This window comes from Microbacterium jejuense (genome assembly GCF_039544225.1).
Taxonomy (GTDB): domain Bacteria; phylum Actinomycetota; class Actinomycetes; order Actinomycetales; family Microbacteriaceae; genus Microbacterium; species Microbacterium jejuense.
This window is the reverse complement of record NZ_BAABLG010000002.1, coordinates 230,687-342,341: the sequence shown is the minus strand read 5'-3', so window position 1 is coordinate 342,341 and position 111,655 is coordinate 230,687. Positions and strand designations below refer to the sequence as shown.

Sequence of the window (111,655 nt, the reverse complement as noted above, 5' to 3'; positions counted from 1 at the left end):
CAAGCTCGACGCAGTGAGCGAGCCGTCGACGATCGAGAAGAGTCCGCGCCGCCTCACGGCACCCGAGCTGCTCGAAGAGACGCTCCCGGGACTCGAGACCGCCGCACCGGCCCCCGAGCCGCCGGCGGCGACCGCAGAGCTCGGCGAGGTGCGCGGTCGGATCGCCGCACGCGAGGACTGACCGGCACCCGCCGGCCGCGCCCACGCGGGCGATCGGGTCACGCGCCGCCGGGGACGAAGCTCAGCAGCAGGATCACTGCGGCCGAGACGCCGACGAACGCGCCGATCATCCACCAGGCGCTGATCTCGTGGCCCTCGTCACGCCGGACGCGCAAGAGGACGTCGGGACGACGTGCGGGATCGATCGCATTCGCGACCACAGCATGCGCGCCCGTCTGGGGCTGCGACGAGTCACCGGACTGCGCAGACATCGTCAACTCCTTGCGTCAGGAACACCTTCGTGTCCCCCTCGACACCATGTCGATTCTGCCAGAGTTCCCCGCGGCAGGGGAGACGAAACAGTCACAGCAGCATCACACGTCACATCAGCCCCAGGAGCAACCCCGTCGACACGTCACAGCCACTTCGAGACGAGGTGCTCCGACGAGATGCGTCGCAGCGTACCCGAAGCGCCGCGAAGCACGACGCTCTCGGTGTACACGTAGCCGCCTTCGCGGCGGACGCCGGCGACGAGCGCGCCGTCGGTCACCCCAGTCGCCACGAAGATCGTGTTGTTGCCCTTGACGAGTTCGTCGGCCTCGTAGACGTAGCCGTCGAGGTTGAGCCCGGCGTCCAGGCCGCGCTGCTTCTCGTCGTCGTCGCGAGCCCACAGGCGCCCCTGGATGTGACCGCCGAGCGCCTTGATGGCGCACGCGGTGACGATGCCCTCGGGGCTGCCGCCGATGCCGACGCACATGTCGGTGCGGGCGTTGTGCCGTGCCGCGTTGATGCCGCCGGCCACGTCACCGTCGCTCATCAGCCGCGTGCCGGCGCCCGCCGCGCGGATCTCGTCGATGAGCTGCTCGTGGCGCGGACGGTGCAGCACCGAGACGACGAGCTCGTCGACGGGCTTTCCGAGCGCCTTCGCGAGCAGGCGGATGTTCTCGCCGATCGGCAGGCGGATGTCGACGACGCCGACGCCGGCGGGGCCGGTGACGAGCTTGTCCATGTAGAAGACGCTGGAGGCGTCGAGCATCGTGCCGTGGTCCGACACCGCGATGACCGACAGTGCGTTGTTGCGGCCGGCGGCGGTCAGCGACGTGCCGTCGATCGGGTCGACCGCCACGTCCGCCTGCGGGCCGCGGCCGTTGCCGACACGCTCCCCGTTGTAGAGCATGGGGGCCTCGTCCTTCTCGCCCTCGCCGATCACGATCGTGCCGTCGAAGTTGACGGTGGTGAAGAAGGCCCGCATCGCGTCGACGGCCGCGCCGTCGGCGGCCTCCTTGGCTCCGCGTCCGATGAACGGGACCGCGCGGATCGCCGCCGCCTCGGTCGCCCGCACCAGCTCCAGCGCGAGATTTCGGTCGGGGTGCAGAGGACTCATATCCGCGGTCAGGCTCACCATGCGGTCAGCCTAGCCAGCAATCGCTGCGTTCTGAGGGACTTTTCACACGATCACGCATGAAGGAATCCTGTTTCTTTCACAGCTGTCAGGGACGCGGTTTTCCCCGGCAGCACCGGCCGCCGGCATCCGACTCACGATTTTCGGCTTCGGTAGGATTCCCTCTGACGCCCGCATCTACAAAGGGAGCACTCATGCCCGTCGCCACCCCAGAGCAGTACGCCGACATGCTGGACCGCGCGAAGGCCGGTGGCTTCGCGTATCCCGCCATCAACGCCGCCAGCTCGCAGTCGGTCAACGCGGTCCTCCAGGGCCTCACCGAGGCCGGCTCGGACGGCATCCTCCAGGTCACCACGGGCGGTGCCGACTACTTCGCCGGCCACACCGTGAAGGCCCGCGCCACCGGCGCCCTCGCCTTCGCCGCGTACGTCCACGAGGTCGCGAAGAGCTACCCGATCACGGTCGCCCTGCACACCGACCACTGCCCGAAGCCGGCGCTCGAGGACTTCGTGCTGCCGCTCATCAAGGCGTCCGAGCAGGTCGTCGCCGACGGCGGCAACCCCATCTTCCAGTCGCACATGTGGGACGGCTCGGCCGTGCCGCTGGCCGAGAACATCGAGATCGCCAAGGAGCTGCTGCCCCGTATCAAGGCGATCAACGCGATCCTCGAGGTCGAGATCGGCGTCGTCGGCGGCGAGGAGGACGGCGTCAAGCACGAGGGCACGAACGACGCGCTGTACACCACGACGGGCGACGTCGCGCAGGTCGTGGAGGCGCTCGGCCTCGGCGACCAGGGCCGCTGGATCGCCGCGCTCACGTTCGGCAACGTGCACGGCGTGTACAAGCCGGGCAACGTCAAGCTCAAGCCCGAGCTGCTGGGCGAGATCCAGGCCGGCATCGCCGCGCAGTTCGGCACCGGTGCGAAGCCGCTCGACCTGGTCTTCCACGGCGGCAGCGGTTCGACCGACGCCGAGATCGCCGAGGCGGTCGCCAACGGCGTCGTGAAGATGAACATCGACACCGACACCCAGTACGCGTTCACCCGCTCGGTGGCCGGCTTCATGTTCCAGAACTACGACGGCGTCCTGAAGGTCGACGGCGAGGTGGGCAACAAGAAGGCCTACGACCCGCGCGCGTGGGGCAAGATCGCCGAGTCCGCGATGGCGGCCCGCGTCGTCGAGGCGACGCAGCAGCTCGGCTCGGCCGGCAAGAGCCTGGGCGCGTAGCGCTTCTCTGATCGGATGCCGCGGCACCGTGCCCCCCCGAGGGCCGGTGCCGCGGCATCCGTCGTCTCAGCCGGCGGTGAGTCGTCGCGGCCTCCGCCCGGAGATCAGGGCTCGCCGCGCGCCAGCACCTTGCCGTCGGCCACGGCGCGGACCTCGATCGACGCGATCTCATCGGAGTCCAGCGCGGTGCCCGCCTGCAGGCGCGAGGTCGAACCGGGACCGGCGCGCCAGGACGACAGCTCGCTGGTCGTGCCGTCCGTGGACGTGACGACCAGGACGTACGGCCACTCCTTGTCAGGCGCATACGGGTCGCTGCTCCTGCCGTAAGTGCAGGTCATGTCGATGCGCGTGCCCCACGCGACGTCGGTCAGCTGCACGGTGGCGGTCAGCGGGACGGCGGTGACAGGCTGCAGCGCCACCGTCTCGGCCGGGCGCACCACCGGGGCCACGGCAGCGGTGATGCCGAACCCGACCACGACGGCGATCACGGCGGCTGCGGCGAGCGCGCTCCCCCACACGATCACGCGGCGACGCCGCGTCTCGCGGGCTCCGACGGCCACGAGTCGCGCCCGTGCTCCCGGATCAGGGCCGGGGCCGCCCATCCGCCCTGATTCCGCGGCGCCGTCCAGCAGCGCCTCGGCACGATCGGGAGCCACGCGGGCGAGCAGCCCCAGAGTGGGCGCGAGGTCGGCCAGCGCCTCCCGGCACTGCGGGCAGTCGTCGAGGTGCTCCTCGTACAGCCGTCGGTCGGCGGCGCTCAGCGCTCCGACGACGTATGCGGCGTCCCAGTCAGCGAACCGCGGGTGGTCGGGGTTCATCGCGTCACCCCCTTCTCCTGCAGGGCGAGCCGCAGCGCGCGCAGACCGTAGTGCAGCCGGGACTTGACCGTTCCGGGCGGGATCTCCAGCTCGTCCGCCATCTCGGCGACCGAAAGTCCGCGGTAGTACGCGCGCACGACGACGGCGCGGTGCTCGACCGAGAGCGCGGCCAGCGCCTCTTCGACGAGGATGGCTTCGAACAGCGCGTCGGTGCGGTCACCGGCGACACGCTCCGGCACCTCGGCGACATCGATCTCACGGCGCCGGTGCGCGCTGCGGGCCTCGTCGATCACGAGGTGACGCGCCACGGTGAACATCCACGAACGCGTCGCCGACGGGTCGTCGTCGAGGATCTTGGGCGTGCGCCAGGCACGAAGCAGCGTCTCCTGCACGATGTCGTCCGCGCCGGCCCGATCCCCGGTCAGGTGCACGACGTAGCGCCACAGCGGCGCCGCGTGCGCGTCGTACAGCGCCTCCAGCTGCACGGCGTCGCGACGCGTCGCCCTGCCGCCATCGGCCCCCGACCCGCCGTCGAGCCTGGTTCGCGGCATCCGTCACCTCCGCTGGGGACACGAGACGCGAGGCCCGACGGTTCAACCGGACGCGCATCGCCATCCCGAGTATGGCGCGCGAGAGCGCCACACGGGGCTCACCCGCCGGCGGTGCCCATCAGCGCGTCGAGCACGGCCGGGTCGCTCATGAGCGGGATCGCGAGCAGCGCGCCGGTCACGAACGTGAAGAGGATGCCGGCCGACAGCGGGATCCACCACGTCAGGCGCCCGCGTCGCAAGCTCCACAGTGACACCAGCGCCGTGGCGAGCCATCCGACGCCGAGTACGACGGCGGCGGCGATCCCGTAGGGACGTCCGGCGGCCGGGTCAGTGAGCGTCACGTCGAGGCCGAGCAGCGCGAACATGGTGTCGGCGTAGGCCGCATAGTCGAGGAACGACGGGATCGAGGTCACGACGTTGAACAGGCCGTAGACGAGCAGCGCGATCGTCACGACCCGGTCGACAGTGCGCGGGCGCGGTGCCGCACCGACGACGCGTTCGGCGGCGGGCGGTGCGGCCGCGGGGATGCCGGCGTCCGCGGCCTCGGTGACGATCGGGGCCGGCGGCGTCACCGGCTGCTGCCATTGCGGCGCGGGCTGATGGATGCGCGCGCGCTGCTCCTCGGGGCTGGCGTACTCGCCGTACTGAGGGCGGGGACGGGGGCGTGCGTCGTCGTCGCTCATGCTCGGCTCCGTCCGCCCAGGGCGCGGTCGTCGCGCTTGCCCGCGGCATCCTGTCGCAGTTCCTTCGGGAGCGAGAACATGAGGTCCTCCTCCGCGGTGCGCACCTGCTCGACGTCGCGGTAGCCGGCGGCGGCGAGGTCGTCGAGCACCTCCTGCACGAGCACCTCGGGCACCGAAGCGCCGCTCGTGACGCCGACGGTCTCGACGCCCTCGAGCCAGGCCTGCTCGACCTCGTCTGCGTAGTCGACGCGGTAGGCGGCCTTGGCGCCGTGCTCGAGTGCGACCTCGACCAGGCGGACGCTGTTCGACGAGTTGGCCGAGCCGACGACGATCACGAGGTCGGCGTCCTTGGCGACCTTCTTGATCGCGACCTGACGGTTCTGCGTGGCGTAGCAGATGTCGTCCGACGGCGGATCCTGCAGCTCCGGGAACCGCACGCGCAGGCGGCGGACGGTCTCCATCGTCTCGTCGACCGACAGCGTCGTCTGCGACAGCCACACGACCTTCGACGGGTCGCGCACCTCGATGGTGTCGGCCTCTTCGGGCGAGTTCACGATCGTGACGTGCTCCGGCGCCTCGCCGGCGGTGCCCTCGACCTCCTCGTGGCCCTCGTGACCGATCAGGAGGATCTCGAAGTCGTCGCGCGCGAATCGCACGGCCTCGCGGTGCACCTTGGTGACCAGCGGGCACGTCGCGTCGATGGCGCGGAGTCCTCGATCGGATGCCGCATTCACGACCGCGGGCGACACTCCGTGCGCGCTGAAGACGACGTGGGCGCCCTCAGGCACTTCGTCGACCTCTTCGACGAAGATCGCGCCCTGCTTCTCGAGCTCGGTGACGACGTGGATGTTGTGCACGATCTGCTTGCGCACGTACACCGGGGCGCCGAAGCGCTCAAGCGCCTTCTCGACGGCGATGACGGCGCGGTCCACGCCGGCGCAGTACCCGCGCGGCGACGCCAGCAGGACCCTCTTGCGTCCGGGGCCGGCGATGTCCTGGAGCGGCTCGCGTCGCCGCGGGACGCGCGGGACGGGCATGCTCACGGTGCTGCTGCTCACCCCTCGATTCTAGGGGCGGCCCCTGGGCGCGAGCCCGGCGGACGCCCCGTCGACGCCGGCCCCTGTCGAGGTCCGCCCTGTGCGCTACCGTGACCGGGTGGCATCCCCCACCCCTCCCGCACCCGTCGCGCGCGCTGCGCGCACCGCGCGCATCGCCGCGCGCGTCTCGACGATCGAGCTGCTCTTCGACCTGGTGTTCGTCTTCACGATGACCCGCGTCGCGGAGATCATCGTGCATCACCCCGACCCGACCGGGATCGCCCAGGCGGCCCTCGTGCTGGCATTGGTGTGGTGGATGTACGACGCCTTCGCATGGCTGACCAACCAGGCGACGCCCGACACCACAGGGTTCCGCATCGCGCTCATCGCCGCGATGGCCGCGTTCCTGGTCATGTCGCTCGCGATCCCCGACGCGTTCGGCGCGACCGGCGTGCTGTTCGGCGTGACGTACATCGTGGTTGCCGTGATCCATGCAGCGCTGTTCATCGTCCTCGGCGGGGCCGCGGCGGCACGCCGCATGTTCGTCGTCGGCACGTCGAACGTGCTCGTGGGCGTGCTGCTGGTGATCTCGGGCTTCGTCGAGGGCCCGCTCGACTGGGTGCTGTTCGGACTGCCGCTGCTGGCGTTCCTCGGTTCCGCCCTGCTGAGCGCGCGGGGCGGGTTCGACCCTGGCGCCTCTCACATGGTGGAGCGGCACGGGCTGCTGATGATCATCGCGTTCGGCGAATCCATCGTGTCGGTCGGCGTGGGGGCGACAGGTCACGCGATCGAGGCACCCCTGCTGGTGGGCACGGTGCTCGCGGTGGCCCTCGTCGCCTCGCTGTGGTGGTGCTACTTCGACGGCGACGACTCGCGCGCCGAGTCCCGTATGGCCTCGGTCGCTCCGGATCGGCGCACCGGGCTCGCGCTGGTCGCCTTCTACGTCGAGCACCTCGTGATGATCTTCGGGCTGCTGATGCTCGCCGCGGGGCTCCACGGTTTCTTCGCCGCGCCGTTCGCCGCCCTCGCGGCTCCTGAGGCGTGGCTGATCGGCTGCGGCGTCGCGCTCTACCTCGCCGGCGATGCGGCGTACCGTGGAACGCTCGACCTCGGCCCGATGGGCGCGCGGCTCCTCGCCGCCCTGCTCGCCGTGGCGACCGCGTGGGTCGGCCTCGCCGTGTCGGGCGCGCTGCAGCTGGCGTGTCTGCTGGCGATCGTGGCGGGAGTGCTCGTGTTCGAGAACGCCCGCGGGCCGCGCCCGGCTGCACACCCCACCGCCGCGACGGAGACCTCATGACCACGTTCCAGCCCGCCGCCGTACCCGGCGAGCCGCCGCCCGCCGACTCGGTGCGTCCTCGTGACTCCAGCCCCGAGGCTCCGACGTCCGTCGCACGCCTGAACGACACGATCCGCGGGTTCGTGCAGACGTGGGGCTCGGTGTGGGTCGAGGGCGAGATTACCGCGTTCAACGTGCGTGGCGGCAACGTCTTCGGGCGCTTGAAGGACCTCGTCACCGACGCCACGATCTCGTTCCGCATCTGGTCCTCGACGCGAGACCGGCTGCCCGGCGACCTCAAGGTCGGCGACCACGTCGTCGCGTGCGTCAAGGCCGACTACTACGTCAAGAGCGGCGATTTCGGCTTCTCGGTGTCGGCGATGCGCCACCTGGGCCTCGGCGACCAGCTCGAACGCCTCGAACGCCTGCGCGTGCAGCTGCGTGGCGAAGGGCTGTTCGATCCGGCCCGCAAGAAGCCGCTCCCCTTCCTCCCCCACCTCATCGGGCTCATCACGGGCGAGAACTCCGATGCCGAGAAGGACGTCCACCGCAACGCGGAGCTGCGCTGGCCCCAAGTCCGGTTCCGCACCAAGTACGCGGCGGTCCAAGGCGACCGCTGCGTCCCCGAGACGATCGCGGCCCTCAAGGCCCTCGACGCGGATCCCGAGGTCGACGTCATCGTCATCGCCCGCGGCGGCGGCGACCCGCAGACCCTGCTCGGCTTCAGCGATGAGCGGATGCTGCGCGCCGTGGCAGCGGCATCCACTCCCGTCGTCAGCGCCATCGGCCACGAGAACGACCACCCGCTGCTCGACGACGTCGCCGATCTGCGCGCGTCGACGCCCACGGATGCCGCCAAGCGCGTGGTGCCGGATGTGGCCGAGCAGCGCGCCCTCGTCGGACAGCTGCGCGCACGGCTGACGATGCGGCTGACGCAGCGGGTCGGGCACGACATCGCGCAGCTGGAGCAGCTGCGGTCGCGTCCCGTGCTGCGCACGCCAGAGGCGATGCTCACCACCCGTGCCCACGAGGTGGAGCTGCTCGCCGCGCGTGGCCGCGACCGCGTCGACCGGGCCCTGCAGCAGCACGAGCGCCGCACCGCCGAGCTGCGCGCGACGCTCCGCGCGCTCTCGCCGGCGTCGACCCTCGCCCGCGGCTACGCCATCGCCCACCTCGGCGACGGGGTCATCGTGCGCGATGCGGCGCAGGCTCCGGCATCCACCCCCCTCGTCGTGACCGTCGGGCGCGGGTCGTTCGCCGCGCACTCCGACGGCGAAGTCGCCGAGACCGCCCACCCCCGCCCCACGGAGGACGACGCATGACCACGCAGCCCCCGAGCGCGCCGTACCAGGCGCAGCCGCCGCAGTACCCGGTTCCGCCGCAGTACCCCGTGCAGCCGCAGTACCCTGCGCCCAAGCGGAGGACGAGCAGCGGTCTGTCGGTCACCGCGTTCGTGCTGGCGTTCCTCGTCGCCCCCGTCGGGCTGGTGCTCGGCATCGTCGCACTGATCGTCGATGCGCGGCGTCCCGATCGCACGAAGGGGCTGTCGATCGCCGCCATCGCCGTCGCGATCGTCATGGTGGCGCTCGCCGTCGCGCTGCTCGTGATCTGGCTCATCGGCTCGGTCATCGCCGACGTCGCCTGCGGCGAACTGGCGGGCGGGTGCCCGAACCGCGGCCCGTTCTTCTGAGCGCGCTCCTGCGCGCGGATCGCGCCGGATCCCACCCAGGCGTGGGGTCGCCCCGCCCGCAATTAGACTGAAGGCATGACCGCGTCGACCGAGGCCCTCCCCGACGTGGCGTCGCTCTCTTTCGAGCAGGCGCGCGACGAGCTCGTCAGAGTCGTCGCCGAGCTCGAGCAGGGGGCGCCCACACTGGAGCACTCGCTCGCTCTCTGGGAGCGTGGCGAGGCCCTCGCCGCCCGCTGCGAGGAGTGGCTGCTGGGGGCCAAGCGCCGGCTCGACGCCGCCCGCGCCTCGGTCGACGGCGCCGCCCGCGGCGATCAGGACGGGACGCGCTGATGGCCCACGAGCCTCGCGTCGTCGCCGAGCTCGGACGCCCCGAGACGCCCGACGAGACGGCCGCGCGCAAGGCGGAGTCCTCGCGGATCTACCGCTCCAGCCAGAACGTCCGCAACCTCGTCGCCGCCCTGCTCGCGACGCTCGCGGTCGTCGCGGTGGTCGTGTTCGCCGTCCCGCGCGGATCGGCACCCGAGCGACCCGCGATCGACGTCGCCGCCGAAGCGCAGCGCATCTCGACAGCCGAGGACCGCACCGTCATCGTCCCCGACATGTCGAAGGACTGGGTCGTCAACCTCGCCGCCATCGACGCCGACGCCCGCGTCAAGGCGTTCAACGTCGTGTACGCGCCGGCAGACGAGAACAAGCGCGGCTTCGTCAACGTGTCGCAGGGCTTCGACGCCGACGAGGCGTGGGTCGCGCGCGTCCTGTCGGGGTCCGCACCCCAAGACACCGTCACGATCGACGGCATCACGTGGGATCGCTACTCCCTCGACCCGGAACGTACCGGCAACATCACTGTCGCCCTCGCGACCGACGCCGGGACCGACACCGTGCTCATCTACGGCGCGGCCACGAAGGCCGCGCTGGAGGAGACCGCACGTTCTGTGACCGATCAGATCAACGAGTTGCGCCAGGAGGCCCCGTGAGCCACGCCCCGACCCCGTCGAAGGTCTGGACCGAGATGCTGCGCGGCAACGCCCGCTTCGTCGCGGGCGAGCCGCATCACCCGCGCCAGGACGTCGACCGCCGCGCCGAGACGGCGGCGGTGCAGCATCCGCGTGCCGTGCTGTTCGGCTGCTCGGATTCGCGGCTGGCGGCCGAGATCATCTTCGACAAGGGCCTCGGCGACCTCTTCGTCGTGCGCAACGCCGGCCAGGTCGTCGGCGAGTCGATCGTCGCGAGCCTCGAATACGCCGTCGCGATCCTGGAAGTGCCGCTCATCGTCGTGCTCGCACATGACAGCTGCGGGGCTGTGCGCGCCGCGATCGACGGCACCGCGATCGACGCCGCGCCCCTGCCGCCGCACATCTGGCGACTCATCGCGCCGATCGTGCCGGCCGCGCGCCACGTCGCCGCCGAGACCGGTGCCACGCGCAGCGACGACATCGACGCCGAACTCGTCGGACGCGAGCACCTGCGCAACACCGTCGCCGACATCCTGCGCTCCTCGGAGCTCATCAGCACCGCGGTCGCCGAGGGGCGCGTGGCCATCGTCGGCGCCAACTACCGACTCGCCGAGGGCACCGTCGTGCCCGTCGTGACCGTGGGGCTCGATGCCGACGCCCCGACCCCGTCCCACCTGGAGGAACAGCAGTGACCGACATCGAGTACCGCATCGAGCACGACACCATGGGCGAGGTGCGCGTGCCCAAGAACGCCCTCTACGCCGCGCAGACCCAGCGCGCCGTCGAGAACTTCCCGATCTCGGGCGACCGCCTGGAGCCCGCGCAGATCGTCGCACTCGCGCGGATCAAGAAGGCCGCGGCACTGGCCAACAAGGAGCTCGGCACCCTCGACGGCGCGATCGCCGACGCCATCGCCGGCGCCGCCGACCGCATCATCGCCGGCGAGTACGCCGACCAGTTCCCGATCGACGTCTACCAGACCGGCAGCGGCACCTCGTCGAACATGAACATGAACGAGGTCCTTGCGACCCTCGCGACCCAGGCTCTCGGCGCCACGGTCCACCCGAACGACCACGTCAACGCGTCGCAGTCCTCGAACGACGTCTTCCCGACGTCGGTGCACATCGCCGTCACGCAGGAGCTCATCGACGACCTGATCCCGGCGCTCGACCACCTCGCGGTCGCGCTGGAGACCAAGGCCGAGGCGTGGAAGGACGTCGTCAAGTCTGGACGCACGCACCTCATGGACGCCACGCCCGTCACCCTCGGCCAGGAGTTCGGCGGCTACGCCCGCCAGCTGCGCCTGGGCATCGAGCGCGTGCAGGCCGTCCTCCCCCGCGTCGCCGAGGTCCCCCTGGGCGGCACCGCCGTCGGCACCGGCATCAACACGCCGCTCGGCTTCCCGCAGCGCGTCATCGAGCTGATCGTCGCCGACACCGAGCTGCCGATCACCGAGGCGAAGGACCACTTCGAGGCGCAGGCCAACCGCGACGCGCTCGTCGAGGCGTCCGGTGCGCTGCGCACGATCGCCGTGTCGCTCACGAAGATCAACAACGACCTGCGCTGGATGGGCTCGGGCCCCAACACCGGCCTCGGCGAGCTGCACATCCCCGACCTGCAGCCGGGTTCGTCGATCATGCCCGGCAAGGTCAACCCCGTCATCCCCGAGGCGACGCTGATGGTGTGCGCGCGCGTCATCGGCAACGACGCGACAGTCGCGTGGGCGGGTGCGTCGGGCTCGTTCGAGCTGAACGTGGCCATCCCGATCATGGGCAGCGCCGTGCTGGAGTCGATCGAGCTTCTGGCCAACACGTCGCGCGTGCTCGCCGACAAGACCATCAGCGGCCTGGAGGCCAACGTCGAGCGCGCGGCCGCCTACGCGGGCATGTCGCCGTCGATCGTCACGCCCCTCAACAAGCTCATCGGCTACGAGGCCGCGGCCAAGATCGCGAAGCACTCGGTCGCGAAGGGGATCACGGTCCGAGAGGCCGTCATCGACCTCGGCTACGTCGAGCGCGGCGAGCTGACGCTCGAGCAGCTCGACGAGAAGCTCGACCTGCTGTCGATGACTCATCCGGGCTGATCCTCCCCTATGCCGCATGTCCTGCGTCGGCGGGATAATCGGGATATGTCCCGGTCGACCCGCCCGATCCCCGCGCGTGTCAGGATCCTTTCGGCGATCCTCGCTGTGGCGTGCGTGGGGCTCGCGATCGTGGGCGGCGTGACGTTCCTGGTACAGCGCGATCAGGCGATCAAGGCGGTCGACAACCGCCTGGTCACCCAGGTGAAATCGCTGCGCGACGTGGCCGAGGACACGACGGCCACCGATGCGAGGGACGGCGCCCCCGAGGCAACCGACGGCCTCGACATCGGCAACTTCGAGTCGATCGACGAGTACCTCAACGCCGTGGTCGCCCGGCTCGTCCCCGCGACCAATGAGGCTTCGTTGGCACTGGTCGACGGTGTGCCGCGCTGGGTGCCGTCCACGCTGTCGGGCTTCCAGATCGACCACAACCAGGAGCTCATCGACCGCGCGATCGCCGACACGGCCGACGGCGAGACGAAGCGGGGGACGGTGGTGGCCGACGGCAAGACGCTGCGGTACATCGCCATCCCGGTGTCGATGGACGGCGATCCCCATCAGGGGCTCTACATCCGCGCCATCAACCTCGGCGACGAGCTGCAGCCGATCACGTTCGCGATGACGACCTATCTGATCGCCGCACTCGCGGTCCTGGCGGCGATCGGCGTCGTCGGCTGGTTCGTCACCGGCCGGCTGCTGTCGCCGATCCGCCATCTGCGCGAGACGGCGGACTCGATCTCGATCACTGACCTGTCCGCGCGCCTGGAGCCGCACGGCAACGACGACATCGCTGACCTGTCGCGCACGGTCAACTCGATGCTCGATCGCCTCGAAGGCTCGGTCGACGTGCAGCGCCAGCTGCTGGACGACGTGCGCCATGAACTCAAGACCCCCATCACCATCGTCCGCGGCCACCTCGAACTCATGAACCCCCGCGACGCCGCCGACGTGGCGTCGGCGCGCGACATCGGCATCTCGGAGCTCGACCGCCTCGCACGCCTCGTCGAAGACATCGACATGCTGGCGGCGGCGGAGGCCGACTCGTACACGACGACCGACGTCGACCTCGCGGCTCTCACCGCTCGTGTCGGCGAGCTCGTCGCCGTGATCCCCGGCCACACCTGGACTGTCGAGTCTCATGCCACGGGCATGGCGACCGGTGACAAGGACCGTCTGCTGCAGGCCTGGCTGCAGCTGGCCGACAACGCCGCGAAGTACACGCCGGCCGGCACCCCGATCGAGATCGGAAGCTCGACCGGCGCGGACGGCGCCCACCTGTGGGTGCGCGATCATGGCGCCGGCATCCCGCCGGCCCAGCGCGCACGGATCTTCCGCCGCTTCGACCGAGCCCACGTGCATCGCACGGTGGGCGGTTCAGGGCTGGGGCTCGCGATCGTGGATGCGATCGCCAAGGGCCACGGCGGCCACTGCGCCGTCACCGACACCCCCGGAGGCGGCGCGACATTCACCATCCATCTTCCGTTGTCGGAGGCCGAGCTGCCGGCCCCGGTGCGCGCAGGCGACGTCGTGCTGCAGCGGGAGGCATCGGGATGACGCGGATCCTCATCGTCGAGGACGAGCCGCGGATCGCCGCGTTCGTCAGTCGCGGTCTCGAGTCGGCGGGCTACGAGACGATGGTCGTCGACGACGGCCCCGAAGCGCTCGACGCCACCCTGCGCGGCGACGCCGACCTCGTGCTGCTCGACGTCGGCCTGCCGACCATGGACGGCTTCGAGGTGCTGCGGACGCTCCGCGCGCGGGGTTCCGTGGTGCCCGTGATCATGCTGACGGCCCGTTCCAGCACACGCGACACCGTCGCCGGGTTGGATGCCGGAGCCAACGACTACGTCCCCAAGCCGTTCACCTTCGAAGAGCTGCTGGCACGCGTGCGCTCGCGCCTGCGTGAGAGCCTGCCGCAGCAGGGCGTGTCGGTCGCGCACGGCGACGTCGTGCTCGACATCCTCGCCCGGCGCGCGACAGTCGCCGACCGCGAGGTGGATCTGTCGGCCCGCGAGTTCGCGCTTGCGGAGCAGTTCCTGCGCAACCCGGGGCGCGTGCTCAGCCGCGAGCAGCTGCTCAGCAGCGTGTGGGGACTGGACTTCGACCCCGGTTCGAATGTCGTGGACGTGTACGTGCGCTACCTGCGCGGCAAGCTCGGTCCGGATCACATCGTGACCGTGCGCGGCGCCGGCTACCGCTGGGAGTAGGCCCCCGCGCGACGTGGTGCTCCCCACCCCCGGGCACGAAGAAGCCCCCGGCGCTGGGGGACGCCGGGGGCTGTGAAGGGCCGGACTGGGGGATCCGACCGCGGTCAGTCGCGTCTATCTGGGGAATTGCGCGACTGGTCTTTCTTCGTGTGTGGGCCGACACCGTTGCCGTGCCCGTTCGAACCCGCCTTCGCGGGGTGCTCTGAGGTGGACGTGCTCTTGCCGTTACCGTGGTCTCCTGACCCGAGCCCCGTCTGCAGGCTGCTGCTGCGGTCGGCGCTGGTGCGGTCGGCCGGACCGGTCTGCGTCTCGGTGGGTGCGCCCTGGTCCTGACGCTGCGCGTCGTCGGCGCTCTCTTTCGCGTCGCTGCGCTCGAGGCGCGCGATCAGGGCCTCGAGGCGTCCGGTGGACCAGCCGTGACGCTCGGCCCAGGCGCGCAGTGCGTCCCACGTGCCCGCCGTCCGCGCGGCCTCGATGACCTCGTTCACATCGGCGGGAGCCTCGTCGGTCGCGGTGACCTCCTGCGCCGCAGGCGCTGGCGGCGCCGGAACGACCTTCGACGGGGCGGCCGTCTCGGTGGACGGGGGTGTCGTGACGGTGCTCGATTCGACCTCGGTCGGGTCGGGCGCTGCAACGACCTCGGCCTGCGTCGTCGGCTCCGGCGTCACGACCGCCTCGGCGGTCGGTGTGGGCTTCGGCGTCGAGGAGGGGGACGCCGCCGGCACCAGGATCTTCGCCGCCGCAACGGTGGTGGCGGGCGAGTCCCTCAGCGCCGCGGTGTTGGTCACGGCGACGGCGCAGACGACGGCGACGCTCGCCGCGACAGCGGTCATGCCGCCGATCACGAGCCCCGTACGTGCGTCCACAGTCTGTTCCCCAGTCCCCTGCTCTCGCAGTCCTTCCTCTCCATGGTGACAGACGCGCAGGGCCCACAGCACCGGATCGTCATGAGACTCTTCTCATGCGCCGGAACGCCGGAACGGGCCGGGATGCGGCATCCCGGCCCGTCCTCGTGACGAGCGTCTGCGCTGAACCGGCGGGTGATCAGGCGAGTTCGCCGGCCTCCAGCAGGTCGGTCACCAGCGCCGCGATGGCGGAGCGCTCGGAGCGGACCAGCGTGACGTGACCGAACAGTCCGTGGCCCTTGAGCGTCTCGATCACCGAGGCGACCCCGTCGTGGCGTCCCACGCGGAGGTTGTCGCGCTGCCCGACGTCGTGGGTGAGCACGACGCGCGAGTTCTGGCCGATGCGGCTGAGCACCGTGAGCAGCACGTTGCGCTCGAGCGACTGCGCCTCGTCGACGATCACGAAGGCGTCGTGCAGGGAGCGTCCGCGGATGTGCGTGAGCGGCAGCACCTCGAGGAGTCCCCGCTCGACCACCTCGTCGAGGACGTTGCCCGAGACGACCGAGCCCAGGGTGTCGTACACCGCCTGGCCCCACGGGTTCATCTTCTCCTGCTGATCGCCGGGCAGGTACCCGAGCTCCTGTCCGCCCACCGCGAAGAGAGGCCGGAACACGATGATCTTGCGCTGCTGCTGCCGTTCGAGCACAGCCTCCAGGCCGGCGCACAGCGCGAGCGCCGACTTGCCGGTGCCGGCGCGGCCGCCGAGCGACACGATGCCCACGTCGGGGTCGAGCAGCAGATCGATGGCGATCCGTTGCTCGGCCGAGCGGCCGTGCAGGCCGAACACCTCGCGGTCGCCGCGCACCAGCCGGTACTCCCCGTCGCCGCTCACCCGGCCGAGGGCAGAGCCCCGCTCGGAGTGGATGATGAGCCCCGTGTTCACCGGGAGTCCCTTGACGTCGTCGCCGGTGGCGACCTCGCTCTCGTACAGGTCGCTGATGTCGTCGCCCGAGACGTCGATCTCGGCGATGCCCGTCCAGCCCGAGTCGACGGCCTGCTCGGCGAGGTACTCCTCGGCGCTCACGCCGAGGGACGCCGCCTTCACGCGCATCGGCAGGTCCTTCGAGACGACGGTGACCTCCTGGCCGTCCTGCGCCAGGTGCATCGCGACCGCGAGGATGCGGCTGTCGTTGTCGCCCAGGCGCATCCCCGAAGGCAGGACGGCGGAGTCCGTATTGTTCAGCTCGACGCGAAGCGTGCCGCCCTGGCCGACCGGGACCGGGAAGTCGAGGCGCCCGTGCTCGACGCGCAGTTCGTCGAGGTGGCGCAGGGCCTGCCGGGCGAAGTAGCCGATCTCGGCGTCGTGGCGCTTGCCTTCGAGCTCGGTGACCACGACGACCGGGATCACGACGTTGTGCTCGGCGAAGCGGAAGAACGCCCGCGGATCGCTCAGCAGCACCGACGTGTCGAGGACGTAGGTCCGCAGGTCCTGATCGGACTCCGCGACCTGCTCGAGATCCTGACTGCGCTGCTCGTGTGGTGCTCGTGTGGTCACAACCCACTCCCGCCCCGGGTGGTTCACCCGGCAGTCACGAGTCGACCGGTGAGTCACGAGTCGCGATCCTGAGGCCGACTCGACCGGGCTCCTTGCCCGATGCGATCAAAGTACGACGCGCGGGGGGATTCGCGCGCCGTCGACACGCGTGAATCCGGTTAAGAGCGGATGAATTGTGGATGCCGCCGCCCGGGGCAGCGGCATCCGTTCACCACACCCGGGTCGAGGCGAACGCGGCCAGCGCGTCGCCGAACAGCCGCAGCGTGTCGGCACCGGTTCCGACGTGCGGTGCGACGCGGAGGCGGCCGGCGCGCGTCGTCACCGTGAGCCCGTGGTTCGCGAGGGATGCGGCGAGGGGCGCGGCGTCCTGCGGCGCGGGCTCGAGCGTCACGATGCCGGCGCGGCGCTCCGGTGCGCGCGGCGTGACGACCGGCACCTCATAGCGGTCCGCGAAGAACATGACGTCGGAGGAGCGCGCGGTCAGCTCGGCCTCGATCGTCGGGACGCCCACGTCGACGACCTCTTGCAGCGCCGTGGCCAGGCGGGCCGCAGCCAGAGTGTCCTCGCCCGCGATCGAGAACGCCTGGGCCGAGGCGGCGGGGGCGGGCACGGCGTCGACCGGCAGATCGCCGTCGACGCCGCGGAAGCCCGACAGCACCGGAGCGATGCGCTCGAGGGCGCGGTCGCCGAACCAGGCGAAGCCCGTGCCGCGCCCGGCACGGAGCCACTTGTAGCCGTGGCCGCACACGACGTCGGCCGCCTGGTAGTCCACATCGATCATGCCGAAGCCCTGCACCGCGTCGACGATCAGCAGGCGGTCGCCGATGACCTCGCGCAGCGCCTCGATGTCGGTGCGGTAGCCGGTGCGGAAGTCGACCAGACTGACGGCGACCGCTCGGGTGTCGTCGGTGAGCGCGTCGCGCACGAGGTCGGGCGTGATGAGGCCGTCGGCCGGGTCGAGCCATTGCAGCTCCAGCGAGCCGAACGCCTCCGCCGCGCGCGTGGCGGCGACCGTCAGGCTCGGGAACTCGCCGCGGCCGAGCATGAGCCCGCCCGCCAGGCCGTAGATCGCGTGCATGAGCCCATACGTCGTGGACGGCTGCAGCACGACCTGTGCGGCATCCCCTCCGACGAGTTCGGCGACGAGCTCGCGGGCCTCGCGGACGTGATCGGCGACGAGGTCGATGCTGCTGCGCCGCCCCGACCCCAGCAGCTCGGTGTCGCCCTGCGCCTCGCTGCGCACCGCGGGTGAGAGAGGGCCGAATGCGGCCCAGTCGAGATAGCCCGGCTCGCCGTCGAACGAGGCGAGATACGACTCCAGATCGGTCACGCGGATCATTCTGGCAGAGCGCAGGGGTGCACGCTCACCGGACTGCGCTCCCGGTGCGTCAGCCGCCGTAGCGGCGATCCCGCGACGTGAAGTCGCGGATCGCGCGCAGGAAGTCGACCTCCCGCAGATCCGGCCCCAGCGCCTCGACGAAGTAGAACTCGCTGTGCGCGGACTGCCACAGCAGGAAGTCGCTCAGCCGCTGCTCACCCGAGGTGCGGATGACCAGATCAGGGTCGGGCTGGCCGCCGGTGTAGAGGTGCTCGCCGATCTGCTCGGGCGTGAGGCTGGCGGCGAGGTCTTCGAGCGACCCGCCCTCCTGCTGGTGCTGCGCGATGATGCTGCGCACCGCGTCGACGATCTCACCCCGGCCGCCGTAACCGACGGCGAGGTTGACGTGCATGCCCGGGTTGTCCTTGGTGCGCGCCTCGACGTCGGCCAGCACGCGCGCGAGGTCCGCCGGCAGCGAGTCCGCGCGTCCGACGTGCTTGACCCGCCAGTCCCGCTCGTGCGAGAGCTCGTCGGCGAGCTGCGCGATGATCTCGATGAGGTCGGAGAGCTCGCGCGAGTCGCGCTTGCGCAGGTTGTCGTTCGAGAGCAGGTAGAGCGACACGACGCGGATCCCCACGTCGTCGCACCAGCGCAGGAACTCCTTCATCTTCGCGGCGCCGGCGCGGTGCCCGTGCGCGGCCGACTCGTAGCCCAGCTGCTTGGCCCACCGGCGGTTCCCGTCGATCATCATCGCGACGTGACGGGGGGCGGATGCCGGATCCAGGCGTCGCCGCAGACGGTTGATGTAGAGCCGATACAGAGGCCCTCTGCCCTCGTTCGTCTCGCCGCGCGCCACACGCCTACGCTACCCCGCGCAGGCCGGCGCCCCTAGCGTGGCACCGAGTCCCGGAGGGCGTGGGACCGAGTATGTTCCGTCCGCGGCATACCGCGGGTCCTACGCTGGGAGCATGAGCCGCCGTCGCCGTCTCCCCCGGGCCCCCGAGGTCCCCGTGCTGCCGCTGATGGACGCGGCGGCCGTCGATGCGGCGGCGCCCGAAATCAAACCCTCCTGGCGCGGCTGGATCCACGCCGCCACGTTCCCCGTCGCCATCGCGGCCGGCATCGTGCTGATCGTGCTCGCGCAGGGCGCGCCCGCGAAGTGGGCCTCGGCCGTCTTCATGGCGACGTCGCTGCTGCTGTTCGGCAACTCGGCCCTGTACCACCGATTCAATTGGAAGCCGAAGACGAAGGCGATCCTCAAGCGGATCGACCACGCCAACATCCTGCTGCTGATCGCCGGCACCTACACGCCCATCGCCGTGCTCGCGCTGCCGCCGCAGAAGGGCGCACTCCTGCTTGTCCTGGTGTGGAGCGGGGCGCTGCTCGGCATCCTGTTCCGGGTCTTCTGGATCAACGCGCCGCGCTGGCTGTACGTCGCGCTGTACCTGCTGCTGGGCTGGGCCGCGGTGATGTACCTCGTCGACCTGTTCCACGCCAACGCCGCCATGATGGTGCTCGTGATCGTCGGCGGACTGCTCTACACCGGCGGCGCCATCGTGTACGCGCTCAAGCGGCCCAACCCGTGGCCGGGGCATTTCGGCTTCCACGAGATCTTCCACGTGTGCACCGTGCTGGCGTTCCTGTGCCATTGGACGGCGTGCCTGCTGATCGCCCTCGAGCCGCTGTCGCCGTCGCTCGGCCTGCCCGGCTGAGCCGTACGGTCCTGCCGCGCGAAAGGGATGCCGCACGATCCTTCCGGGCGGAAGGGGATGCCGCCCGCTCAGCCGCGAGGTCGCCGCGGGTCCTCGCCCACGTCGTCGCCGCCCGCGTCGATCTCGTCGTCGTCGGTCTCCGTGGCCTCGGCGGCACGCGCGGCCTGCTGCTCGGCATCCAGCTCCTCGAGGATGTCGGCGCGCACGCGTCCGCGACGGATGCGCCGCATCATGTCCCACACCAGCAGGATCACCGCGATCGCGATGAGGGCTGTCGCGATGAAACCCACCACGCCCGGCGTCACGGTGTCGGGGTCGACCGCGGGCGTCGGGGTGGGGGTGGGCGTCGGGCTCGCCGCCGCACCGACCAGTGCGGTGCTGACAGAGGCGGCGATCACGTGAAGCATGGGGGTCCTCGCTCTGCCCGCTCGAACGGGCGCGGTCATCGGCGATGCCCGGAAGCGCATAGCCTGGAGTTCCAGCCTAATCTTCCGGCCGATCCCCCGCGGACGGCCGCGGCCACGAGAGGAGCGGCATGACCACGCAGGACATGCTCGACGACCGCTACGGCCGTCGCCGCTCCCCTGCCCGGCGCTGGCTCATCGGCGGCGGCATCACGCTCGCGGTGGCTGTCGTGGCGCTGTTCGGCTGGTTCACCGTGAGCGGCGCGCTCGACGACGTCGACGCCGACACGACTGCGTTCGAGGTCGTCGACGAGCACTCGGTGTCACTCGGGTTCCAGATCACCGCGCCGCCGGGTTCGGCGGTCGCCTGTGCGATCGAGGCGCAGGACCAGGAGCACGGCATCGTCGGGTGGCGGGTCGTCGAACTCCCCTCGGCGCAGGAGCACGCGCGCGCCTTCCGGGAGGTCATCCCCACCACCGCTCTCGCGACGACCGGATTCGTCAACTCCTGCTGGGTTGTTGCGGGCTGAGGGCGATCGGCGTGCTGCGCGGCGTTTTGCCTGGTCGCGCCGGGTGACGTAGTCTGGCGTCAGATCACGACGAATCGCGCCCTGGCCGAGAGCCGGGGCGTTCGGTTTATCCCCCGGACCCCCAAGGAGTCAGCCGTGTCCAACGATGCACCCGTGACGTTCCTCACGCAGGACGCATACGACCGTCTGGCCGCCGAGCTCGAGCAGCTGTCGACGACCGGTCGCGAAGAGATCGCCAAGCGCATCGAGGCCGCCCGCGAGGAGGGCGACCTCAAGGAGAACGGCGGCTATCACGCCGCCAAGGACGAGCAGGGCAAGCAGGAGGCGCGCATCCGCACGCTCCAGCAGCTGCTGAAGACCGCAACCGTCAGCGAGGCGCCCGAGAGCAACGGCGTCGTCGAGCCCGGCACCGTCATCACCGCGATCGTCGCCGGCGGCGAAGAGGTGTTCCTCCTCGGCAACCGCGAGATCGCCGTGGGCTCCGAGCTCGACGTGTACAGCGAGGCATCGCCCCTCGGCACTGCCATCCTCGGCCGCAAGGAGGGCGAGAAGACCTCGTACACCGCCCCCAACGGCCGTGAGATCGCCGTCGAGATCGTCAAGGTCGAGACCTACAACGGCCAGTGACCCGACCGACCGGTCGCTGAGCGTGTCTCGGCGACCGGCCCGAGTGGACGTGCTCCGCTAGTCCACGACGACGGTCGGGCTGAACCCGGCGTCTTCGAGCACCGAGATCACGTGCGCCCGATGCTCCTCGCCGCGGGTCTCCACGCTCAGCTGGAGGATCACCTCGCTGATCTGCAGGCCCTGGCCGTGGCGGGTGTGGAGCACCTCGATGACATTCGCACCCGCGATCGCGAGCAGGTCCGAGACACGCGCGAGCTGCCCGGGACGATCAGGCAGCGGGATCCGCAGCGTCATGTAGCGACCGGATGCCGCCAGCCCGTGTGCGACGACCCGCTGCAGCAGCAGGGGGTCGATGTTGCCGCCCGAGAGCACCGTCACGGTGGGGCCGGTCGCGACGACCTTGCCGGCGAGGATCGCGGCGACACCGACGGCGCCGGCGGGCTCGACGACCTGCTTCGCCCGCTCCAGCAGCACGAGCAGGGCCCGCGCGATATCGTCCTCGGTCACGGTGACGATCTCGTCGACGAGGTCGCGGATCATCTCGAACGGCAGATCTCCCGGCCGTGCCACGGCGATGCCGTCGGCGATCGTGGGAGTCGTGGCGACATCGACGGGATGCCCGGCCACGAGTGAGGGCGGATACGCCGCCGAATTCTCCGCCTGCACCCCGATGACCCGCACCGTGCGCCCCTCGGCGGTCGCGCGAGCCTTCGCGGCCGCGGCGACGCCGGCGATGAGACCGCCACCGCCGATGCCCAGCACGATCGTCTCCAGGCCCGGCACCTCGTCCATCAGCTCGAGGCCGAGCGTCCCCTGGCCGGCGATCACGTCCGGGTGGTCGAAGGGGTGGATGAACACCGCGCCGGTGCGCTCGGCGAAGTCCGCCGCCAGGCGCAGCGGCGTCTCGACCGTGGCGCCTTCGAGGACGACGTCCGCGCCGTAGCCGCGCGTGGCCAGCAGTTTGGGCACGGGCACGCCGAGCGGCATGAAGATCGTCGCCGGGATCCCGAGGGCCTTCGCGGCCAGCGCGACGCCCTGCGCGTGATTGCCGGCCGAGGCGGCGACGACGCCGCGCTCACGCTCCTCGGGCGTCAGTCGCGACAGCCGGTACGTCGCGCCGCGGATCTTGAACGAGCCGGTGCGCTGCAGGTTCTCGAGCTTCAGGTGCACCGGCACCCCCAGCAGGTCGGACAGATGCTGCGACTCGTCGATCGGCGTGTGCGCGATCACGCCTTCGAGGACGGCTGCGGCATCCTCGAAGTCCGCCAGAGTGGGACGATGTGCGGCGGACGAGGGGGTCGTGCTCACGAACGGGATCTCCTGGGTCGGGGGACGGTGCTCCAGATGAAGTCGCCGGTGGGTCTCTCGCCGGTCACCCAGGCGCGTTCGCCGATGTAGACCGCGACGACGTTGACGAACGCGGCGAGCGGGACCGCGAACAGGGCGCCGGGGATGCCGGCGATCATCGCGCCGCCGGCCACCACGAGCACCACCGCGAGCGGGTGGACCTTCACGGCCGAGCCCATCAGCAGCGGCTGCAGCACGTGGCCTTCGAGCTGCTGCACCCCGAGCACGACGACGAGCATCCACAGCGCGATCCACGGGCCGTTGTAGACCAGGGCGAGGAACACTGCCACCGTGCCGGTGACCACGGCGCCGACGATCGGCACGAATGCGCCGAGGAACACCAGCACCGCGACCGGGATGGCCAGCGGGACGCCCAGCAGCGCCGCCCCCAGGCCGATGCCGACGGCGTCGATCGTGGCGACCAGCAGCTGCGTGCGCGCGTAGTTGACGACCGTGATCCAGCCCGCGCGCCCGGCGCCGTCGGCGGCGGGGCGTGCCTTCTTGGGGAACAGGCGGAGCGTCCAGCGCCAGATGCCGCCGCCGTCGGCGAGCAGGCACAGCAGGATGAACAGCGAGAGCACGGCACCCGTGGCGACGTGGCCGATCGTGGTGCCGATCGCGAGGGCGCCGGTCCACAGCAGCTCGGCCTGCTCCTGCAGGAACGCGCCGGCTGTCTTCAGCCATCCGTCGATGTCCGTCGCGGAGATGTCGAACGGGCCGCTCAGCAGCCACTGCCGGAACTGCTCGATCGCCGCCTCGGTGCTGGCCTGCACCGAGTCCCACTGCGCCATGATCTGCCACACCACGAGCCAGAGGAGCCCGGTGACGATGGCCAGGGTGCCGACGACCGAGATGACGATCGCCAGCCAGCGCGGGACGTTGTGGCGCAGCAGCCATGCGAACGCGGGCCACAGCAGCGCCGTGATGAGGATCGCGATGAGGAGCGGGATGACCAGCAGCTTCAGCTGGATGACGAGCCAGACCGCGACCCCGATCGCGGCGGCGAGCACCAGGAAGCGCCAGGAGTACGCGGTGGCGACCCTCAGGCCGTGGGGCACCGCCTCGGAGGTCTCGGTCGAGATGACCCTGCTGCGATCGCGGATCGCGTCGAACAGCGAGCCTCTGGGCTTGTCATCGGAGCCGCTCATTCGCACATTCTCCTCATTGGGCCAGTCTAGGCGCGTCACATTCCGCGGCGGCCATGAACCTGCGCGGCGCCAGCGGAGGGGCGGTGTCCGAGGTGGCGACTACTCTGGCGCGCGTGAAGTCCACGCTCAGCGCCGCCGAGGCCCGACGGGTCGCCCTCGCCGCCCAGGGGTTCGCGCGGCCGCGCCCCGACACGGCCGGCACCCGACAGCTCAACGGCGCCCTCGCGCGCATGGCGACCCTCCAGATCGACTCCGTCAACGTGTTCGCGCGCTCGCACTACATGCCCTTGTTCGCGCGGGTCGGCTCCTACGATCCTGCGGCGCTCGACCGCCTGCTGTTCGCCCGCCGCGCGCCGTACGTCGAGTACTGGGCGCACGTGGCCGCCTTCATCCCGGCGTCCGACTGGGGGCTCTTCCGCTTCCGCATGGACGCCCTGCGCGACAAGTACGGCCGCAAGCCCGGCGGCTGGTTCGACACCCACCGCGACATCGTGGACTGGGTGCGGGCCGAGCTCGCCGATCGCGGCCCGCTGCGGCCCGCGCAGATCGAGCACGACGCGAAGAAGGGCGCGCGCGGTCCCTGGTGGGACTGGGACGTCGTCAAGCACGCGCTGGAGCACCTCTGGCTGTTCGGCGAGGTCGCGATCGCCGGGCGCCGCGGATTCGAGCGCCGCTACGGGCTGGCCGAGCAGGTCATTCCACGCGAGGCGCTGAACATCGACGTCCCGCGAGAGGACGCCGTGCGTGAACTCGTGTCGCGGGCTGCCCGCGCGTACGGCGTCTCGACCGCCGCCGACCTCGCGGACTACTGGCGCATCGCCGACCGCAAGGCGGTGCTCGCTGCGGTCGGCGATCTCGTCGACGCCGGCGAGCTGCAGCCGGTCACGGTGCGGGGGTGGACGAGCGCCGGCCGGCCGGCGCCGGCGTGGCTGCATCGCGACGCGACGGTGCCCAGGCGCATCGACGCCGCGGCGATCCTCACGCCGTTCGACCCGGTCGTGTGGTTCCGCGACCGCGCCGAGCGCCTCTTCGACTTCGAGTACCGCATCGAGATCTACACGCCGGCACCCAAACGGCGCTACGGGTACTACTCGCTTCCCGTGCTCATCGGCGACGACATCGTGGGCCGCGTCGATCTCAAGGCCGACAGGGCCGCATCGACGCTGCTCGTGCAGTCGGCGTGGTGGGAGCATTCGCGACCAGTGGATGCCGCACCCCGCCTCGCCGATCAGCTCAGGCTCGCGGCATCCTGGCAGGGGCTGGAGCGGATCTCCGTCTCGCGTTGGGGCGACGCGACCGACGATCTCGCGCGGGTCCTCCCCGAGGCGGCGCGCCATGAGGCCGGGCCGGGCGCCCCCGTGGCGCTCGCGGACGACGAGCCCGAGGCCGACGAACTCGCCGCGGAGCGGCTCACGGGTTAGCGTTTCAAGGGTGAAGCGCAGCGCGATCGTCGGAAGCGTCATCGCCGGCGCAGTGGTGCTCGCGCTCGGCGGTGCGGGCCTCGCCTGGTGGCTGGGCTCGGCGCCTGAGCCGGCTCCCTCGGCGTCGTCATCGGCCTCGCCGTCCGCCGAGCCCACCGTCGACCTTCCGACGGCCGTGCAGGAGCAGGTCGACGCGTACGCCGACGCCTGCGCCGAACCCGCCGCCGCGGTGCCCGGCCACTGCGGCATCGTCATCCCGTGGGCCGCAGACCTGGCGCAGCTGACGAGCGTGGCGTTCCGCGTCGAGCAGCGCCCGACCGTGGCGATCTCGGCGGACGGCGGCTCGTTCGCCGCGACCGGCGGCGTGCTCGTGGCCAGCGTCACCGGTACGACGAGGGACGGCGTCGCGGCCACGTTCACGTATCGCACGGATGCGTGGACGCTGCGCGGCGACATCGACGACGAGGGTGATCGCATCGTCGTCAGCGTGCGCTGACGCCGGATCAGCCGAGACCGGCGCCCACCGGAGCGAGTTCGAGCCAGCGGGCGAGGTCACCGATCTCACGGTCGACCCCGGCACGCATGACGTCGTCGAACGGCTCGTCCTCGTGCACGGCGTGGACGCGGAGCACTCCGGCCTTGCGGTCGGCCCTCGCATCGAGCTTGCCGACGAACCTGTCGCCGTGCAGGATCGGCAGCGCGAAGTACCCCCAGCGACGCTTCGCCGCCGGCTTGTACATCTCGAGGATGTACTCGTAGCCGAACAGCTCCTCCAGACGACGGCGGTCGAACACCGCCCGGTCGAGTGGCGACAGCAGCGCCGTGCGCGGCTCGAACTCGTCGACGTGCGCCAGAGCCTCGGGGTCGACGCGCCAGACGCCGTCGAGGCCCTCGACCACCGCCGCCTCCCCCAGCTCGCCGGCCGCGATCGGCTCGATGGGCTGAGCGAGCCCCTTCGCGCGGGCGATGCCGAGCGCGGCGAGACGCCGTTCTCCGCGCTCACGGGCAGCATCCTCGTCCGACAGCTGCGGCACGTCGGCCGGGTAGACGCGGTCCGCGACGTCGTAGAGACGACCGGCCGCATCCCGCGACGAGACGGCGACGTCGCCGCACAGCACGAGCATCTCGAGCAGCTGCTGACTGTTGCGGTTGTCGGTCCAGCCGGAGGAGCGCCACGACACCTGGGCGGTGTCGGGGAGGTCGACGGGGTGCAGCGGCCCCTCGGCGCGCAGCCTCGTCAGAGCATCGCGGCGGAAGGCGTCGTTGGCCGCGAGCCACTCCCGCGCGCGCTGCGATTCGGGCCGCCGCCGCATTTCGGGCAGCAGCAGCGGCAGATCGGTCATGGCGCGGTAGAAGCCGCCCCACTCGAAGACGGCACGGTCCTCTTCGAACAGCCGCACGAGGTCGGCCGGCGAGTACGGCCAGCCGAGCCGGCTCCACAGGATGAGATCGACGCTTGGCGCGATCGCCGACGTCGGATCGATCGGCAGGATCGTGAGCGCATCGATCGTCTCGACGATGCCGGCCGGTCGCTCGGCGGTCAGCAGCTGCCCGCGCAACGCGATACGGCGGGCCTGCTCCTGCGTCAGCGTATGGACCATGCCTCGACGCTAGCGCCCCGTTCCGACAGCGCTCCGGCGGTTTCGACCGGCTCGCCCGATGTCGACCCGGATCTCGTCAACACCCGCTGGCGCTCGCAGAGATCCGCTCCGCGTCAGAACTGGACGCGCGGGGGCTCCGAGATCGCGGCGCCGTCGATGACCTCGAAGAACTCCCGCTCGTGGAAGCCCAGGTTGCGCGCGAACATGTTGTTCGGGAACACCTTGATCTTGGTGTTGAGCTCGCGCACGCCGCCGTTGTAGAAGCGGCGCGACGCCTGGATCTTGTCTTCGGTGTCGACGATCGACTGCTGCAGCTGCAGGAAGTTCTGGCTGGCCTGCAGCTGCGGGTAAGCCTCTGCCACGGCGAACAGCGACTTCAGCGCCTGCTGCATGTGACCCTCGGCCACGCCCGCATCGGCCGGTCCGGCGGCCGACAGCGTCTCGGCGCGCGCACGGGTCACGTTCTCGAACACGGCTTTCTCGTGCGCGGCGTAGCCCTTGACCGCCTCGATGAGGTTCGGCAGCAGATCGGCGCGGCGCTTCAGTTGCACCGTGATGTCGCTCCACGCCTCATCGACGCGCACGTTCAGCTGGACGAGGGAGTTGTACGTCGCCCAGAGGTAGATGCCGGCGATGACGATCAGCGCCACCACGATGAGGACTGGAATCAGCCATTCCATTGCCGAGTCTCCGTTCGATAGTGCCCTCATCCTATCGACGCGCACGCACCCCGACTGAGCCGGGGTGCGTACTCTCAGCCGTTACCCACCGAGGACGCGGTCGAGGTACGCGTTGCGGAACAGCCGGTCAGGGTCCAATTGATCGCGCAGCGCGATGAATTCCTCGAAGCGGGGGTAGCGCTCGCGGAGCACATCGGCGCCGAGCGTGTGCATCTTGCCCCAGTGCGGGCGGCCGCCGAAGCCGAGCATGATCTGCTCGACCGCCCCGAAGTACTCGGTGGGGTCGTCGCGCCAGTAGCGGTGGACGGCGATGTAGCCCGACGCCCGCCCGTGCGCCGTCGACAGCCAGCGGTCGTCGGCGGCGGCGAAGCGCACCTCGACGGGGAAGCCGATGCGCCAGCCGCGGTCCGCGATCAATGCTCGGACGGCGTCGAACGCCGGCCGCACGTTCTCGGCCGGCAGCGCGTACTCCATCTCACGGAAGCGCACCGACCGGCTGGTGGCGAACACGCGGGCCGAGGCATCCGTGAACTCCCGATCGCCCCACACCTTGGCCGAGAGCCGGTTGATGGACGGCACGAGGCCAGGGGCGAGCTTGCCCGTCGTGCACGCGACCTGGTGCAGGCCGCTGCCGACGAGCGTGTCGTCGACCCATTTGCCGGCCGTCGACAGCGGGTGGCGGGGCGCCGATTCCGGCAGACGCGTGTTGGTCTTCGTCATCGCGCGGTCGGTATGCGGGAACCAGTAGAACTCGAAGTGGTCGGCCGCCGCGACGCGATCGTCGAGGCCAGCCAGGACGCTGTCGAGGGCTTCAGGCTGCTCGACAGCGTGGATGACGAACGCCGGTACGCACTGCAGCGTGACCTCCACGAGGATGCCGAGCGCACCCAGACCGAGGGCCACGGCCGGGAGCATCTCGCTGTTCTCGTGCTCGTCGATCCGCAGCAGGTCGCCGGACGCCGTCACCAGCGTCGCACCGACGACCTGCGTCGCGAGGCCGCCGAACCGCGCGCCCGTGCCATGCGTGCCCGTCGAGATCGCGCCGGCGACCGACTGCCGGTCGATGTCACCGAGGTTCTCCATCGCGAGCCCGTACGGCGCCAGCAGCGCGGGCACCTGATGCAGCCGCGTGCCCGCGAGGAGCGTCACACGTCCTCGCTCGACGTCGACCGAGACGAGACCGCTCAGATCCCGCAGCTCGAGCAGCACACCGGGCGCCACCGCGATGCCGGTGAAGCTGTGCCCGGCGCCGACCGCCTTCACCGGCAGCGTGCGCGCCGCCGCGGCGGCGACCGCCCGCTGCACGGCGTCGACCGTGCGCGGGAACTCGATCCGCTGCGGCCTGACAGATTCCGAGCGCCCCCAGTTGCGCCACACTCCGCCTGGACGGGTCACAGAAATGCCTTCCCCTCACCGCGATACGTCGCGATCGTCCCCACAAGACTGCTGCCGTCGACCATGTGGTACCGGTCGACGCGTTCGGCGAGCTCGCCGCTCTTGGAGTGGCGGAACCACACCCGGTCGCCCACGCGCAGCCCGCGCGCGGCATCGCCGCGCAGCGGCGTCTGCACCTCGCCCGCACCCTCGCGCGGGGCCATGCGCAGCCCCTCAGGCCACACCGCGCGGGGCTGGCGCGACTCCAGCGGCGGTCCCGACGCGATCCAGCCGCCGCCCAGGACGGTGGCGATGTCGGGTGCCGGCTTGCGGACGACCTCGAGCGCGAACGCGGCCGCCGGGGCCGGGTCGAACGCGCGGTAGCCGTCGAAGAGATGCCCGGCGAGCAGCCCGCTGCCGGCTGTGAGCTCGGTGACGGCCTGATCGGATGCCGTCAGCTCCAGCGACCCCGTGCCACCGCCGTTGACGAACTCGAGGGGCGCGATGTCGCGCAGCGCCGACACGATCGCGGCACGGCGGTCGAGCAGCTCTGCGCCGGACCGCCTCTGCATCCAGCGGATCATCGCATCGCCGGATCCGGTCGCGTCGCCCTGTCCGGCGATCTGGGCCTCGTACATCATGAGCCCGACGAGGCGGAAGCCGTCGCGCGCCGCGATCGAGCGAGCGAGTGCGGCGACCTCGGGGGCGTCGTGCACCGGCGAGCGGAAGACGCCGATGTGCCCGAGCCCGGGGGCGCGCCACGATGCGTCGGCATCGATCGCCACGCGGATCTCGGGGCGCGTCCCGGGCGCAGCGACCGCGTCGATGACATCCAGCTGCGCCAGGTCGTCGACCATGAGCGTGATGCGTGCGGCGGCGACCTCGTCGGCGACGAGCGCGGCGATCGCGGCCCGGTCGACGGTCGGGTACCCGAGCACGATGTCATCGATGCCCGGAGCCCCGTCACGGTCCTGCGCGAGCCACAGGGCTTCGGGAAGCGTGAACGCCAGGATGCCCTGGTAGCCCGGCAGCGAGAGGACGGCGTCGAGGACGTCGCGCACGCGGACGGACTTGCTGGCCACGCGGATCGGCACGCCGCCGGCGCGCACCACGAGGTCGAGGGCGTTGTATCGGAGTGCCTCGAGATTGATCGCGGCGACGGGGCCGCTGACATCAGCGAGGGCACGACTCATGGCGTCCCAGTAGGACGCGGAGTTCGTCCACGGCTTCGTCGCCGTGGGTGTGGACAGCAGATCGAGACTCATACGGCTCGCTTCGGGTGCGCGCGCATTGCTCTAGCGTAGGGCCACCGCAGGCCCTCCGATGACGCGCTCCCCCACGGCCGACGCGACGGCACGCGGTGCTCGATCAGTCCGCCCGGCGCGCCGCCCGCTCTGCTTCGACTTCTTCTTCGGCGCCGTAGACCGCAATCGGCGGGGCGCCCAGGAGCAACGCCGTCGTCTTCCACAACCAGCCGCTCTTCTGAGCCTTCGCGGGCTGAGTGGTCTGGGGGGCCGGCTGCTGATCGCTCATGTCGGGGCTCCTTCGCCGCTTTCGCCAAGGATAGCGCTGATCAACGACGAAATCGACAGGTCCCACCTGTACCCCCGCTGGGACTCGAACCCAGATCGCACTCCTGCGGCGACGTGACTCACCGCCGCTGCTACGCCTTGGAGAGCGCGGCGTCGTAGTCCTCGACGTGAGCGCGGTCCCAACCGATGCTGGTCTTCACGACTCGCGCCGGGTTGCCCGCGATCGCGGTGAACTGCTCGTCGAAGCGCCGCGACACTAGCGACTGTGTCCCGACGACATTGTTGCCTGCCACCCGGCTGCCCTTCACGAACGTGACACCGGCACCGATCCACACGTGATCGCCCACGTGGATGGGTTTGGCGTGGTTGAGAACCTCGCCGGTGGTCAGATCGAAGATCGCATGGCCGTCGCTCGGCCGGAAAGTGATGTTGCTGCTGAGCAGGCAGTGCTCCCCGAGCCGGACCTCCCGCGGACCGCCACCGGCCATGGCGAACCGGCATCCCTCGATGGACGTCCCGGCACCGATCGAAAGCAACTTGCCGGTGCCATTGCCGCTCATGTCGACCACGGTATTGTTCAGGCCTCGTCGATGGGTACGGCCGATGCTGACCAGCCCCTCCAAGCCCATGATGATCTTCGAGTTGCGGAACACCGAACCCTCACCGATCTCGATGGTGCTGCCTTCCCCGCGGAAGTCGACAGTCAGTCCCTCCATCTGCTCCACCGGGAATCGAGTGCCGTCTGCGCGTACGACGATCAGTGTGTTTCCAGCCATGCACTTACCTTATCGGCGGGCTTCGGCGACGCCGCCGGCGGCGAACGATCCGGAGGTACCCCCGCTGGGACTCGAACCCAGACTGAAGCGATTTTAAGTCGCCTGCCTCTGCCATTGGGCTACGGGGGCGAGCACGACCCGCACGAACGCGAAAGCCGCAGGCTCATCTTCTCAGACGAGCCTGCGGCTTTCGATCATGCTCAGTTGGCGGCGACCTTCTCGGCGTCCGCTGCCTTCGTGGCCGGAGCCTTGCGGACCGGGGCCTTCTTCGCCGGTGCGGCCGGCTCGGCAGGAGCCTCGACCGGAGCCGCGGGGCGAGGACGCGCCGCGAACTCCTCGAACACGTAGCGCGGGTTCTGCACCGTCGACAGGTTGACGAGGTCGCGACCGAGCCAGAAGTTGTTCCACCAGCCCCACAGCACGCGCCACTTGCGCTCCCACGACGGCATGGCCAGGCCGTGGTAGCCACGGTGGGCGAGCCACGCGATCCAGCCCTTGAGCGCCAGGTTGCCGGACTGGAACACGCCGACCCACAGGCCCAGGCCCGCGACGGCGCCGAGGTTCTTGTGGACGTACTGACGCGGGAGCTCGCCTCGGAGCACCGCGACCAGGTTCTTCGCGAGGAGCTTCGCCTGACGCACCGCGTGCTGCGCGTTGGGCACACAGTACCCGCCCACACCGCCGCCCGACAGGTCGGGCACGGCCGAGACGTCGCCGGCCGCCCAGGCGCCCTCGACGAACTCGTCCTCGGTGCCCACGCGCAGATCGGCGCGGGTACGGATGCGGCCGCGCTCCTCGACGGGGAGGTCGCCGCCGCGGACCACTGTCGGGTTCGCCATGACGCCGGCCGTCCAGATGATCAGGTCGGTCGGGATGACCTCGCCGGTCGAGAGCTGGATGTTGCCGTCCACGGCGCCCTGCACCTGCGTGTCGAGGTGGACCGACGCGCCGCGCTTGGCGAGGTTCTTCAGCACCCACTCGCTCGTCTTGAGCGAGACCTCGGGCATGATCCGGCCCATCGCCTCGATGAGGTGGAAGTGCGTGTCTTCGAACGTGATCTGCGGGTAGCTCTTGACCAGCGACGAGGCCAGCGAGCGCAGCTCGGCGAACACCTCGATGCCGGCGAAGCCGCCGCCGACGACCACGACGGTCAGCAGACGGTCACGCTCGGGCCCGGGAGGAAGCGTCGACGCCTTGTCGAAGTTCGACATGAGCTTGTCGCGGATCGCGACGGCCTCTTCGATCGTCTTCAGGCCGATGGCGTTGTCGGCGATGCCCGGGATGGGGAACGTGCGCGACACGGCGCCGGCGGTGACGACGATCTGGTCGTACTCGAACTCGTACGGCTCGCCCGCGATCGGCGTGATCGTCGCCGTCTTGTGCGCGTGGTCGATGCCCGTCACCTTGGCCGCGACGACGTTCGTGCGCTTGAGGTGACGACGCAGCGCCACGACAGCGTGACGCGCCTCGATCGAGCCGGCCGCGACCTCGGGGAGGAACGGCTGGTAGGTCATGTAGGGCAGCGGGTCGACGATCGTGACCTCTGCCTCACCCTTGCGAAGATGCTTCTCGAGCTTCCACGCGGTATAGAAGCCTGCGTATCCGCCGCCGACGATAAGGATCTTTGGCACGGTGTTGCTCACGGTGGGGACTACTCCTGGAGGTCAGCGGCTCGGCGTGCGGGACGCCAATCGGATGCGTCGGACAGCAGCGGTGACGCCGAGCGCCACCAGTATAGCGGCCGCCGTGAGCAACGTGAGCGGCAGGGTGCCGTACAGGACGGTGTCGCGGTCCGGCAGCAGCGGCGACGAGGCGCGTGTCACGGTGTCGGCCTTCGGCAGCGGCGGCACCTCGACCGACGGCGCCGACTCACTGGGCTGCGGCTGCGACTGCGCCCGGCGGTACAGCCGCACCCAGTCCTTGAGGCTTCCCATCGGGTTGGCGTCCACGCTCGCGACGCTGGCCGACACGGCGGCGGCGGCATCCACCAGTCCGAAGCCGTACTGCAGCTTGTCGGCGGGGTCCGCGCCGACCGAGTGCGCGGTCTTGACGATGCGGTTGATGACGTTGTCGGCGTCGAGGTCGGGGTGCGCCGCGCGCACCAGCGCGGCGATGCCCGCGACGATCGGCGCCGCGCCGCTCGTGCCGTCCCACGAGACCACATTGCCGTCGGGCGAGACGCCGACGAGCTCTTCGCTCGGGGCGGTGACGCCGATCGTGATCCCCTGCGTCGAGGCGTCGACGCTCGCCTTGCCCGCGCGGTCGACGCCGCCCACCGTCAGGACGCCCGGAATCGTGGCCGGCGCGCCGACGCGGGTCGTGCCGCTCCCCCGGTTGCCGGCGGCGACCACGATGACGACGTCGTGGTCGAACGCGTACTGGAACGCCTCATCCCAGCTCTCGGGCCAGTCCGGCACGTTCGTCGTGAGCGACATGTTGATGACGTCCGCGCCGTTGTCGACCGACCAGTGGATCGCGTCGACGATCTGGTCGGCGAACGAGCGGGTGGCCGACGAGCCGAAACCGACCGACACCGCCAGCAGCTGCGCTTCAGGGGCCACGCCGATCACGCCGGTCTCGGGTCCGGTGCCGCGTCCGGCGGCGAGCGAGGCGACCCAGCTGCCGTGGTCGGCGTCGACCGCCCCGACGGGCGTGCGCCCGTCTGACGAGCCGACGCCGGAGACGTCGGTGCCGGCCGCGACGGCGCCGTCGAACTCGCTCGGACCGCGGCCGATGCCGGTGTCGATGATCGCGATCTTGACGCCGGCGCCGCGCGTGGTCTGCCACGCCTCGGCGATGCCGTAGTCGTCGAGCCAGTACTCCGCCTGGCGCACCGCGTCCTCACCGGCTGCCGCGGGCGGCGTGGCGTCGGGAGTCGCCGCCTGAGCCGTCGCCGGGACACCCACGACGAGGGTCGTCGCGACGGCGGCCGAGGCGAGTGCGGCCAGGAGGCGCCGCGTCATCCGGCCGAACCCGGCTGGGCGCACACGCAGCGCTCGGGCGACCACGACGACAGCTGCAGAGCCCGGTCGCCGATCGGATTCACGCCGGGACCCGCCGCGAGCGCGTGCCCCGCGAGCGCGTGCAGGCACTTGACACGGGTCGGCATGCCGCCTGCCGAGATGCCGTCGATCTCTTCGACCTCGCCGTAGACGGCGCGGTCGTGCAGATACGCCTCGTGCGCGCGACGATAGGCCTCGGCCACGTCCTCGTCGGCGAGCTCGTCCGAGAGCTCGCGCATGACGTGGTCGGCCTCGAGCGTCGACATCGCCGCGGTGGCGGCAGGGTGGGTGAGGTAGTAGAACGTGGGGAACGGCGAGCCGTCGGGCAGACGCGGCGAGGTCGCCACCACCGTGGGGTTGCCGCACACGCAGCGCGCGGCGATGCCGAGGACCCCGCGCGCCGGCCGGCCCAGCTGCTCGCGAAGCACGGCGAGGTCGGCATCGCTGACAGGGGGGAAGGGCGGAGTCGTCACGATTCCAGGCTAGCGGGGCCGCCTGGGACGAGCCTGGACCGAGGCGCGGCGAAACCGCGCGTCACCCGCGGTTCACGGGGTCGGCGCGCCGCCGGACGTGTCGGTCGGGTCGGTGCCGGTGGGCGTGTCGGACGGCGTGTCCGCGGGCACGCCGAACTCGAGCGGCGCGACGGTCTGGGCCAGGCCCGCCTCGGTGACCGAGCGCACCAGCTGCGACATCCAGTCGGTCTGCGCCGCCTCGACCTGGTCGCTCACCGGCGACTGCTCCTGCGGTTCGCGCTCGGGCGGCAGATCGTTGTCGACGAGGTAGACCACCTCGCCCGGCTTGACGTAGTAGAGCCGCTCGCGCGCCTGCGTCGTGATGTACGCCGGGTCCTGCCACCGATCGCGCTGCGCCTCGAGATCGGCGACCTCGTCCCGGCTGAGCTGCACGGCAGCCTCGAGCGCCGCGATCTGCTGCCGCTGGTCGACGTAGGTGCCGATCGTCGGCACCAGCACGAACGCGGCGAGCACGACCAGGCCCAGCATGATCACCATGAAGCCGGACAGACGGATGCCGCCGAGCCAGCCCCGCACGTCGACGGGGCGCCGACCTGCCACCGGCCGTCGGCGTGAGGCATCCACTGCTCCCGAAGGCGTGCGAGACGCCCCGGAGGGACGAGAAGGGGGAGCCGTCGTCCTCTTGGCCACGGCTCCCCCTCTACGTCAGTCCTGCTGCGCGTCAGCCCTTGAAACGGGGGAACGCTCCGCGACCCGCGAACACCGCGGCCTCACCGAGCTCCTCTTCGATGCGCAGAAGCTGATTGTATTTCGCGACGCGCTCGCTGCGAGCGGGCGCGCCGGTCTTGATCTGACCGCAGTTGACCGCGACCGCGAGGTCGGCGATCGTCGTGTCCTCGGTCTCGCCCGAACGGTGCGACAGCATCGAGCGGTAGCCGTTCTGGGTGGCCACGGCCACCGCGTCGAGCGTCTCGGTGAGCGTGCCGATCTGGTTGACCTTCACCAGGAGCGCGTTAGCGACACCCAGGTCGATGCCGCGCTGCAGGCGCTCGGGGTTGGTGACGAACAGGTCGTCGCCGACGAGCTGCACCTTCTTGCCGAGCTTGTCGGTGAGGGCCTTCCACGCGTCCCAGTCGTCCTCGGCGAGGGCGTCCTCGATCGTGACGATCGGGTAGTTGTCGACCAGGTCGGAGAAGTAGTCGGTCAGCTTCTCGGCCGACCAGGCCTGGCCCTCGACCGTGTACACGCCGTCCTTGAAGAACTCGGTGGCGGCGACGTCGAGGCCCACGGCGACATCGGTGCCGGGCGTGAAGCCGGCCTTCTCGATCGCCTTGATGAGGAAGTCGAGACCCTCGCGATTGCTGGGGAGGTCGGGGGCGAAGCCGCCCTCGTCGCCGAGGCCGGTGGCGTAGCCGGCGGCCTTGAGCTCGCCCTTGAGGACGTGGTAGACCTCGGTGCCCCAGCGCAGCGACTCGCGGTACGTCTCGGCGCCGATGGGCGCCAGGAAGAACTCCTGGAAGTCGATGCCGTTGTCGGCGTGCTCGCCGCCGTTGATGACGTTGAACAGCGGCACGGGCAGAACGTGCGCGTTGGGTCCGCCGAGGTAGCGGAACAGCGGCAGGTCGGCCGAGTCGGCCGCGGCCTTCGCGACCGCGAGCGAGATGCCGAGGATCGCGTTGGCGCCGGTGCGCTCCTTGTTGGAGGTGCCGTCGGTCTCGTTGAGGATCTCGTCGATGACGCGCTGCTCGCTCGCCTCGATGCCCTCGATCGCCGGGCCGAGCTCGTCGATGACGGCGTCGATCGCCTTCAGGACGCCCTTGCCGCCGTAGCGGCCCTTGTCGCCGTCGCGCAGCTCGTACGCCTCGAAAGCGCCGGTCGACGCGCCGGAGGGGACGGCCGCACGCTGGACGATCCCGTCGTCGAGCAGCACCTCCACCTCGACGGTCGGGTTTCCGCGCGAGTCGAGGATCTCGCGCGCGCCTACAGCCTCGATCTGTGCCACAGGGGTCTCCTTGTTCGTGGAGGATGAATCGTCGGAGCGTCGTCGGTCCGCCCCCAGCCTACTGAACCGGCACGTCTCGTGACGGGGGATGCCGCCCGCCGAGCCGACCGTTCATCCCGCTGTCATACGACCAGGGCGAGCGCGATGCCGTCGTAGCCCTTCGCGTCGAGCGTCTGCAGCGCCGTCGCGTCGAAGCGCGGATCCCTGCCGAGCATCTCCAGCCCCCGCTGCACGCCGATGATCTGCGGGTTCTCGGTGGCGGGATTGGCGACCTCGCCGCCGCGCACGGCGTTGTCGACCATGACGACCGTGCCGGGGCGGCCGAGCCGCGCCGCCCAGTCGAGGTAGATCGTGTTGGACTCCTTGTCGGCGTCGATGAAGACGAGGTCGAACGGCGCCGCGGTCCCCTCGCGGATCGGGCCCTCCAGCGTCGGCAGCACCTCGGCGGCACGGCCCAGCCGGATCTCGACCTTCTCGCCGACGCCGGCGCGGTCGAGATTGGCCCGGGCGATCTCGGCATTGCGCGGCTCGGCCTCGATCGTGACGACGCGGCCGTCCTGCGGGATGCCGCGCGCCAGCCAGATCGTCGAGTAGGCGCCGAGCGTGCCGATCTCGAGCACGCGCCGTGCTCCGGCCAGCCGTGCCAGCAGATGCAGCAGCTTGCCGTTGACGGGCGCGACCTCGATCGCGGGCAGGCCGGCGTCGTTCTGGTCTTCGACGGCGAGCTCCAGCGTCGGGTCGTGGCCCACGAGCAGCTCGGTCAGGTACGCGTCGACGCGACGCCAGGCGTCGGGGGTGGGGTCAGCCATGCCCCCAGCAAATCCGGCACCGCGCCGGGCGTCAAGACCTCGCGGCGGCGCGCTGCACGAGCGCTTCCAGCAGCGCTGCGGCGGTGCCGGCGTCGTCGACGGTCACGACGAACCGGCGGCCGTTGCGTCTGGTCACCTCCAGCGCCTCGCCGGCGCGCAGCACGATCCCGAAGCGACGGCCGTGGGGGGCTATCCGCAGACCCCAGCCGCCGAACTCCCCCATCGGGTTGACGTGGGCGAGCGCCGCGGACTCGACGTCAGCCAGCGGCACGCGGAACCTCGGGAACCCGAGCACCGAGACGACGCGAAGGCCGGTGTCGTCCACACGAACCTGGAAGGCGAGCGTGGTCGCCGCGAAGAACACCAGGAGCGCCGCGACGCCGGTGAGCAGCCAGGCGAGGGCCGGGTCGGCCCCGGTGACCCACGCCGCGACGGCGCAGACGGCGACCAGGAGCACGGCCGCGACGATCGCGATCGCGCCGCCGCTCGACATCGAGGTCGAGCGCATCCAGAGCGCCCGTTCGTGCGGTCCGAGCGCGAGGGGTTCCGCGGGACGGGACGGGACGCCCGCCGTGTCGGTCTTCGGCTGCAGGAACCAGGCGGCGACGCCGACCACGGCCGCGGCGACCAGGGATGCCGCCAGCGCCGCCCACACCGTCGGCGCCTGCGACGCGGCATCGAGGCCGACCTGCATCACGAGGGTCCAGGTGAGGGCGACCGTGACGAGGGCGGACACCGCGGCCGCGCTCGCGCCCATCAGGCGGTATGTCGGTCCGCGATCGCCCCTGCGCAGCCCTCCCAGTGAGGTGAGCGCCATCAGCAGCGGCAGTCCCAGACCGAACAGCATCGTCATGAGGGGCTGCGTCCACGCGCGGGCGAAGCCGTCCGCTTCGCCCGCGGCGTTCCAATGCACCGCGATGGTCGCGGGCAGCTGCGGGAGGGCGATGAGCTGGATCATCACGCCCACAGCGACGAGCACGACGGGCAGCCACACCGCCACGAGCACGAACCGCCGTACGGCGAGGTCTGGGCGGGTCATCGGAACTCTCCTTCGGCTGCGGTGGCCGCAGCGACGGCGGCCGGGGTGACGGGCGTGCGCGGCGCGGCGAGCGTGCCCGGACGGAACTGGCGGATCAGGACGATCACCCCGACCACAAGAGCGAGCACGGCCCACGACACGACGCCGAGCGGGCCCGCCCAGCCGAGATCGGGAGCGACTCCGGCGGCGGCGAGGACGATGACGATCCCGGCGACGGCGTTGAGCGACCCGTGCGCGAGCACCGCGGGCCACAGCGACGCGCCGCGCAGGCGCAGCCAGCCGAAGAGCACGCCCCAAGCGACGCAGCCGCCCACCATGAGCAGGACGCCGACGATGTCGGGGCGCGCGAAGTTGTACCCGAGCAGGATCACCGGCGCGTGCCACAGCCCCCACACCGCACCCGTGATCAGGAGCGCCGGCCACGTGCCCAGCGGCAGCAGGGCGGTCTGCAGCCAGCCGCGCCAGCCGATCTCTTCACCGAACGCCAGGACGCTGTTGACGACCGCACCCAAGGGCAATGCTGCGAACTGCACTGCCACCAGCACCGGGACGGGCGGCAGTGCGCCGGCCGGGGCGCTCCCGGCGAGCTGCGCCGCGAAGCCCGAGAACCCCACGAGGTCGAGACGTACCAGTCCGAGGGCCCCCGCCAGCAGCGCCGTGGCGACGACGATGACGATCGGCAACAGGAGCGCCAGCGCAAGGAACAGCACGAAACGCCCCGCAGGCCGAAGTGGCCAGAGCCCCAGGAACCGCGAGCGGCCCTGCGAGGGCACACGGAACACGAAGAGCACCACGAGCGTCGCTGCAGCCGGCGCGAGCATCATGAGCGGCAGGATCAGTGGGGCCAACGGTGATGCCAGCCCCTCGCCGAACCACAGCGGGAGCGCCACGAGCCAGGCGAGCCCGCAGGCGACGAGGACGAAGGCGATGACGGCCGGCCAGGGCACCGAGGCGCCTCGGCGTGCGCTCGCAGCGGCGGCGCTGACCACGCCGTGCCGGGGTAGCTGCGGGGCGGGTTCGACGGTCATCGGTGCTCCTTCGGTTCGTCACGGCCCGCTTCTCTCACGAGGGCGGCGAGGGCGTCGGGCGGCAGCCCCGCCACGCGCGCCCGCGCGACGAGGTCGTGGATGTCGTGGCGCAGCGCCTGCAGCGCCTCGGCCTGCGCGGTCACGACCGCGCCCCTCCCCCGGCGGAGCTCGACGAGCCCTTCGTCCCGGAGGTCCTGATAGGCGTGCAGCACGGTGTGGACGTTGACCCCGAGCGCGGACGCGATGTCGCGAGCGGCGGGAAGACGGTCGCCGGCCCGAAGCCGGCCGGCCGCGGCATCCGCCCGCACGGACGCGGCGATCTGCGCGAACAGCGGCGCATCGCTCTCGGCATCGATTCGAACCAGCACGCACTTATTCTATGACAAGTAGAACAATTGTCGACACACGCCAATCGACTGCACGCGACGGGGGACGCTCCGCCATGCTGGGCGCATGCGCGTGACCCCCCGCCGCCTCGCCGTCGGCATGAGCCTGTGGATCCCCAACCTGTTCAGCGGCATCCGCGTGCGGCGCTTCTCAGACGACTGGACCAGCGCCACCGTCGAGCTGCATGTCAACCTGCTCACCCGCAACTACGTCAAGACGGCGTTCGGCGGGTCGATGTCGGCGATGACCGATCCGTACTACTTCATGCTCGTGATGCACCAGCTCGGCCGCGACTACGTGGTGTGGGACACGCGCGGCGAGATCGAGTTCGTCAAGCCCGGCCGGGGCATCCTGACCGCGCACTTCCACGTGCCGCGCGAGAAGGCCGAGGAGCTGCGCGAGCGCGCCCGCGGCGGCGCGAAGGTGCTGGAGTGGTTCGAGACCGACATCACCGATGCCTCGGGCGACGTCGTGGCCCGCGTGCGCCGCGAGGTCTACGTGCGCGAGAAGAAGCGGGTGACGACGGCCACAGCGCCGTAGCCCTCACCGATCGCCGCGGTAGTCCGACGCGGTGAAGCCCAGCACGGTGCGGAAGTCGTGGGCAAGGTGCGCCTGATCGGCGTAGCCGAGGTCCGCGGCGATGTCGGCCAGTGAGGCGCCCGGGTCATCGCGCACGCGCTGCGCCGCCTCTTGCAGACGCCGGCGACGGATCATCGCGGCCGGCGGAAGGCCCACGGTGCGGTGCGCGAGACGCTGGAGCGTGCGCGCCGACACCCGCAGCCGCTCGGCGGCGTCGTCCAGGCGCAGGACGCCGGGATCGTTCATCAGCAGCTCCGCCACCGCATTCGCCAGCCGCGCCTCGGGGGTGAGTGCGCCGACCCGCGCGACGAGCCACGACTCGACGGCGTCGACGGCCGCCTGCACGTCGGGCATCGCCGCAGCGACGGCGCCGTGCAGCGCCGGCTCGTCGAGCACGACGTGGCTGTCGGCGAGGTCCGCAGGCGCGGCGGTCAGAACCGACAGCGCCGCGGGGCGCAGCAGCGCACCCACCGCCCAGCCGCTCCCCCGCAGCACGCGTTCACTCGGACGCGTCGTCACACCCCAGAGCGTCACGCCGTCGGGCTCGACGGCGAGATTGGCCGCCGGATAAGACAACAGCGTCTGGCGCGATTCGACGCCATCGGGCAGGTCCCACTGCGGGATCCAGTACCACTCGACGAGATCGGATGCCTCGTCCCCGGGCGGCAGCCGCGTGAAATGCGGCAGGCGGTCGGGGTAGAGCACGCCTCGGGTCGGGTCGGTCACGCGGCAACGGTAGCGGGCCGCTCCGACACGCGGTGACGGACGCACCGGCCGAGGTTGTCGCGAATCTGCAAGCCGCGGCATCCACCCCTCCGCGACCATCGGAGCATGACCACAGAGAACACCGCCGGCGTGACCGGCGCCCACACGACCGACGGCCGTCCGAACACGGCCACCAGCCTCACCCCGTTCCTCGCGATCCGCGGCGCGAAGGAGGCCATCGACTTCTACCGCGACGTGTTCGGCGCCCGTGTGGTCGACGTCACGGAGTTCGGCGGACTCGTCGTCCACGCGGGGCTCGACTTCGGCCTGGGATTCCTGCAGCTCGGCGAGCCGTCGCCCGACTACGGGCTCGTGCCGGCCCCCGAGGGCGACGCCGACTGCTACTCGATGGGCATCTACGTGCCCGACGTCGATGCCGTGACGGCCAAGGCGGTCGCCGCGGGCGCGACGGTCCGCGAGGAGCCGTCGACGTTCGTCTCGGGCGACCGCTTCTCGAGCGTGCGCGACCCGTTCGGCGTGCGCTGGTCGATCATGACCCGCGTGGAGGACCTGTCCGAGGAGGAGAGCGCCGCCCGCGTCGCGGAGTGGGCGGCGTCGTACGCGGGCTGACGCGCGACCGGCGAGGGGCGGCGACGGGTGCACTCACCCGTCGCCGTCGCTCAGCGCCGCGATCACGGCCGGCAGCAGCGCTTCTGCGGTGCGCCGGTAGCCGAGCGCGCTCGGGTGGAACCGGTCGAGACTGAACATCTCGTCAGGCTGGGTCACGAAGAACGGCCCCACCGCGCGGCGCAGCGACACCGCCCGCGCGTCGTGGCGTGCGGCCGCCTCGGCCTGCGCGTCGGCCAGCTGGCGCGACAGCCGTGCGCCCAGCGCCCGCAGCGGCTGCGGCACCGGACGCAGGGCACCGAGGTCGGGGCACGTTCCCACGACCACCGCCGCACCTCGCGCCTGCAGACGCACGATCGCCTCTTCGAGCTGGGCGGCCGAGGCCGACACCGGAATCCGGTGCGTGACGTCGTTGCCGCCGACCACGATGACCGCCACGTCGGGCCGGTAGTCGGCGGGCAGTGCATCGATCTGCGGCGCCAGCATCGACGTCTCGGCGCCCACCACCGCGGCCGTGCGCAGCCGCACCGGGCGGCGCTCGGTGCGCGCGAGGCCCTTCGCGAGCCGGGCGCCCAGCGTGTCTTTGCGGCGCTCGGCACCGAGGCCCGCGGCGATGGAATCGCCCAGCACGACGAGCTCGCGCGGCGGCCCGTCGAAGCGGCCGCCCCACACGCGGTCGGCGTCCAGCGCATCCTCGCCGAGCGGCTTGCCGATCCGGCGCCGCGCGACCGCGGCCTGGCGCGACAGCATGGTGCGCCCGCCCAGGATCACGAGCCCGGCGCCCAGAGCGACCCCCACCACGCCGAACACGAACGACCGGGGCACGACGTCACGGGAGCGGGCCATGGGCACATACCACCGCACGCGGATGAACGGATGCCGTCACGCCGATGACGCACCGGTGGCCCGGGACCTGGGCCCGCGCGCCCCGAGCGCCGGCTCAGGAGCCGGTGAACTCCTCCACGGCGGCGGCGACGCGGCGCTCGCGGGTGTCGGCGCGCTTGGCCTCGGCGACACCGCGTGCGAGCTCCTTGCGCCGAGAGAACGACAGCGCGTCGAACGCGGCCCTCGCGCCGGCGGCCTCGAGCGCCGCGGCGAGGTCGTCGGGCACATCGACCTCGCGTTCGGCGGTGTCGAGCGCGACGGTGGCGTCGACCTCGTCGCCGATGTCGACGCCGAGCTGCGCGCGCACCGCCTTCGAGAGGCCGATGAGGTTCTTGCCGTCCATCACGCCCAGGCGCACGCGCGCCGTGTTCCCGCCGATGCCGACCACGACGGCGGCACGCTTGCCGCCGCCCAGTTCGTCGACCTGGGCATCGGTGAGCTCGATCGCCGTCGCGGGACCGAACGGCACGAGCACGGTGTGCAGCTGCAGCGTCATGCGCCCATCCTGGCCGAACCCGCAGAGCGCCGCGAGAGCCGTTCTCGTCCGCGCGCTAGAGTCCCGCCCGTGACCACCCCTTCGCTGCAACGCCGCCTGGGACTCGGCGACGCCGTGTTCATCGGCCTCGGATCGATGGTCGGTGCAGGCGTGTTCGCGGTGTGGGCGCCCGCCGCGGATGCCGCCGGCACCGGCCTGCTGGTGGGCCTCGCGATCGCGGCCGTCGTGGCGCTCGGCAACGCGACCTCGTCCGCGCAGCTCGCTGCGGCGCATCCGACCTCGGGCGGCACCTACGCGTACGGCCGCGCGGAGCTCGGACCATGGTGGGGCTTCATCGCCGGCTGGGGCTTCGTGATCGGCAAGACCGCGAGCTGCGCCGCCATGGCGCTCACCTTCGCCGCCTATGCCGCGCCTCCCGGATGGGAGCGCCCCGTGGCGATCGCGGCGGTCGCCCTGCTGACCGCGGTGAACTGGTTCGGCGTGACGCGCACCGCGGGCGCCGCGCGCGTGATCGTCGTGATCACGCTCGGCGCGCTCGCGGCCGCCGTGACGGCCGCGATCTCGGGCGGCGCCGTCGCAGACTCGTTCGCTTCCGGCTCGCTGTGGGCTGGCGGCGCCTACGGCATCCTGCAGTCCGCGGGGCTGCTGTTCTTCGCCTTCGCCGGGTACGCGCGCATCGCCACGATGGGCGAGGAGGTGCGCGAGCCGCGCCGCGTCATCCCTCGGGCGATCGTCATCGCTTTCGCCATCGCGCTGGCCGTGTACGCGGTCGTCGCGGTGGCGGTGCTCGCGGCGCTCGGACCCGCCGGGGTCGCGGCATCCACCCAGCCCGTCGCCGACGCCGCCGCGCGCTCGGGGTGGGCATGGATCGGTGTCGTCGTGCGCGTCGGGGCGGCGGCGGGATCGCTCGGCGCGCTGCTCGCCCTCATCGCGGGCGTGAGCCGCACGGCCTTCGCGATGGCGCGCGAGCGCGATCTGCCCGCCGTCCTCGACCGCGTGCACCCGCGCTGGCACGTCCCGCATCGCGCGGAGCTCACCGCGGGCGCCCTCGTCGTCGTGCTCGTCGCAGTGGTCGACCTGCGCGGCGCCATCGGGTTCTCGTCGTTCGGCGTGCTGCTGTACTACTTCGTCGCGAACGTGGCGGCGCTCCGCCAGCGCGGCGAGGCGCGGCGGTACCCCGCTGCGCTGCAGATCGTGGGAGCGATCGGATGCCTCGTCCTGGCCGTCACGCTGCCGTGGACGTCGGTCGTGGCCGGCGTGGTGGTGGTCGCGGTCGGCGTGGCCTACCGCGCCATCCGGCTCAGCCGAGCGGCTTGACCTCGAGCGCCTCGGCCGTCATCCCCGCGCCCACCGTCGCGAACGCCGTGTAGCCGTCGGCGGCTGCGCGCTCGAGCAGCGCCTTGAGGTTCTTGGTGCGGTGCTCCAGGCGCACCCGCGACCCCTGACGCACGAGCGCAGCCTTGAGTGCGAGCAGCTCCCCTTCGGGCACGTCGCGGTCGTGGACCAGCACGACGGCCTCAGCGGCGGCATCCCCCCGCTCTGCGACCAGGTCGACGATGCGCTCGAAGCCGATCGAGAAGCCCACGGCGGGGACGTCCTGCCCCAGGAACCGGCCGATCATGCCGTCATACCGGCCGCCGCCACCCAGCGAGTAGTCGACGGACGGGTGGGCGAGCTCGAAGATCGTGCCGGTGTAGTAGCCCATGCCGCGGACCAGGAACGGATCGAACACGAGCGGGATGTCGCCGAGCGGGCCGTCGGCGCCGCGCGCCGCGGCGACCGCCGCCCCGATGCCGACGAGGTGCGCGACGATGTCGTCGGGAGCCTGCGCGGGCAGCGCCTTGCGGATCTGGCGCTCGCCGTACGGGTTGTACTCCATCGTCATCGGCCGGCGCAGGAACGCGGCGAATGCGTCCACGGCCGCGGCGGTCGCGCCGCGCTCGCGCAGCTCGGCGACGATGCCGTCGGGACCGACCTTGTCGAGCTTGTCGATCGTGATGAGCACCCCGGGGCGCTCGTCGGCGGCGAAGCCGAAGCTGTCGAGCATCCAGTCCAGCACGCGCCGGTCGTTGATGCGGATGCTGCCGCCTTCGAGGCCGAGGGCGTCGAGCGTGTCGAGCGTCGCGACGGCGAGCTCGGCCTCGGCGCGCGCCGACGCGTCGCCGATGATGTCGATGTCGCACTGCACGAACTGGCGGTAGCGGCCCTTCTGCGGGCGCTCGGCGCGCCAGACCGGGGCGATCTGGATCGAGCGGAACACCGTCGGCAGCTGCCCGCGGTTGCTCGCGTAGAACCGCGCGAGGGGCACGGTGAGGTCGTAGCGCAGACCCAGGTCGGTGAGATCGGCAGGCTCGTCGGCGGCCGCGCGGATCGCGTCGGCGTCGAGGCCGCGCTTGAGGACGTTGTACGCGAGCTTCTCGTTGTCGCCGCCGATGCCGGCGTGCAGCCGCGAGTACTCCTCCATGACGGGGGTCTCGATCTCGTCGAAGCCGTGCGCGCGGTAGCGCTCGCGGATGACGGCGAGCACGCTCTCGCGGCGGGCCTTGTCAGCGGGGAGGAAGTCGCGCATGCCGCGCGGCGGGTTCACGGATGCCACGGGTCTATCTTTCCAGAGCCTCAGGACTGCCCTCGGCGGCTTGGATGTCAGCGGTCAGCCCCCGCAGGCGCTCGCGCAGCGCCCGCTCGGCGTCCCAGCCGTTCGCCTTCGCCGTCGTCACCAGTGCCAGCAGGGCGTCGCCGAGCTCGGCCTCGCTCGTGGGCTCGGGGCGTTCCGTCTCGCTTCGCTCGCTCAACGACCGGCAGCCTTCCGCCTCCGGGACGGTCACCCCCACGCTCGACGCCTTCGACAGGAGCTTCTGGGCGAGGGCGAGACTCGGCATGTGGGTGCTCACGCCGTCGAGCACGCTCGTGCGCGACGACTTCTCCGCCGCCTTCGCCGCGTTCCAGTGCACCAGCACCTCTTCGGGCGTGGTCGCGACGGCGTCGCCGAAGACATGGGGATGCCGCCGCACCATCTTGTCGGTGAGCCCCCGCGCCACGTCGTCGATGTCGAACGGATCATCGGCGTCGCGCGAAGCGATCTCGGCGTGGAACAGCACCTGCCACAGCAGGTCGCCGAGCTCTTCGCGCAGCTCGGCGCGCGAGCCGTCCTCGACGGCATCGATGAGCTCCGCGCTCTCTTCGACGAGGTACGGCACGAGTGCGCGGTGGTCGATCTGCTGCGTCCACACGCAGCGGTCGCGCACGGCGTGCATGACGAGCGCGGCCTCGCGCAGCGCGTCGGGGTCGGTGGGGGTCACGCGGTCGCCGTCAGGCGTCGATGGTGCCATGCCCGCCACGATACGAGCCCTGCGGCCAAGAGGAGCGAAACGACCGAACCGGCGAGCACGCCGAGGGTCGCCTGATCGCGCAACGGCGGGGCGTCGGCGAACGCGAGCTCCGACAGCAGCAGCGACACGGTGAACCCGATGCCGCCCAGTGCTCCGGCGGCCAGCAGGTCGGCGAAGGCGAGCGGCGGCGGTCCGCCGCGGTGCGCGACGCGCAGCGACACCCACCCGAACACCGAGATGCCCACGACCTTGCCGACGGGGAGCGCCACCAGCACGCCCCAGAACGCCGGCGACAGCTGCGACAGGGGCACCGACGGGATCGCCACGAGGGCGGCCGAGAAGGCGAAGACGGGGAGCACGATGACGTTCACCCAGGGCTCCAGCTCGTGGCGCACGCGCAGCGCAGGACGCTGGGCCATCGCGAGCCCGAGCACGACACCGGCGATCGTGGCGTGCACGCCCGACAGATACACGAGCACCCACGTCGTGAGGGCGAGCACGGCCAGCACGATCGCGATCGGCACGCGGGCGCGCGTGTCGAGCCCGCGGCTCAGGATGCCGAACGCGACGACGGCGACGGCCGCCCCGGCGAGCGCGCCGAGGTTCACGTCGGCGGTGAACAGCACCGCGATGAACACGATGCCGACGATGTCATCGAGGATCGCGAGCGCCAGCAGGAACACCCGCAGCGCCGATGGCAGCCCCCTGCCGAACACCGCCAGCACCCCGAGCGCGAACGCGATGTCGGTCGCGGTCGGGATCGGCCAGCCGGCGGTGGCATCGGACCTCCACGCGAAGATCGCGTAGATCAGGATCGGCAGCAGCACGCCGCCGGTCGCCGCGATCGCAGGCTGCAGCGCCTTGCGCGCGGAGTTCAGCTGACCGCTCGTGAGCTCGTACTGCAGCTCGACGGCGACGACGAAGAAGAAGACCGCCAGCAGGCCGTCCTTGATCCAGTGCGAGACGCTGAGCTCGAACACCCCCGGGATGCCCAGCTCGGCGTGCATGACGGCATCCACCGCTCCGGCGGCGGGCGAATTGGCCACGATCAGCCCGAGCGCGGCGGCGACCAGCAGGACGATCGCGGGGAATCTGGCAGAGCGAAGAAGCGACATCGGGCCTCCGTGGGGGGCGTTCGCGGGTCGGCAAGGACGTGCCGACCAGACTTCCCGGCTCTCCGCGGGCCAGTCTAGCCAGAGCGCCCGTGCGGCGGTCGTCACACAGCGTCCGACGTGACATCCGTGAAACGACACAGCGTTAGCCTGGAGTGATGCGCGAACTCACCAACACCGAAGCGATCGACCTCGTCGGGCGATTCGAGGCGGAGCAGGGAATCCCCGAGAACATGCGCGGCGATGTGCGCCTCTTGGGCACGCTGCTCGGTCAGGTGCTGCGCGAGAGCGGCTCGACCGGCCTCTACGAGGACGTCGAGCGGCTGCGCACGGCGACGATCCAGGCGTACACCGATGAGACGCCCGAGGCGTTCGCCCGCGCCGCGGCCATCGCCGACTCGTTCACTGTGGCCCGCGCCGACGAGGTGGCCCGGGCCTTCACCGCGTACTTCCACCTCGTCAACCTCGCCGAAGAGCACCAGCGCGTGCGCGTGCTGCGCGAGCGCAACGGCCGGCAGGGCGGCGGCGAGTCCGCCGACACCGTGGCATCGGCCTTCACGCGTCTGGCTGCCGAGGTGGGCGACGACACCGCCCTGCAGCGCCTGCAGGCGCTGCGCTTCCACCCTGTCTTCACGGCCCACCCGACCGAGGCCCGCCGTCGAGCCGTCTCGACGAGCATCCGCCGTCTGGCCGATCTCCTCGGCGAGCACGATCTGGCACAGACCGGGGGCGCCGACGAGCGCCGCGCCCAGCGCCGCATGCTCGAAGAGATCGACACGCTGTGGCGCACCGCGCCGCTGCGCCCCGAGAAGCCGTCGCCCACCGACGAGGTGCGCGCGGTCATGGCCGTCTTCGACGACACGCTCTACACCGCGGTCCCGCACGTCTACCGCCGTATCGACGACGCGCTGCAGGGAGCGGATGCCGGCGGCAGGGCCCCGATCGTCCGCCCGTTCGTGCGCGTCGGATCTTGGGTCGGCGGCGACCGCGACGGCAATCCGTTCGTGACGGCATCCGTCACCCGCAAGGCGTCCGCGATCGCGAGCGAGCACGTCCTGCTCGGCCTGGAGCACACGGCCAGCCGCATCGGCCGCACGCTCACCCTCGATGCCGCCACGACGCCGCCGAGCGACGCTCTGGTCGCTCTGTGGCAGCGTCTGCGCGCCGCCGACGAGGACGCCGCGAAAGACATCGCCAAGCGCTCCCCCGACGAGCCGCACCGCCGCATCATGCTGCTCATCGCGCGCAAGATCGACGCGACGCGCAAGCGCAACGCCGACCTCGCGTACCGCGACCCCGAGCATCTGCTCGCCGACCTGCGCACCGTGCAGGACTCGCTCGTGCAGGCGGGAGCGCCGCGTCAGGCGTACGGACACCTGCAGCAGCTGCTGTGGCAGATCGAGACCTACGGGTTCCACCTGACCGAGCTCGAGGTCCGTCAGCACTCGGCCGTCCACGCCAAGGTCCTCGCGGAGCTCGAGTCCGACGCGCCCCGCAGTGAACTGGCCGAAGAGGTGCTCGACGTCATCCGCACGATCGCGTTCCTGCAGGAGCGCTACGGACCGCGCGCCGCCGGCCGCTACATCGTGTCGTTCACGCAGTCCGCCGACGACCTCGCCAACGTCCACAAGCTGGCCCGCTTCGCGGTCGGCCCCGACGGCACGCCCCCGGTGCTCGACGTGATCCCGCTGTTCGAGACGTTCGCCGACCTGCAGGCAGCGCCCCGCATCCTCGCAGAGATCGTCCATCACCCCGAGTTCGCGGCACGCCTGGACGCCACCGGACGCCGCCTGGAGGTCATGCTCGGCTACTCCGACTCGTCCAAGGACGTCGGGCCGGTCGCGGCCAACCTCGCGCTGTACCAGGCGCAGGCCGAGATCGCCGAGTGGGCCGACGAGAACCGCATCGAGCTCACGCTGTTCCACGGTCGCGGTGGTGCGCTCGGTCGCGGCGGGGGCCCTGCGAACTCGGCGATCCTCGCCCAGCCGCCGCACTCGGTCGACGGCCGGTTCAAGCTCACCGAGCAGGGAGAGGTCATCTTCGCCCGCTACGGCGACCCGGCCATCGCGATCCGCCACATCGACCAGGTCGCCGCCGCGATCCTGCTCGCCTCGGCACCCTCGAACGAGGACCGCAACCGTGCGGCCGCCGAGCGCTACGCCGACGTCGCCGCGACGATGGATGCGGCATCCCGCGAACGGTTCTTCTCGCTCGTCAAGGCGCCCGGGTTCGCGCCCTGGTTCGCGACAGTGACCCCGATGGAGGAGATCGGTCTGCTCGCTCTCGGCTCGCGCCCGGCCCGTCGCGGCCTGTCGGTCGAGTCGCTCGAGGACCTGCGGGCGATCCCGTGGGTGTTCGCCTGGACACAGGCGCGCATCAACCTCGCCGGCTGGTTCGGCCTGGGCACGGCACTGGAGACCGTGGGCGACGAGCAGCTGCTGCAGCGCGCCTACCAGGAGTGGCCGCTGTTGCGCACTCTGATCGACAACGTCGCGATGAGCCTCGCGAAGACCGACGATCGCATCGCGCGGCACTACCTCGAGCTCGGAGACCGCGACGACCTGGCGGCGCTCGTGCGCGACGAGATGCACCTGACGCGCGACTGGGTCATCCGCGTCACCGGCGGCACCGAGCTGCTCGGCAACAAGCCGGTGCTGCAGCGGGCCGTCAAGATGCGCAGCCCCTACGTCGATGCACTGTCGCTGCTGCAGCTGCGGGCGCTGCGCGCGCTGCGCGAGGCGCCCCAGGACGCACCCGTCGATCCCGAACTGCAGCGCCTGCTGCTGCTGTCGGTCTCGGGTGTCGCGGCGGGCCTGCAGAACACCGGGTGACCCGGTGACCGCGGCGGCCGGGCTCTCGGTCCGGCTGGTGCTGGTGCTCCCGGGCGGCACACCGCTCGGGGTGACGGCGCCGTTCACCGTGTCGCCCGGCTCCGACCCCGCCTCGGAGCCGGACTGGGACTGGCGCGAGGTTCCCGCCGTCCTCGCCGCGGCCCGCACCGCGCTCGGCATCGCGCCGACCCTGCTGCGGCTCGCTCGCGTGACGCCGCGCACTGCGGACGCCCCCGAAGAGGTCGTGTACGTCGCCGAGGTGCCCGAGCGCCCCGCGCTCACGCTCTACGACGGAGATGCCGCGCTGATCGCCGACGCGCGCCTGCGCATGGCGTGGGCCAAGCCCGGCGGACCGAGCCGGTACCTGATGTGGGCGCAGGCGGCGCTGGCCGCCCAGGGCGTCGCGATCATCCGCGAGCCCGAGCAGATCCGCACGTGGAACCTGTCCGCGCTCTGGCGCCTGCCCACCGGCTCCGGCATCGTGTGGCTCAAGGCCGTGCCGCCCTTCTTCTCGCACGAGGGTGCGGTGCTCGAGCGGCTGCAGGAGTTCGCGGTGCCGCGCCTGCTCGCCCGCACCGACGACGCGGTGCTGCTCGCCGACGTGCCCGGCGACGACCGCTACGGCGCCGGCGCGACGACCGCGCGCCGCATGATCGACCTGCTCGTCGGCATCCAGTCGTCCGTCGATCCGTCGACCCTGCCGTCCATGCCGCGGTGGGCGCCCGCCACGCTCGTGCCGATGGCCGAGCGCACGCTGGCCCTCGCGGACGACCTCGACGCCGAAGACCGCGCCGCGGTGGCGAGCCTCATCGCCCGGCTCCCCCGGCTCGAGGCCGACCTCGGCGCCTGCGGCCTGCCCGACACGCTCGTGCACGGCGACTTCCATCCCGGCAACCTCCGCGGCGACGACGACGGGCTCGTCCTGCTGGATTGGGGCGACAGCGGCATCGGTCACCCGCTGCTGGACCACGCGGCCTTCATGGAGCGGATGCCGGCGGCCGCGGCATCCACGCTCTCGGCGTACTGGACCACCGCCTGGCGCACGGTCGTCCCGGGAGCCGAACCGGAGCGCGCGCTGGAGCTGCTCGCGCCCTTCTCGGCGCTGCGGCAGGCGACGCTGTACCGCGGGTTCCTCGACCGCATCGAGCCGTCGGAGCACATCTACCACCGCGCCGACCCGACGATCTGGCTGCGGCGGACCGCCGCGCTGCTGCGCGGCTGACGGCTCAGTCCAGGCGGCGGTCGTCGGCGTGCCGGGCGAGGCTGCGGCCGTAGCGCTCGGTGAGCTGCACCATGAGGTCGGGCGTCTCGCGGTCCAGCCCGAACACATAGCCCGGGAAGTCGAGCTCGCGCTGCGCCGCCCAGATCTCCTCGTGGCGGTCCGGCGACAGCACCTGGAGAGGGTCGCCGACAGCGACCCAGCCGATCGGCACCGTCGTCTCGGCGGGCAGCGTCGTGCGCAGGTGCACGACCGCGTTGATGCGCACCTCGCTGCGCGCGCCGATGCGGGCGCCGTTGAACACCCGCGTGCCGGTGGCGAGGAACACCTCGTCCTCGATGACGGCGCCCGAGACGCTCGCCATCGGGCCGACCAGGACGTGGTCGGCGATGTGCACCGGATTGGTCGCGGTCGCGCGGATCAGCGCGTTCTCCATCACGATGACGTTCGCCCCGAGGGTGATCGGGCCGCCCTCCGCCGTGATCACCGCGCCGTGCAGGATCTGGCAGTCGGGGCCGATCGCGACATCGCCGCTGATCACGGCGCTGGCAGCGACAGTCGTGGTGGGGTGGATGCGGGGCTCAGCCCCGAGGTGCTCGAAACGCATCGTCGCCGTCTCCCGCGCTCGTGGATCGGATGGGGCCAGCGTAGCCGTCGCACAGGTCGTCACACGCGCGAGCGCGCCCCGCACGGTATGTAGGGTGTAAAAGCGCCGACGACGTCGCCCATTCTGCTGGCCTTCCGAAAGCACCACCCCCATGTCCTCAGTGACCACTCTGACCTCCAACGACACCGTCCGGCTCGTCCTGGACACTGTCGAAGCCCGCAACCCCCACGAGCCTGAGTTCCTCCAGGCCGTCCACGAGGTGCTCGAGTCGATCGCACCGGTGCTCGACACCCACCCCGAGTTCGTCGACGGCGGCATCCTGGAGCGGATCGTGGAGCCCGAGCGTCAGATCATGTTCCGTGTGCCGTGGGTCGACGACTCCGGCCGCCTGCAGGTCAACCGCGGCTACCGCATCCAGTTCTCGTCGGTGCTCGGCCCGTACAAGGGCGGCCTGCGCTTCCACCCGTCGGTGAACCTGTCGATCATCAGGTTCCTCGGCTTCGAGCAGATCTTCAAGAACGCGCTCACCGGTCAGGGCATCGGCGGCGCGAAGGGCGGCAGCGACTTCGACCCGCACGGCCGCTCGGACGCTGAGATCATGCGCTTCTGCCAGTCGTTCATGAGCGAGCTCTACCGCCACCTCGGCGAGCACACCGATGTGCCCGCCGGCGACATCGGCGTGGGCGCGCGCGAGATCGGCTACCTGTTCGGCCAGTACCGCAAGATCACCAACCGCCACGAGTCGGGCATGTTCACCGGCAAGGGCGTGCAGTGGGGCGGCGCCGAGGTGCGCACCGAGGCGACCGGCTACGGCGCGGTCTTCTTCGTCGAAGAGATGCTCGCCGTCCACGGCGAGACGCTGCACGGCAAGCGCGTCGGCGTCTCGGGCTCGGGCAACGTGGCGATCTACGCGATCGAGAAGGCCCACCAGCTCGGCGCCACGGCCGTGACCGCGTCGGACTCGTCGGGCTACGTCCTCGACGAGGCCGGCATCGACGTCGATCTGCTGCGCCAGATCAAGGAGGTCGAGCGCGGCCGCATCTCGGAGTACGCGGCCCGCCGCCCCGGCGCGACCTACGTCGAGGGCGAGCGCCCCTGGCACGTCGCCGTCGACGTCGCGGTCCCGTCAGCCACGCAGAACGAGCTCGACGCCGACGACGCCCGCGCGCTCGTCGCGAACGGCGTGCGGGCCGTCGCCGAGGGTGCCAACATGCCCTCGACCCCCGAGGCCGTCGAGGTGCTGCAGGGCGCCGGCGTGCTGTTCGCGCCCGGCAAGGCCGCCAACGCCGGCGGTGTCGCCACCTCGGCGCTGGAGATGAGCCAGAACGCCGCCCGACAGCGCTGGAACTTCGATGACAGCGAGGCCAAGCTCCGCGGCATCATGGCGAACGTGCACCACGCCGCCTTCACGGCCGCCGAGAAGTACGGCCGTCCGGGCGACTACGTCGCGGGCGCCAACTGCGCGGGCTTCGAGCGCGTCGCACACGCGATGCTGGCCCAGGGCGTCATCTGACGCCAGAGCGTCTCTCGGACGGGGAACCGGATGCCGCGGCATCCGGTTCCCCGCCTTTTCTGCACCCTTCGGCACGGCGGTCTGGTAGCGTCGCCGCCGTGAAGAGCGGGGTGGTGCCGGACGCGCAGCGCGGCTCGACAAGGGAAGGCGACCCGACCGGTTCGTGATCCGCCCATCCTCCTTCGCCCCGACAGCGAGAGGGGGTGGATGCATGAGCGAGCAGACCATCGCCGCCGGTGACGTGATCACGGCGACCGTGACGAAGGCCGTGCCGTTCGGCGTTCTCGTGGAGTGCGCCGGCGTGCCGGGACTCGTGCGCGGCACGGCGGCTGATCCGGGCGTCGAGCTGCGCGTGCGGGTCGTCGAGTACGACGCCGCACAGCAGCGGTTCTCGGCGACCCGCGCGTGACGCGGTGCGGGGCGTCCTTCGGGGCGCCCCGCACCCCGCGCTCGTCAGGCGTCGGCGGCCGGCGCGGCCTCGGGCTTCTTCTCGGGCCACAGCTGGTCCAGCAGCTGACCGACCCAGGCGATCAGCTCGGCGTCGCCGAGCGCCTCGCCGCCCGCGCTCGGCAGCGGCACGACCATCGCCTCACCGCCTGCCACGAGCTTCGCCTTCGGGTGAAGGCGCTGCAGCCGCACGCGCATCGAGTCGGGCAGGTTCGCCGGGGCGACCCTCAGGTTCGGGCCCATAGCGACGACGTCGGCCAGCCCAGCCTGGGCGGCGCGGCGCCGCAGGCGCGCGATCGCCAGCAGGCCCTCGACCTCGGCGGGCGGCTCGCCGTAACGGTCGGTGAGCTCGTCGATCACGAGGTCGATCGCGTCGTCCTTGGCCGTGACAGATGCTGCAGCCGACAGCTTCTGGTAGGCCTCGAGGCGCAGACGCTCGCTGTCGATGTACGACTCGGGGATGCGCGCCTGCACCGGCAGCTCCAGCCGCAGCTCGGTCGGCCCCTCGGTCGCTTCGCCGCGGAACGTCGCGACGGCCTCGCCGATCATGCGCAGGTACAGGTCGAACCCGACCCCAGCGATGTGACCGGCCTGTTCGGCGCCCAGCAGGTTTCCCGCACCGCGGATCTCGAGGTCCTTGAGCGCGACCTGCATCCCCGAGCCGAGGTCGTTGTTGACCGCGATCGTCTCGAGCCGGTCGGCCGCGGTCTCGCTGAGCGGCTTCAGGTCGTCGTAGAGGAAGTACGCGTACGCCCGCTCGCGGGCACGGCCCACGCGTCCGCGCAGCTGGTGCAGCTGGCTGAGGCCGTACTTGTCGGCGCGGTCGATGATGATCGTGTTCGCGTTCGAGATGTCCAGGCCGGTCTCGATGATGGTCGTCGAGACCAGCACGTCGGCCTTGCGCTCCCAGAAGTCGTCGACGACCTGTTCGAGCATGTGCTCGCCCATCTGCCCGTGGGCCACCGCGATGCGCGCCTCGGGCACGAGCTCGGCGAGCTCGGACGCGATGCGCTGGATCGACTGCACGCGGTTGTGGACGTAGAAGACCTGCCCCTCGCGCAGCAGCTCACGGCGGATCGCGGCGGCGATCTGCTTGTCGTTGCGCGGGCCGACGTACGACAGGATCGGATGCCGGTCCTCGGGCGGAGTCTGCAGGGTCGACATCTCGCGGATGCCGGTGACCGCCATCTCGAGCGTGCGCGGGATGGGCGTCGCGCTCATCGCGAGGATGTCGACGTTGGTCTTCAGCTTCTTGAGCTGATCCTTGTGCTCGACGCCGAAGCGCTGCTCCTCGTCGATGATCATCAGGCCGAGGTCCTTGAAGATCACCTTCTCGGTGAGGATGCGGTGGGTGCCGATCACCATGTCGACGGTGCCGTCGGTGAGTCCGGCGAGGGTCTCGCGCGCCTGCTTGTCGGTCTGGAACCGCGACAGCGGCCGCACCTTGACCGGGAACCCGGCGAACCGCTCGGTGAACGTCTCGAGGTGCTGCTTGACGAGCAGCGTGGTCGGCACGAGCATCGCCACCTGCTTGCCGTCCTGGATCGCCTTGAACGCGGCGCGCACGGCCACCTCGGTCTTGCCGAAGCCGACGTCGCCCGACAGCAGCCGGTCCATCGGGATCGGCTTCTCCATGTCGGCCTTGATCTCGTCGATCGTCTGCAGCTGGTCCGGCGTCTCGGCGAACGGGAACGCCTCTTCCAGCTCGCGCTGCCACGGAGTGTCGGGACCGAAGGCGTAGCCCTTCGAGGCCATGCGCGCCGAGTACAGCTTCACCAGCTCGACGGCGATGTCGCGGACCGCCTTGCGCGCCTTGCTCTTGGCCTGCGCCCAGTCGCTGCCGCCCATCTTCGACAGGCTCGGCGCCTCGCCGCCGACATACCGCGACAGCAGATCGAGCTGGTCGGTGGGCACGAACAGCTTGTCGCCCGGGTATCCGCGCTTGGACGGCGCGTACTCGAGCACGAGGTACTCGCGCACGCTCTTGACGGCGTTGCGCCCGCCGCTGGAGACCTCGCGCTGGGTCAGCTCGACGAACCTGCCGATGCCGTGCGTGGCGTGCACGACGTGGTCGCCGGCCTTCAGCTGCAGCGGGTCGACGACGGCCTTGCGGCGCGACGCGAGCTTCTTGACCACCCTCGTGTCGCCGCCGATCGTGCGGCCGTAGAACTCGGACTCGGTGAGCACGGCGAGCTTCGCGTCGGGCGACTCGAAACCGCGCTCGAGCACGCTCACGACGACGTGCGCGACGCCGGGCTCGGGTGCGTGCAGCACGTCGTCGACCTTGCGCGCTGCGATGCCGCGCTCGGCGAGCACGTCGCGGGCACGCTCGACGAGTCCGGTCCCGGATGCCGCGACCACCACGCGCCAGCCGTCCGCGAGCAGCGCACCCACGTGGTCGGTGGCCCCCTCGACGTTGCCCTGGAACGACGGCACTCCCGTGCCGGGCACGCGGATGGCGGCGGAGGCCTCCAGCGCGACCTCGATATCGGTGCTGATCGGGCCGTCGAGCAGGCCCTCGACCGTGGCATCCGCCTCACCCGAGTCGAACGCACTCAGCGTCCACCAGACGCCGCTGCGGGCATGGGCGGCCTGGCGCAGCTCGGGCAGCGACAAGAAGTCGCCGGCGCCCAGGTCGACCGGCGTCTTGGCGCCGGCCGTGGCCGCGCTCCAGGCCGCGTCGAGGAACTCGCGGTTCGTCTCGCCCAGCGTGATCGCGCGCGTGACGGCGCGCTCGGGGTCGACGAGTGCGACGCCGGCACCCTCGGGCAGGTAGTCGACGAGCGTGACGATGCTGTCGACGACGGCGGGCAGCAGCGACTCCATGCCCTCGACCGGGATGCCCTCGGACATCTTCTCTAGCATGCCGGTGAGACCGGGGAACTCGTCCTTCAGCTGACGCGCACGGCCGCGGACGGCTTCGGTGAGCAGCAGCTCGCGACTGGGCACCAGCGTGACCTCGCGCACCTCACCGGGCAGCGAGCGCTGGTCGGCCACCGAGAACGCACGCATCTCGTCGACCTCGTCGCCGAAGAACTCGATGCGGTACGGGTGCGGTGCTGTCGGCGGGAACACGTCGAGGATGCCGCCGCGCACGGCGAACTCGCCGCGCCGCGACACCATGTCGACGCGGTGGTAGGCGAGCTCCACGAGTCGCGTCACGACGTCACCGAGCTCGTGGCCACGGCCACCCCTGACGAGCTCGACGGGAGCGACCTCGGTGAGCCCGCCGGCGAGCGGCTGCAGGGCGCCCCGCACCGAGGCGGTGATCACGAGCGGCGTCGCGGCATCCCATCGTGCGACTCGCGAGAGGATCTCCAGCCGGACCCCGACTGTCTCGGTGCTGGGGCTCAGCCGCTCATGCGGCAGCGTCTCCCACGCCGGGAAGTGCAGCACCTCTGCCCCGGGCAGCAGCGCCCCGAGCGCGGGACCGAGGGATTCGGCGCGGCGACCGGTGGGTGCGATGAGCAGCAGCACAGGTGGCCTGCCCGCGGCACGGCGCTTCTCGATCAGCGCCGCCAGCAGCGGGGCGTCGAGTCCTTCGACGAGGGAGAAGTCGGCATCGACGGATGCCGCGGCCACCGCGTCCCGGAAGGCTTCCGCCTGTTCGAGGGCGCGCACGATCCCGGGAACTGTCACCGGACGAGTCTACGCCCGCGAGTGAGGCCCGACCGCTTGCGGGCGGGGCCGAGCGAGCAAGCGTCGAGCGCCGCAGGCGCGAGCACGGCGCGCCGCCGACATCGCGGCGCGGCGGGGCGGGGACCGGTCGGGGACGCGCTCATAGGATGAGGGCGTGACCACCCCCGACGCCTCGCCGCAGCCGCCTGTCCCGCCGGGCGGATGGGTCCCGCCGGCCGCACCGCCGTTCGGCGTGCCCCAGGCCCCGCCCGCGGCGACACCGGGCGTTCCGGTCCCCGCACCCGGCGCGTACGCCCCGCCGGCAGGATATGCGCCGCCGCAGGGGTTCGGGATGCCGCAGCCCGCTGCCGCTCCGGCGCGCCGTGGTCGCGGGCTGGGGCTGATCGCGCTCGTCCTGGCGCTGGTCGCCGTCGTGGGTGCGGGGATCGGCGGGGCGATCGCGAGCTTCCGCATCGGCCTCGGGGCGGGCAAAGGACTCGCCTCGCTGCCCCTGGACGGCAGCTGGGACTGGTCGATCCTCACGCCGGTGCGCGACTGGGTGCTGCTGGGCGAGGTGTCGTTCTGGTTCGGCACGGCGATCGGCGTGTGGGCGCTCGTGCAGGGCATCGTGGCGACCGTGACCGGCCGCGGACGGGCGCTCGGCATCACGGCGATCGTCGTCGCGGCACTCGGCCCGATCGTCTTCGGCGGCCTCGTGCAGGGATTCCTCACGGCGGGGCTCGCCGCAGGCACCGGCATCGGCGGCTGAGCCCGAGCCCTCGGGCCCGCGGCTACGCGCGCGGCGCGTGGTGCTTCTGCTGCGCGGCCAGCAGGCCCTCGTCCACGAGCTGCTCGACCGCGTCGGCGGCATCGCCCACGAGGATCGGGAGGTTCTTGCGCTCGGTCGCGCCGAACGGGTCGAGCACCCAGTCCGCCGGGTCCTGCCGGCCCGACGGGCGTCCGATGCCGACCCGCACACGAGGGAACTCCGGGGTGTCGAGCGCCTTCGCGATGTCGCGGACGCCGTTGTGCCCGCCGTGACCGCCGCCGACCTTGAGCTTGATGGTGTCGAACGGGATGTCGAGCTCGTCGTGGACGACCACGACGTGCGAAGGGTCGATGCCGTAGAACTTCGCCAGCCCGGCGACCGGGCCGCCCGACACGTTCATGAACGTGTTGGCCTTCGCGAGGATGATCTTCGGCCCGCCCGGGCGCAGCCAGGTCTCGACCACGCGGGCGTTGGCCTTGTGCGCCTTGAAGCTCTCGCTGCGGCGGCCGGCGAGCTCGTCGACAACGAGCTGGCCCACATTGTGGCGGGTCAGTTCGTAGCGGGGGCCGGGGTTGCCGAGCCCGACGACGAGCCACGTGTTCTCGGCCATGCCGGCGTCCTCTCCGGCCCGCGCGCAGGGGGCCGCGGGCCCCCACGAGCGTACCCGCTCAGAATGTCGCCTGATGCGAGTCGTCGTACGTGATGCTGTCGGCGAGCATGCCGCGCAACGGCAGCGTCAGGCGCGTGAGCGAGGCGAGCTCGTCGACGGTGGGCGTCGTGAGGGTGTCGATGAGGCGCTCGGTGCCGTCTGCGAGGATGCCGCGGATCGACGGCGTGTAGACGACGACGTGCCCCTCGACCGTGAGGGTCGTGGCGGTGTTGCGCAGTCCGCCCTCGCCCGAGGGCACGTCGAGGCGGAAGCCGTCGACGACGATGCTGTCGGCGCGCAGCCGGATGGCGCGCTCGGTCGAACCGTCGGCCAGGCGCACGCTCACGATCGCGATGCCCTGCAGCCCCTCGATCCGCAGGCCGGCGCCGGAGAGCGTGGCCGGGTCGCCCGTGAACACCGGCGCAGCCTCGTCCAGTGGCGCGAGCGGATCAGGCTCGGGCGCGGGTGCGGGTGCGGCCGGCGCCGGTGGTTCGTCGGAGGCCGGAGTGGATGCCTCGCGGTCGCTTTCGCCGTCGGCCCGGGTGCCGGTGCCGGCGGGGGGCGTCGGAGTGGGTGCCGGGCTTGGAGCGACCGTCGGCGTCGGCGTCGGCGTGCCGGACGGATCGGGCGCCGGCGTGCTCTCCGGCGACGGGACGGCGCAGTCGGCGAGACCGAGCAGCGGTCCGAGCGGAGTGGGGATGAGGCATCCCTCGTCCGTCGTGACGCGCGCCGTCGGCAGCGCCGAGGCTGCCTGTCCGGTCCCGGCGACCAGCAGCAGCGCGAGCAGGGCGCCGGCGCCGGCCCGCCACACCGTCGTGCGGGTCATGCGGTGCCCTCCGGCGCGACGGCGGCCTCCGGCTGTTCTCCGGTCGCCGCGGCGAAGCGCGGAGCCCACGAGACAATGATCACGCCGCCGATGCAGCCGAGCAGGAAGCCGACGAAGAAGCCGCCGAGGTTGACCGCGACGAGCGAGTAGATCGAGCCGACGAGCACGATCACGCCGTAGAAGATGCGGTGCGCCGGCATGCTGACGGCCAGGATGCCGGCCAGCGCGATGATGAGCGGCAGGATCGTGGCCTGCATGCCCTCGATCCCGACGTGCACGGTGATGTTGCCGAGATCGAGCTGGGTCGACAGCAGCATCGCCGTCGCGCCCAGCACGGTCAGGGCGCCGCCGATCACGGGGCGGGTCCGGTACCAGGCGGCGGCCCCGCGCCTGGTCGGCGCGTCGCTCGCGGCGGCGTGGGCACCGTCGTCGAGCAGGTCGTCGAGGTCGTCGGCACGCTGTTCGGGGGAACGCGGGTCGGCGTCGTGCATCGGAGGACTCCTTCGTCGTCGTGCGGGTGCGGGTGCGGGGCAGGCGGCTGAGACCCGCCCCGCCGGTCGGTGCTCGATCCGGTGAGCGCTCAGGGGCGGGCGCTCAGAAGCACTCCTTGCCGTTCGTCAGCTGCAGGTGCAGCCCGTTGAGCGTGAACACGCCCGCCTGGGTGCTCCACGCCGTCTGCTTGAGGCCCGTGATCTTGATGGTGTCGGCGTCCTGCGCGAACCCGCCGGCCTCGCCCTTGGCCGTCGTGTTGACCGTCGAGGCGTCCACGCCGATCCGGATGTTGCCGAAGGTCGCGTCGCCCTGCAGGTCGGTGAGGCCGATCTGCAGATCGGTGGCGGTGGCCGGGTTCCCGCCGCCGCCCGCCGAGATCAGCAGGCCGAGCTTTCCGAGCGGAGTGTCGGTGACGACCGACTGGCACAGGTCCGACAGCGACGCGGCGCCGATGTTCGAGATCGCGACCGGGTGGGGCGTGCCGTCCTTCTGGGCGGCGACGCCGGCGTACTGCGAGAACGCCGTGCCGTCGAGCGCGGACGCCGCGATCTTGAACTGGCTCCCCGACACGGCGAACGAGACCGGCACGGCGCCGCCTGCGACGCCGGCCATGACGAGACTGGCCGCAACGCCCACCGGAACGGCGGCGATGACGACCCGGCCGAGGCGGGAGCCCTTGAGCGAGGGGAACTTCATGGATCCTCCTTGATGCAGTGAAGTCGGCGGCGACGCGCCGCCAGGGCGACTGTACGGACACTGTTGACTATCCGTCAATAGCTATTCACTCGAAGTCAATAACGATCGGACCTCTCGTCGCCCGCTCTCGCGCGCACGGCGCCGATAGTCTCGGAGCATGGCGGCGAGCGTCGACGAAACCCCCGCGGTGCGGCGTGCCCGCCTGTCGCCGGATGAGCGCCGGGCGCAGCTGATCGCCCTGGGGGTCGCCGCTCTCGCCGAGCACCCGCTGGGCGATCTGAACATCGAGGCGCTCGCTGCCGAGGCCGGCGTCTCGCGGGCGCTGCTGTTCCACTACTTCGGCTCGCGACAGGGCTATCAGCGCGAGGTCGTCAAGACCGCCGGCGACAGCATGCTACAGGCCACCGAGCCCGATCCGGACCTCGCCCCTCTCCCCCGGCTGACCGACACGCTGCGGCGCACCGTCGGGTTCGTGCGCGCGCACGCGGGCACCTTCTCGTCGCTCGTGCGCGGTCCGGCCAGCGGCGATGCCGAGATCCGGGAGGTCGTCGAGCAGGCACGCCTGCTGCAGACCGAGCGCGTCGTCGCGCTCTTCCAGGAGCTCGGGGCCGAACCGTCGCTGCGGCTGCGGATCGGGCTGCGCGGCTGGCTCGCGTTCACCGAGCAGGCGCTCGTCGACGCCGCCATCGGCGAGCAGCTCACCGACGACGAGCTCGTCGATCTGCTCCAGGACGCGCTGCACGGCATCGCCGAGCGGCTCGAGCCGGCGGCATCCCGGGTCCTCTTCGGCACCTGATCGCACCTCCCCACGCCGACCGCCGCGCGCCGCGGGCACGACGAAGGCCCGCCACGACCGAGGTCGTGACGGGCCTTCGTGACGGGATTACTCCGCGGCGGCCTCTTCCGAAGCCTCGGCCTGCTCAGCAGCGGCCTCGGCGTCGGCCTCGGCGATCTCGTCCTCGGCGGCGATGGTCGCGGCCGGGACCGAGATGGCGACGATCAGCAGCTCGGCGTCGGCCACCAGGACGGAGCCCTTCGGCAGCTTCAGGTCGCCGGCGGTCACGTGGGCACCGTCCTCGAGACCCTCGACGTCGACCTCGATGTGCTCGGGGATGTGGGTGGCCTCGGCCTGGATCGTGACGGTGGCGTTGTCGAGGTTGGCGATGGTGCCGGCGAACGGCTCGCCCACGACGACGATCGGCACCTCGATCTCGACCTTCTCACCCTTCTTCACGACGAGGAGGTCGATGTGCTCGACGATCTGGTGCACCGGGTCCTTCTGGACGTCCTTCACCAGCGTCAGCTGCGACTTGCCGTCGAGGTCGAGCTCGAGCACCGCGTTGGCGCGACGGATGAGCAGGCCGACCTGGTGGCCCGGGAGGGCGACGTGGACGGGGTCGGTGCCGTGGCCGTAGATGACGGCCGGGATCTTACCGGCGGCACGGAGGCGGCGGGCGTAGCCCTTGCCGAAGTTCTCGCGGAACTCGGCCAGGACCTTGGTGTCGGTCTCAGTCGACATGGGTTCTCCTTGCGGGGCGCGAAGGCCCCTTTTTCTGCGGGCCTGCGCGGAGCGGGCCTGGGTATGTGGGCGGCAGAGACTGCCTGTGATTCGACTCGAACGCGCGCGCGTGAGGAAAGCCCTGAGGCCGGCTTCACCGCGTCGATCACGGATGCCGCATCCCGCCGCGGACGGCAGGCGCGAGGCATCCCTCGCCGAAGTTCGCCACGAGTCTACCAGCGCCCCCGCTACGATGAGGAACGCACCCGCTTCCCGCTCCCACGGAGGACCCCCATGGACTACGGCTTCTGGTCTCACGCCCTGCTCTGGCTGATCGGCGCGATGGCCCTGGTCGGCACCGTCGGCACCGTCCTCGCGTTCTGGAGCCTCGGCCGCTCGGGCTACCGCAAGGACTGAGCCCTACCCGCGCTCCGCCACGGCGGCCTCGCCGATGGCGGCGTCGGATTCGCCGACGATGCGCGACATCGCCTCGAACGCCGCCTCGGCGTCCCCGCCGGCCACGGCGAAGGCCACATCGCGGTGCCAGCGCACCGCCTCGGGGTTCGCCGCCTGCGGCATGAGGGCGTGGCGGGTGCGACCTTCGAGCACCGACTGCACCACGTCCCCCAGCATCCCCAGCATCGGATTGCCCGACGCGCGCAGCAGCGTGCGATGGAAGCGCACGTCCGCCGCCAGGTAGTCCGCGTCATCGGCGCGCTGCTCGTTGCGCGCCATGGCGAGCGCGGCCGCCACGAGCGCCTCGCGCTGCGCATCCGTGGCGTTGCCGGCGGCCAGGCGCGCGGCGAGCGGCTCGATGGCACCCCGCAGTTCGCCGAGCTCGTGCAGCTGCCGGTCGCGGTCGGGACCGTCCAGGCGCCACGCGATCACCTCGGGCGCGTAGACGTTCCAGTGCTCGACGGGAAGCACCTCGATCCCGGCCTTGCGGCGCACGCTCACCAGGCCGAGTGACTCGAGAACGCGCACCGCCTCGCGCGCGGCCGATCGCGACGCCCCCGAGGCCTCGGCGAGGTCCGCGGTGAGCAGCCGCGACCCGGCGGGATGCTCGCCGTGCACGATCGCCGCACCGACGCGTTCGACGAGCGCGTCATGCACGGGGCTGCCGTGGGTGGTCTCCGACATGGTCCGATCATGCCGCACGACTGGCTTTTCATCCGACATTCCGAGCGATCGAGTTTTTTATGTCGGACTTATTGACACCGTCATCGCGATTTGTCAGACTACTTCCGACCAGCGGGTCAAGGAACCGCCCCGTATCGACCAAGGACGCTCATGGACCTCATCGGACTCTTCGCCGGGACCGCGGCCGCCGCGGACGCGGCACCGGTCGCGCCGCCCTGGCAGCTGCTCACCGCCGCCGTCGTCGGCATCGCGATCATCGTCGTGCTCATCACGTGGCTGAAGGTGCACCCCTTCCTGGCCCTCATGATCGGCGCACTCGCCACCGGCGTCGTCGCCGGGTTCGACGCCGCGCAGACGATCCTCAGCTTCACCACCGGCTTCGGCACCACGATGGGCGGCGTCGGCATCCTGATCGCCCTCGGTGCGATCTACGGCAAGCTGCTCGCCGACTCCGGCGGCGCCGACCGCATCGTCGACACCCTCGTCGCCCGGGCGACCCCCCGCAGCCTGCCGTGGATCATGGGCCTCATCGGCGCCATCATCGGCCTGCCGATGTTCTTCGAGGTCGGCCTCGTGCTGCTCGTGCCGGTCATCATCCTCGTCGCCCGGCGCTCCGGACTGCCGCTCATGAAGATCGCGATCCCGACGCTCGCGGGTCTCTCGGCGATGCACGGCCTGGTGCCGCCGCACCCCGGCCCGCTCGCCGCGATCGACATCCTCGGCGCGAACCTCGGCGTCACCCTCGCGATCGGCGTGCTCGTCGCGATCCCCGCCGTGATCATCTCCGGCCCGCTGTTCGCGAACCTCGCCGCCCGCTGGGTGCGCGTCCCGGTCCCCGACCTCTTCGTCACAGCCGAGGACGAGGGCGAGCAGCAGACGCGCCGCCCGTCGTTCGGCGCCACGCTCGCCAGCATCCTGCTGCCCGTCGTGCTCATGCTGGCGCGTGCCATCGCCGACATCGTCGCGCCCGGTTCCACGTCGCCGGTCAAGATGGCCGTCGACTTCCTCGGCACACCGGTGATCGCACTGCTGATCGCCGTCGTCGTCGGGTTCTTCGTGCTCGGTCGCGGTGCCGGATTCGACCGCACCCGGATCACGCAGTCCGTGGGCTCGTCGCTCGGCCCGATCGCCGGCATCCTCCTCATCGTCGGCGCCGGCGGCGGGTTCAAGCAGGTGCTCGTCGACACCGGCATCGGCGACGTGATCGCCGACCTGATCGCGGGGTCGGGTCTGTCGATCCTGTTCCTGGCCTGGCTGGTCGCCGCGGTGATCCGCATCGCCACGGGGTCGGCGACCGTCGCGACCATCACGGCCGCCGGAATCCTGCAGCCCCTCACCGAAGGCCTCGACCCGACGATGACGGCGCTGCTCGTGCTCGCCATCGGATCGGGCTCGGTGTTCCTGTCGCACGTGAACGACGCCGGCTTCTGGCTCATCAAGGAGTACTTCGGACTGAGCATCGCGCAGACGCTCAAGTCCTGGACGGTGCTGGAGTGCCTCATCTCGGTCGTCGGCCTCGGCGGCGTGCTGCTCGTGAGCGTGTTCGTATGAGCGCGCAGACGGACGAGCGGATGCCGGCGGCCGGCCGGCCTCCCGTGCTCGTGTTCATGGGGGTGTCCGGCACCGGCAAGTCCACGGTCGGCGCCATGCTGGCCGGCCGGCTCGGCTGGCCCTTCCAGGAGGGCGACGACCTGCATCCCGCCGCGAACGTGGAGAAGATGCGCCGCGGCCACGCGCTCACCGACGAGGACCGGCTCCCCTGGCTCGGGGTGGTGGGGTCGTGGATCGACGAGCGCATCGCCGCCGGCGAGCCGGGCATCATCACGTGCTCTGCGCTCAAGCGCGCGTACCGCGACATCCTCCGCCGCGACGAGGTGGTGTTCGTGCACTTCGCGGGCACGAAGGAGCTCGTCTTCCAGCGCCTGATGCAGCGCCAGGGGCATTTCATGCCGCCGGCGCTGCTGGACTCGCAGTTCGCCGCGCTGGAGGCGCCGGACCCCGACGAGCACGCGATCGTCGTCGACATCGCTCTGACGCCCGCCGACCAGGCCGCGCTCGTCGCGGCGGCGATCGGCCGGGACTGACCCCGCGGGGCTAGGCTCGTCCCGACAGCTGCGAGCCGTGGCATCCCGATCCCCTCTCACACCGGACCGGCGTCCGGCGTGAGCACACGGCCCTTCCCGCGTAACACGCGCAGGCCAGACTCTAGGCTGAAGTAGCAACGAAGACAGGAGCTCGAGTGTCCGAGAACGCAGCGAACATCGGCGTGGTGGGTCTTGCGGTGATGGGGTCGAACCTCGCCCGCAACCTCGCTTCGCGCGAGGGCAACACGGTCGCGGTGTACAACCGCAGCCGCGCCAAGACCGACGAACTGATCGCCGAGCACCCGGAGGCGGGTTTCGTCCCCGCCTTCTCGTACGAGGAGTTCGCCGCGTCGCTGCAGAAGCCGCGCACCGCGATCATCATGGTCAAGGCCGGCGGCCCGACCGACGCGGTCATCGACTCGCTGCTCGAGGTCTTCGAGCCCGGCGACATCATCGTCGACGGCGGCAACGCGCTGTTCACCGACACGATCCGCCGCGAGAAGGCCGTCCGCGAGACCGGCGTCAACTTCGTGGGCATGGGAGTCTCGGGCGGCGAGGAGGGCGCGCTGCTCGGCCCGTCGCTCATGCCCGGCGGCTCGGACGAGTCGTGGATCACCCTCGGCCCGATCCTGCGCTCGATCGCCGCCGTCGCCGAGGGCGAGCCGTGCGTCACGCACGTCGGCCACGACGGCGCCGGCCACTTCGTCAAGATGGTGCACAACGGCATCGAGTACGCCGACATGCAGCTCATCGCCGAGGCCTACGACCTCATCCGCCGCGGCACGGGCAAGTCGCCTGCCGAGATCGCCGAGGTCTTCGCCGAGTGGAACCGCGGCGAGCTGGAGTCCTACCTCATCGAGATCACCGCCGAAGTGCTGCGCCAGGTCGACGCCGAGACCGGCAAGCCGCTCGTCGATGTGATCCTCGACCAGGCCGGCGCCAAGGGCACCGGTGCCTGGACCGTGCAGACCGCGCTGTCGCTGGGCACGCCCGTGTCGGGCATCGCCGAGGCGACCTTCGCCCGCTCGCTGTCGAGCCACCCCGAGCAGCGCGAGATCTCGCGCGACCTCCCGGGCCCGAACGAGGGATTCACCGCCGACGACGCGGACGCGTTCATCGAGCAGGTGCGCCTCGCCCTCTACGCGTCGAAGATCGTCGCCTACTCGCAGGGCTTCGACGAGATCCGCGCCGGCGCCGCAGAGTACGGCTGGAACATCGACCTCGGCAAGATCGCGGCGATCTGGCGCGGCGGCTGCATCATCCGCGCCCGCTTCCTCAACCGCATCACCGACGCGTACGTCCAGACGCCCGACCTGCCGGTGCTGCTCACGGCGCCGTTCTTCGTGGACGTGTTCACCCGAGCGCAGGACGCCTGGCGCGAGGTCGTCGCGACGTCGGCGAAGGTGGGCATCCCCGCCCCCGCGTTCTCGTCATCGCTCGCGTACTACGACGGCCTGCGCGCCGAGCGTCTGCCGGCGGCCCTGATCCAGGGCCAGCGCGACTTCTTCGGTGCGCACACCTACAAGCGCATCGACAAGCCGGGCACCTTCCACACGCTGTGGTCGGGCGACCGCACTGAGGTCGAGGCCGAGGACACGCACTGACACTGCTGCTCGCAGACGCCTGAGGGCGGGTTCCCACCGGGAGCCCGCCCTCAGGCGTTGTACCGCCGGATCAGGGCTGCACGTTGTGGTTGCGGCAGAAGATGTTGGCGGGGTCCCACTGCCGCTTCACAGCCGCCAGACGCGCCATCGTGGCGGGCGGGTACATGCGCGCCGCGACACTCGGGTCGGCGGAGGCGATGAAATTGCCGTACACACCGGCGCCCTTCGCCTCGATCGCGTCCCACGCGGCGACAGCGCGCTCGCGCGCGTCGGCGTCGAGCATGCCGGGCACGTCGAACGCCCCGGCCATCGCGAACCACGTCGCATCGCGCGCGGGGAACGGCGTGGCGTCCTGCGCGACATCGCCGAAGGCGCCGCCGAGCGAGCGCAGCAGCACGACCGACGCGGGGTTCTGCGCGCGGAAGTCCACGAGCTGCGCGATCGTGTCGTCGTCGAGCACCGTCAGCAGCGTGTTGCCGCCAACGAAGCCCGGCATCGGATGCTCGGGGTCGAACGCCGGCGCCTCCATCAGCACATCCGGATAGTCCTGCACGCCGAATTCTCGTTCGCTCACGCCCGGCGCGCTCGCGAGCGCGGAGAGCGCCGCGCGCGCGGCCGCCTCGTCGGTGCCCGCCCACACGGCGGTGAGCGCGGCGCCCGCAGGGGCGCTCGGGTCCATCGGCGGCACATCCATGTAGGTCACCGTGAGCTCGCGTGGGGCGTCGGCGAGCAGGTCGCGCATCACGCTCAGCGTCGCCGCGACGTCGCCGCCCAGACCGAAGACGCCCACCACGACGCCGTCGAGAGGATGCGCCTCGAAGTCGAAGCGCGTCACGACGCCGAAGTTGCCGCCGCCGCCGCGCAGCGCCCACATCAGCTCGGGGTGCGTCGCATCGGAGACCTCGACGACTTCGCCGTTCGCGGTGACGAGCTCCGCACCGACGAGCTGGTCGGACGCGAGACCCCACGCCCGCACCATCCAGCCGATGCCGCCGCCGAGCGTGAGGCCGCCGACGCCGACCGAGGCGGTGTCGCCCGAGCTCAGCCCGAGCCCGCGCTCGGCGAGCGCGTGCGCGACGGCGCCCCATTGCGCGCCGCCGCCCACGCGGACGCGCGTGCCATCGACGACGATGTCGTCGAGGGCCGAGATGTCGAGGGTGAGGCCGCCGGGGACCCCGCCCCACGCGCTGTGGCCGCCGCCGCGGATCATGACCTCGAGGCGCTCGGCGGCGGCGTAGCGCAGGGCGCCGCGCACGTCGTCGACCGACGCGGCGCGGATGATGGCAGCGGGCTCCCCGATGCCGGAGTGGAATCTGCGGGCGGACTCCCAGTCGGAGTCGCCCGGACGGATGACGGCAGTGCCGACGTTGGATTCGTCGATGCTCATGGGGGCCACAGTAGGACCCGGCGCCGACATCGCTCCAGCCTGTTCGCTGACCGCGAGGCGAGGAATACTGCCGTGTCGCGGTGTCGGCCGCGACGGCTAGGCTCGCCAGCGTGACGAGCATCCTCTACATCGGCGGGACCGGAACCATCAGCGCGGCCTGTGTGCGCCGCTCCGTCGCCCTCGGGCACGAGGTCACGGTCCTCAACCGCGGCAGCGCCCGGCGCGCCCTCCCGCCGGAGGTGCGGGTCGTTCAGGCCGACATCCGCGACGCCGGCGCCGTCCGGGCCGCGCTCGGCGACGAGCGCTTCGACGTGGTGGCCGAGTTCCTGGCGTTCACGCCCGAGCACATCGCCACCGATCTCGACATCTTCGAGGGCCGCACCGGGCAGTACGTGTTCATCAGTTCGGCCTCCGCGTACGAGAAGCCGCCGCGCCGCCTGCCGGTGACCGAGTCCACGCCGCTGCGCAACCCGTACTGGCAGTACTCGCGCGACAAGATCGCGTGCGAGGACGTGCTCGTCGGGGCGCACCGCGAACGCGGACTGCCCGTCACGATCATCCGCCCCTCGCACACGTACGACGAGCAGGGGCTGCCGACGCTCGGGCATTGGACGGACATCGCGCGCATGCGCGCGGGCCGCCCCGTGATCGTGCACGGCGACGGCACGAGCCTGTGGACGATCACGCACAGCGACGACTTCGCGGTCGCCTTCACGGGTCTGCTCGGCAACCCCGCGGCGATCGGCGAGGCCTTCACGATCACCGGCACCCACGCGCCCACCTGGAACCAGATCTACGGGTGGCTGGCGCAGGCGGCGGGCGTGGCATCCCCCGATCTCGTCCACGTCGCCTCCGACACCATCGCGGCGTTCGAACCCGAGCTCGGGCCGACGCTCATCGGCGACAAGGCGCACTCGATGGTGTTCGACGTGTCGAAGGTGCAGAAGCTGGTACCCGAGTTCCGCACCACGATCACGTTCGACGAGGGCGCGCGACGCATCCTCGCGTACCACGACGCACATCCCGAGGCGCAGCGGATCGACGAAGGCCGCGATGCGCTCTTCGATCGCATCGCGGCCTTCGTCCGCTCGGCCGGCTGAACCTGGCCCGAGCCTCAGCGCGTGATGTCGCGCACCGTTCCCTTGTCGAGCCGCAGCCGGCGACGGGCCCGGCGTGCAACGGCCGAGTCGTGCGTCACGACGATGAGCGTGAGGCCTTCGTCGTTGAGCTTCTGCAGCACCGCGAGGATCTCGTCGCGCATGCTCTCATCGAGGTTGCCGGTGGGCTCGTCGGCCAGCAGCACGCGCGGACGCTTGACGATCGCCCGGGCGATCGCGACGCGCTGCTGCTGACCGCCGGACAGCTCGCCGGGGCGGTGGTCGCCGCGCTCGGCGAGCCCGACGTGGGCGAGCGCCTCGGTGACGCGCGCCGTGCGCTCCTGCTTCGACAGCCCGAGCGGTTCGAGCGCCATGTCGACGTTCTCGTGCGCCGTGAGCGTGGGGATCAGGTTGAACCCCTGGAAGACGAAGCCGATCTCATGCGCACGGATCCGGCCGAGCCGGCGGTTGTTCGCCGTCGCGATGTCGAGGTCGCCCAGGTGCACGGCCCCGGTGGTTGGCCGGTCGAGGGCGCCCAGCAGCTGCAGCAGCGTCGACTTGCCGCCGCCGGTCGGCCCCTGGATGGTGACGAAGTCGCCCGCCTCGATCTCGAGGTCCACCCCGGCGAGCGCCTTCACGACGCGCCCCTTCTGCGTGTACGTGCGGGTGACGCCTTCGAGGCGGTAGATCGCCTCGGGGGCCGCGTCCGGAGCCGCAGCGGGCTCGGCGTCGATCATGGTCATGACGTTCTCTCCTGATTCGGATGCGGAGGGGGTGGATGCCGCGTCGCGGCGGGTCGTGTCGGTCATGGCTCAGCCGACCGATCGGAGCGCTTCGGCCGGGCTCAGGCGTGCGGCACGCCAGCCGCCGAACGCGCCGGCGACGAGTCCGCCGAGCACCGCGATGCCCACGGCGGCGACGACCACCCAGATCGTGACCGGGGCGTTCAGCACGATGTCGGTCGTCGTCTGGACGGTGCCCATGAACCCGCCTCCCCCGCCGGGCCCGCCCATCTGCGGACCGCCGTCACCGCCGCCGAAGTTCTGGCCGCTCGGAGCCGCCGAGATCGTCGGCGAGATGAGGTTGATCGTGAGGATGCCGGCGAAGCCGATCACGAGGCCCAAGACTCCGCCGATGAGTCCCTGCACCACCGACTCGCCCGCCACCTGGCCGACGACGCGGCCGTTGGACCAGCCGATGGCCTTGAGGGTGCCGAACTCGCGGGTGCGCCGCGAGACGCCCGAGATGGTGAAGAGGACCGCCAGCGCGAGCGCGACGGCCAACACGATGAGCGAGAGCCACGTGCCGAGGTTCGTGATGAGCGACGTGGCGCTGGAGAGCGAGCCCGAGACCGTCGAGGCGAGGTCGGACTGCGAGCTGACCGTCGCATCGGGCAGCTCGGCCTCAAGGGCCGTCTGCACCGACGAGATCGCGTCGGCGGACTCGGCCTGCACGTAGACGGTCGAGACGACGTCGCCGGCGCCCGAGAGCTCCTGGGCGACGTCGAGCGGGATGTACACGTTGGAGGCGGTGTCGGCCTCGTCCGAGGTCGAGCCGACGATGCCGACGATCTCGAAGTCCTGTCCGCCGACGTTCAGGGTGCCGCCGACGGCGAGCTCTGCCGTGGTGGCGTATGTGGCGTCGACGACGGCGACGTACGAGCCCTCGTCCGAGGATTCGAGACCACGGCCGTCGGTGACCTCGACCGCGGACAGGGGGCCCACCGCGTCGGCCGACGGGTCGATGCCGAGCACCGAGAACGAGTCGACGCCGAACGAGCCGCCGCCGAAGCCGCCGCCCCCGTCACTGTTCTGCTGCTGCGTCGGCGGCTGCGGCTGCGTGCCGCTCGATCCGTCGGCGGAGTCGTCGGGGCGCTGCGGCAGTTCGCCCGAGAACGTCATGTTGTTGAGGCTCAGGGCCGCGGATGCCGCCGCCACGCCGTCGACGCCGGTCACGGTGTCGAGAACCGAGGCGGCGAGGGTCGAGCGCATCGGCTCGGTCACGAGGCGGGACTGGCTGAGCTCGGTCGTGCCGTCGTCGGTGGTCTGGCCCCCGTCCTGGCCGAAGTCGAAGCGTGCGCCGCCCTGCCCGGGTTCGGCCTGCGCTCCGGAGACGGTGAGGTCGGTGCCGACGCCGTACACGGATTCGAGGGCCTTCGCCTGGGCGGCGCTGACCCCTGCGGCGAGGGAGTTCACGATCATCACGAGAGCGATCGCGATCGCGAGGCCGGCGGCCACGATGATCGTCTGCTTCTTGCGGCCGGCAAGCTCCCGCCGCAGGTAGGTCATATACATTGCTGGTTTCCGCTCTCCTCCCGGCGGGCACGATGCCGGCCGTCGTGAGGACGCTACGGACAGGGCTCATGGGTGCCGCCAGCGTGGGCTATGAGGAGCTTATGAACGACGGCATCCACTCCGCCGGGCCGGTCCCCCGCACCGTACGCATTCACAGCCGGCGCATAGCGCGCTCCATAGCAACCGCATAGGAACACGTTCACAATGGACGCATGACCAACCCCGCCACCGCTCTCCTGCGTCCCGACGGCTCGAACCTCCGCGTGCTCGTGGTGGACGACGAGCAGATGCTCACCGACCTGCTGTCGATGGCGCTGCGCATGGAGGGGTGGGACGTGCGCACCGCCGGCTCCGGCTTCGAGGCGCTGCAGACCGCACGCGACTTCGAGCCCGACGCGATGGTGCTCGACATCATGATGCCCGACCTGGACGGCATGGCCGTGCTGCAGCGGCTGCGTCAGTCGGGCGATGACGTGCCGGTGCTGTTCCTCACGGCGAAGGACGCCGTCGGCGACCGCGTCGCCGGCCTCACCGCGGGCGGCGACGACTACGTGACGAAGCCGTTCAGCCTCGAAGAGGTCGTGGCGCGGCTGCGCGGGCTCATGCGCCGCGCCGGCACGGCGCACGCCGCGGGGGCGGAGCCGATCCTGCGCGTCGCCGACCTCAGCCTTAACGAGGACAGTCACGAGGTGGAGCGGGCGGGGACCGAGATCGAGCTGACCGCGACGGAGTTCGAGCTGCTGCGCTACCTCATGCGCAACCAGCGCCGCGTCGTGTCGAAGGCGCAGATCCTCGACCGCGTGTGGAACTACGACTTCGGCGGCCGCTCCAGCGTCGTCGAGCTGTACATCTCGTACCTGCGCAAGAAGATCGACGCCGGCCACGAACCCCTCATCCACACCGTGCGCGGCGTCGGGTACATGATCAAGGCGCCGCAGTGACGACAGAGACCGACGCAGCGATCGACACCCCCGTCGAGGCGCAGATCGGCACGAAGGCCGCGAAGAAGGCCCGCGTGCGGCGCCCCTGGACGCTGCAGCGCAAGCTCATCGCGACTGTCGTGTCGATCACGTCGTTCATCCTCGTGCTCGTCGCCGTCGCGACCAGCGCGATCCTCGCGCAGGTGCTGGAGAGCCAGCTCAACGAGAACGTCGAGTCGGCCGCGCACCGCGCCGCCGTGATGCTCAGCTCACCGGCCCTCAGCGGAAAGACCGCCGAGCAGGTGCTCACCGAGCAGCCGCAACTGCCGGGCTACTTCCTCGCCCTGGACGTGCCGCCCGACGACCCGAACGCGGCCGTCATGACGGCCGACGGCGTCGTCGCCCTCACCGACGCGCAGATGCAGCAGATCCGCAGCAGCCTGCGCGACCAGCGCGGGCAGCTCGTCGTCACGATCGACGACCTCGGCTCGTACCGCGTCGAGGCGCTGACCTCGGGCGGGGCGGTGGTCGCACTTGTCGGCCTGTCGCGCGACGACGTCACCGCGACGATGACGCGCATGCTGACCACGATCGCGCTGCTCACCGTCGGCGGCCTGATCCTCCTGGCCGTCGCCACCGCGTGGATCATCCGCGCGGGCCTCGCGCCGCTGCGCGCCGTGGCAGACACCGCCGACCGGGTGTCGAACCTCAAGCTCGATCAGGGCGACGTGTCGATCACCGAGCGCGTCCCGGACCCCCAGGCCGACCCCCGCACCGAGGTCGGCCGCGTGGGATCGGCCTTGAACAGCCTTCTCGACCACGTCGACGAGTCGCTCGCCGCGCGCCAGCGCAATGAGGAGCGCATGCGCGCCTTCGTCGCCGACGCGAGCCACGAGCTGCGCACGCCGCTCGCCTCGATCCGCGGGTACTCGGAGCTGTCGCTGAAGGCGCTCGGCCGCGACCACGCCGCCGCGACGATCGACACGACCGAGTCGTCGCTGGAGCGCATCCAGGCCCAGTCGCTGCGCATGACCTCGCTCGTCGAGGACCTGCTGCTGCTCGCGCGGCTCGACGAGGGCCAGGAGCTCGTCTACGGCAGCGTCGACCTCACGCGCCTGGCGATCGACGCGCTCGGCGACATCCGCACCACCGGTCCGGAGCACGAGTGGGTGCTCGACGTCGGCGAAGAGCCGGTGACGATCGCCGGCGACGCCGGACGCCTGCAGCAGGTCATCACGAACCTGCTCGCCAACGCCCGCACGCACACGCCCGCCGGCACTGTCGTGACCGTGCGCGTCGCGCGCGACGGCGCGGACGCGGTGCTCACCGTCCACGACGACGGCCCCGGCGTCGACCCCGCGCTCCAGGGCGAGCTGTTCGAGCGCTTCTCGCGTGGCGACCGCTCTCGCGCCCGCCAGACCGGCGGTACGGGTCTCGGGCTCTCGATCGCCCGGGCCATCGTCGACGCGCACGGCGGCAGCATCCGCGTCGACAGCGTTCCCGGCGACACCACCTTCGAGGTGCGCCTGCCGGCGCGACCGGCCGACACGGCCTGACCGGCCAATCCGATCTGACCCGCCGATCCGATCTGACCGGCCGAGCCCGACTCAGTACCCGCTGAAGGCGTCCGTCGTGATCGAGCGGGCGCGCTCCAGCGCGGGTGCGAGGTCGGCGATCAGCGCTGCGGGACCTGAGATGTACGCGTGGCGCGAGCCGAGGTCGGGCACGACGCGCATGAGGCCGTCGGCATCGAGCCTCACGCCCTGCGCCCACTCCCAGTGCGCCGGGAGGTCGGCGGGCCGGTCGCGGGTGAACACCACGACGCGGGCGCCCGAGGCGGCGATGTCGTCGCGGTAGGCGAGCTCGGCGGAGTCGGACGCGACGTAGACGAGCACGATGTCTCGCTCGCCTGCCACCGCCGTCGCCTGACGCAGCTGCGACACGAACGGGGTCACACCGATCCCGGCCGCGACCATGAGGATCGGCGCCGCGTCGCGCTTGGGCAGCAGGAAGTCGCCCCACACGCCGGTGATGGCCAGCGCGTCCCCGGACTTCACCTGCGCGAGCGCCTGCTTGTACGAGCTCAGCGTCTGGGCGGTCTTGCCCTCTTTGAACGCGACCTTCAGGTACGGGAGGTCGGCGGGCGCCGACGCGATGCTGAACTCGCGGCGCGTGCCGCGGGCGTCGGGGTGGCGGTGCGGCACCTCGAGCTCGAGGTACTGGCCTGGTAGGAACGCCAGCCGGTCGTGCACGCGGAACGTGAGCTCCTGCACTGTCGGCGTCGGCTCGGCACGCGAGACGAGTGTCAGTCGCACCGCCGTGCGCACCGCGAACGCGAAGGCGACCAGGTTGCCCACCAGCAGCGCGCGCTCCTGGCCGAGCGTGATGTCGCCGATCGCGATCGGCCACCCGCACAGCACGCCGACGACGGCGGCGACGGTGAACTGCTGCCAGCGGCGCGGCGGCAGCGTCAGCGGCTCGGACAGCATGAACGCGCCGAGGAAGAGGAACGGCGAGGACCACAGCACGGGCCACAGGATGTCGAGGGTGCCGATCTCGACCGCTGCGGCCTGGTACATCGCGGCCGTGCGGATCACCGCGACCGCCACCGCGATCACGAGGAACACCGAGATCACCCGCACCTTCTCGGTGCGCACCAGCACGGCAAGGCCCAGCAGTATCACGGGGGCGGCGAGCGCGGGCGTGCCCACCCACCACGAGGACGAGCCCAGGTCCGGCCACGCGAGGCTCAGCAGGGTCAGCACGGTGGCGCCCACGGCGGCCGGGTTGAAGATGTGGCGGCCGCGCCACGCGAGGAGGTACTTCGACAGCGAGGCCACTGCGGCAGCGATCACGATGCCGACCAGGCCCATGAGCTCGAGCGTGGGTCGCAGCACGAACAGCAGGATGTGCGCCGTGATGAGCGAGGACTCGAGGCGCCACGGGAGGTTCAGGACGCGCTGGGCTGCGGCATCCACCCCCACGCACACCGCCGACAGCACCGCGAGGGTCACCAGCAGCTGCCACGGGTCGGGGCCGACCAGGCCGAAGAACGAGAGCAGGAACGCCACGACGGCCAGCGCCGCCAGCGCGAAGTACACCAGCCGGTACATCGACAGCTTGCCGAGCACCGCGTAGACGCGGTTCCAGAGTGCGGTCAGGTTGCCCATCGCGTCACACCGGCTGCAGGGGCTCGTGGCGGCCGGCAGGCGGGATGACGCGGATGCCGTCGCCCGGCCGCACCGTTCCCCCGGTGAGGACGACCGACATGACGCCCGCGAGGCGCACCGTGGCGCCCGTGTCGTCGACGAAGACCAGTTCTTTCATGAGTCCTTCCGAGACGCCGTTGATCTGGGCGCAGGGGTTGCGCAGGCCTGTGATCTCGATGACCGCCTCGTCGCCCAGCTCCAGGCGCGTCCCCGTCGGGAGGCCGAGCAGGTCGATGCCGGCGGTCGTGATGTTCTCGCCCAGCGCCCCGGGCGCCACGTCGTGGCCGCGCTCGGCCATCGCGTCGAACAGCTCGGCGTGGATCAGGTGGACCTGCCGGAGGTTGGGCGCCTCGGGCTCGCGCTTCATGCGCGACAGGTGCTGCACGGTGATGCCGGCGTGGGCATCGCCCTCGACGCCGAGCCCGGCGATCAGGGCGATGCTCTCGCGCGCCGGTTTGCTGAAGCGATGCGCGTCGTCACGGGAGACCGCGACGACGTGTCCGGATGAGGGCTCGGTCACTATTCCAGGCTATTCGGTCGCGGAGCCGGGGCGGTCCGGGTGCCGCCGTCTGTCAACGGAACAGCTCGGCACGGCAGCCGGGCGACCACTCGACGCCGCCGTCCGTCGTCATGCGCACCCATTCGACGCCCCACGCGCGCGCGAGACGCGGTCCGCCGTCGAAGAACAGCGCCGTGGCCACCGCGTCCGCCGTCATCGCGTCGGCCGCGACGGCCCAGGTCGCGGCGACGGTCCTCACCGGCTGCCCGGTGCGCGCGTCGAGCACGTGGTGCAGCGTGCCGCCCGTCGCCGAGGGCCAGGAGCGCCGGTTGATCGCCGAAGCGCAGAGTGCGGCATCCGTCACCTCCCACACGCCGATCGCACGGCGCGGGTCGAACGGATGCTCCAGCCCGACGCGCTCGGGGCGCCCCCGCACCGCGAGATCGCCGCCCGCGTCGACGACCACATCGCCGGCCGCCGCACGCCGGACCACGTCGAGCACGAGGTCGACCAGCCGCCCCTTGCCGAGCGCCCCGACGTCGATGACCGCCGGCTCGGCCAGCGCGAGGGAGCCGCCGCGCCAGGTGAGCACATCGCGCCAGGCGGCGGGGGCGGCGAGTGGTCCGCGGTCGTGCAGCGTGTACGCCGCGTCGTAGCCGAGGGCGTCGAGGGATGCCCCGACCAGCGGATTCACGGCCCCACCGGTGGCCTCGCCCAGCGCCGCGAAGGCGTCGAGCATCGGCCCGGCGTCCGCCGGCGCGGGAACGGCGCCGCCGGTGCGGGCCAGGGCGCTCACGACGGAGTCGGGGCGGAAGCGGGACCATTCCTGGTCGAAGCCGTCGATGACGGCGCGCACCGTGTGGCGGGCGGCCTCATCGAGCGGCTCGGCGGTGGTGATCTCCCACGTCGTGCCGATGGCCTCGAAGCGCCACGGCGCCGGCGCGGCGCCCACGGCTACTTCGCCGCCTCGGACTTGATCGTCTCGAGGGCCTCGTTGAAGCCGCCGCTGGTCAGCGACGAACCGGCGACACGGCTGACCTGCAGGTCGTCGATGTCCTGACCGACCACCACCGACGCGATGCCGCCGATGAACTTGCTCTGGTACTCCTCGGACTCCCGCTTCTGCGGGTTGCCGGTGACCTCGACATCGGTGACGACGTCGTCCTCCAGCGTCACCGTCACGGTGATCGTCTCGACAGATTCCGGCGTCGCGTACGTGCCGTCGGCGGAGTAGGTGCCGTCGGCGTACGAGCCGGTCGAGTCCGAAGACCCGGTGTCGGTCGACGTGTCATCCGACGTGTCCTCTGTCGACGTGTCGGTGGACGACGTCGACCCCGTCGAGGGCTCTTCGGCCTCGGACGCGCTCGGCGCGCAGCCGGCGAGCAGGGCGACGCCGGCCGCCGCGGTGAACGCGGCGCCGGTGGCGATGAGGCGGCGGGGACGGACAGGGCGTGAAGCGAGTGCGGTGCGGATCATGATGGTCCTCCTGGCTCGTGGATCGCGGGGCGAGATGTATGCGCCCGCAAGCATCCTCGCAACCGGTCCTATGAGCCGCCTTTGAGCGCCCCCGTAGAAGCCGATGACCTACGGCGCACCGCCTTGAGCGCCTCGACCGCGAAGAAGATCGCGATCGACACCGCGATGGGGAGGATCCAGGATGCCGCCGGCAGCGGCCTCGAGTCGAACAGCAGGTTCATGAACGGCACGTACGTGTAGATCAGCTGCAGCACGACCAGCGCCAGCGCGGACCACCACACCACTCGGTTGCCGCGCAGCACGTCGAGGGTGAGGCTGGAGCGCGAGAGGAACCGGCAGTTGAACAGGTAGGCCAGCTGCCCGAAGGCGAGCATCAGGACAGCCTCGGTGCGGGCCGTCGCGACGTCCACTCCGGCGGCGGTGACCCCGTAGAACACGCCCATCGTCGCGCCGCCGATGAGCAGCGAGACGACGATCACGAAGCCGAGCTCGCTGCGGTCGACGATCGGGCCGCCGCTCGCGCGAGGCGGCCGGCGCATGATGCCCCGCTCGGCGGGCTCGTACGCGAGGGCGAGCGACAATGTCACCGCGGTGATCATGTTGACCCACAGCACCTGCACGCTCGTGACGGGCAGCGCGAGGCCGAACACCACGGCGATGAGGATCACGAGCGACTGGGCGCCGTTGGTCGGCAGCAGGAACACGATCGACTTGCGGAGGTTGTCGTAGATGCGACGCCCCTCGGCGATGGCGCTGCGGATCGTCGCGAAGTTGTCGTCGGCGAGGACGAACTCGGCAGCCTCCTTGGTCGCCTCGGTGCCCTTGATGCCCATCGCGATGCCGACGTCGGCGCGGGTGAGCGCGGGCGCGTCGTTGACGCCGTCGCCGGTCATCGCGACGACCTCGCCGTGGGACTGCAGCGCCCGCACGATGCGGATCTTGTGCTCGGGGCTGGTGCGCGCGTACACGTCCACGTCGCGCACGACCTCGCGCAGCTGCTCCTGACTCAGCGCTTCGAGCTCGGCGCCGGTGAGCACGGTGGCGCCGGGGCCTGCGAGGCCCATCTCGTTCGCGATCGCCAGGGCGGTGCCGGCGTGGTCGCCGGTGATCATCTTCACGCCGATGCCCGCGGCATGGCAGTCTGCGATCGCCTCGATCGCCTCGGGCCTCGGCGGGTCCACGATGCCCCACAGTCCCAGGAACTCCAGGTCGACGAGGTCGTCGAGGGCGAACTCGTCCGTGGTGGACCGCACCGGCTTGCGCGCGGCGGCGAGCACCCGGAGACCCTGCCCGCTGAGCTCGTCGAGCACCGCATCCCACCGCGCGAGGTCGAGCGGCTCTGACCCGTTCGTGCCGCGCTGGGTGAGCGATCGCTCGAGCAGCCGGTCGGGGGCGCCCTTGACGAGGATCGCGCGCGACACCTCCCCGTCGGCGCCGCCGGTCCTCGCGGCCTCGTTGAGCGTCGCCATGAGCTTGTGCGCCGAGTCGAACGGGATCACCGCGACGCGACGCCCGCCGGCCGAGCCGACCCCGCCCTTCATCGCGGCGACCTTGAGCGCCCCCTCGGTCGGCTCGCCCACGAGCGTCCAGGCGCCGTCGTCGGCCTGCACGATGTGCGCGTCGTTGCACAGGGTCGCGACCGACAGGATCGCGGACAGGTCGCCGGTCTCGCCCGCGGCCTCGGCGGCGCCCACCAGGCGGATCACGCCCTCCGGCGCGTACCCGAGTCCCGTGACGTCGTACTCGGCGATCGCGGTCACGATGCTGCGCACCGTCATCTCGTTCTTCGTCAGCGTCCCGGTCTTGTCGGAGCACACGGTGGTGACCGATCCGAGCGCCTCGACGGCGGGGAGCTTGCGCGTGATCGCGTTGCGGCGGGCCATCTGCTGCACGCCGATCGCGAGGGTGATGGTGACGAGCGCAGGCAGCCCCTCGGGGATCGCCGCGACCGCGAAGCCGATGGCCGCCGAGATCAGCTCGTCGTACGGCATCCCGTGCAGGAAGCGGCCGATCATCAGCATGACCGCGGCCATCCCGAGGATCACGACAGTGAGCACCCGCCCGAAGCTGTCGAGCTGGCGCGTGAGCGGCGTCGCGAGGGATCCCGCTTCGTCCGAGAGAGCCTGGATGCGGCCGATCTCGGTCGTGACGCCGGTCGCGGTGACGACGCCCTGACCCTGGCCGGCGCTCACGATCGTGCCCGAGAACGCCATCGAGCCGCGGTCGCCGACGCCCGCGTCGACGGACACCGCGTCGATCTCCTTCGACGACGGCACGGACTCGCCGGTGAGCGCGGCCTCGTCGATGCGCAGCCGCGACGCCTGCATCAGCCGCAGGTCCGCGGGCACCTTGTCTCCGGGCATGAGGCGCACCACGTCGCCCGGCACGAGGCCCGCGGCAGGCACAGTGACCCAGCTGCCGTCACGGCGCACCGTGGCATCGGCCGACAGCATCCCCCGGATCCCGGCGAGCGCCTTCTCGGCGCGACCCTCCTGGATGAACCCGATCACCGCGTTGATGATCGCGACCGCCATGATGACCCAGAAGTCGAGCCAGTCACCCATCAGCGCCTTGATGACCGCGGCCGCCAGCAGGATGTAGATCAGCGTGTCGTTGAAGTGCGCCAGGAAGCGCACGACGGCAGGCTTGCGCTCGGGCTCGGGCAGCTCGTTCGGGCCGGCGATCGCCAGCCGGTCCGCCGCCGCATCGGCGCTCAGCCCGCGCGGGCCGGTGCCGAGATGGGTCAGCACGGCGCCCGTGTCGAGCGCCCACGGCCGGGGCACGGTCAGGCGCGCCTCGGTCAGAGGCGCCCCTTCGGTCTGTGCGGAGTCCAGCGGCTGCGACATCGATGCTCCATCCGTGAGTCGCCCGCGTCCTCCGCCTCGCGTGGGGCCTAGGCGGCCCCGTCGAACATGCTGGTGACGGAGCCGTCCTCGAACACCTCGTGGATCGCGCGAGCGAGCAAGGGGGCGATAGGCAGAATCGTAAGCGTCGGGAAGCGCTTCTCGTCGGGGATCGGCACCGTGTCGGTGACGACGACCTCGTCGATGGCCGGGCTCTGCAGCCGCGTCGCGGCCGGATCGCTGAAGATGGCGTGGGTCGCCGCAACGATCACCTTGACCGCGCCGTTCGCCTTGAGCGCCTCGGCCGCCTTCACGATCGTGCCGCCGGTGTCGATCATGTCGTCGACGAGCAGGCAAACTCGGCCGTCGACGGCGCCGACGATCTCGTTGACCGTGACCTGGTTGGCGACGTTCGGGTCGCGGCGCTTGTGGATGATCGCCAGCGGTGCGCCCAGGCTGTCGGACCACTGGTCGGCCACGCGCACGCGGCCGGTGTCGGGCGACACGACGGTGAGGCGTTCGCGGTCCTCGGTGCTGAGGGTGTTCTCGAAGTACTCCAGCAGCACCGGCTTCGCGAACAGGTGGTCGACGGGGCCGTCGAAGAAGCCCTGGATCTGCGCTGCGTGCAGGTCCACGCTCATGACGCGGTCGGCGCCGGCGGTCTTGAAGAGGTCGGCGACGAGCCGCGCGCTGATCGGCTCGCGGCCGCGGCCCTTCTTGTCCTGGCGCGAGTACGGGAAGTACGGCGCGACGACGGTGATGCGCTTGGCCGACGCGCGCTTGGCGGCGTCGAGCATGATGAGGGTCTCCATCATCCACTCGTTGACCGGCGGTCCGAAGCTCTGGATGAGGAACAGGTCGCAGCCGCGGATCGAGACCTCGAAGCGGGTGAGGATCTCACCCGATGCGAACGTGCGGTACTCGGTGGGGACGAGCTCGGTGCTCAGCTGCTCGGCGACCTGCGCGGCGAGCTCGGGGTGGGAGCTGCCACGTGCGACGACGAGGCGCTTCTTCGTCTTCGCGACGAGGCCGGGGGCGATGTCATTCGCCCGGTCGAGCTCAACGGTCTTCTTCTTGCGCGCCATCGTCCGCCTTCTGTGCGCTGCGGGCCTGGGCCGCGACATCCGCCGCCCCGGTACCCGGTCTGTTCTTCTCGACCCACCCCTCGACGTTGCGCTGAGGGGCGACGCTGAGAGCCAGGGCGCCGGCGGGGACATCCTTGCGGATGACCGCCCCTGCCCCCGTCTTCGCGCCGTCTCCGATCCTAACGGGCGCCACGAAGACGTTGTGCGACCCGGAGTGCACCTCGTCGCCGATCTCGGTGCGGTGCTTGGTCAGGTCGTCGTAGTTCGCGGTGATCGCGCCGGCGCCGAGGTTGACCCCGCGGCCGATCGTGGTGTCGCCGATGTACGAGAGGTGCGGCACCTTGCTGCCCACGCCGATGGTCGAGTTCTTGATCTCGACGAAGGTGCCGATCTTGCCCTTCTCGGCGAGGTAGGTGCCCGGTCGCAGATACGCGAACGGGCCGACGGTGGCCTTCGCGCCGATCACCGCGAGCGTGGCGTCGGTGCGGGTGACAGTGGCGTCCTCGCCGACCTCGCAGTCCACCAGGCTCGTGTCGGGGCCGACGATCGCGCCGGTGGCGATCGTGGTCGCCCGCAGGATGTGGGTGTTCGGCAGCACCGTCACATCCGGCGCGAGCGTCGCGGTGACATCGATCCACGTGGTCGCGGGATCCAGGACCGTCACGCCCTCCAGCTGCCAGTGGCGCACCGTGCGGGCGTTCAGCAGCCGCCCGACCTCCGACAGCTGTGCGCGGTCGTTGACCCCGAAAGTGACGGCGACGTCGTCGACGATGGATGCCGCCACCCGGCCGCCCTCCTGCCGCACGAGCCCGGCGACGTCGGTGAGGTACTTCTCGGCCTGCGCGTTGTCGGTGCCGATCGCGGGCAGGTGGGTGCGGAGCGTCTCGGCGCGGAACACGTACATGCCCGCGTTGATCTCGCGCACGGCCCGCTCGGCCTCGTCGGCGTCCTTCTGCTCGACGATGCGCGCGACGTCGCCGCTCGCGTCGCGGATGATCCGGCCGTACCCGTGCGCGTCCTCGACGACGGCGGTCATGAGCGTCACAGCGGCGTCGGCGGCGCGGTGGGCGGCGACGAACGAGGTCAGGGTGTCGGCATCCACCAGCGGGGTGTCGCCCGACAGCACCAGCACATCGCCCTCGAACCCGGCGAGCTCGTCGAGAGCGACCTCGACCGCGCGTCCGGTGCCCGGGATCTCGTCCTGATCCACGACGAACGCCTCCGGTGCGATCTCGGCGACCGCCGCGGCCACCAGGTCGCGCTCGTGCCTCACGACGACGAGGGTGCGCTCGGGCGTGAGCACCGCGGCCGCGCTCAGCACGTGCCCCACGAGCGGCCGGCCGCCGATGCGGTGCAGCATCTTCGGCAGCGACGACTTCATGCGCGTGCCCTGCCCGGCGGCGAGGACGATGACGGCGAGCGAGGGATCGCGAGTCGTGTCTGTCATGCTCCGCCGCCAGGATTCGAACCTGAACCTCACAGCTCCAAAGGCTGTCGTGCTGCCGTTACACTACGGCGGAACGCGGCGCCGGAGGACCGGATGCCGCCCGTCAAGTCTGCCAGACCGCGCCTGCGCCCCTCCCCGCGATAATGGGGTCATGACGACACGGCCGACCGGCACGAAGTCCCCCGGCCCGCAGGGCGACGAGGTCGATCGCATCGTCGAAGCCTGGATCACCCAGCGCCCCGACCTCGACTTCTCCCCGCTCGGCGTGCTGTCGCGGGTCGATCGGCTCTCACGCCACCTCGACCGCGCGCGGCGCGACGCGTTCCGCCGCAGCGACCTCGAGCCGTGGGAGTGGGACGTCCTGTCGGCGCTGCGCCGCGCCGGCGAGCCGTTCCAGCTGAGCCCGAAGCAGCTGCTGCTGCAGACGCTCGTCTCCAGCGGAACGATGACCAACCGCATCGACCGGCTCGTCGGCCGCCGCCTGGTGCGCCGGGAGGCCGATCCCGCCGACGGCCGGAGCGTGCTCGTGACGCTCACCGACGAGGGCCGGATCCGGGTGGATGCCGCGATCACGCGTCTCGTCGACGCCGAGGCGATGCTTCTCGAGTCGCTCTCGCGCGCCGACCGCGACAGGCTCGCCGCCCTGCTGCGCAAGCTGAGCCTCGGCTTCGACGCTGCCGGCGCATAGTCCGTCCCGCGCGCGGGTCGCCGTGCGGCCCCGGCCGACCTCGGCCGGTCAGCGGCGAGCGTAGGCGGCCAGGAACACCCGCGCCCCCTCGCGCGCATGCGCACGCACCCTCGCCGGCGGTTCGATCCGCGTGCCGAACATCCCGCGGTCCATGTCGGCCCCCATGACGAGGAACGCGAAGTGCTCCGCCGCGAGCGTCGGCGACCTCACCTCGAGGAGCCCGCGCTCGGCGAGGCGCTCGAAGGCGCCCGCGAGAGCCCGCAGGACGGTGTCGGGCGCCCGCTCGCGGTATTGCGCGACGAGGTCGGGGAACCGGGCCAGTTCTCCGACGAGCAGGCGACGCAGCGGAAGCACCGGGCCGAGCACCACGGCTTCTGCGAGGCGCTCGGCCAGGCGCGGAAGCTCGAGCCGCACATCCTCGAGTTCTTCGATGGCTTCCGTCAGCAGACTCGCGAACTGCTCGGCGGTGGCGATTGACCTGCCGAGGGCGGCACGGAACAGCGCCTCTTTGTCGCCGTAGATGTTGTAGACGGTCCGCTTGGCGACGCCGGCCCGCTCGGCGACGATCTCGACGCTCACCCCGTCATAGCCGAACTCGTGGAACGCCTCGATCGCGGCATCCAGGATCAGTGCGCGCGAGCGCGCGATCCGCGGGTCTTCTTCTCGAGCCATCCGCCCCCCTCTTGCGGCGCAACGTCCAACACATCTACTCTACCCAACAGTGCACTAATGCACTCAGAAGTGCAGGAGTCTGATGATGTCGATAGAACCCGCCGGATTCGATCGAAGAGCCGCGGTCACCCGCAGCCTGTTGGGCTGGGGCGTCGTCGCCGGCCCGTTCTACATCGTGGTCGGCCTGACGCTCGCGCTCACGCGGCCAGGCTTCCGGCTGTCCGAGCATGCGCTGTCGCTTCTCATGCTGGGCGAGTGGGGATGGATGCAGCGGCTGAACCTGATCCTCACCGCACTCATGGTCCTCGCGGCGGCGTGGGGCTTCCTGCGCGCGATCCGCAGCGGGCGCGGACTCGCCATCGCCATGCTGGTCGGCGCGTACGGGATCTGCCTCATCCTGAGCGCGATCTTCCCACCCGACCCGGTGGCGGGCTTCCCGCCAGGATCGGCCGGCGGCACCGCTTCATTGAGCGGAATCCTCCACCTCGTCTTCGGCGCGCTGGGCTTCGCCGCCCTGGCGGCGGCCGCGTTCGCCTACGCAGGGTGGTGCCGCAGCGTAGGTGCACGCCCACGCGCCGTCGGGGCGACGGTCCTCGGCGTGATCGTCCTCGTCGGCTTCTTCGGCGGAGCCGCCTTCGCGACGATTCCCCTGGGCGTGCTCCTCCTGTGGATCTCCGTTCTCGCGGGCCTGCTCTGGCTCGCTCTCGCATCGAGCCACGTCTACGCCTGGTCGCCTCATCCCGTGCGCGCCCAGCAGGCACACTCGACGGCGTGAGGCTTCACCGGCGACTCAACGTGCGCGTGACTCGGCAAGGGCCGCCAGCGCCTCGGTGACCGAGCCCCACCCGTCGAAGAAGCCGAGCTGCTCGTGGCGATCCCGCGTCGCCGGGTCGGCGTGGCGCACGACCACGCGGTAGTCGGTGCCGTCGGGATGCTCGTCGAACACGATCTCGGCGGTCATCGCGACAGGCTCGGGCGATGCGGGATGCCAGGTGCTGTCGATCGCGTTCGAGAACACGATCCGGGCACCGTCGTCGACGACGAGGAACACCGCGTCGGTATGCGGCACGAACGCCGCCCCGTCGTCGCTCAGGCTGGTGACGAACGCGCCGCCGGGACGGACGTCCAGCTGCTCGATGCGCGCGACCGTCGGCGCGGGCACCCACCACTGCGCCAGCTGGGCGGGGTCGGTCCACGCCTGCCACACGACCTCGCGCGGAGCGCGGATCACCCGGTCGAGGGTGAGGTCGAGCCGGGGGTCGAGGTCGGTCATGACTGCTCCTTGGATTCGAGAATCTCAGCGGATCCGGCGACGAAGGCGGCGAGGCGGTCGGTGCGCTCGTCCCACACGCGACGCTGCTCGTCCAGCCAGCCGTCGACGAGCGAGAGCCGCTCACGGTCGAGCGTGCACATGCGCACACGGCCCGACTTGGCCGTGCGCACGAGCCCGGACGACTCCAGCATCCGCACGTGCTTGAGGAACGACGGCAGCGTGATCGCGAACGGGCGGGCCAGCTCGCTCACGCTGGCCGGCCCCTCGCCGAGGCGCCGGATCACGGCGCGCCGTGTCGGGTCGGCGAGCGCGACGAGGACGTCGTCGAGAGCTCCATGCTTAGCCATAGATGAAAGTATGCGCCACGGCCAACACTTAGCGCAAGGGCAAAGTGTAAGAAGTCGCCCCTCGCGTCACGCCGATGCTCCAGGATGAGACCGTGACCGAACCGCCCGCGGAGCTGCTCCCCGCCCTCCGCAGCCGCTTCAGCCCGGTGCTGTTCGACACCTCTGCCACGATCTCGTCCGCCCAGCTCGACGTACTGCTGGATGCCGCCCGCCGTGCCCCGTCGGCGGGCAACTCGCAGCCGTGGATGTTCGTCGCGGGCGTGCGCGGCGATGCCGTGCACGCCCGCATCCTGCCGCACCTGGCGCGGAGCTCGTCGGTGTGGGCGCCCACCGCGTCGCTGCTCATCGTCAACCTCGCGCACGTCGGCGTCGAAGGTGCACCGGAGTGGGAGTACTCGGAGTTCTCGCGCTACGACCTCGGACAGGCCGTCGCGTACATGAGCGTGCAGGGTCTGTCGATGGGTCTGCACGCCCACCAGTTCCGGGCCTTCGACCGTGCGGCCGTCGCCGCCGAGTTCGCGGTGCCGGCACACTGGGAGGTCACCTCGATGACCGCCTTCGGCGTCGCCGCCCACGCCCCGGGCGAGCTCACCTCTCCCGGCACGAGCCGCGACCGCGCCGCCCTCGACGAGATCACCTGGGCACGCGCGTAGCCATCAGCCGTCGAGCACCGTCTCCAGTTCGGCAAGCGAGCCGATGCGCACCGCGTCGACGTCGGGCGGCAGCGCCTGGTGGCCGCCCTCGAAGTGGACGAAGCGCGTGCCGAGCTCGACGGCGATCTCGTGGTCGTGGTTCGTGTCCCCGATGAGCAGCACGTCGCCGTCGTAACCGGTCGCGCGCAGCCACGTCGTGATGACGTCGCGCTTCGACGCCCGATGCGGGTCGGTGATGCTGAGGATCGCATCGAACTCGGGCGCGAGCCGGTGGGGTCGCAACTGCGCCTCCAGCAGCGGACCCTGCGTCGCCGAGGCGAGCACCTGCGAGACACCGCGCGACCGCAGCGCCTCGATCGTCTCTCGCGCGCCCGGGTGCAGCGGCACGTCCGACACGTCGGCTTCGAGCAGTCCGAGGTACCGGTCGACGGCCGCGCGGTACTCCCCCGGGCCTATGCCGGCATCGGCATAGAACCGCTCCAGCGGAAACCGGAACAGCGCACGATAGGCGCCGGTATCCACGATCCCGGGACGACCGAAGTCGGCCAGCATCCGGTTCATCACCCGCAGACACCGTGCGACGTCGTCGAGCAGCGTGCCGTTCCAGTCCCAGCACACCGCACGCACCGTCACGGTGGCGTCAGCCGATCTGCTCGGTGAGCTCGAACCAGCGCTCCTCGACCTGGTCGCGCTCCTTCTCCAGGTCGGCGATGCGCGACATCTCGGCCCCGAGACCGACGTAGTCGGACTGGTCGTGGTCGGCGAGCGCGGTGCGGGCGCCGGCGATCTGCGCCTCGAGCTTCTCCAGGCGCCGTTCGAGCGCGGAGACCTCCTTCTGCGCGGCCCGCAGCTCGGCTCCCGACAGCGAGGGAGACGTGGATGCCGGGGCCCCGGCATCCACGGAGCTCTCGGTCTTCTCGGCGAGCGAGCGGGCTCGCAGCCGCAGATACTCGTCGACGCCGCCGGGCAGGTGACGCAGGTGGCCGTCGAGGATCGCGTACTGCTGGTCGGTGACGCGTTCGATGAAGTAGCGGTCGTGCGACACGACGAGGAGCGTCCCCGGCCACGAGTCGAGCAGATCCTCGATGGCGGCCAGCATGTCGGTGTCGAGGTCGTTCGTGGGCTCGTCGAGGATCAGCACGTTGGGCTGCTCGAGGAGGATCAGCAGCAGCTGCAGGCGACGCTTCTGTCCGCCCGACAGGTCCTTGACCGGTGTCGAGAGCTGTGCGCTCTGGAAGCCCATGCTCTCCAGCAGCTGGCCCGGTGTGAGCTCCTGCGCCTTCGAGCCGCTGCCGAACGTGTAGGTCGTGCGCAGGCGCGAGATGACGACGCGCACCGGATCGTCGAGGTGCTCCTCGAGTTCGTCGAGACGCTGCGTGAGCGTCGCGACCTTGACCGTCTTGCCGCGCTTGACGCGTCCCGCGGTGGGCTCGACGTCGCCTGCGACGAGGCCCAGCAGGGTCGACTTGCCGGCGCCGTTCACACCGAGGATGCCCGTGCGCTCCCCCGGCGCGATGCGCCACTCGACAGGGTGCAGCACCTCGCGGCCGTCGTACGACACCGCGGCGTCGAGAAGGTCGACGACGTCCTTGCCGAGCCGTGAGACGGCGAGGGAGCGCAGCTCGGTCGCGTCGCGGATCTCGGGCACGTCGGCGATCAGCACGTTCGCGGCGTCGATGCGGAACTTCGGCTTCGATGTGCGGGCGGGCGCGCCGCGGCGCAGCCACGCGAGCTCCTTGCGCGCGAGGTTCTGTCGACGCTGCTCGATGACGGCCGCCTGGCGGTCGCGTTCGACGCGCTGCAGGATGTAGGCCGCGTAGCCGCCCTCGAAGGGCTCGACGATGCGGTCGTGGACCTCCCACGTGGTGTTGCACACCTCGTCGAGGAACCAGCGGTCGTGGGTCACGACCAGCAGTCCGCCCTGATTGGCGGGCCAGCGCCGCTTGACGTGGTCGGCGAGCCACGCGATCGCCTCGACGTCGAGGTGGTTCGTGGGCTCGTCGAGGAAGATCACGTCGTCGTCGCCGACGAGGAGCGCCGCGAGGGAGACGCGGCGGCGCTGGCCCCCCGACAGACCCGCGATCGGGCCGTCCCACGCGAGATCGCCGAGCAGGCCGGCGATGACGTCGCGCGTGCGCGCGTCGCCCGCCCACTCGTGTTCGGGACGGTCCCCCACCACCGCCTCGCGGATCGTCAGCGCATCGTCGAGGGTGTCGGACTGGTCGAGCACGCCGACGCGGACGCCGCCGCGCACCGTGACGCGGCCGCCGTCGGGCTCGAGCCGCCCCGCGAGCATCGCGAGCAGACTCGACTTGCCGTCGCCGTTGCGGCCGACGACGCCGATGCGGTCGCCCTCGTCGATGCCGAGCGACACGCGGTCGAAGACGACCTTGGTCGGGAACTCCAGGTGCAGGGCCTCGGCCCCCAGAAGATGTGCCATGTCGCTTCCAGGCTAGGTGACGCGGCGCGCGTCACCGGTCGCCGATTTGGATGCCAATACCCCCTGGGGTATCGTCGAGCGACATCGAAGGATACCCCCGGGGGTACCGGAGGGAGTGATATGAGGATCGTGATCGTGGGCGGAGTGGCCGCCGGGATGAGTGCGGCCGCCAGAGCCCGCCGCCATGACGAGACCGCCGAGATCATCGTGCTCGAACGCGGCGACGAGGTGTCGTTCGCGAACTGCGGCCTGCCGTACCACGTGAGCGGCGAGATCGCGGATGCCTCCTCCCTCCTCGTCCACACGACGGCGTCGCTGCGGGCGGCCATGAACCTCGACGTCCGCACCCGCCATGAGGTCATCGCCGTCGACGCCACCGCGCGCACCGTGACGGTGCAGGCTCCCGACGGTCTCGACACGCTCTCGTACGACGCACTCGTGCTCGCCCCGGGCGCCGCCGCCGTGCGTCCGCCGATCGAGGGCATCGACTCGGCACGCGTGCACACGCTGCGCACCGTCGCGGACGCCGTCGCCCTGCGCGCGCGTGTGACGGCGGGCGACCGACGTGCCGTCGTGCTCGGCGCCGGGTTCATCGGGCTCGAAGCCGCCGAGGCCCTGCGCCACGCCGGACTCGAAGTCGACCTCGTCGAGCGCGCAGGGCACGTCCTCCCTCCGCTCGAGCGCGAGCTCGCGACCCTCGTGCGCGACGAGCTCGTCCGGCTCGGCATCCGCGTGCACGACGACGTCGCCGCCACCCGCATCGCCTCTGACGACGCCTCTGACACCGTGCGCCTCGGCGACGGCACGGCCCTGGCCGCCGACCTGATCGTGCTGTCAGTGGGCGTCAGCCCCGACACGCGCTTCGCCCAGGCCGCCGGCATCCACACCCTCCGCGGGGCGATCGTCGTGGATGACCGCGGCCGCACCTCGGCGCCCGGCGTGTGGGCCGCGGGTGACGCGACAGCGCATGCCGCCGCCGTGACCGGCGCCGTCGTCCCCGTCGCGCTCGCCGGCCCGGCGAACCGCGCCGGGCGCCTGGTCGCCGACGACATCTTCGGCATCGACGACGCGCGCCCTGTGCCGGCGTCGTACGGAACGGCCATCGTGCGCGTGGGCCGGCTGACCGCGGGACTCACCGGCGCGAACCGCGCCGCGCTGGAGGCCGCCGGCATCGCCTACCGCACGCTGCACCTGCACCCGAACCAGCACGCGGGCTACTTCCCCGGTGCCGAGCCGATGCATCTCGTCGTGCACCTCGGCGACGACGGACGCCTGCTCGGCGCGCAGGCCGTCGGCGCGGACGGGGTGGACAAGCGCATCGACGTCCTCGCGACGGCCATGCGCGCCGGCCTCACCGCGCCGGACCTCATCGACCTCGACCTCAGCTACGCCCCGCCGTACGGCCAGGCGAAGGACGCCGTCAACCTCGTGGGCATGGTCGCCGAGAACGTGCTCGCCGGCCGCCTGACGCTGTGGCACGCCGCCGACCTCGCCGAGGTGCGTGCGGAGGCGCTCGTGCTGGACGTGCGCTCGGCGGCCGAGTTCGCCGGCGGGCACATCCCGGGCGCGCTCAACATCCCGCATACGCAGCTGCGCGACCGACTCGACGAGGTGCGCGACGCCGCCGACGGCCGCCCCGTGCGCGTCCTGTGCGCGGCCGGCGTGCGCTCGAACATCGCGCACCGCATCCTCGCGAACAACGGCTTCGACTCGGCGTCGCTGTCGGGAGGCATCCAGACACTGCGCCACTGGTACGGCGCCGAGATCGACCGCGTCCTCACCCCTGAAGGAGTCTTCGCATGATGATCACCGGAACCCCCGACGAGCAGGCGGCGACCCGCAAGCGCATCGTCAACCGGCTCAAGCGCGCGCACGGTCAGCTGGCCGGCGTGATCGCCGCCGTCGAGTCCGATGCCTCGTGCCGCGACGTCGTCACGCAGCTGGCCGCCGTCACGAGTGCGCTGGATCGCGCCGGCTTCGCGATCGTCTCGACCGCGATGCGCGACTGCATCGCCGACCCCGAAGGCGCGGAGAACGCCGAGGGCCTCACCACCGACGAGCTCGAGAAGCTCTTCCTCGCGCTGGCCTGACGGCCCGCGAGACACCGACAGGAAGGAGACCCCATGTGCAGACAGGTCACGTGCTCCACGTGCGGCAAGGCGACGTGGGCCGGATGCGGCCAGCACGTCGAAGAGGCGCTGGCCGGCGTTCCGGCCTCCCAGCGCTGCCCCGGCCACGAGTCAGCGGCGGCAGGCGGCGGGTTGTTCGGGATCTTCCGACGCCGCTGAGGCTCGTCAGTACCAGATGCTGAGCCGCGGCGCCGTGTGCCACCCGAGCACGCGACTCGCCGCGGCCACCGCCTCGGAATGGGTGGATGCCGGGCCCCCGGGAGCCACCTGCACCCGGCCCGCGCGCACCAGCGTCGCCAGCGACACACCGCCGAGGTAGGTCGCCGACAGCTCGGCGATGCCCAGGACGACGGTGACCGCGTCGACGGCCTCGTCGTCCTCGAGCGGCCGGACGCGACCTGCGCCGTCGTCCGCGGCCTCGAGCAGGTAGCGCCCGGTCGCAAGGCCGAGCGGGTCGGCGACATCGAGCACCAGGCGCCCTGCGGCGCCGTAGCGGCGGTTCTCGAGTGCCGCGACGACGTCGATGACGCGCACATACTGGTGGTCGACGACGCTGACCTTCGCGGCCCGCTGGTCCGCGATCATCCACAGCAGCGGCTCGTCGACGGCGAGTTCGTACGAGGTCACCTCGGCGACGAGGTCGAGCTCGAGCAGGAACCGCCACAGCGCCGCGTACGCGTCGTCGTTCTCGGCCAGCAGGTAGTGCACCGACACTGTGGACTTCGTGAAGTCGTCGTGGTTCTCGCGGACCGCGTAGATCGCGGCGCCGCGCACCTCGCCCGCGGCGTCGGTGTACTGCACAGCGCGCTTCTCGCCCGCCTTCTCGGCGACCGGGGTGGTGCCGGCGAAGTTGTCCCAATGTGAGCCGGGCACGTCGATCTCACCGGCCGTGAGGTGCCGCACACGATCGTGCAGCACCGGCAGCAGCTCGCGCGCCCGCTCCCGCGGGATGAAGTCGATGCGCCCCTCGGGCCGCGGGCCGATCCAGCCGGCGCGCTTGGTCTCGATGCGCCACCCCGCCCGCGGCGCGGCGGGCGCGAAGCCGTAGCGGCCGTACAGCGTCGACTCGCTGACCGTCAGCATGGCCATCGGGATGCCGGCGGCCTGTGCCGCGCGCAGCTCGCCCTCGAGCATCGCGCGGGCGATGCCCCGGCGCCGGTGGGTCGGCGCGACGGTGACGGCCGAGATGGCGCACGACGGGATCAGTGCGCCGCCGGGAACCGCGAGGTCGCCGAGCCACGACGCGATCGTCGAGACCGGCACCTCCGGCATCGGGCCCTCGGGGTCGTACACGCCCGTGACGCGACGGTAGCCACTGCGCTCGCGGATCGACGCGATCTGCGCCTCGCTGCGCTCGCTGTCGAGGAAGCCGCGACCCACGGCCTGCAGCCACGAGGCGAACTCCTCGTCGGCGACCGCGACCCGCCGGTAGTCGAGCCCGCCGGCGGCGAGCCGCGCGCGGGACTCCTCGTCGACGGGGCCGGCGCGGAACGCCGCGCGGTCGGACTCCCCTGCACCGGCGGGCGCGATCTCGGACGTGCTCATGCGTGTTCCTCTCGAAGACCCGGAACCGGGATGCCGGCCCTAGGCCGGCATCACCCGGGCGCCGGCGACGGGACCGTGCACGTGCAGGGCCTCGTATCCCGCTGCCGACAGCGTGATCTGCAGCTCCAGCGCCGACTCGGGGTCGATCGCCAGGAACGCCAGTGTAGGACCGGACCCCGACACCATGCCCGCGAGCGCCCCCGACTCCTCGCCGAGCTCCAGCGCCTCGCGCAGTTCGGGGCGCAGCGACAGCGCGGCGACCTGCAGGTCGTTGCGCGCGTGCTCGGCGAGCGCGATCGGGTCGCCGGCGCGCAGCGCGTGCAGGACGGGGGCGGCGACCTCGGGCACGGCGCCCGACGCGCCGATGTCGGGGCGCGTGCGCAGCTCGTCCAGATGCGCGTACACCTCCGGCGTCGACAGGCCGGCGTCCGAGGGCACGACCACCCAGTCGAAGCGGCCCTTCGCGAGCGCGGGACTCAGCTGGTCGCCGCGGCCGGTGCCGATCGCGGTGCCGCCCATCAACGCGAACGGCACGTCGGCTCCGAGTCGCGCGGCGAGCTTGTGCAGCTCGGCGCTGCCGAGCTCGGCGCCCCACAGCGCGTCGCACGCGACCAGGGCGGCTGCGGCATCCGCGGATCCCCCGCCCATGCCGCCGGCGACCGGGACGTGCTTGACGATGTCGAGGTGCACGCCGCCCGTGTGCCCGATGCGCTGAGCGACCAGCCGGGCCGCACGCACCGCGAGGTTGCGGTCGTCGGCCGGCACGCCCGACACGTCCACGGTCCCCGAGATCGAGACCGTGAACTCGTCGGACGGCGTCGCCCAGACATCCTCGAACAGCGACACGGCCTGGTAGGCCGAGGCGACGTCGTGGTAGCCGTCGTCCTGCACGCCGCCGACCTCGAAGAAGAGGTTGAGCTTGCCCGGCGCACGCACGCGGACGCCGTCGGCGGCGAGGGCCTGACTCACCGGTTCGCCGATTCCGCCCAGAGATCCACGTCGATGCCGTCCGACAGCGCGTCGATGCGCTCCTGCTCCTCGGTCGTGAACGCCGGGCCCTCGAGGGCCTTGAGGTTCTCGTCGAGCTGAGCGGGACGCGAGGCGCCGATGAGCGCCGAGGCGACCACCGGGTCGCGCAGCACCCACTGGATGGCCATCTGCGCGAGGGTCTGGCCGCGCTCCTTGGCGATCACGTCGAGTCCGCGGAGGGTCGCGAGGCCGTTCTCGCTGAGCGGTCCCTTCGGGAGCGATCCGCGCTGCTGGGCGCGCTCGGCGGAGCCGCCCGACAGGTACTTGTCGGTGAGCAGGCCCTGCGCGAGCGGTGTGAACGCGATCGCGCCCATGCCCTCCTGCTTCAGGACGCCGGTCAGCCCGTCCTCGACCCACCGGTTGAGGATCGAGTACGCGGGCTGGTGGATCACCAGCGGCGTGCCGAGCGAGCGGGCGACGGCGGCCGCCGCTGCCGTGCGCTCCGCGCTGTACGACGAGATGCCGACGTAGAGCGCCTTGCCCTGTCGCACCAGCGTGTCGAGAGCGCCTACCGTCTCTTCCACGGGCACGTCGGGGTCGACGCGGTGCGAGTAGAAGATGTCGACGTAGTCGATGCTCATGCGCTGCAGCGACTGCTCGGCGCTGGCGATGAGGTACTTGCGCGAACCGCCGTTGCCGTAGGGACCGTGCCACATGTCGTAGCCGGCCTTCGACGAGATGATGAGCTCGTCCCGGTACGGCGCGAAGTCCTCGCGCATCATGCGGCCGAAGTTGGTCTCGGCGGTGCCGTACGGCGGGCCGTAGTTGTTCGCGAGGTCGAAGTGCGTGATGCCCCGGTCGAACGCGTGACGCAGCAGCGCGCGCTGGTTGTCGAAGGGGATGTTGTCGCCGAAGTTCCACCACAGACCGAGCGACACGGGTGGCAGCGTCAGGCCGGACGTGCCGACTCGTCGGTAGTCGGCGCCGACGTAGCGGTCGTCGGCGGCGGTGTAGGGGCGGTGGAGGTCTCCGCCGCGGGACAGGTAGCGGTCGTCTGCGGTCACCGGTCCAGGCTATCGGCGCGGAGCGTCCGAGCGCAGGCGAGCGGCGCGTGCGCCGCGAAACGTCGCCGTAACGGGACGGGCCTACTGTGACGGCATCGGAGCGAAGATCCGCTGCGATGGAGGAGGACTCATGGTGGCACTCACCGCGCTTCCGCAGCCCGCCCACACCTGGAACGGACTGCTCGAGCGGCCCGACATCGCGTGGGACGGCGGCATCCTGCACCTCGTGCATGACGACGTCACGCCGCAGGAGGCGCGCACGGCGGATCTGCTGCTGGTGGCGGATGCGCTCGAGCGCGCCGACGTCGAGGTCCTCCTCATCCGTCGCGACCACGCCGTGCCGGCGCTCGCCGTGGACGTCGACGACCATGCCGCGGCCCTGGCCGCCCTCGCGGCGCTGTGCGACACCGAACCGGTCTACGTCAAGGTAAAGGGCGCCGCCGCGGACCTGGCGGGCGCCGTCGCCCCGCTCGCGGCGGTGCCCTCCGCGATCCGGGTCTACCGGCCGCGGATCACCCGCACCGGGTCGCTGCGCTACGGCGCGGGGCTCGGCGTGGCGATGGAGTTCTGGCGGTTCGGGGACGACGTCGTCGAGGCGCCGCGCGACAACGCCCTCACCCGGCGGCGGACGCCGACGGCCGACATCGCGTACGCCGCCGTGGAGCGCTACGGGCGCTGCTGGCGCACCCTCGAGGGCATGTTCGACCCGCAGCCGCACGAGTTCACCGATGAGGTGGACCTCGTCTTCTCGTGGGTGGACGGCTCCTCGAGCGACTTCCAGCGAGCCCGTGCGGCCCAGCTGGCCGAGTACGTGGTGGGCGACGGCGACGACGGGCCCGCCCGGTACCGCCACGTCGACGAGCTGCGCTACGCGCTGCGCAGCGTCCACATGTATGCGCCCTGGGTGCGCCGCATCTTCATCGCCACCGACTCCCCCGCGCCGTCCTGGCTGCGGGAGCACCCGAAGGTCACCCTCGTGCGCAGCGAGGAGTTCTTCGCCGACCCCTCGGTGCTTCCGACCCACAACTCGCACGCCATCGAGGCGCAACTGCACCGCATCCCGGGCCTCGCCGAGCACTTCCTGTACTCCAACGACGACATGTTCTTCGGCCGGATGGTCGGGCAGGAGATGTTCTTCACCGCGGCCGGGGTCACGAAATTCGTCGAATGCGACGTGCGCATCGGAGCGGGCCCGGCGGCGCCGCACCGCAGCGGTCACGACAACGGACTGCGCGTCAACCGGGCGCTGCTGAAGGAGCGCTTCGGGCGGACCATCGTGCGCGACCTCGACCATTGCGCGACGCCCCTGCGCCGGAGCGTGATGGCCGAGCTCGAAGCGACGCTGCCCGACGACTTCGCCCGGACGGCGGCATCCCGCTTCCGCTCGGCCACCGACATCTCGGTCACCAACAGTCTCTACCACTACTTCGCGCTCATGACGGGGCGGGCGGTCCCGACGCGCGAACCCCGGGTGCGGTACGTCCAGACGACGCTGGCCGCGGGCGTGCGGCGCCTGGAGCAGCTCGCCGCGCGCACCGACGTGGACATGTTCTGCCTCAACGACGGCGGCAACGCCGAGGTGCCGGAGGATCTGCGGGTGCGCAGCCTCCGCTCGGCGCTGGAGCGCATGTTCCCGGTGCGGGCGCCGTGGGAGCGCGTCGAGCTCAGCGCAGCAGAGGAATCGGCTCGGTCGGCGCATCCGTCCGCCCGGCAGTGACGGGCACCACGCCCGCCTGGCGCAGGCGCCGGCGCGCCTCGTCGGGTTCGATGTACTCCAGCGGGTGCGGCGCCTCGACCGGCACGACCGAGTGCACGACCGTGTCGCCGTAGACATGCACGAGGTTGAACGCCTGTGCCCCGTCCTGCGGACGCGTGCCTCCCACGGGCACGGTGAGATCCTGGGTGTAGCAGGTGGACGACGCGACCGACACGGGGATGCCGGCGAAGGTGGCGAACGTCGAGTAGTGCAGGTGGCCGGCGATGATCGCGCGTACGTCGGTGCCGTGGAGCACCGCCGCGAGCCGTCGCTGGTCGCGCAGCTCGACGCTCGCGGCCAGCGGCAGCACCGCCGGCACCGGCGGGTGGTGCATCGCGAGGATCGTGCCCAGCGGCGCGGGAGCCGACAGCACATCGGTCAGCCACTCCAACTGCGGGTCGCTCAGTTCGCCGTGGTGATGGCCGGGGACCGATGTGTCGATCGTCACCACGCGCAGGCCGTCGAGCTCGTCCACGCGGTCGATCGGCCGGAGGTCGGATGCCTCGTCGAGCAGCGCGGTGCGGAACGCGCCCCGCTCATCGTGATTGCCCATGACCCACAGCAGACGCGCGCCCAGGCGCTCGGCGACGGGCTCGACGAGCGCCCGCAGATCCGCGTACGCCCCGGGCTCGCCGAGGTCGACGAGGTCGCCGGTGAAGACGATGGCGTCGGGGCGCACGCCGCTGGCCTCGATGACGCCGAGCGTCCGCGCCAGCTGGACGGCCCCGTCCACGGCGCCGAAGAGGCGGGGCGTCGCGGCCGCACGCAGATGGGTGTCGCTCAGGTGCAGCAGGATTCGCTCAGGAGCAGGGTGCTCGGCGGGTCGCATGGCGGTCACTCCGGTCCGCCGCGAGGCGAGCTGCCCTGGAACAGGACGGCGGACCCCGAAATGTTACAGGCATGTTTCGTCGGATCCGGCCCTCACGCGCGTGAACAGCCGCGGAACGTCATATGACGGCGGCCTGGGCGATGCGCACGTAGTCGTCGACGGTGAGCTCCTCGCCGCGCGCCGTCGGGGCGACCCCGGCGCGCTCGAGGACCGCGGAGGCCTCGGCCGCCGTGCCGCCCAGGACGCCCGAGAGCGCCTGCCGGAGCATCTTGCGCCGCTGCTGGAACGCGGCGTCGACGATGCGGAAGGTCTTGACCCGCAGCTCCTCGTCGCCGCGCGGCTCGGCGTCGCGCCGGAAGCCGACCAGCACGCTGTCGACGTTGGGCACCGGCCAGAAGACCTGGCGCGACACGGTGCCCGCCAGGCGCCACGGCCCGTACCAGGCCGCCTTGACGCTCGGCGCGCCGTACGTCTTCGACCGGGGCGGGGCGGCCAGCCGCTCGCCGACCTCGGCCTGCACCATGACGACGCCGCGCTGAAGACCCGGAAAGGTCTCCAGGAAGTGCAGCAGCACCGGCACGCTGACGTTGTACGGCAGGTTCGCGACGAGCACCGCCGGTTCGCCCGGCAGTTCGGTGACCCGCAGCGCGTCGGCGTCGACCACCGTCAGAGCGCCGTCCTGGACGCCGTGCGCGGCCGCCGTCGCCGGCAGTCGCTCGGCGAGGCGGTGATCGATCTCGACGGCGGTGACGGATGCCCCGGCCTCGAGGATCGCGAGGGTCAGCGACCCGAGTCCCGGCCCCACCTCGACCACGCGATCGCCCGGCTGCACCTCGGCGACGTGCACGATCTTGCGGACCGTATTGGCGTCGACGACGAAGTTCTGCCCGAGCTTCTTGGTCGGAGTGACGTCGAGGTCGGCGGCGAGCGCGCGGATCTCGGCCGCGCCCAGCAGTGTCACGGGCATGCCTCCAACAGTACCGACGGGATGCCGGCGGTCGCGGCATCCACCTGCCGGACCGCGAGCCCTGGCATATGCCGACCCGCGCGCGCAAGCCCTCGCCCCGGTCCCGGTCGACCGCTAGCGTGACGGACATGAACACGACCGGCTCGATCCCGGCGGACGCCTTCTCGCTCCGCAGCCCCTACGGCCGTCGAGCGATCGGCCTGTCGGTCGCGGCCGCCGTCGGCGGATTCCTGTTCGGCTTCGACTCCTCGGTGATCAACGGCGCCGTCGACTCGATCTCGAAGGACTTCGCGCTCAACGACGTCATCACCGGCTTCGTGGTGGCGATCGCGCTGCTCGGCTGCGCGGTGGGCGCCATCGTCGCCGGCAACCTGTCGGACCGGTGGGGGCGCCTGAGGGTGATGTTCCTCGGCGCGATCATGTTCTTCGTCTCGTCCATCGGCGCGGGCCTCGCCTTCTCGCCGTGGGATCTCGCGCTGTGGCGCGTCGTCGGCGGTCTCGGCATCGGCATCGCGTCGGTCGTCGCCCCGGCCTACATCGCCGAGATCGCGCCGCGCCAGATCCGCGGCGGCCTGGCCTCGCTGCAGCAGCTCGCCATCACGATCGGCATCTTCGCGGCGCTCCTCTCGGACGCGCTGCTCGCGAACGCCGCCGGCGGCGCCGACAACGTGCTGTGGTTCGGGCTCGAGGCGTGGCGGTGGATGTTCCTCGTCGGAGTCATCCCGTCGGCGGTCTACGGCATCCTGTCGTTCACGGTGCCCGAGTCGCCGCGGTTCCTGCTCGCGAAGGGCCGCCGCGACGAAGCCCGCGCCATCTTCGCGCGACTCATGCCGCCGGCAGACCTCGACCAGACGATCCGCGAGCTGCAGAACGCCATCGAGGCCGACCGCAAGAACGCCGGCGTGTCGATCCGCGGGCCGGTGCTGGGCCTTCAGCGCATCGTGTGGGTCGGCATCATCCTGTCGGTGTTCCAGCAGTTCGTCGGCATCAACGTGATCTTCTACTACTCGACGAGTCTGTGGCAGTCGGTCGGGTTCGACGAGAGCGACTCGTTCACCATCAGCGTCGTCACCTCGATCACGAACGTGCTGGTGACGCTCATCGCGATCTTCCTGGTGGACCGCGTGGGCCGCAAGCCGATCCTCCTCACCGGCTCGGTGATGATGACGGTGTCGCTCGGCCTGATGGCGCTGTGCTTCGTGTTCTCCGAGACGAATGCCGACGGCGCCGTCACCCTCCCCGCCCCATGGGGCCCGATCGCGCTCGTCGCGGCGAACGTCTTCGTCGTGGGATTCGGCGCGTCGTGGGGACCGCTCGTGTGGGTGCTGCTGGGCGAGATCTTCCCCAGCCGCATCCGCGGCAAGGCGCTCGGCGTCGCCGCCGGCGCGCAGTGGCTCGCGAACTTCCTCATCACGATCTCGTTCCCGGCGATGTCGTCCTGGTCGCTGCCGCTCACGTACGGCATGTACGCGCTGTTCGCGGCGCTCTCGTTCGTCTACGTCCTGTGGCGCGTGCCCGAGACGAAGGGCATGGACATCGAGCAGACCGAGACACTGTTCGTCCACCGCAAGGACGCCCCCGCCACGAGCTGACGGACCGCGGCCTAAGATGCTGGGATGCCCTCGCTCGGCGAACTGATCGCACCACGCCGCCTGGGCCGGGATTTCCGGTGGCTGCTGGCCTCGTCGTGGACCAGCAACCTCGGTGACGGGATCGCCCTCTCGGCGGCGCCGCTGCTCATCGCCTCGATGACCTCGTCGCCGGTGCTCGTCGCCTCCGGCGCGATGATGCAGTTCCTGCCGTGGCTGCTGTTCGGCCTGCTCGCCGGCTCGGTCGCGGACCACCACGACCGTCGGCGCCTCGTGATGCTCGCCAACGGGATCCGCGCCGTCATCGTCGGCGGACTCGTGGTGTTCCTGGTCACCGGGCACGCGACGGTCTGGATCGTGCTGGCGACCGCGTTCCTGTACGGCATCGCCGAGGTCTTCGCGGACTCGGCCGGCAGCACGCTGCTGCCCATGATGGTGCGTCCCGCCGACCTCGGCATCGGCAATGCCCGCATGCAGGCCGGGTACCTCGTCGCCAACCAGCTCGCCGGTCCGCCACTGGGGGCGTTCCTGTTCGCGATCGGGTCGTTCTGGCCGTTCCTGCTGCAGATCCTGTGCGTCGCGCTGGCGGTCGTGCTGATCTCGCGCATCTCGGACACCCCGATCCCCGAGAAGGATGCCGCGGCCGGCGGCGCGCCGACCGTGGGCGCAGACGGCACGCCGGTCAAGCCGCATCCGATCCGCGAAGGACTCCGGTGGCTGCGCCACAACCCGCCGGTGCGGACGCTGGTGCTCATCATCCTGGTGTTCAACGTCACGTGGGCGGCGCCGTGGAGCGTCCTGGTGCTCTACGCCACCGAGCACCTCGGCATGGGCGCGATCGGGTACGGCGCGCTCACGACGGCCTCGGCGCTCGGCGGGATCATCGCGATCTTCAGCTTCGGGTGGCTCGAGAAGCAGGTGTCGTTCTCGACCCTCATGCGGGTGTGCCTGTCGCTGGAGGTGCTCATGCACCTGTCGTTCGCGCTGACGACGAACGGCGTCGTCGCCCTCATCATCATGTTCGGGTTCGGCCTGTACGCGTTCGTGTGGGGCACGATCTCGACCACGGTGCGCCAGCGCCTGGTGCCGATCTCGCTGCAGGGCCGCATCGCGTCGGTCAACATGGTCGGCGTGTTCGGTGGACTCGTCATCGGCCAGCTGCTCGGCGGCCTCATCGCCCAGACCTGGGGCCTCACGGCGCCGTGGTGGTTCGCGTTCGCCGGCTCCGCGATCACGCTGGCGCTGGTGTGGCGCCCGATCCGCAACATCGCCGCCGCCAAGCCCGTGCTGGAGGACCCTGCCATGGAGCCCGACGCCGCGTAGCGAAGCCGTCCGGCGGACGCGGCATCCATCGAATCCTCAGTCCGGCTGCACCACGCTGAGGTCCGCGCGCATGAGGAGCCCGACGCCGCCCTCGAACTCGACGCCCATCAGCCGCGGCGCACGCAGCACCTCGGCGAATCCCCACCGACGGTGCAGGTCGATCGAGGCGCGATTGCGCGCGTTCACCACGTACGACGCCGTCGCCGCGCGCGCCGCGATCCACTGCAGACGGGCATCGGTGAGCGCCGCGCCGATCCCGCGACGCCGCCAGGCCGGGTCGACCGTGATCCCGCCGAGGTAGTGCCCGGGCGGGGCCGGGTCGACAGCCTCGACAAGGTGATGGGTCTTGGCCCAGCCGACGAGCAGGCGCCGGCCCGCATCCACGGTCTCGGCGATCAGCACACAGCGGTCCGGATCGGCGATCGCCCGCCGATAGCCCTCCGCGCTGCCGACCGACCCGGCGGCGCGTCCCGACACCACCTCGAGACGCAGGATGCCCCCGATGTCGCCCTTCGTCGCCGGTCGCAGCGAGATCGCCGCGGGCGGGCGGCCACCGGCATCGGGGGCGTACGCCGCGAACGACGTCACCGGGCCGCCTCGCCTCCACGCACCGCGGCCACCAGCGCAGGCCACAGCGCATCGAACCGCGCGACCCAGGGCGCGGCGAACAGGCCCGCTCGGTAGCGCGCCCGCACGTCGTCCAGCGTCACCCACTCCGACGCAGCGACCTCGTCCGGATCGAGCTGCACCGTCGCGGGATCGACGCCGTGCGCGACGTACACGTCGAACAGCGCGGCAGCCTCGACGCAGCGACCGACGAAGACGAGCGCGTCGCCCGACGTGCGCAGCCCGGTCTCTTCGCGCAGCTCGCGCACGGCGGCCTCACGGCTGGTCTCTCCGGTCAGAGCGCTCCCTGCCGCGAACTCCCAGTCCAGCGCGAAGTCCTTCACCGCGGCACGCTGCGAGATCAGGACGAGCCCGTCCTCGCGCACCGCGCACACCGACGACACGACGTGGAACCACCCCGCCGCGAAGTTCGGGTCGCCGCGACGATGAGTGATCCCGAGCGGGCGGCCGGCGGCATCCACCACGTCCCACAGCTCACCGTCCACGAACCGAACCTAGTCCTCGAACGGGCCGTACACCTGCAGCGTGTTCGCGGCCAGCTGCGCGCACAGCTCGTCGACGTCGACCCCCAGCTCGGCGGCCATGAACCGCACCGTCACCGGGATCAGGTACGGAGCGTTGGGCCGGCCGCGGTGCGGGGTCGGCGTCAGGAAGGGGGCGTCCGTCTCGACGAGGATGCGGTCCCGCGGGATCACCGCGAGCGCATCGCGCAGGTTCTGGGCGTTCTTGAACGTCACGTTGCCCGCGAACGAGAGCCAGTAGCCGCGCTCCCCCGCGATGCGCGCCATGTCTGCGTCGCCCGAGAAGCAGTGGAACACCGTCCGCTCCGGGGCGCCGACGCGCCCGAGGGTCTCGAGCACCGCGTCGTGCGCGTCGCGGTCGTGGATCTGCATCGCGATGCCGTGCTTCTTGGCGAGCGCGATGTGCGCCTCGAAGCTCTCGTACTGCGCGGGCCGGCCGTCGTCGTCGGTGCGGAAGAAGTCGAGCCCGGTCTCGCCGATCGCGCGCACGCGCGGCTGTGCCGCCAGCTCGTCGATGACCCCGATCGCCTCGTCCAGTCGTCCGGCCGCAGCGTATGCGGGGGCCTCGTTCGGGTGGATCGCGACGGCGGCGAGGACGCGGGGATGGGATGCCGCAGCCCACGCCGACCAGCGGCTCGACTCGATGTCGCCACCGGCCTGCACGACGCCGACCACGCCGACGGCTTCGGCCCGCGACAGCTGGTCGTCCAGCGACAGGCCCACGCCGTCCTCGATCTCGAGGTGGGCGTGGTTGTCGTACACCGGCACCGCGAGCGGCTCGGGCGCGTCCGGGTACGAGACGTCGCGCGCCCCCTTCTCGCGCGTGCGGACGTACTGCGACGGATCTGCCGCCTCGGCCGGGTACGGCACCGCGGGCTCGGGCACCGAGGTCATCAGGCGTTCTGCTCGACCCGTGGGAACAACGGCGCGAGGCCGTTGACCGACGTGCCGGGCTTCAGGACGCCCCAGGCGCCCGCCTCACGCAGCGGCTGGTCCTGCAGGCGGCCGACCGACTCGGCGGCGCCGAGCGCGATCCACAGCTTCTCGGTCGACTCGGGCATCACCGGCGACAGCAGCACCGCGAGCGCGCGCAGGCCCTCGGCGGCGGTGTAGAGCACGGTGCCGAGGCGGGCGCGCTGCGCCTCGTCCCTGGCGAGCGCCCACGGCTCGTTCTCGGTGATGTACAGGTTCAGCGCGTCGACGATGGTCCAGATCGACGCGATCGCCTCGTCGATGCGGAAGCGCTCGATCGCCGCATCGGCGGCGGCCGCGGCATCGGCCACCGTCTTCTGGATGTGCAGGTCGCGCGGCTCGTACAAGGCGTGCGGCGGCACGAGCCCAGAGAAGTACTTCTCGATCATCGCGGTCGTGCGCGACGCGAGGTTGCCGAAGCCGTTGGCGAGCTCGGCCTGGTAGCGGGCCGACAGGTCCTCCCACGAGAACGAGCCGTCCTGGCCGAAGGCGATCGCCGACAGGAAGTAGAACCGGTACGCGTCCGAGCCGAACACGTCGGTGATCTCGGTGGGCGCGATGCCGGTGAGCTTCGACTTCGACATCTTCTCGCCGCCGACGAGAAGCCAGCCGTGCGCGAAGACGCCGCGCGGCACCTCCAGCCCCGCAGCCATCAGCATCGCCGGCCAGATGACCGCGTGGAAGCGCAGGATGTCCTTGCCGACCACGTGGTAGGCGGGCCAGCGGCGCGCGAACTCCTCAGGGTCGGTGCCGTAGCCGATCGCGGTGGCGTAGTTCAGGAGCGCGTCGACCCACACGTAGATGACGTGCTGCTCGTCCCACGGCACCGTGATGCCCCAGTCGAACGCCGACCGCGAGATCGACAGGTCCTTCAGGCCGTTCTTGACGAACGAGACGACCTCGTTGCGCGCCGAGTCGGGACGCACGAAGTCGGGAACCGTCGAGTACAGCTCCAGCAGCTTGTCCTGGAACTCGCTCAGCTTGAAGAAGTAGTTCTTCTCCTGCAGCAGCTCCAGCGGCTTGGAGTGGATCGCGCAGACCTTGAGGCCCTCGAACGCGCCCGTGCCGTCGACGATCTCGGACTCGGGCTTGAACTCCTCGCACCCGACGCAGTACAGCGCCTCGTACTCGCCGGCGTAGATGTAGCCGCGGTCGTAGATGGCCTGCACGAACTGCTGCACCCGCTCCTCGTGACGCTGCTGCGTCGTGCGGATGAAGTCGTCGTTGGCGACGTCGAGGGTCTTCAGCAGCGGGAACCACGCCTCGGTGACGAGCTTGTCGACCCACTCCTGCGGCGTGACGCCGTTCGCCGAGGCGGCGCGCAGCATCTTCTGGCCGTGCTCATCGGTGCCCGTGAGCATCCAGGTGTCATCGCCCGCCTGGCGGTGCCAGCGCGCGAGCGTGTCGACCGCCACGGTCGTGTAGCCGTGGCCGATGTGGGGCACGTCGCTCGGGTAGTAGATCGGCGTCGTGATGTAGAAGGACTGGCGGCCGGAAGTCACCAGGAGAGTCTAGTTCGAGTGGATGCCGCACCCGGCGCTGTGACCGGGGACCCCGGCCGGCGGGCGTCACGGCCGGCAAACGTAACAGTGAGCGCCGCGAGATCAGTCCGCTTCACGCGCTGTCGCGCACGACCAGGGTCGTGGGGAGCGTGATCGGCTGCGGCCGGCCGCCGTCGATCACCTCGAGCAGCAGCGACACCATCTCGTCGCTGATGCGGTCCCACGGCTGACGCATCGTGGTCAGCGGCGGCTCGTGCGTGGCAGCGAGCCCGGAGTCGTCGAAGCCGGCCACCGCGATGTCGTCGGGCACGCGCAGGCCCGCCTTGCGCAGCGCCGCGATGGCACCGGCGGCCATCAGATCGCTCGCGGCGAAGACGGCGTCGATGTCGCTCGTACGTTCGAGCAGCCGGGTCATCGCGACAGCGCCGGACTCCTGGCTGTAGTCGCCCTCTTGGACGAGTCCGGGATCGAAGTCCGCGCCCATCTCCTCTTCGAACCCGACCAGCCGGAACCGGCCGCCGGGGGTGTCGTGGGGACCGGCGATCATCGCGATGCGGCGATGACCCTGCGATCGGAGGTAGCGCGTCATCTCGCGCGCGGACCCGATCTCGTCGACCGAGACGGTGGGGACGTTCGCCTCGTGGCCGAGCGGGATGCCGCAGCACACGGTGGGGACGCCGGCTTCGAGCAGCTGCTCGACGAGCGGGTCGGCCTCGTGGGACGAGATGAGCAGCACGCCGTCGACGTGCCCAGCGCCGACGAATGTGGCGACGCCGGCCCGCTCGGCCGGCGTGCCGGCGACCAGCAGCACGAGGGTCATCGACCGCTGGGCGAGAGCCTCGGCGGCACCTCGGAGCAGCAGCGCGAACGTCGGGTCCTGGAACAGCAGGTGCTGCGGCTCGGTGAGCAGGAACGCGAGCGAGCCCGACCGCCCCGTCGCGAGGCTCCGCGCGGCATGGTTGGCGGTGTAGCCGGTGCGCCGGATCGCGTCCTCGACCGCGGTCCGCGCATCGGGCGAGACCCAGTGGCCGCCGTTGATCACGCGCGAGACCGTGCCGCGCGAAACCCCGGCCGCCGCTGCGACATCGCGGATCGTCGGCTTGCGCCGCGCGGTCGTCTCGTCCACGACGAGTGACTCTACCCCGCCCGGGGCCACGAGGCGGCCGTCGACACGACGACACCCTGTGACCGGTCACAGTTGGGTAACGGTTGCCGGCCCGGCCGTGCGGTGCAGCATCCACTCGAGCAACACTGTGACCGGTCACAGTCACTGTGGCCGCCCGCCCCGACCACCGCCCGGGCACGAGCCCTGCACCCGACCCGATGGAGCGTCCATGACCTCGCCCGACCGCTGGCCCGAGATCCGGGGAATCGCCTATGGCGGCGACTACACCCCCGAGCAGTGGCCGAAAGAGGTGTGGCGCGAAGACGTCGCCCTCATGCGGGAGGCCGGGGTGAACCTCGTCAGCGTCGGCATCTTCGCGTGGGCCCTGATCGAGACCGCCGAAGGCGTCTTCGACTTCGCGTGGCTCGACGAACTGCTCGACCTGCTGCACGAGAACGGCATCTCGGTCGACCTCGGCACCCCCACCGCCTCTCCCCCGGCCTGGTTCTTCGCCGAGCATCCCGACGCCCGTGTCGTCACGCGCGACGGCGTCACGATGGGCTTCGGCGCCCGCGGCATGGCCTCGCACGCGTCGACCGCCTACCGCGCGGCGATCGTCCGCATCGCGTCGGCACTGGCCGAGCGCTACGGCGACCACCCCGCGGTCGTGCTCTGGCACGTGCACAACGAGTACGGCGTGCCGGTCGGCGAGGACTACTCCGAGCAGTCGGTGCACGCCTTCCGCGGCTGGCTGCAGGAGAAGTACGGCACGCTCGACGGGCTCAACGCCGCCTGGGGCACCGCCTTCTGGGGCCAGCGCTACGGCTCGTGGGACCACGTCGGGGCCCCCGCCGCCGCACCCTCGGTGGTCAACCCCGCACAACGACTGGACTTCGCGCGGTTCACCGACCACCAGCTGCGCGCGTGCTTCATCGCCGAGCGGGACGCGATCCGCGCGCACGCCTCGCAGCCGATCACCACGAACTTCATGGCGAACCAGAGCTGGACCACCGACATGTGGGCGTGGGCGCGAGAGGTCGACATCGTGTCGGACGACCACTACCTCGTCGCCGCCGACCCCGAGGGCGAGATCGGCCTCGCGATCGCCGCGGACCTGTCGCGCTCGGTGGGCGGCGGGAAGCCCTGGATCCTGATGGAGCACTCCACGTCGGCGGTCAACTGGCAGCCGCGCAACGTCGCAAAGCGTCCCGGCGAGCTCGCCCGCAACTCCCTCACGCACCTCGCCCGCGGCGCCGACGCGATCCTCTTCTTCCAGTGGCGGGCGTCACGCTCGGGCGCTGAGAAGTTCCACTCCGCGATGATCCCGCACGCCGGCACGTCGTCCCGCGTGTGGCGCGAGGTCGTCGAGTTCGGCGAGGTGCTGGGGCGTCTCGACGAGGTGCGCGGCTCGCGCGTCTCGGCCGATGTCGCGATCCTGTGGGACTTCGAGTCGTTCTGGGCGCAGGACCTCGAGTGGCGCCCATCGGTCGACGTGTCGCACGCTGAGCGCATCCGCTCCTTCTACGAGCGCCTGTGGCGCGACGGCATCACCGTCGACTTCGCCCTGCCCGGCCAGGACCTCTCGGGCTACAAGCTGGTGGTCGCGCCCGCGCAGTACATGCTGAGCGCCGCCGACGCCGCCAACCTCACTCGCTTCGTCGAGTCCGGCGGCACGCTCGTGGTGTCGTTCTTCTCGGCCGTCGTCGACGAGAACGACGCCGTGCCCGCGGGCGGATTCGTCGCCCCGCTGTGCGACGCGCTCGGCATCGTCGTCGAGGAGTTCCTGCCGCTGCGCGAAGGCGCCCGGCACGCTGTCCAGTGGCACGGCGATGCGACCACCGACGAGTCCGCGCTGCTCCTGGCCGACGCGTGGCAGGAGGACGTCGTCCTCCACGGCGCCGAGGCGATCGGCACCTACCTCGACGGCCCCGGCGCCGGAGGCGCCGCGATCACCCGCCACGCACACGGCTCGGGCGTGGGCTGGTACGTGAGCACCCGATTGGATGCCGCCGCCCTGCGCACCCTCATGACCGAGGTCTACGCCGACGCCGGCATCACCCCGGCGGCGCACCCCGAGGGCCTCGAGGTCGTGGTGCGCCGTGGCGACGACGCGGACTTCGCCGTCGCGATCAACCACCGCGATGAGCCTGCGACCTTCGCCGCGAGCGGCGTCGAGCTCATCTCGGGCGCACCGGTCGACGGCAGCCTCACCGTGCCCGCCGGGGGGCTCGCCGTCGTCCGGCTGAGCCCCACCCCCTGACCCGTACTTCTGCATCACACCACCACCGAAAGGAAAACCCATGCGCAAGCAGATCGCATTCGGAGCGCTGGCGCTCACGGCAGCGGTCGTCCTCGCCGGCTGCGCCGGCGGCTCGAACGACGACAAGAGCAGCGACAGCTCGGGCGACAGCAGTGCCGAGCTCGTCATCTGGACCGACGAGGAGCGCCAGGCCGCCGTCAAGGACGCCGCGCAGGCCTTCGAGGACGAGACCGGCGCGAGCGTCAAGATCGTCAAGAAGAACTTCGAGGACCTCCGCAACGACTTCATCGCCCAGGTCCCCACCGGCAAGGGCCCCGACATCACTGTCGGCGCGCACGACTGGCTCGGCGCGCTCGTGGCCGCGGGCGTCGTCGACACGATCGACCTCGGCGACAAGGCGTCCGAGTTCGAGCCCGTCGCGCTGGAGGCAATGACCTACGACGGCCAGCTCTACGCACTGCCCTACTCGCTCGAGACGATCGCGCTCGTGCAGAACGCCGACCTGGTCGGCACCGAGGCACCCGCGACGTGGGACGAGATGATCCAGAAGGGTCTCGCGGCAGGCACCGAGCGTCCGTTCGTCATCAACACGAACGGCGAGACCGGCGACGGCTACACGATGTACGGCTTCCAGACGTCCTTCGGCGCTCCGGTCTTCGTGCAGGACGCGTCGGGCTCGTACACGACCGAGGTCGGCATGGGCGGCGCGGCGGGCGAGGCGTTCGCGCAGTGGCTCGGCGCCAACGGCAAGAACGGCACCGGCTACATCTCGACGACCGTCGACTACGACATCAACAACGAGCTCTTCAACACCGGCAAGGCCCCGTACACGATCCAGGGCCCCTGGGCGATCAGCGCCTACCCGGACGTGAAGAACATCGTCGTGAGCCCGATCCCGTCCGCCGGCGGCCAGCCCGCGGCGCCGTTCGTGGGTGTGCAGGGCTTCTACCTGAGCTCGCAGTCCAAGAACAAGCTGCTCGCGCAGTCGTTCCTCGTCGACTACCTCGGCACCGAGGAGGCGCAGCGCGCGCTCTACGAGGCCGACCCGCGCATCCCGGCGTGGTCGACCCTGGCCACCGAGGTCGCGTCCGACCCGATCATCGCGGGCTTCCTCGCCTCGGCGCAGAACGGCGTGCCGATGCCGAGCATCCCCGAGATGGGCTCGGTATGGGACCTGTGGAACGCCGCGCAGTCGCAGATCATCAACGGCGCCGACCCCGTGTCGACGTGGGACAAGATGGTCACCGACGTCGAGGCGGCGGTCAAGGGCTGAGCCCGCTGACCCGCAAGACCGCCGGCTGACCCCGACAGCCGGCATCCCCTCCGGGAGGCGGGCGAGTGCCTCTCCCCGCCTCCCGGACTCCATCCCTTCCTCGCCTCCCGCGCCGACGCGGGAGTCAGACCTCCAGGAGCACACGCATGACGGTGGATGCACCTCCCTCGCCGCCGGCGACCGTCGAACTCCCGCCTCGCGAATCGCACGCCCGCCGCTGGCGCGGCCCGGGCTGGGGATTCCTCGTCAAGCTCGCGCTGATGGCGCTCGTGAACGCGTTCGGCGTCATGACGCTGCTGAGCGCGTTCCGCGCCGAATCGTGGATCGTCTTCGGCGGGATGCTGGTGCTCCTGCTCGTCGCCGACCTCGTGTACTTCACGAAGCGCGCCCTGCCGCTGAAGTACCTGCTGCCCGGCCTGGTCTTCCTGCTCGTGTTCCAGGTGTTCATCTTCGGCTACACCGCCTACATCGCGTTCACCAACTACGGCACCGGTCACGCCGGCACGCAGGAGCAGGCCGTCGAGGCGGCGCTGATCCAGGGCGAGCGCCGCGTCGAGGACTCCCCCACCTATCCGCTGTCGGTGCTCCAGCGCGGCGACCAGCTCGGCTTCGCGATCGTCGACGACGAGGGCGACATCCAGGTCGGCACCGCCGACGAGCCGCTCTACCAGGTCCGCGGCGCCGAGATCGGCCAGACCGGCACGCCCACCGAGGTGCCCGGCTGGACCGTGATCCCCAAGGCCACCGTGATCACCGACGCCGACCTGCAGGCCGAGATCGCGGCGCTGCGGGTGCCCGTGTCGGACGACCCCAACGACGGCTCCATCCGCACGCGCGACGGCTCGACCGGCGCCGTCTACGAGTCGACGCTGGTGTGGGATGCCGACGCCCAGACGATCACCGACACCACGACCGGCACCGTCTACACGGCGGACGACCGCGGGTCGTTCGTCGCCGAGGACGGATCGACGCTGCCTGCCGGCTGGTACGTGAACGTCGGCTTCGACAACTTCGTGCGGATCTTCACCGACCCGGCGCTGGCGAGCACGCTGCTGTCTGTCACCGTGTGGACCTTCGTGTTCGCGACGCTGTCGGTGCTGCTGCCGTTCGCGCTCGGGCTCCTGCTCGCGCTCATCTACAACGACGCGCGGATCAAGGGGCGCCGGTTCCTGCGGACGCTGTACATCCTCCCGTACGCGTTCCCGGCGTTCATGTCGGCGCTGCTGTTCCGCGGCATGTTCAATGCCGAGTTCGGCGTGATCAACGACCTCTTCTTCTTCGGGGCGCACATCAACTGGCTGGGCGATCCGTGGCTGGCCAGGGCCGCCGTGATCTGGGTCAACCTGTGGCTCACCTACCCGTACTACTTCCTGGTGTGCACCGGCGCGCTGCAGGCGCTGCCGCAGGACACGCTCGAGGCGGCGTCGATCGACGGCGCCGGGCGCGCCCGCCAGCTGCGGTCGATCATCC

At 71.3% G+C, this 111,655-nt stretch carries 111 protein-coding genes and 2 tRNA genes (2 of these 113 cut by a window edge); 44 read left to right on the top strand and 69 right to left on the bottom strand.

What is annotated here, in order from left to right:
* A protein-coding gene (locus ABEA46_RS03965) for a DNA recombination protein RmuC (RefSeq protein ID WP_345543055.1) crosses the window boundary here: on the top strand, window positions 1–181 show its end. The gene continues 1,142 nt to the left of window position 1, outside the view; the window shows 181 of its 1,323 coding nt (coding positions 1,143–1,323); the start codon falls outside the window, past its left edge; it ends in the stop codon at window positions 179–181.
* A gap of 37 nt (window positions 182–218) precedes the next feature.
* Here ABEA46_RS03965 and ABEA46_RS03960 read toward each other — a convergent pair whose 3' ends face one another.
* Window positions 219–431, bottom strand: coding sequence for a UDP-N-acetylmuramyl pentapeptide phosphotransferase (locus ABEA46_RS03960; RefSeq protein WP_191171974.1), 213 nt, complete (start codon window positions 429–431; stop codon window positions 219–221).
* Window positions 432–574: 143 nt separating this feature from the next.
* A complete protein-coding gene (glpX, locus tag ABEA46_RS03955; RefSeq protein ID WP_345543054.1) occupies window positions 575–1,564 on the bottom strand; it encodes a class II fructose-bisphosphatase in 990 nt (329 codons plus the stop codon).
* A 191-nt stretch (window positions 1,565–1,755) separates the two neighbouring features.
* On the opposite strand from glpX, the gene fbaA reads away from it, so the two are divergent.
* Window positions 1,756–2,787, top strand: a complete 1,032-nt coding sequence (gene fbaA / locus ABEA46_RS03950; RefSeq protein WP_345543053.1) for a class II fructose-bisphosphate aldolase — start codon at window positions 1,756–1,758, stop codon at window positions 2,785–2,787.
* Window positions 2,788–2,891: 104 nt separating this feature from the next.
* Here the strand turns inward: fbaA and ABEA46_RS03945 are convergent, their stop codons facing one another.
* The 4 genes from ABEA46_RS03945 to ABEA46_RS03930 all read right to left on the bottom strand — a co-directional run bounded on the left by ABEA46_RS03945 (window position 2,892) and on the right by ABEA46_RS03930 (window position 5,876).
* Complete coding sequence (locus ABEA46_RS03945) at window positions 2,892–3,605, bottom strand: anti-sigma factor family protein (RefSeq protein ID WP_345543052.1); 714 nt, start codon at window positions 3,603–3,605, stop codon at window positions 2,892–2,894.
* Window positions 3,602–4,156 (bottom strand): sigma-70 family RNA polymerase sigma factor, encoded by a 555-nt coding sequence (locus ABEA46_RS03940; protein WP_345543051.1) that lies wholly within the window; start codon window positions 4,154–4,156, stop codon window positions 3,602–3,604. The genes ABEA46_RS03945 and ABEA46_RS03940 overlap by 4 nt, the downstream gene beginning before the upstream one ends.
* A 98-nt stretch (window positions 4,157–4,254) precedes the next feature.
* On the bottom strand, window positions 4,255–4,839 hold the full coding sequence (locus ABEA46_RS03935; protein WP_345543050.1) for a DUF6264 family protein: 585 nt from the start codon (window positions 4,837–4,839) through the stop codon (window positions 4,255–4,257).
* A complete protein-coding gene (locus ABEA46_RS03930; protein ID WP_425563154.1) occupies window positions 4,836–5,876 on the bottom strand; it encodes a 4-hydroxy-3-methylbut-2-enyl diphosphate reductase in 1,041 nt (346 codons plus the stop codon). The genes ABEA46_RS03935 and ABEA46_RS03930 overlap by 4 nt, the downstream gene beginning before the upstream one ends.
* A gap of 118 nt (window positions 5,877–5,994) precedes the next feature.
* Between ABEA46_RS03930 and ABEA46_RS03925 the strand changes: the two genes are divergently transcribed.
* From ABEA46_RS03925 to ABEA46_RS03885, 9 genes are all read left to right on the top strand, one after another.
* A complete protein-coding gene (locus ABEA46_RS03925; RefSeq protein WP_345543048.1) occupies window positions 5,995–7,173 on the top strand; it encodes a low temperature requirement protein A in 1,179 nt (392 codons plus the stop codon).
* Entirely contained in the window at window positions 7,170–8,474 is a 1,305-nt protein-coding gene (gene xseA, locus ABEA46_RS03920; protein ID WP_345543047.1) for an exodeoxyribonuclease VII large subunit, read from the top strand. The genes ABEA46_RS03925 and xseA overlap by 4 nt, the downstream gene beginning before the upstream one ends.
* Window positions 8,471–8,842, top strand: a complete 372-nt coding sequence (locus ABEA46_RS03915; protein ID WP_345543046.1) for a hypothetical protein — start codon at window positions 8,471–8,473, stop codon at window positions 8,840–8,842. The genes xseA and ABEA46_RS03915 overlap by 4 nt, the downstream gene beginning before the upstream one ends.
* 75 nt (window positions 8,843–8,917) lie before the next feature.
* Complete coding sequence (locus ABEA46_RS03910) at window positions 8,918–9,172, top strand: exodeoxyribonuclease VII small subunit (RefSeq protein WP_345543045.1); 255 nt, start codon at window positions 8,918–8,920, stop codon at window positions 9,170–9,172.
* Window positions 9,172–9,819: a DUF4245 family protein gene (locus ABEA46_RS03905; protein WP_345543044.1), complete on the top strand. Its 648-nt coding sequence runs from the start codon at window positions 9,172–9,174 to the stop codon at window positions 9,817–9,819. The genes ABEA46_RS03910 and ABEA46_RS03905 overlap by 1 nt, the downstream gene beginning before the upstream one ends.
* 35 nt (window positions 9,820–9,854) lie before the next feature.
* Window positions 9,855–10,490, top strand: coding sequence for a carbonic anhydrase (locus ABEA46_RS03900; protein ID WP_425563153.1), 636 nt, complete (start codon window positions 9,855–9,857; stop codon window positions 10,488–10,490).
* A complete protein-coding gene (locus ABEA46_RS03895) occupies window positions 10,487–11,881 on the top strand; it encodes a class II fumarate hydratase (protein WP_345543042.1) in 1,395 nt (464 codons plus the stop codon). Before ABEA46_RS03900 ends, ABEA46_RS03895 begins: the two co-directional genes overlap by 4 nt.
* A gap of 45 nt (window positions 11,882–11,926) precedes the next feature.
* On the top strand, window positions 11,927–13,435 hold the full coding sequence (locus tag ABEA46_RS03890; RefSeq protein WP_345543041.1) for a sensor histidine kinase: 1,509 nt from the start codon (window positions 11,927–11,929) through the stop codon (window positions 13,433–13,435).
* Complete coding sequence (locus tag ABEA46_RS03885; protein WP_345543040.1) at window positions 13,432–14,088, top strand: response regulator transcription factor; 657 nt, start codon at window positions 13,432–13,434, stop codon at window positions 14,086–14,088. Before ABEA46_RS03890 ends, ABEA46_RS03885 begins: the two co-directional genes overlap by 4 nt.
* A gap of 104 nt (window positions 14,089–14,192) precedes the next feature.
* Here the strand turns inward: ABEA46_RS03885 and ABEA46_RS03880 are convergent, their stop codons facing one another.
* The 4 genes from ABEA46_RS03880 to ABEA46_RS03865 all read right to left on the bottom strand — a co-directional run bounded on the left by ABEA46_RS03880 (window position 14,193) and on the right by ABEA46_RS03865 (window position 18,662).
* The gene (locus ABEA46_RS03880) at window positions 14,193–14,954 is read right to left on the bottom strand and encodes a hypothetical protein (RefSeq protein ID WP_345543039.1); all 762 of its coding nucleotides are present in this window, start codon (window positions 14,952–14,954) and stop codon (window positions 14,193–14,195) included.
* Between the two features lie 178 nt (window positions 14,955–15,132).
* Window positions 15,133–16,488 (bottom strand): RNA 5'-3' helicase PhoH2, encoded by a 1,356-nt coding sequence (gene phoH2, locus ABEA46_RS03875; protein WP_345543038.1) that lies wholly within the window; start codon window positions 16,486–16,488, stop codon window positions 15,133–15,135.
* Between the two features lie 208 nt (window positions 16,489–16,696).
* A complete protein-coding gene (locus ABEA46_RS03870; RefSeq protein WP_345543037.1) occupies window positions 16,697–17,827 on the bottom strand; it encodes an aminotransferase class V-fold PLP-dependent enzyme in 1,131 nt (376 codons plus the stop codon).
* 49 nt (window positions 17,828–17,876) lie between these two features.
* A complete protein-coding gene (locus ABEA46_RS03865) occupies window positions 17,877–18,662 on the bottom strand; it encodes an isoprenyl transferase (protein ID WP_345543036.1) in 786 nt (261 codons plus the stop codon).
* Window positions 18,663–18,774: 112 nt separating this feature from the next.
* On the opposite strand from ABEA46_RS03865, the gene trhA reads away from it, so the two are divergent.
* Window positions 18,775–19,518, top strand: coding sequence for a PAQR family membrane homeostasis protein TrhA (gene trhA / locus ABEA46_RS03860; protein ID WP_345543035.1), 744 nt, complete (start codon window positions 18,775–18,777; stop codon window positions 19,516–19,518).
* A gap of 68 nt (window positions 19,519–19,586) precedes the next feature.
* On the opposite strand, the gene ABEA46_RS03855 is transcribed toward trhA, so the two are convergent.
* Window positions 19,587–19,925: a hypothetical protein gene (locus ABEA46_RS03855; RefSeq protein WP_345543034.1), complete on the bottom strand. Its 339-nt coding sequence runs from the start codon at window positions 19,923–19,925 to the stop codon at window positions 19,587–19,589.
* Window positions 19,926–20,053: 128 nt separating this feature from the next.
* On the opposite strand from ABEA46_RS03855, the gene ABEA46_RS03850 reads away from it, so the two are divergent.
* On the top strand, window positions 20,054–20,452 hold the full coding sequence (locus ABEA46_RS03850) for a DUF4307 domain-containing protein (protein ID WP_345543033.1): 399 nt from the start codon (window positions 20,054–20,056) through the stop codon (window positions 20,450–20,452).
* Window positions 20,453–20,587: 135 nt separating this feature from the next.
* Window positions 20,588–21,079 carry a transcription elongation factor GreA gene (gene greA / locus ABEA46_RS03845; RefSeq protein ID WP_191171993.1) on the top strand — a complete coding sequence of 164 codons (492 nt, stop codon included), beginning with the start codon at window positions 20,588–20,590 and terminating at the stop codon, window positions 21,077–21,079.
* 57 nt (window positions 21,080–21,136) lie between these two features.
* Here greA and ilvA read toward each other — a convergent pair whose 3' ends face one another.
* Window positions 21,137–22,387, bottom strand: coding sequence for a threonine ammonia-lyase (ilvA, locus tag ABEA46_RS03840; RefSeq protein WP_345543032.1), 1,251 nt, complete (start codon window positions 22,385–22,387; stop codon window positions 21,137–21,139).
* Entirely contained in the window at window positions 22,384–23,574 is a 1,191-nt protein-coding gene (locus ABEA46_RS03835; RefSeq protein ID WP_345543031.1) for an AI-2E family transporter, read from the bottom strand. The genes ilvA and ABEA46_RS03835 overlap by 4 nt, the downstream gene beginning before the upstream one ends.
* 113 nt (window positions 23,575–23,687) lie before the next feature.
* On the opposite strand from ABEA46_RS03835, the gene ABEA46_RS03830 reads away from it, so the two are divergent.
* Window positions 23,688–24,995, top strand: a complete 1,308-nt coding sequence (locus ABEA46_RS03830) for a winged helix-turn-helix domain-containing protein (RefSeq protein ID WP_345543030.1) — start codon at window positions 23,688–23,690, stop codon at window positions 24,993–24,995.
* Window positions 24,996–25,005: 10 nt separating this feature from the next.
* The gene (locus ABEA46_RS03825; RefSeq protein WP_345543029.1) at window positions 25,006–25,491 is read left to right on the top strand and encodes a hypothetical protein; all 486 of its coding nucleotides are present in this window, start codon (window positions 25,006–25,008) and stop codon (window positions 25,489–25,491) included.
* A 7-nt stretch (window positions 25,492–25,498) separates the two neighbouring features.
* Here ABEA46_RS03825 and ABEA46_RS03820 read toward each other — a convergent pair whose 3' ends face one another.
* The 16 genes from ABEA46_RS03820 to ABEA46_RS03745 all read right to left on the bottom strand — a co-directional run bounded on the left by ABEA46_RS03820 (window position 25,499) and on the right by ABEA46_RS03745 (window position 39,679).
* Complete coding sequence (locus ABEA46_RS03820) at window positions 25,499–26,596, bottom strand: DNA glycosylase AlkZ-like family protein (protein ID WP_345543028.1); 1,098 nt, start codon at window positions 26,594–26,596, stop codon at window positions 25,499–25,501.
* Window positions 26,597–26,709: 113 nt separating this feature from the next.
* On the bottom strand, window positions 26,710–27,276 hold the full coding sequence (locus tag ABEA46_RS03815) for a LemA family protein (RefSeq protein WP_191171999.1): 567 nt from the start codon (window positions 27,274–27,276) through the stop codon (window positions 26,710–26,712).
* A gap of 81 nt (window positions 27,277–27,357) precedes the next feature.
* Window positions 27,358–28,671, bottom strand: a complete 1,314-nt coding sequence (locus ABEA46_RS03810; RefSeq protein ID WP_345543027.1) for a D-arabinono-1,4-lactone oxidase — start codon at window positions 28,669–28,671, stop codon at window positions 27,358–27,360.
* Window positions 28,668–29,915, bottom strand: a complete 1,248-nt coding sequence (locus ABEA46_RS03805; protein WP_345543026.1) for an alanine racemase — start codon at window positions 29,913–29,915, stop codon at window positions 28,668–28,670. The genes ABEA46_RS03810 and ABEA46_RS03805 overlap by 4 nt, the downstream gene beginning before the upstream one ends.
* 103 nt (window positions 29,916–30,018) lie before the next feature.
* Window positions 30,019–30,183 (bottom strand): hypothetical protein, encoded by a 165-nt coding sequence (locus ABEA46_RS03800; RefSeq protein ID WP_345543025.1) that lies wholly within the window; start codon window positions 30,181–30,183, stop codon window positions 30,019–30,021.
* Between the two features lie 130 nt (window positions 30,184–30,313).
* Window positions 30,314–30,958: an acyltransferase gene (locus ABEA46_RS03795; protein WP_345543024.1), complete on the bottom strand. Its 645-nt coding sequence runs from the start codon at window positions 30,956–30,958 to the stop codon at window positions 30,314–30,316.
* A 56-nt stretch (window positions 30,959–31,014) separates the two neighbouring features.
* Window positions 31,015–31,087, bottom strand: a tRNA-Leu gene (locus ABEA46_RS03790).
* A 71-nt stretch (window positions 31,088–31,158) separates the two neighbouring features.
* Window positions 31,159–32,589, bottom strand: coding sequence for an NAD(P)/FAD-dependent oxidoreductase (locus tag ABEA46_RS03785; RefSeq protein ID WP_345543023.1), 1,431 nt, complete (start codon window positions 32,587–32,589; stop codon window positions 31,159–31,161).
* Window positions 32,590–32,622: 33 nt separating this feature from the next.
* Window positions 32,623–33,921, bottom strand: coding sequence for a S8 family peptidase (locus ABEA46_RS03780; RefSeq protein WP_345543022.1), 1,299 nt, complete (start codon window positions 33,919–33,921; stop codon window positions 32,623–32,625).
* Window positions 33,918–34,433 (bottom strand): DUF501 domain-containing protein, encoded by a 516-nt coding sequence (locus tag ABEA46_RS03775; RefSeq protein ID WP_345543021.1) that lies wholly within the window; start codon window positions 34,431–34,433, stop codon window positions 33,918–33,920. The genes ABEA46_RS03780 and ABEA46_RS03775 overlap by 4 nt, the downstream gene beginning before the upstream one ends.
* A gap of 72 nt (window positions 34,434–34,505) precedes the next feature.
* Window positions 34,506–35,033: an FtsB family cell division protein gene (locus ABEA46_RS03770; RefSeq protein WP_345543020.1), complete on the bottom strand. Its 528-nt coding sequence runs from the start codon at window positions 35,031–35,033 to the stop codon at window positions 34,506–34,508.
* A 121-nt stretch (window positions 35,034–35,154) separates the two neighbouring features.
* On the bottom strand, window positions 35,155–36,435 hold the full coding sequence (eno, locus tag ABEA46_RS03765; protein ID WP_345543019.1) for a phosphopyruvate hydratase: 1,281 nt from the start codon (window positions 36,433–36,435) through the stop codon (window positions 35,155–35,157).
* 122 nt (window positions 36,436–36,557) lie between these two features.
* The gene (locus ABEA46_RS03760) at window positions 36,558–37,244 is read right to left on the bottom strand and encodes an O-methyltransferase (protein ID WP_345543018.1); all 687 of its coding nucleotides are present in this window, start codon (window positions 37,242–37,244) and stop codon (window positions 36,558–36,560) included.
* A gap of 31 nt (window positions 37,245–37,275) precedes the next feature.
* Window positions 37,276–38,283, bottom strand: a complete 1,008-nt coding sequence (locus tag ABEA46_RS03755) for a DUF1648 domain-containing protein (protein ID WP_345543017.1) — start codon at window positions 38,281–38,283, stop codon at window positions 37,276–37,278.
* A complete protein-coding gene (locus ABEA46_RS03750) occupies window positions 38,280–39,311 on the bottom strand; it encodes a CPBP family intramembrane glutamic endopeptidase (protein ID WP_345543016.1) in 1,032 nt (343 codons plus the stop codon). The genes ABEA46_RS03755 and ABEA46_RS03750 overlap by 4 nt, the downstream gene beginning before the upstream one ends.
* Entirely contained in the window at window positions 39,308–39,679 is a 372-nt protein-coding gene (locus tag ABEA46_RS03745; RefSeq protein ID WP_345543015.1) for a GntR family transcriptional regulator, read from the bottom strand. The genes ABEA46_RS03750 and ABEA46_RS03745 overlap by 4 nt, the downstream gene beginning before the upstream one ends.
* An 85-nt stretch (window positions 39,680–39,764) precedes the next feature.
* Here ABEA46_RS03745 and ABEA46_RS03740 point away from each other — a divergent pair, with 85 nt between their 5' ends.
* Window positions 39,765–40,238 (top strand): DUF4442 domain-containing protein, encoded by a 474-nt coding sequence (locus tag ABEA46_RS03740; RefSeq protein WP_345543014.1) that lies wholly within the window; start codon window positions 39,765–39,767, stop codon window positions 40,236–40,238.
* A gap of 3 nt (window positions 40,239–40,241) precedes the next feature.
* On the opposite strand, the gene ABEA46_RS03735 is transcribed toward ABEA46_RS03740, so the two are convergent.
* Window positions 40,242–41,003, bottom strand: coding sequence for a helix-turn-helix domain-containing protein (locus ABEA46_RS03735; RefSeq protein WP_345543013.1), 762 nt, complete (start codon window positions 41,001–41,003; stop codon window positions 40,242–40,244).
* A 105-nt stretch (window positions 41,004–41,108) separates the two neighbouring features.
* Between ABEA46_RS03735 and ABEA46_RS03730 the strand changes: the two genes are divergently transcribed.
* Entirely contained in the window at window positions 41,109–41,612 is a 504-nt protein-coding gene (locus tag ABEA46_RS03730; protein WP_345543012.1) for a VOC family protein, read from the top strand.
* A 33-nt stretch (window positions 41,613–41,645) separates the two neighbouring features.
* Here ABEA46_RS03730 and ABEA46_RS03725 read toward each other — a convergent pair whose 3' ends face one another.
* Together ABEA46_RS03725 and ABEA46_RS03720 are read right to left on the bottom strand one after the other, a co-directional pair.
* Window positions 41,646–42,455 (bottom strand): SGNH/GDSL hydrolase family protein, encoded by an 810-nt coding sequence (locus ABEA46_RS03725; protein WP_345543011.1) that lies wholly within the window; start codon window positions 42,453–42,455, stop codon window positions 41,646–41,648.
* Between the two features lie 94 nt (window positions 42,456–42,549).
* Window positions 42,550–42,990, bottom strand: a complete 441-nt coding sequence (locus ABEA46_RS03720; RefSeq protein ID WP_345543010.1) for a YdeI/OmpD-associated family protein — start codon at window positions 42,988–42,990, stop codon at window positions 42,550–42,552.
* Between the two features lie 69 nt (window positions 42,991–43,059).
* Here ABEA46_RS03720 and ABEA46_RS03715 point away from each other — a divergent pair, with 69 nt between their 5' ends.
* On the top strand, window positions 43,060–44,307 hold the full coding sequence (locus tag ABEA46_RS03715) for an APC family permease (protein WP_345543009.1): 1,248 nt from the start codon (window positions 43,060–43,062) through the stop codon (window positions 44,305–44,307).
* Here ABEA46_RS03715 and hisS read toward each other — a convergent pair.
* The 3 genes from hisS to nhaA are packed head-to-tail and all read right to left on the bottom strand — an operon-like array spanning window position 44,291 to window position 47,434.
* Window positions 44,291–45,559, bottom strand: a complete 1,269-nt coding sequence (hisS, locus tag ABEA46_RS03710; protein ID WP_345543113.1) for a histidine--tRNA ligase — start codon at window positions 45,557–45,559, stop codon at window positions 44,291–44,293. The genes ABEA46_RS03715 and hisS overlap by 17 nt on opposite strands.
* Window positions 45,560–45,590: 31 nt before the next feature.
* A complete protein-coding gene (locus ABEA46_RS03705) occupies window positions 45,591–46,319 on the bottom strand; it encodes a nucleoside triphosphate pyrophosphohydrolase (RefSeq protein ID WP_345543008.1) in 729 nt (242 codons plus the stop codon).
* Window positions 46,286–47,434 carry a Na+/H+ antiporter NhaA gene (gene nhaA, locus ABEA46_RS03700; protein WP_345543007.1) on the bottom strand — a complete coding sequence of 383 codons (1,149 nt, stop codon included), beginning with the start codon at window positions 47,432–47,434 and terminating at the stop codon, window positions 46,286–46,288. Before nhaA ends, ABEA46_RS03705 begins: the two co-directional genes overlap by 34 nt.
* Window positions 47,435–47,589: 155 nt before the next feature.
* On the opposite strand from nhaA, the gene ABEA46_RS03695 reads away from it, so the two are divergent.
* Window positions 47,590–50,262 carry a phosphoenolpyruvate carboxylase gene (locus ABEA46_RS03695; protein WP_345543006.1) on the top strand — a complete coding sequence of 891 codons (2,673 nt, stop codon included), beginning with the start codon at window positions 47,590–47,592 and terminating at the stop codon, window positions 50,260–50,262.
* A 4-nt stretch (window positions 50,263–50,266) separates the two neighbouring features.
* A complete protein-coding gene (locus ABEA46_RS03690) occupies window positions 50,267–51,484 on the top strand; it encodes a phosphotransferase (RefSeq protein ID WP_345543005.1) in 1,218 nt (405 codons plus the stop codon).
* A 4-nt stretch (window positions 51,485–51,488) separates the two neighbouring features.
* Here ABEA46_RS03690 and ABEA46_RS03685 read toward each other — a convergent pair whose 3' ends face one another.
* Window positions 51,489–52,088 carry a gamma carbonic anhydrase family protein gene (locus ABEA46_RS03685; protein WP_345543004.1) on the bottom strand — a complete coding sequence of 200 codons (600 nt, stop codon included), beginning with the start codon at window positions 52,086–52,088 and terminating at the stop codon, window positions 51,489–51,491.
* A 160-nt stretch (window positions 52,089–52,248) separates the two neighbouring features.
* On the opposite strand from ABEA46_RS03685, the gene gdhA reads away from it, so the two are divergent.
* Window positions 52,249–53,601 carry an NADP-specific glutamate dehydrogenase gene (gene gdhA, locus ABEA46_RS03680; RefSeq protein ID WP_345543003.1) on the top strand — a complete coding sequence of 451 codons (1,353 nt, stop codon included), beginning with the start codon at window positions 52,249–52,251 and terminating at the stop codon, window positions 53,599–53,601.
* A 211-nt stretch (window positions 53,602–53,812) separates the two neighbouring features.
* Window positions 53,813–54,010, top strand: a complete 198-nt coding sequence (locus ABEA46_RS03675; protein ID WP_345543002.1) for a hypothetical protein — start codon at window positions 53,813–53,815, stop codon at window positions 54,008–54,010.
* Window positions 54,011–54,054: 44 nt separating this feature from the next.
* Here ABEA46_RS03675 and mfd read toward each other — a convergent pair whose 3' ends face one another.
* Complete coding sequence (mfd, locus tag ABEA46_RS03670) at window positions 54,055–57,687, bottom strand: transcription-repair coupling factor (protein ID WP_345543001.1); 3,633 nt, start codon at window positions 57,685–57,687, stop codon at window positions 54,055–54,057.
* Window positions 57,688–57,841: 154 nt separating this feature from the next.
* On the opposite strand from mfd, the gene ABEA46_RS03665 reads away from it, so the two are divergent.
* Entirely contained in the window at window positions 57,842–58,435 is a 594-nt protein-coding gene (locus tag ABEA46_RS03665; protein WP_345543000.1) for a hypothetical protein, read from the top strand.
* A gap of 22 nt (window positions 58,436–58,457) precedes the next feature.
* Here the strand turns inward: ABEA46_RS03665 and pth are convergent, their stop codons facing one another.
* The 4 genes from pth to ABEA46_RS03645 form a co-directional block, all read right to left on the bottom strand.
* Window positions 58,458–59,045, bottom strand: coding sequence for an aminoacyl-tRNA hydrolase (pth, locus tag ABEA46_RS03660; protein ID WP_345542999.1), 588 nt, complete (start codon window positions 59,043–59,045; stop codon window positions 58,458–58,460).
* Between the two features lie 58 nt (window positions 59,046–59,103).
* Window positions 59,104–59,910: a hypothetical protein gene (locus ABEA46_RS03655; RefSeq protein WP_345542998.1), complete on the bottom strand. Its 807-nt coding sequence runs from the start codon at window positions 59,908–59,910 to the stop codon at window positions 59,104–59,106.
* Window positions 59,907–60,401 carry a DUF6114 domain-containing protein gene (locus tag ABEA46_RS03650; RefSeq protein ID WP_345542997.1) on the bottom strand — a complete coding sequence of 165 codons (495 nt, stop codon included), beginning with the start codon at window positions 60,399–60,401 and terminating at the stop codon, window positions 59,907–59,909. Before ABEA46_RS03650 ends, ABEA46_RS03655 begins: the two co-directional genes overlap by 4 nt.
* Before the next feature lie 103 nt (window positions 60,402–60,504).
* Window positions 60,505–61,098 (bottom strand): DUF6230 family protein, encoded by a 594-nt coding sequence (locus ABEA46_RS03645; RefSeq protein WP_345542996.1) that lies wholly within the window; start codon window positions 61,096–61,098, stop codon window positions 60,505–60,507.
* A 157-nt stretch (window positions 61,099–61,255) separates the two neighbouring features.
* Between ABEA46_RS03645 and ABEA46_RS03640 the strand changes: the two genes are divergently transcribed.
* Window positions 61,256–61,894, top strand: a complete 639-nt coding sequence (locus tag ABEA46_RS03640; RefSeq protein WP_345542995.1) for a TetR/AcrR family transcriptional regulator — start codon at window positions 61,256–61,258, stop codon at window positions 61,892–61,894.
* Window positions 61,895–61,981: 87 nt separating this feature from the next.
* Here the strand turns inward: ABEA46_RS03640 and ABEA46_RS03635 are convergent, their stop codons facing one another.
* Window positions 61,982–62,617, bottom strand: a complete 636-nt coding sequence (locus ABEA46_RS03635) for a 50S ribosomal protein L25/general stress protein Ctc (RefSeq protein WP_345542994.1) — start codon at window positions 62,615–62,617, stop codon at window positions 61,982–61,984.
* A 273-nt stretch (window positions 62,618–62,890) separates the two neighbouring features.
* Here ABEA46_RS03635 and ABEA46_RS03630 point away from each other — a divergent pair, with 273 nt between their 5' ends.
* Window positions 62,891–63,013 (top strand): hypothetical protein, encoded by a 123-nt coding sequence (locus ABEA46_RS03630; protein WP_345542993.1) that lies wholly within the window; start codon window positions 62,891–62,893, stop codon window positions 63,011–63,013.
* A 3-nt stretch (window positions 63,014–63,016) separates the two neighbouring features.
* Here the strand turns inward: ABEA46_RS03630 and ABEA46_RS03625 are convergent, their stop codons facing one another.
* A complete protein-coding gene (locus ABEA46_RS03625) occupies window positions 63,017–63,736 on the bottom strand; it encodes a FadR/GntR family transcriptional regulator (protein WP_345542992.1) in 720 nt (239 codons plus the stop codon).
* Window positions 63,737–63,886: 150 nt separating this feature from the next.
* Here ABEA46_RS03625 and ABEA46_RS03620 point away from each other — a divergent pair, with 150 nt between their 5' ends.
* From ABEA46_RS03620 to gndA, 3 genes are all read left to right on the top strand, one after another.
* On the top strand, window positions 63,887–65,287 hold the full coding sequence (locus ABEA46_RS03620) for a GntP family permease (protein WP_345542991.1): 1,401 nt from the start codon (window positions 63,887–63,889) through the stop codon (window positions 65,285–65,287).
* Entirely contained in the window at window positions 65,284–65,820 is a 537-nt protein-coding gene (locus ABEA46_RS03615; RefSeq protein WP_345542990.1) for a gluconokinase, read from the top strand. Before ABEA46_RS03620 ends, ABEA46_RS03615 begins: the two co-directional genes overlap by 4 nt.
* 155 nt (window positions 65,821–65,975) lie before the next feature.
* A complete protein-coding gene (gene gndA / locus ABEA46_RS03610; protein WP_345542989.1) occupies window positions 65,976–67,424 on the top strand; it encodes an NADP-dependent phosphogluconate dehydrogenase in 1,449 nt (482 codons plus the stop codon).
* 70 nt (window positions 67,425–67,494) lie between these two features.
* Here the strand turns inward: gndA and ABEA46_RS03605 are convergent, their stop codons facing one another.
* Window positions 67,495–68,811 carry an FAD-binding oxidoreductase gene (locus tag ABEA46_RS03605; protein ID WP_345542988.1) on the bottom strand — a complete coding sequence of 439 codons (1,317 nt, stop codon included), beginning with the start codon at window positions 68,809–68,811 and terminating at the stop codon, window positions 67,495–67,497.
* Between the two features lie 110 nt (window positions 68,812–68,921).
* Between ABEA46_RS03605 and ABEA46_RS03600 the strand changes: the two genes are divergently transcribed.
* Window positions 68,922–69,911 carry an SDR family oxidoreductase gene (locus ABEA46_RS03600; RefSeq protein ID WP_345542987.1) on the top strand — a complete coding sequence of 330 codons (990 nt, stop codon included), beginning with the start codon at window positions 68,922–68,924 and terminating at the stop codon, window positions 69,909–69,911.
* 14 nt (window positions 69,912–69,925) lie between these two features.
* Here the strand turns inward: ABEA46_RS03600 and ABEA46_RS03595 are convergent, their stop codons facing one another.
* Both ABEA46_RS03595 and ABEA46_RS03590 read right to left on the bottom strand, forming a co-directional pair.
* Window positions 69,926–70,651, bottom strand: coding sequence for an ABC transporter ATP-binding protein (locus ABEA46_RS03595; RefSeq protein WP_345543112.1), 726 nt, complete (start codon window positions 70,649–70,651; stop codon window positions 69,926–69,928).
* A 69-nt stretch (window positions 70,652–70,720) separates the two neighbouring features.
* Window positions 70,721–72,202 carry an ABC transporter permease gene (locus tag ABEA46_RS03590; protein ID WP_345542986.1) on the bottom strand — a complete coding sequence of 494 codons (1,482 nt, stop codon included), beginning with the start codon at window positions 72,200–72,202 and terminating at the stop codon, window positions 70,721–70,723.
* A gap of 212 nt (window positions 72,203–72,414) precedes the next feature.
* Between ABEA46_RS03590 and ABEA46_RS03585 the strand changes: the two genes are divergently transcribed.
* Together ABEA46_RS03585 and ABEA46_RS03580 are read left to right on the top strand one after the other, a co-directional pair.
* The gene (locus tag ABEA46_RS03585; protein ID WP_345542985.1) at window positions 72,415–73,143 is read left to right on the top strand and encodes a response regulator transcription factor; all 729 of its coding nucleotides are present in this window, start codon (window positions 72,415–72,417) and stop codon (window positions 73,141–73,143) included.
* Window positions 73,140–74,678 (top strand): sensor histidine kinase, encoded by a 1,539-nt coding sequence (locus tag ABEA46_RS03580; RefSeq protein WP_345542984.1) that lies wholly within the window; start codon window positions 73,140–73,142, stop codon window positions 74,676–74,678. The genes ABEA46_RS03585 and ABEA46_RS03580 overlap by 4 nt, the downstream gene beginning before the upstream one ends.
* Before the next feature lie 51 nt (window positions 74,679–74,729).
* Here ABEA46_RS03580 and ABEA46_RS03575 read toward each other — a convergent pair whose 3' ends face one another.
* From ABEA46_RS03575 to ABEA46_RS03540, 8 genes are all read right to left on the bottom strand, one after another.
* Entirely contained in the window at window positions 74,730–76,292 is a 1,563-nt protein-coding gene (locus tag ABEA46_RS03575; RefSeq protein WP_345542983.1) for an FAD-dependent oxidoreductase, read from the bottom strand.
* Window positions 76,293–76,296: 4 nt separating this feature from the next.
* Window positions 76,297–76,851 (bottom strand): MOSC domain-containing protein, encoded by a 555-nt coding sequence (locus tag ABEA46_RS03570; RefSeq protein ID WP_345542981.1) that lies wholly within the window; start codon window positions 76,849–76,851, stop codon window positions 76,297–76,299.
* A 52-nt stretch (window positions 76,852–76,903) separates the two neighbouring features.
* On the bottom strand, window positions 76,904–77,782 hold the full coding sequence (locus ABEA46_RS03565) for an FAD:protein FMN transferase (protein WP_345542980.1): 879 nt from the start codon (window positions 77,780–77,782) through the stop codon (window positions 76,904–76,906).
* A gap of 2 nt (window positions 77,783–77,784) precedes the next feature.
* On the bottom strand, window positions 77,785–78,306 hold the full coding sequence (locus ABEA46_RS03560; RefSeq protein WP_345542979.1) for an FMN-binding protein: 522 nt from the start codon (window positions 78,304–78,306) through the stop codon (window positions 77,785–77,787).
* A gap of 68 nt (window positions 78,307–78,374) precedes the next feature.
* Window positions 78,375–81,152, bottom strand: a complete 2,778-nt coding sequence (locus ABEA46_RS03555) for a cation-translocating P-type ATPase (protein ID WP_345542978.1) — start codon at window positions 81,150–81,152, stop codon at window positions 78,375–78,377.
* A gap of 47 nt (window positions 81,153–81,199) precedes the next feature.
* Window positions 81,200–82,234: a ribose-phosphate diphosphokinase gene (locus ABEA46_RS03550; protein ID WP_345542977.1), complete on the bottom strand. Its 1,035-nt coding sequence runs from the start codon at window positions 82,232–82,234 to the stop codon at window positions 81,200–81,202.
* The gene (glmU, locus tag ABEA46_RS03545) at window positions 82,209–83,681 is read right to left on the bottom strand and encodes a bifunctional UDP-N-acetylglucosamine diphosphorylase/glucosamine-1-phosphate N-acetyltransferase GlmU (RefSeq protein WP_345542976.1); all 1,473 of its coding nucleotides are present in this window, start codon (window positions 83,679–83,681) and stop codon (window positions 82,209–82,211) included. Before glmU ends, ABEA46_RS03550 begins: the two co-directional genes overlap by 26 nt.
* A gap of 1 nt (window position 83,682) precedes the next feature.
* Window positions 83,683–83,754, bottom strand: a tRNA-Gln gene (locus ABEA46_RS03540).
* 78 nt (window positions 83,755–83,832) lie between these two features.
* Between ABEA46_RS03540 and ABEA46_RS03535 the strand changes: the two genes are divergently transcribed.
* Window positions 83,833–84,369: a MarR family winged helix-turn-helix transcriptional regulator gene (locus tag ABEA46_RS03535; protein WP_345542975.1), complete on the top strand. Its 537-nt coding sequence runs from the start codon at window positions 83,833–83,835 to the stop codon at window positions 84,367–84,369.
* Window positions 84,370–84,417: 48 nt separating this feature from the next.
* Here ABEA46_RS03535 and ABEA46_RS03530 read toward each other — a convergent pair whose 3' ends face one another.
* The gene (locus tag ABEA46_RS03530; RefSeq protein WP_345542974.1) at window positions 84,418–85,041 is read right to left on the bottom strand and encodes a TetR/AcrR family transcriptional regulator; all 624 of its coding nucleotides are present in this window, start codon (window positions 85,039–85,041) and stop codon (window positions 84,418–84,420) included.
* Window positions 85,042–85,126: 85 nt separating this feature from the next.
* On the opposite strand from ABEA46_RS03530, the gene ABEA46_RS03525 reads away from it, so the two are divergent.
* Window positions 85,127–85,816 carry a DUF998 domain-containing protein gene (locus tag ABEA46_RS03525; RefSeq protein ID WP_345542972.1) on the top strand — a complete coding sequence of 230 codons (690 nt, stop codon included), beginning with the start codon at window positions 85,127–85,129 and terminating at the stop codon, window positions 85,814–85,816.
* A gap of 15 nt (window positions 85,817–85,831) precedes the next feature.
* On the opposite strand, the gene ABEA46_RS03520 is transcribed toward ABEA46_RS03525, so the two are convergent.
* Both ABEA46_RS03520 and ABEA46_RS03515 read right to left on the bottom strand, forming a co-directional pair.
* Window positions 85,832–86,314, bottom strand: coding sequence for an SRPBCC domain-containing protein (locus ABEA46_RS03520; protein ID WP_345542971.1), 483 nt, complete (start codon window positions 86,312–86,314; stop codon window positions 85,832–85,834).
* Complete coding sequence (locus tag ABEA46_RS03515; protein ID WP_345542970.1) at window positions 86,311–86,661, bottom strand: ArsR/SmtB family transcription factor; 351 nt, start codon at window positions 86,659–86,661, stop codon at window positions 86,311–86,313. Before ABEA46_RS03515 ends, ABEA46_RS03520 begins: the two co-directional genes overlap by 4 nt.
* Before the next feature lie 92 nt (window positions 86,662–86,753).
* Here ABEA46_RS03515 and ABEA46_RS03510 point away from each other — a divergent pair, with 92 nt between their 5' ends.
* Window positions 86,754–87,314 (top strand): nitroreductase family protein, encoded by a 561-nt coding sequence (locus tag ABEA46_RS03510; RefSeq protein ID WP_345542969.1) that lies wholly within the window; start codon window positions 86,754–86,756, stop codon window positions 87,312–87,314.
* A gap of 3 nt (window positions 87,315–87,317) precedes the next feature.
* On the opposite strand, the gene ABEA46_RS03505 is transcribed toward ABEA46_RS03510, so the two are convergent.
* Window positions 87,318–87,947 carry an HAD family hydrolase gene (locus ABEA46_RS03505; protein ID WP_345542968.1) on the bottom strand — a complete coding sequence of 210 codons (630 nt, stop codon included), beginning with the start codon at window positions 87,945–87,947 and terminating at the stop codon, window positions 87,318–87,320.
* A 7-nt stretch (window positions 87,948–87,954) separates the two neighbouring features.
* Window positions 87,955–89,754, bottom strand: a complete 1,800-nt coding sequence (locus ABEA46_RS03500) for an ABC-F family ATP-binding cassette domain-containing protein (RefSeq protein WP_345542967.1) — start codon at window positions 89,752–89,754, stop codon at window positions 87,955–87,957.
* Between the two features lie 120 nt (window positions 89,755–89,874).
* On the opposite strand from ABEA46_RS03500, the gene ABEA46_RS03495 reads away from it, so the two are divergent.
* Genes ABEA46_RS03495 through ABEA46_RS03485 form a run of 3 tightly spaced genes read left to right on the top strand, consistent with a single transcriptional unit; the run spans window position 89,875 to window position 92,042 of the window.
* Window positions 89,875–91,557 (top strand): FAD-dependent oxidoreductase, encoded by a 1,683-nt coding sequence (locus ABEA46_RS03495; protein WP_345542966.1) that lies wholly within the window; start codon window positions 89,875–89,877, stop codon window positions 91,555–91,557.
* On the top strand, window positions 91,557–91,844 hold the full coding sequence (locus ABEA46_RS03490; RefSeq protein ID WP_425563152.1) for a metal-sensitive transcriptional regulator: 288 nt from the start codon (window positions 91,557–91,559) through the stop codon (window positions 91,842–91,844). The genes ABEA46_RS03495 and ABEA46_RS03490 overlap by 1 nt, the downstream gene beginning before the upstream one ends.
* Window positions 91,845–91,877: 33 nt before the next feature.
* Window positions 91,878–92,042 (top strand): hypothetical protein, encoded by a 165-nt coding sequence (locus ABEA46_RS03485; RefSeq protein WP_345542964.1) that lies wholly within the window; start codon window positions 91,878–91,880, stop codon window positions 92,040–92,042.
* Between the two features lie 6 nt (window positions 92,043–92,048).
* Here the strand turns inward: ABEA46_RS03485 and ABEA46_RS03480 are convergent, their stop codons facing one another.
* From ABEA46_RS03480 to ABEA46_RS03470, 3 genes are read right to left on the bottom strand one after another with little or no spacing between them, the layout of a single operon-like run.
* Complete coding sequence (locus ABEA46_RS03480; RefSeq protein ID WP_345542963.1) at window positions 92,049–93,428, bottom strand: GNAT family N-acetyltransferase; 1,380 nt, start codon at window positions 93,426–93,428, stop codon at window positions 92,049–92,051.
* Window positions 93,429–93,467: 39 nt separating this feature from the next.
* Window positions 93,468–94,397, bottom strand: coding sequence for a 4-(cytidine 5'-diphospho)-2-C-methyl-D-erythritol kinase (locus ABEA46_RS03475; RefSeq protein ID WP_345542962.1), 930 nt, complete (start codon window positions 94,395–94,397; stop codon window positions 93,468–93,470).
* Complete coding sequence (locus ABEA46_RS03470) at window positions 94,394–95,461, bottom strand: aldo/keto reductase (protein ID WP_345542961.1); 1,068 nt, start codon at window positions 95,459–95,461, stop codon at window positions 94,394–94,396. The genes ABEA46_RS03475 and ABEA46_RS03470 overlap by 4 nt, the downstream gene beginning before the upstream one ends.
* A 130-nt stretch (window positions 95,462–95,591) precedes the next feature.
* Here ABEA46_RS03470 and ABEA46_RS03465 point away from each other — a divergent pair, with 130 nt between their 5' ends.
* A complete protein-coding gene (locus ABEA46_RS03465; protein ID WP_345542960.1) occupies window positions 95,592–97,178 on the top strand; it encodes a stealth conserved region 3 domain-containing protein in 1,587 nt (528 codons plus the stop codon).
* Here ABEA46_RS03465 and ABEA46_RS03460 read toward each other — a convergent pair.
* Complete coding sequence (locus ABEA46_RS03460) at window positions 97,126–98,046, bottom strand: phosphodiesterase (protein WP_345543111.1); 921 nt, start codon at window positions 98,044–98,046, stop codon at window positions 97,126–97,128. The genes ABEA46_RS03465 and ABEA46_RS03460 overlap by 53 nt on opposite strands.
* Before the next feature lie 118 nt (window positions 98,047–98,164).
* On the bottom strand, window positions 98,165–99,013 hold the full coding sequence (gene rsmA / locus ABEA46_RS03455; protein ID WP_345542959.1) for a 16S rRNA (adenine(1518)-N(6)/adenine(1519)-N(6))-dimethyltransferase RsmA: 849 nt from the start codon (window positions 99,011–99,013) through the stop codon (window positions 98,165–98,167).
* A gap of 128 nt (window positions 99,014–99,141) precedes the next feature.
* Here rsmA and ABEA46_RS03450 point away from each other — a divergent pair, with 128 nt between their 5' ends.
* Together ABEA46_RS03450 and ABEA46_RS03445 are read left to right on the top strand one after the other, a co-directional pair.
* The gene (locus ABEA46_RS03450) at window positions 99,142–100,605 is read left to right on the top strand and encodes a sugar porter family MFS transporter (protein ID WP_345542958.1); all 1,464 of its coding nucleotides are present in this window, start codon (window positions 99,142–99,144) and stop codon (window positions 100,603–100,605) included.
* Window positions 100,606–100,629: 24 nt separating this feature from the next.
* On the top strand, window positions 100,630–101,925 hold the full coding sequence (locus ABEA46_RS03445) for an MFS transporter (RefSeq protein ID WP_345542957.1): 1,296 nt from the start codon (window positions 100,630–100,632) through the stop codon (window positions 101,923–101,925).
* A gap of 36 nt (window positions 101,926–101,961) precedes the next feature.
* Here the strand turns inward: ABEA46_RS03445 and ABEA46_RS03440 are convergent, their stop codons facing one another.
* The 5 genes from ABEA46_RS03440 to ABEA46_RS03420 form a co-directional block, all read right to left on the bottom strand.
* Complete coding sequence (locus tag ABEA46_RS03440) at window positions 101,962–102,513, bottom strand: GNAT family N-acetyltransferase (RefSeq protein ID WP_345542956.1); 552 nt, start codon at window positions 102,511–102,513, stop codon at window positions 101,962–101,964.
* Window positions 102,510–103,037, bottom strand: a complete 528-nt coding sequence (locus tag ABEA46_RS03435; RefSeq protein ID WP_345542955.1) for an NUDIX hydrolase — start codon at window positions 103,035–103,037, stop codon at window positions 102,510–102,512. Before ABEA46_RS03435 ends, ABEA46_RS03440 begins: the two co-directional genes overlap by 4 nt.
* A 9-nt stretch (window positions 103,038–103,046) precedes the next feature.
* Window positions 103,047–103,967, bottom strand: a complete 921-nt coding sequence (locus ABEA46_RS03430) for a TatD family hydrolase (protein WP_345542954.1) — start codon at window positions 103,965–103,967, stop codon at window positions 103,047–103,049.
* On the bottom strand, window positions 103,967–105,547 hold the full coding sequence (metG, locus tag ABEA46_RS03425; RefSeq protein ID WP_345542953.1) for a methionine--tRNA ligase: 1,581 nt from the start codon (window positions 105,545–105,547) through the stop codon (window positions 103,967–103,969). The genes ABEA46_RS03430 and metG overlap by 1 nt, the downstream gene beginning before the upstream one ends.
* A gap of 112 nt (window positions 105,548–105,659) precedes the next feature.
* Complete coding sequence (locus ABEA46_RS03420; protein WP_345542952.1) at window positions 105,660–106,673, bottom strand: LacI family DNA-binding transcriptional regulator; 1,014 nt, start codon at window positions 106,671–106,673, stop codon at window positions 105,660–105,662.
* Between the two features lie 208 nt (window positions 106,674–106,881).
* On the opposite strand from ABEA46_RS03420, the gene ABEA46_RS03415 reads away from it, so the two are divergent.
* From ABEA46_RS03415 to ABEA46_RS03405, 3 genes are all read left to right on the top strand, one after another.
* Entirely contained in the window at window positions 106,882–108,912 is a 2,031-nt protein-coding gene (locus ABEA46_RS03415) for a beta-galactosidase (RefSeq protein ID WP_345542951.1), read from the top strand.
* A 40-nt stretch (window positions 108,913–108,952) separates the two neighbouring features.
* The gene (locus ABEA46_RS03410) at window positions 108,953–110,185 is read left to right on the top strand and encodes a sugar ABC transporter substrate-binding protein (RefSeq protein ID WP_345542950.1); all 1,233 of its coding nucleotides are present in this window, start codon (window positions 108,953–108,955) and stop codon (window positions 110,183–110,185) included.
* Between the two features lie 146 nt (window positions 110,186–110,331).
* Window positions 110,332–111,655, top strand: partial view of an ABC transporter permease subunit gene (locus ABEA46_RS03405; RefSeq protein WP_345542949.1) — the 5' portion only. 296 nt of this gene lie beyond the right edge of the window; only the first 1,324 of its 1,620 coding nucleotides appear in the window; it begins with the start codon at window positions 110,332–110,334; the stop codon falls past the right edge of the window.

Coding starts and splice junctions, on each gene's coding strand:
- ABEA46_RS03960 (WP_191171974.1), bottom strand. CDS start 431: ATGTCTGCGCAGTCCGGTGACTCGTCGCAGCCCCAGACGGGCGCGCAT.
- glpX (WP_345543054.1), bottom strand. CDS start 1,564: ATGGTGAGCCTGACCGCGGATATGAGTCCTCTGCACCCCGACCGAAAT.
- fbaA (WP_345543053.1), top strand. CDS start 1,756: ATGCCCGTCGCCACCCCAGAGCAGTACGCCGACATGCTGGACCGCGCG.
- ABEA46_RS03945 (WP_345543052.1), bottom strand. CDS start 3,605: ATGAACCCCGACCACCCGCGGTTCGCTGACTGGGACGCCGCATACGTC.
- ABEA46_RS03940 (WP_345543051.1), bottom strand. CDS start 4,156: ATGCCGCGAACCAGGCTCGACGGCGGGTCGGGGGCCGATGGCGGCAGG.
- ABEA46_RS03935 (WP_345543050.1), bottom strand. CDS start 4,839: ATGAGCGACGACGACGCACGCCCCCGTCCCCGCCCTCAGTACGGCGAG.
- ABEA46_RS03930 (WP_425563154.1), bottom strand. CDS start 5,876: ATGCCCGTCCCGCGCGTCCCGCGGCGACGCGAGCCGCTCCAGGACATC.
- xseA (WP_345543047.1), top strand. CDS start 7,170: ATGACCACGTTCCAGCCCGCCGCCGTACCCGGCGAGCCGCCGCCCGCC.
- ABEA46_RS03915 (WP_345543046.1), top strand. CDS start 8,471: ATGACCACGCAGCCCCCGAGCGCGCCGTACCAGGCGCAGCCGCCGCAG.
- ABEA46_RS03910 (WP_345543045.1), top strand. CDS start 8,918: ATGACCGCGTCGACCGAGGCCCTCCCCGACGTGGCGTCGCTCTCTTTC.
- ABEA46_RS03905 (WP_345543044.1), top strand. CDS start 9,172: ATGGCCCACGAGCCTCGCGTCGTCGCCGAGCTCGGACGCCCCGAGACG.
- ABEA46_RS03900 (WP_425563153.1), top strand. CDS start 9,855: ATGCTGCGCGGCAACGCCCGCTTCGTCGCGGGCGAGCCGCATCACCCG.
- ABEA46_RS03890 (WP_345543041.1), top strand. CDS start 11,927: ATGTCCCGGTCGACCCGCCCGATCCCCGCGCGTGTCAGGATCCTTTCG.
- ABEA46_RS03885 (WP_345543040.1), top strand. CDS start 13,432: ATGACGCGGATCCTCATCGTCGAGGACGAGCCGCGGATCGCCGCGTTC.
- ABEA46_RS03870 (WP_345543037.1), bottom strand. CDS start 17,827: ATGATCCGCGTGACCGATCTGGAGTCGTATCTCGCCTCGTTCGACGGC.
- trhA (WP_345543035.1), top strand. CDS start 18,775: ATGAGCCGCCGTCGCCGTCTCCCCCGGGCCCCCGAGGTCCCCGTGCTG.
- ABEA46_RS03855 (WP_345543034.1), bottom strand. CDS start 19,925: ATGCTTCACGTGATCGCCGCCTCTGTCAGCACCGCACTGGTCGGTGCG.
- ABEA46_RS03850 (WP_345543033.1), top strand. CDS start 20,054: ATGACCACGCAGGACATGCTCGACGACCGCTACGGCCGTCGCCGCTCC.
- ABEA46_RS03835 (WP_345543031.1), bottom strand. CDS start 23,574: ATGAGCGGCTCCGATGACAAGCCCAGAGGCTCGCTGTTCGACGCGATC.
- ABEA46_RS03820 (WP_345543028.1), bottom strand. CDS start 26,596: ATGGTCCATACGCTGACGCAGGAGCAGGCCCGCCGTATCGCGTTGCGC.
- ABEA46_RS03815 (WP_191171999.1), bottom strand. CDS start 27,276: ATGGAATGGCTGATTCCAGTCCTCATCGTGGTGGCGCTGATCGTCATC.
- ABEA46_RS03805 (WP_345543026.1), bottom strand. CDS start 29,915: ATGAGTCTCGATCTGCTGTCCACACCCACGGCGACGAAGCCGTGGACG.
- ABEA46_RS03800 (WP_345543025.1), bottom strand. CDS start 30,183: ATGAGCGATCAGCAGCCGGCCCCCCAGACCACTCAGCCCGCGAAGGCT.
- ABEA46_RS03795 (WP_345543024.1), bottom strand. CDS start 30,958: ATGGCTGGAAACACACTGATCGTCGTACGCGCAGACGGCACTCGATTC.
- ABEA46_RS03780 (WP_345543022.1), bottom strand. CDS start 33,921: ATGACGCGGCGCCTCCTGGCCGCACTCGCCTCGGCCGCCGTCGCGACG.
- ABEA46_RS03760 (WP_345543018.1), bottom strand. CDS start 37,244: ATGGCTGACCCCACCCCCGACGCCTGGCGTCGCGTCGACGCGTACCTG.
- ABEA46_RS03755 (WP_345543017.1), bottom strand. CDS start 38,283: ATGACCCGCCCAGACCTCGCCGTACGGCGGTTCGTGCTCGTGGCGGTG.
- ABEA46_RS03750 (WP_345543016.1), bottom strand. CDS start 39,311: ATGACCGTCGAACCCGCCCCGCAGCTACCCCGGCACGGCGTGGTCAGC.
- ABEA46_RS03740 (WP_345543014.1), top strand. CDS start 39,765: ATGCGCGTGACCCCCCGCCGCCTCGCCGTCGGCATGAGCCTGTGGATC.
- ABEA46_RS03730 (WP_345543012.1), top strand. CDS start 41,109: ATGACCACAGAGAACACCGCCGGCGTGACCGGCGCCCACACGACCGAC.
- ABEA46_RS03725 (WP_345543011.1), bottom strand. CDS start 42,455: ATGGCCCGCTCCCGTGACGTCGTGCCCCGGTCGTTCGTGTTCGGCGTG.
- ABEA46_RS03720 (WP_345543010.1), bottom strand. CDS start 42,990: ATGACGCTGCAGCTGCACACCGTGCTCGTGCCGTTCGGTCCCGCGACG.
- hisS (WP_345543113.1), bottom strand. CDS start 45,559: ATGCGCGACTTCCTCCCCGCTGACAAGGCCCGCCGCGAGAGCGTGCTC.
- ABEA46_RS03705 (WP_345543008.1), bottom strand. CDS start 46,319: ATGGCACCATCGACGCCTGACGGCGACCGCGTGACCCCCACCGACCCC.
- nhaA (WP_345543007.1), bottom strand. CDS start 47,434: ATGTCGCTTCTTCGCTCTGCCAGATTCCCCGCGATCGTCCTGCTGGTC.
- ABEA46_RS03695 (WP_345543006.1), top strand. CDS start 47,590: ATGCGCGAACTCACCAACACCGAAGCGATCGACCTCGTCGGGCGATTC.
- ABEA46_RS03685 (WP_345543004.1), bottom strand. CDS start 52,088: ATGCGTTTCGAGCACCTCGGGGCTGAGCCCCGCATCCACCCCACCACG.
- ABEA46_RS03675 (WP_345543002.1), top strand. CDS start 53,813: ATGAGCGAGCAGACCATCGCCGCCGGTGACGTGATCACGGCGACCGTG.
- pth (WP_345542999.1), bottom strand. CDS start 59,045: ATGGCCGAGAACACGTGGCTCGTCGTCGGGCTCGGCAACCCCGGCCCC.
- ABEA46_RS03655 (WP_345542998.1), bottom strand. CDS start 59,910: ATGACCCGCACGACGGTGTGGCGGGCCGGCGCCGGCGCCCTGCTCGCG.
- ABEA46_RS03650 (WP_345542997.1), bottom strand. CDS start 60,401: ATGCACGACGCCGACCCGCGTTCCCCCGAACAGCGTGCCGACGACCTC.
- ABEA46_RS03645 (WP_345542996.1), bottom strand. CDS start 61,098: ATGAAGTTCCCCTCGCTCAAGGGCTCCCGCCTCGGCCGGGTCGTCATC.
- ABEA46_RS03640 (WP_345542995.1), top strand. CDS start 61,256: ATGGCGGCGAGCGTCGACGAAACCCCCGCGGTGCGGCGTGCCCGCCTG.
- ABEA46_RS03635 (WP_345542994.1), bottom strand. CDS start 62,617: ATGTCGACTGAGACCGACACCAAGGTCCTGGCCGAGTTCCGCGAGAAC.
- ABEA46_RS03630 (WP_345542993.1), top strand. CDS start 62,891: ATGGACTACGGCTTCTGGTCTCACGCCCTGCTCTGGCTGATCGGCGCG.
- ABEA46_RS03625 (WP_345542992.1), bottom strand. CDS start 63,736: ATGTCGGAGACCACCCACGGCAGCCCCGTGCATGACGCGCTCGTCGAA.
- ABEA46_RS03620 (WP_345542991.1), top strand. CDS start 63,887: ATGGACCTCATCGGACTCTTCGCCGGGACCGCGGCCGCCGCGGACGCG.
- ABEA46_RS03615 (WP_345542990.1), top strand. CDS start 65,284: ATGAGCGCGCAGACGGACGAGCGGATGCCGGCGGCCGGCCGGCCTCCC.
- ABEA46_RS03605 (WP_345542988.1), bottom strand. CDS start 68,811: ATGAGCATCGACGAATCCAACGTCGGCACTGCCGTCATCCGTCCGGGC.
- ABEA46_RS03595 (WP_345543112.1), bottom strand. CDS start 70,651: ATGACCATGATCGACGCCGAGCCCGCTGCGGCTCCGGACGCGGCCCCC.
- ABEA46_RS03590 (WP_345542986.1), bottom strand. CDS start 72,202: ATGTATATGACCTACCTGCGGCGGGAGCTTGCCGGCCGCAAGAAGCAG.
- ABEA46_RS03585 (WP_345542985.1), top strand. CDS start 72,415: ATGACCAACCCCGCCACCGCTCTCCTGCGTCCCGACGGCTCGAACCTC.
- ABEA46_RS03575 (WP_345542983.1), bottom strand. CDS start 76,292: ATGGGCAACCTGACCGCACTCTGGAACCGCGTCTACGCGGTGCTCGGC.
- ABEA46_RS03560 (WP_345542979.1), bottom strand. CDS start 78,306: ATGATCCGCACCGCACTCGCTTCACGCCCTGTCCGTCCCCGCCGCCTC.
- ABEA46_RS03555 (WP_345542978.1), bottom strand. CDS start 81,152: ATGTCGCAGCCGCTGGACTCCGCACAGACCGAAGGGGCGCCTCTGACC.
- ABEA46_RS03550 (WP_345542977.1), bottom strand. CDS start 82,234: ATGGCGCGCAAGAAGAAGACCGTTGAGCTCGACCGGGCGAATGACATC.
- glmU (WP_345542976.1), bottom strand. CDS start 83,681: ATGACAGACACGACTCGCGATCCCTCGCTCGCCGTCATCGTCCTCGCC.
- ABEA46_RS03535 (WP_345542975.1), top strand. CDS start 83,833: ATGACGACACGGCCGACCGGCACGAAGTCCCCCGGCCCGCAGGGCGAC.
- ABEA46_RS03530 (WP_345542974.1), bottom strand. CDS start 85,041: ATGGCTCGAGAAGAAGACCCGCGGATCGCGCGCTCGCGCGCACTGATC.
- ABEA46_RS03525 (WP_345542972.1), top strand. CDS start 85,127: ATGTCGATAGAACCCGCCGGATTCGATCGAAGAGCCGCGGTCACCCGC.
- ABEA46_RS03520 (WP_345542971.1), bottom strand. CDS start 86,314: ATGACCGACCTCGACCCCCGGCTCGACCTCACCCTCGACCGGGTGATC.
- ABEA46_RS03515 (WP_345542970.1), bottom strand. CDS start 86,661: ATGGCTAAGCATGGAGCTCTCGACGACGTCCTCGTCGCGCTCGCCGAC.
- ABEA46_RS03500 (WP_345542967.1), bottom strand. CDS start 89,754: ATGGCACATCTTCTGGGGGCCGAGGCCCTGCACCTGGAGTTCCCGACC.
- ABEA46_RS03495 (WP_345542966.1), top strand. CDS start 89,875: ATGAGGATCGTGATCGTGGGCGGAGTGGCCGCCGGGATGAGTGCGGCC.
- ABEA46_RS03490 (WP_425563152.1), top strand. CDS start 91,557: ATGATCACCGGAACCCCCGACGAGCAGGCGGCGACCCGCAAGCGCATC.
- ABEA46_RS03485 (WP_345542964.1), top strand. CDS start 91,878: ATGTGCAGACAGGTCACGTGCTCCACGTGCGGCAAGGCGACGTGGGCC.
- ABEA46_RS03480 (WP_345542963.1), bottom strand. CDS start 93,428: ATGAGCACGTCCGAGATCGCGCCCGCCGGTGCAGGGGAGTCCGACCGC.
- ABEA46_RS03465 (WP_345542960.1), top strand. CDS start 95,592: ATGGTGGCACTCACCGCGCTTCCGCAGCCCGCCCACACCTGGAACGGA.
- ABEA46_RS03460 (WP_345543111.1), bottom strand. CDS start 98,046: ATGCGACCCGCCGAGCACCCTGCTCCTGAGCGAATCCTGCTGCACCTG.
- rsmA (WP_345542959.1), bottom strand. CDS start 99,013: ATGCCCGTGACACTGCTGGGCGCGGCCGAGATCCGCGCGCTCGCCGCC.
- ABEA46_RS03450 (WP_345542958.1), top strand. CDS start 99,142: ATGAACACGACCGGCTCGATCCCGGCGGACGCCTTCTCGCTCCGCAGC.
- ABEA46_RS03445 (WP_345542957.1), top strand. CDS start 100,630: ATGCCCTCGCTCGGCGAACTGATCGCACCACGCCGCCTGGGCCGGGAT.
- ABEA46_RS03430 (WP_345542954.1), bottom strand. CDS start 103,967: ATGACCTCGGTGCCCGAGCCCGCGGTGCCGTACCCGGCCGAGGCGGCA.
- ABEA46_RS03415 (WP_345542951.1), top strand. CDS start 106,882: ATGACCTCGCCCGACCGCTGGCCCGAGATCCGGGGAATCGCCTATGGC.
- ABEA46_RS03410 (WP_345542950.1), top strand. CDS start 108,953: ATGCGCAAGCAGATCGCATTCGGAGCGCTGGCGCTCACGGCAGCGGTC.